Origin of the sequence: Pseudomonas sp. AN-B15 (assembly GCF_019056475.1) — a bacterium.
Lineage (GTDB): Bacteria > Pseudomonadota > Gammaproteobacteria > Pseudomonadales > Pseudomonadaceae > Aquipseudomonas > Aquipseudomonas parakoreensis.
The window spans coordinates 571577-686141 of the sequence record NZ_CP049737.1 but is presented as its reverse complement, the minus strand read 5'-3'; the positions used below and the strand labels follow the sequence as shown (position 1 = coordinate 686141).

The window sequence follows — 114565 nt, the reverse complement described above, 5'->3', positions numbered from 1 at the left end:
GCGTTGGGTTTGAAGAAAAAAATCGCCGTGGTCAAAGGCTGCCGCGATGTGCAGAAAACCGACCTGATCCACAACGATTACCTGCCGAACATCGACGTCGATCCACAGACCTATCAGGTCAAGGCCGACGGTGTGCTGCTGTGGTGTGAACCGGCGGAAACCTTGCCGATGGCTCAGCGTTACTTCCTGTTCTGACACACGGCAAAAGGCCCCCGACCCGCGTCTTGCGCACGGGCCGGGGGCCTTTTTCATGGGGCAGGAAAACCGATGTGCAAACGGTCGTGTATTTCCCGCCAAAGGGGCTAATATTCGATTCGCTCCGCCTATTTTCAGGAACTGCCCATGCGTCTTTCCGAGTTCATCCTGGCCAACATCGAGCCTATCGTCGATGAATGGGAACAGTTCGCCGCGACCATCACGCCGGCGGCCGACCATCTGGATTCCACTGCGCTGCGCGATCACGCCAGCGAGATTCTACGGGCCGCCGCCCGCGACATGAGCAAGCCACAGAGCCCCGCCGAACAGGCTGCCAAAGCCAAGGGCGAAGGCCCGGAAAAGACCCCAAGCCTGGACGAGGCCGGCGCCAGCCATGGCGAACTGCGCCACACCGTCGGTTTCGATCTGGTGCAGATGACCAGCGAATTCCGCCATTTGCGCGCCTGTGTGATCCGCCTGTGGGTCGACAGCCTTGAGTCGCCGGACGTGACCTATTTCCAGGACATGATCCGCTTCAACGAAGCCATCGACGAAGCCCTCGCCGAATCTACCGCTGCCTACGCCGAGCAGGTCAACCGCTCGCGCGACATTTTCCTCGCCATCCTCGGCCATGACCTGCGCGCGCCGCTGCAGGCGGTGAGCATGTCCACCGAACTGCTGCTGCGTAAATCCAGCCTCGAGGGCGATGCGCTGGCCTGTGCCTTGCACATCAAGCGCGGTGCGCGGCACATGGCGGCGATGGTCAGCGACCTGCTGGAGCTGGTGCGCAGTCGCCTCGGCCGTAGCCTGCCGATCGAGCCGGCAGCGATGGACCTGGCCGTTGCGGCGCGGGCGGCGATTGCCGAAGCCTGCGCCGGTAATCCGCTATCCGATCCGAAGCTCACGGTGCACGGCGACACCCGTGGGGTGTGGGACGCCGGGCGAATCGACCAGCTCCTGCAAAACCTGATCGGCAACGCCTTGCAGCACGGCACCAGCCAACGCGACGTGACCCTTGATCTGCGTGGCGAGGGCGACAACGTGTGCCTGACGGTGCACAACTACGGCACACCGATTTCCGAAGAGGCGATCGGCACGATTTTCGACCCGCTGGTGCGCAGCGCCGACGAAGAACTCGGGCAGCCGTCGACCAGCCTCGGGTTGGGCTTGTTCATCGTCAAGGAAGTGGTGACCGCCCATGGCGGGACGATCGACGTCAGCTCGAGCGAGGCTGACGGGACGCTGTTCAGTGTGGTGTTGCCGAGAAAGGTTTAAGCAGGAAAATCTGCGGTGAATTCATCGCTGGCAAGCCAGCTCCCACAGATCCGGCGTCGAATACAAACTTTGTGTACGACATAGTTCCTTGTGGGAGCTGGCTTGCCAGCGATGAGGCCGGCCAATACCACGGAAAACCTAATCGACCACCAGCCGCCCCAAGCGCTGCCTGAGCATCCGGTTCTCCGCCCGTAACTCATGCACCTCCTCCAGCAGATTCAGGGCCAGCGCGACCCCATCCCACTCCAGCTCCAGCTCGCGCCGCAACTTCGCGGCGCGCTTGGCCAGGCTCAGCTCGTAGTCGGTGAACCGCCATTCCCGGGGCTGCGCGCCCTGAGGTTCGAGGATGCCGTGTTCGACGATTTCGATCACGTAGACGTCCGACAGATCGGCCGCCTCACAGAATTCTGCCATGTCCAGTTGAACGATCAGGGGGCTGCTCATGATGGGCTACTCCGTCGTCGGATTCAGAAGTTCTCGCGTGGGTTGAACGCGGCTTTCTTCGCCAGTTCCTGCCACAGCGCCTTGACCTCGTCGTCCGAGGTTTTCGGCATCACGGCCTTGAGCTGCACGAACAGATAACCGCGCTCACCGGCCTTGTTTTTCAGACCATGGCCCTTGGCGCGCATGCGCTGGCCGTTCTGGCTGCCGGCCGGAACCTTGAGGTTGATCTTGCCGGTCAGGGTCGGCACGGCCACCTCGGTGCCCAGCGCCAGCTCCCACGGTGCCAATGGCAATGTGATGATCAGGTTTTCGCCTTCGACATCGAATTTCGGGTGCGGCGCAAAGCGAATGGTCAGGTACAGATCGCCATTGGCGCCGCCACCGATGCCCGGCGCGCCCTGCCCCTTGAGGCGGATGCGTTCGCCGTCGGTCACGCCCGCCGGGATCTTCACGTTCAGGCTTTTGCTGGTGTTGCTGACGTGCTGACCGTTGGCGTTGTATTGCGGGACCTGAAAGCTGACCTTCTTCGACTCGTTCGACAGCGTCTCCTCAAGGAAGATCGGCAGTTCCATTTCCACGTCTTGTCCCCGCCGTCCTGCACTGCGTTGTTGCCGACCTTCGCCGCCACCGAAACCGGCGCCGCGATTGCCGAAGATCGAACTGAAGAAGTCCGAGAAGTCGCCGGTGTCACCGCCGCCGCCGCCAAAGCCACCACGGCTCTGCCAGCCCGGCGGGCCCTGGAACGGCTGACCATGCTGACCATAACGGCGCAGGTCGTCGTACTCGGCGCGCTTGTCGGCGCTCTTCAGCGCTTCATAGGCTTCCGAGGCGTCCTTGAACTTGGCCTCGGCGTCTTTTTCCTTGCTGACATCGGGGTGGTATTTGCGCGCCAGCTTGCGATAGGCAGCCTTGATTGCCTTGTCGTCCGCTGTCGGCTCCACGCCGAGTATCTTGTAATAGTCTTTGAAGTCCATCGAAGGAATCACCATCCGTTATCGATTTCGCGCCGAGACCAGCATGCGCTCATTCGCACGTGCCGGGTTGACCGATCTCAACTTTGTGACCGGGTGGCGCAGCAGAAGTTTATCGGCAGTGGACGACGGTTCTTGCGACCGCCGGTATGTCTGCCGGCCCATGCCAGCAAGTTTGGGGCGAAGCTGCGACTTTCAAGAAGCTTAGTCGTGAAATAGCAGATGACCGGCCTTCGAATCTGCCGCGCACTGACATACACTGCGCGGCCGTTTTTTGACCGGAACCCGAAAGACATGAACAACGCCTCTCCAGCCCGTGCCTGCGGTATCGACTTCGGCACCTCCAACTCCACCGTCGGCTGGCTGCGCCCCGGCATGGAAACGATGATCGCGCTGGAAGACGACAAGATCACCCTGCCGTCGGTGGTCTTCTTCAACATCGAAGAACGCCGCCCTGTGTACGGTCGCCTGGCGCTGCACGAGTACCTCGAAGGCTACGAAGGCCGGCTGATGCGCTCGCTCAAGAGCCTGCTGGGTTCCAAGCTGATCAAGCACGACACCAGCGTGCTCGGCACGGCGATGCCGTTCAAGGATCTGCTGGGGCTGTTCATCGGCCAGCTCAAGAGCCGCGCCGAAACGGCCGCCGGTCGCGAGTTCGAACAAGTGGTGCTGGGGCGCCCGGTGTTTTTCGTCGATGACGACCCGCTGGCCGACCAGGAAGCCGAAGACACCCTGGTCGAAGTGGCACGCAAGCTCGGCTTCAAGGACGTGTCGTTCCAGTACGAACCGATTGCCGCCGCCTTCGACTACGAGTCGACCATCGAAAAAGAAGAGCTGGTGCTGATCGTCGACATCGGCGGTGGTACTTCGGACTTCTCACTGGTGCGCCTGTCGCCCGAGCGTCGCGGCATGGACAACCGTCACGATGACATCCTCGCCACCGGCGGCGTGCACATCGGCGGGACCGATTTCGACAAACAACTGAGCCTGCAAGGCCTGATGCCGCTGTTCGGTTACGGCAGCCGGATGAAGAGCGGCGCCTACATGCCGACCAGCCACCACATGAACCTGGCCACCTGGCACACCATCAACTCGGTGTACTCGCAGAAATCCACCCTGGCGCTGGGCAGCATGCGCTACGACATCGAGGACACTGGCGGTATCGACCGTCTGTTCAAGCTGATCGAACAGCGCGCCGGGCACTGGCTGGCGATGGAAGTGGAAGAAACCAAGATCCAGCTGACCCACACCGACAGCCGCCACGTACCGCTGGATCGCATCGAGCCGGGCCTGAGCGTGGAACTGAGCCGCGCCCTGTTCGAATCGTCGATCGACGCGCTGCTTGAGCGCGTGCGCGGCAGCGTTACGCAGCTGTTGAACGATGCCAACGTCTCGGTGGGTCAGGTCGATACGGTGTTCTTCACCGGCGGCTCCAGCGGCATTCCGGCGCTGCGCAACAGCGTCTCGGCAATGCTGCCGAACGCGCGACATGTGGAAGGCAACATCTTTGGCAGCATTGGCAGCGGTCTGGCGATTGAGGCGATGAAGCGTTACGGCGCCATGAACTGATCCAAGACCGCGTTGCGCCCATCGCTGGCAAGCCAGCGATGGCGTCAGCTAAGGCAACACAGTTATCAAATCAAACCATCCCGCCCAGCTTCAACTCACTCTTCAGGTACGCGTAATAAATCGGCCCCGCCACCACCCCGGGCAGACCGAACGCGGCTTCGAACACCAGCATCGCCAGCAGCAACTCCCACGACTTGGCACTGATCTGCCCGCCGACAATGCGCGCGTTGAGGAAGTATTCGAGCTTGTGGATAAAAATCAGGTAACCCAGCGCCGCCACCGCCACCCAGATCGACAGCGACAGGCCGACGATGGTGATCAGCGTGTTCGACATCAGGTTGCCGATCACCGGCAGCAGACCGAGCAGGAAGGTCAGGACGATCAGGGTTTTGGTCAGCGGCAGCTTGATGCCCAGAAGCGGCAGAATCACCGCAAGGAAAATCGCGGTGAAGAAGGTGTTCAGCAGGGAAATCTTGATCTGCGCGAAGACGATGTTGCGAAAGGCTTGCACCAGCAGGTGCAGGCGATCAAACAGGGCGGCGGCCAGCGGCTTGCGCTTGGTCACATCCGGTATCCGCTGCAGGGCAATGATCGCGCCGAGCACCATGCCGATCAGCAGGGTGACAAACATGTGCGCCGCGTCCTTGCCCACCAGTTGCAGGTCAGCCAGGTGTTTGCTCGCCCACTCACCAATCGCCACGCGAAACTCCGCAGCGCTGGCCGGCAGGTAGGCATCGAGAAACGGCGGCAGTTGCCCGCGCGCGCGATCGACCACGCCCATGAATTTGTCGAGCGAGGCGCCCGGGTTTTCCGCTTCGTGCAGCAGGAAACTGATAGCACCGGCAAAGATCAGCGCCAGCACGCTGACCACCAGGGTGCCCAGCAGCGCCACCGCCAGCCAGCGCGCACGCCGGCCTTCGATCAATCGTTGCAGTTGCGGGGTGAGCATGTTGACCAACTCGAACACCAGCAGACCGGCCAGCAGGCTGGGCAACAAGCGCAGCGGCAATGCCAGCAGCAAACCGCCAAAAATAATGATGCAACTGACCCAAAACACAACATGACGCTCAGAAAACGTTGGCATACAGCCTCAAAACGAACGGCGTAAAAGGATTGGCAGTCTGCCAGCGATCCGGGGAGAGCACTAGGTATATGCGGTGCTTGAGATTGGCGGAACCAAGACCGGCCTCTTCGCGAGCAGGCTCGCTCCCACAAGGGGTACGCATTTCAATGTGGGAGCGAGCCTGCTCGCGAAGAGGCAAGCCCGCTCACCACCAGACTCGAGTGATTACTTTTTCTTCAGGCAATCACTCATGAAGGTCTTGCGCGCGTCGCCGGTCAGGGCCTTGGTTTTCGCGTCGGCGTTGCAGGTCTTCATTTTTTCCTGCTGCGGGGTCAGCACTTTGGCGTCATTGGCGGCCGGAGCGGCCTTGAGGCAAGTGCTCATGAAAGTCTTGCGCTCATCGCCCTTGAGGTTCTTGGCGGTAGCGTCGGCATTGCAGGTGGTCATTTTGTTCTGTTGCGCCGTGGCGGCGAAACCCTGGGAACACAGGAGCAGACCGATCATCAACAAAGGCACACGCAACATCTTCATGGAGTTTTCTCCTTGTCGCCGCATCGATGGATGCGGCCTCCGCTGAAGTGTAGCCAAATCTTGTTACACCTTCCTGCCTTCCAGGTGGCTGCGCCGATACTGTTCCGGGGTACATCCGGCCTGACGGGCAAACATGGCGATGAAGGCCGAGCCACTGCTGTAACCCAGATCGAAGGCGATCTCCTGCACGCTCTTCGTGCTTTCCAGTGCCTCGATGGCAGCCAGGTAACGCAGACGCTGACGCCACTCGCCGAAACTCATCCCCAGCTCGCGCACGAACAGCCGGGCCAGCGTGCGCTCGCTGACGTGTACCTGCGCCGCCCAGTGCGCCAGCGGCTGGTTATTACCGGGATCGGCCTGCAATGCATCGAGAATCGCCAGCAACCCGGGATGGCTCGCGTACGGCAGATAACATTCATGGACCGGCGCCTGTTGCAGTTGATCGACCAGCACCTGGGCCAGACGCTGGTCGGCGTCGAGTTCGGGGATCTTCACGTCGCGGGCGGCGAAGTCCTTGAGTATCGCCTTGAGGATGTCGCTGATCGCCAGCGTGCAGGCGCGCTCCGGTAGATCCGTGCAGACCTTCGGATCGAGGCATACCGCGCGGTAGTTGACCGGTTGATGGCTGTAGAAACTGTGCTCGGTCTGCGGCGGCACCCACACCGCGTACTGCGGCGGCGACATGAAGCGGTTGCCGTCGACGTCCATGTGCAGCACGCCGTGGGCCGCGTACTCCAGCGTGCCCCACGGATGGCGGTGCGGCGCGGCGTATTCATGGGTGTTGAAGTCGGCGTAGCGGAAGTACACCGCTGACGGCAGTTCGCTGAAATCCAGCAGATCGATGTGTTTACTGTTCATGCTGTCCGGTTGCAGAGGCAGGTTGTCCGGTTCGCAGTATAGGGCTGCATCCAGACAGGGGATAATCACGGTTCATCAACGTTCTGGTTTTAACCCATGCAATACGCGTTTCCCCTGCTGGCGATTTTCATCTGGGCCGGCAATACAGTGATCAACAAACTGGCGGTCGGGGCGATCTTCCCCGCCGAGATCGGTTTCTACCGCTGGCTGCTCGCCGGCCTGCTGTTCACCCCGTTCATGCTCAAAGCGGTGATCGCCCACTGGCCGCAAATCCGCCCGAATCTGGGCAAGATCTTCGTTCTCGGTGTGCTGGGCATGGCGGTGTATCAGAGCCTGGCCTACTTCGCCGCGACCCTGACCAGCGCGACCAACATGGGCATCATCCTGTCGCTGATGCCGCTGATGTCGCTGGCCATGGCGATCATCAGCCTCGGCCAGCGCCTGACTGCCGGCGCATTGTTCGGCGCGGTGCTGTCGTTCGTCGGCGTGCTGGTAGTGGTGTCGTCCGGCAGCCTCGGCGCCTTGCTGCAGCACGGGGTGAATCTGGGTGATGCGATGATGCTGATCGCCACCCTCGCCTACGCGATCTACAGCACCCTGCTGAAAAAATGGCAGTTACGCCTGCCGCCGCTGGTGTTGTTGTACTTGCAAGTGCTGGTGGCAATTGTGGTGCTGTTTCCGCTGTATGCCGCTTCACCGAAAACCGGCTTCACCGCGCAAAATATTCCGCTGGTGCTGTACGCGTGCCTGCTGGCCTCGATGCTTGCGCCGCTGGCGTGGATGCAGGCGGTGCAGCGTCTGGGGCCGAGCCGGACCACATTGTTCTTTAACTTGCTGCCGTTGATTACCGCGCTGATTGCGGCGGTGGTGTTGAAGGAAGAGTTGGCGATGTATCACCTGGTGGGTGGGGTGTTGACGTTGGGTGGGGTGATTCTGTCGGAGCGTTGGACCACCGTTCTAGGCCGCAAACTCAGCGTCGCCTGATCTGGCCCTGTGGTGAGGGGATTTATCCCCGATGGGCTGCGCAGCAGCCCTTGTTTTGAGATAAAAAGCGGGGCCGCTGCGCGCCCCATCGGGGATAAATCCCCTCACCACAAAAGCGAGTCACACGCCGGCAGCCTTCAGCCGCGCCGCATGCTCGACAAACAACCGCACCGGATCCGCGCCCTTGCCCACCAGTCCCAGCGACTGGTTGACGATATCGAAGTGATCCAGCGGATAGTCGTCGCCAATCACCGTGCCCAGGTGCGAGCTGTAGCGCCCGACCATCCCGTCACACTGCCCTGGTTCGCGCACGAAGGTTTTCGCGAACAACCGGCAGCTGCGGTTGGTGCCGTCGAACAGGTTGCCACCGCGGTCAGTCTTGCCCGGTTGCAACGTGCCCGACCACGAGTAATAGCGCACGCCGTTGACCTCTTCCGGCCCCTGCCCGCCCCAGGTCCCAGGCAGGCCCTGTGGATAACGCTGATTGAACAGCGCCACGCCCTCGCGGGTCAGCGACTGGTGCGAGGCGTGGATATCCACCGGCAGTTTCGGCCCGTGATAACCGGTTTCCAGCCGCGCCATCAACCAGCCGATCAAACGCAGCAGCGCTTCGAGCAGACGGCCCTTGGCAGTGTTCGCCGGGTAGTGTTTCTGCAGATAGTCGGCCAGTTCCGAACCGTGATTGGGCCCGGCCACCGACGTCACCGAGGCGACCAGATCCGGCCGTTTGGCGGCGGCATAACGGGCTGTCAACGAGCCCTGGCTGTGGCCGATCAGATTGACCCTGGCCGCGCCGGTCTCGCGCAAAATCTCGTCGATCCGCGCCAGCAACTGCTCACCGCGCACCTCGGTGGAGTTGAGCGGCGACACCTGTACCGCAATCACTGTGGCCCCGCCACGGCGCAACGCCTTGATGATCCCGTACCAGTACGGATACAGCAGCAACCGGATAAACCCGAGCATGCCCGGCACCAGCACCAGTGGATAACGTGTCGCCGTACTTTGTGACATGGGCAAACATCCTTGTGGTCGTGAGTGGAGGCCTGACGTGCAAAACACCCGCCAAGCCTCCTCCTTGATGATGACAACTGCACCCTCAGCCTACTTCAGGCCCACCACCCCCGCCACAATCAGCCCCACCGACAGCAGCTTGATCAGGGTCAGGCTCTCGCCGAGCAAGACAAAACCGAGAAACACCGTGCCCAGCGAGCCGATCGCCGTCCAGATCGGGTAGGCGATGCTCACCGGCAACTCGCGCAGCGCCAGCGTCAGGAAGTAAACCCCGCCAATCGCCGCGAGCACCGTGATCAGCGACGGCCACAACCGGGTGAAGCCTTCGGCGTACTTCATGCCCATGGCGAACGTCACTTCGAAACCGGCGGCGATCAGCAGGAACAGCCAGGCCACTTAGAATGTCCGGGCGAGGTCGAGCAATCGCTGCTCGGCCTCGGCCACCGACACCGCGAAGGTGCGCTCGGCCGACTCTTCGCCCTCGGCCGCGACCACCGTGACGTCGTTGATACCGATAAAGCCCAGTGCGGTGCGCAACCACGGATCGGCGTGGTTCAGTGCTTCCAGTTCACCGCCGGGGCCAAAGCCGAACCCGCCGCGACTGGTGACAATCAACGCTTTCTTGCCCTGCAGCAGCGGGGTGTACTGGGCCACGCCGTTATCGAGGGTGTGGTCGAACGTCAGGCCCAGGCGCACGATCTGATCGACCCAGGCCTTGAGGCCGCTGGGCACGCTGAAGTTGTACATCGGCGTGGAAATCAGCAGCAGGTCATGCTCGAACAACTCGCCGACCAATTGATCGCTGAGCGCCAGATCGGCTTGCATCGACAGTGGACGCGCCTCGGGCTCAGGATGAAACGCGGCAGCGACAAACGCTTCGTTGACTGGCGGGATCAGCGCGCGCCCGACTTCACGGCGGGTGACCTGCGCCTGCGGATGGCGCAATTGCCAGGCGCTGAGAAAGCTTTCCGCGAGGCGCCGTGAATGCGAACGGTCACCCCGTGGGCTGGCATGAATTGCAAGAATTTTGCTCATCTGTGTTTCCTCCGGACTAGAATCAAACGGCTTGTGGCTTGCAGCTTGAAGCGCGTGACCGCGTCCATTCAAATGAGCAAAAATCAGTCGGGATGAATTCATTTCATCCATGGAGTTTTCAATGTTCGCCTCGTTGCCGCTGACCGCCCTGCGCGCCTTCGAATCCGCTTCGCGCCTGCTGAGTTTCAAGGCCGCCGCCGAAGAGCTGTCGGTCACGCCCACGGCAATCTCTCATCAGATCCGTACGCTGGAAGACTGGCTCGGCGTGGCACTGTTCGAACGTTTGCCGCGTCAGGTACGCCTGACCGAAGGTGGCGAGCGGCTGTTTCGCAGCCTGCACGGCGCGCTGCTGGAAGTGGCGCAAAGCGTCGATACCCTGCGCCCGCAACGCAGCGGCAGCAGCCTGACGCTATCGACCACGGCCGCCTTCGCCGCGCTATGGCTGGTGCCGCGCCTCGGGCGCTTTTATGCGCAGCATCCGAACATCAACGTGCGCCTCGATACCCACTGCGAAGTCATCGACTTGCATCAGGACGCCAGCGTCGATCTGGTGCTGCGCTACAGCCTTGACGACTACCCCAATCTTTACGGCTTGTGCCTGTTCGATGAGTCGTTCGGCGTGTACGGCTCACCGGAGCAGGTGGCGCTGGCCGCCCGGCGCACGCCGGCGCTGATCAGCGTGCGCTGGCACAACTCGAAGCTGTATGCCCACGGCTGGGAAGCGTGGTGCGCCCGCGCGAGTGAGAACTGGCTGAACCAGCATCCCGCAATGCGCGAATACGACGAAGAGCACTACGCGCTCCAAGCGGCGATTGCCGGGCAAGGCTTGGTTCTTGCGAGCAATATTCTGGTCTCGCAAAGCGTCGCCAGCGGGTTGCTGGTGCCGTACAAGGGGCAGGTGCAGGTCGATGGTGCCGGGTACAGCGCGCTGTGTGTGCCGGGACGGGAGCGCCATCCGCCGGTGCGGGCGTTTTTTGCCTGGTTGCAGGAGGAGGCGGTGTTGTCCGGCCTGACGCCAAGATTGCAGCCTTCGGCAGCGCCTACAGGGGGGACGGCGCAAATCTCGTAAAACTTTTTGCATCGCGCAGGACTCACAACCAGGGTAAGCGATCACGCCTGTAGAGCGTGGCGCCCATTGGATTAGCCTCCTGGAGATCGAAATGAGCGATGACCTGCACTTGTCTGATGTCAAAACCCTGCGCGAACGTGCGCGGCAACACGTCGAGAACGGCGCGGTAACCGAAAGCTACAGTGCCAACCGTGAAGAGGTGCTGCGCCTGCTCAACGAATCGCTGGCCACCGAACTGGTCTGCGTGCTGCGCTACAAGCGCCACTACTTCATGGCCAACGGTCTGAAAGCCAACGTGGCCGCTGACGAATTTCTCGAACACGCCACCCAGGAAGCGCAACACGCCGACCGTCTGGCCGAGCGCATCGTGCAACTGGGCGGCGAGCCGGAATTCAACCCGGACCTGCTGTCGAAAATGTCCCACGCACAATACGTGGCCGGGAACACCTTGAAGGAAATGGTCTATGAGGACCTGGTGGCCGAGCGGATCGCCATCGACAGCTACCGCGAGATCATTCAGTACATCGGCGAAAAAGACCCGACGACTCGGCGCATCTTCGAAGACATCCTCGCACAGGAAGAAGAGCACGCCGATGACATGGCCGACATTCTGAAAGACCTGTAAACCTTTCAAAACCACCTTCGCGAGCAAGCTCGCTCCCACACTGGAATCCATTTCAAATGTGGGAGCGAGCTTGCTCGCGAACGGGCCGCAACAGAAGCAAAAAGATCGCAGCCTGCGGCAGCTCCTACATTCCACTGTAGGAGCTGCCGCAGGCTGCGATCTTTTGCTCTTGCCTTATTTGGTTGGCTTGACGGTCACGGGCGCCTTGCCAGCCTTCATCTGCTCAAGCAGCGGCGCGCACTGATTCGGCTCACCACCGCTCGGCGCCACCAGTGCCAGCAGTCCCGCCGCTGGTGCAGCGATCACGCCCAGTGCAACCATTCCCGCCCCGCGCAGCATCAACGGTACAGCCTTGACCCCGGCGTCCGGCTTGATGAACTTGCCGCGCACGTACAGCGGTGAACGCAGCGAAATCAGACGCCAGCCCTTGGATTCCGGGGTCACGGTCAGGTCCAGTTGCTCGGTGGCCATGTTCGCCGTGCCGTCGATGTAAATAATCGCGTTCTCGGTATCGAACACAAACAGCCGCGTGGTCGCCAGGCCGGTCTTGATGTCGAAGTCCGCCGCCGCGCAGTTGATCTTCACTTCCTTGTCGCCAAAGATCTTGCCGACCACGTAGTTACCGACGTTGAGCCCTGCCAGTTCCATCAGCTCGCGGCTGATCGCCCCGTCGTTGATCAGCATCTTCAACTGGCCATTGGCGCCGCCGAGCAGCTTGGCCACCGAGTTGCCGCGGCCGCTGATATCGGCGTCGCCATTGAGCTCACCGAAACTGGTTTTCATCGGTTCGAAGGTCGGGAACAACTGCTTGAGCTTGAACCCGCGCGCGGTCAGTTTGGCCCGGCCTTCCAGCGGTTCGGCGCGACCGTTGAGGCGAATCTGCGCGTCCAGATTACCGCCGGCCACGCCGAAGCGCAGCGGTTCGAGGCTGAGTTCGCCGTCGTTGAGTTTCAGGTGGGTATAAAGGTCGGTGAACGGCAGTTTTTCGCTGTGCACGATGCGTTTGCCAGTGAACTCGACGTCGGCATCCATGGCGCGCCAGCGGTCGGTCTTGAACTCTTCAACCGGCAGCACTTTGTCGGTCGGCTGCTTGCTCTCGCCGCCGCGGGCCTTTTGCTTGTCATTCGAGTCGGCGCCGATCAGCGGCGCGAGGTCGGCGAACAGCAGCTGATTGGACAGCAGCGCACCACTGAGTTTTGGCCGAGGCTGACTGGCGACGTAGGTCAGATCGCCATGAATGTCACTGCCGCCGATCTTGCCGTTGAACTGCTCGTAGGTGAATTTCGCCCCGGCGGCGTCATGCAATTTGGCAATCAGATGGCCGTCGGTGGAGTACGGCGGCGTGTCCGGCAGAGTCACGCCGGTCAGCGGATAGAGGTTGCCGAGGCTGGCACCGGCCAGTTTCAGCCGCAGATCGAGGGCACCGAGGTTGAGCGGGTCGGTCAACGTACCGGCGAGTTCGAGGCTGGTGGCGCCGATCTTCGCCTGGGCCTGCAGCGGGAACGGTTTGTTCGCGTCCTGCAACGCCAGCAATCCGCCGATTTTGCCCTGGCCGGTGAGATTCTGGCCGTGGTACTGGCCTTTGACCTTCAGCGCGAACGCATAGTCCTGCGGCGCGGTGCCTTTGTCCTGGGCCGTTTTCGCGGCTTTGTCACCGACGATTTCGCTGAACGGAATCGGTTTGCCCAACGGATCGATCACCACATCGAGATTGCTCTTGAGCGTCTGGTCGTCCAGCGTGACGTGGCCCTTGTCGAAACCGATGGCGCCGATGTCCACCACCCAGTTCGACGGTTCGGCGTTCGGGTCTTTGGGGTCGAACTTGAAGGTCCAGTTGGCGCGGCCATCGGCCAGGCGTTGCAGTTGCGCGTTGGGCTCGGTCAGGTCGATGCGCGGGATCGTCACCCGTTGCGCCAGCAGGGCCAGCGGCGAGATGCGCAGCTCCACGCGTTTGAGGGTGACCATCTGCGGCTGCTTCGACCAGTCCGGGTTGCCCAGCGTCAGGTCTTCAGCCACCACGTGCGGCCACGGCACCCAGGCCCGCCAGCCGCCCTCGTCCGGCTCGCGCTGCCAGATCACTGCGAGGTTGCCATTAATGGCAAACGGTCGATGCAGTTCTTCCGAGACTTTGGCGTTGAGCGGCGGTTTGATCCGGTTCCAATCGAAGAACACGATGATCAGAACGAGTACCGCCAGCAGCAGTACGAGGATGGCGAAGGTCCAACTGAAGATTTTCCCGGTGCGCGTCATGCACAAAACTCCTGATGACGACCGCACGCCGACTTCGCGACGCACAGCTGAAACGGCGGGCCAAAGCGGCCCTCATGAAATCTACGACTGGCAAACAGTGCGCAGGTTTAATCGGAATATAGATTCCGTGGCAAAAAATCGCCCGAATGCTGACTGATTGGTCGAACAGCGTTACCGCTGCCCGCACATTTGCGAGGCGCGAGTGAGTCGAAAATACCCACTGCGGTGCAAAACCACCGCCCGCAAACGCCCGAGCTAGAGCGCCTCGGCAGAACAATCAATTCTGTTGATTATTACCATTGCGTTTATGAACTTTTATATCGACTTATCGAGAGTAGCATTGGCTTCGTACCCACTTTATCGCCCTCCCAAGGAGCAACCCATCATGAAACGCCAATTACTGCTCAGCCTTACCCTGTCGATGCTAGCCAGCACTGCTTTCGCCCTGCCCGCTGCCGATCAGGCTACCCCACAAGTGAAATCCAGCCACTCGGTGTTCAGCCAGACTGTGGCTGCTGATGGCGGCGACCGCACTCCACAAGGCCAGACCCTGGCTGAAAACGGCCGTAATCGTCTGGAAGAGAAAGGCCTGGTACAAGATGGCTATGACAAGACGCCACAAGGCCAAGCTGTAGCAGAAGGTGGCCGTGATCGTCTGGAAGAGAAAGGTCTGGTGCAAGACGGCTATGACAAGACTCCACAAGGTCAGACCCTGGCTTCCGATGGCAGCGACCGCACTCCACAAGGCCAGACCCTCGCTGAAGGTGGTGGTGACCGCACCCCACAAGGCCAGACCCTTGCCGAAGACGGTTTCGACAAAACCCCACTGGGCCAAGCCGTTGCCGAAGGTGGTGGTGACCGTGTGATCGAACGCAACAGCGCTTTGAGCTAAGCCCATGGCGGCCTGGAAAAAAAGCCCAATCACCGGATTGGGCTTTTGACTTTTTCAGCACCGGCAACCTGCAACCCCCCTTTTTACCGCTGACATTCCCCCTGCCGTTCGACGCCAGCAAAGCCGATTTGCTAGAGTGCGGCGCTTGTCCCGCTCAAGAAAACGCCTTTGCGATGCTGCCCCGCGCCGAACAGAAACAACAGACCCGCAATGCCCTGATGGACGCTGCCCGCCATTTGATGGAAAGCGGCCGAGGATTCGGCAGCCTGAGCCTGCGCGAAGTGACCAAGACCGCCGGCATCGTGCCCACCGGTTTCTATCGGCACTTTGCCGACATGGACGAGCTGGGGCTGGTGCTGGTCAGTGAAGTCGGCCAGACCTTCCGCGAGACCATCCGCCTGGTGCGCCACAACGAATTCGTCATGGGCGGCATCATTGATGCGTCGGTGCGGATCTTCCTCGACGTGGTCAGCGCCAACCGATCGCAATTCCTGTTTCTCGCCCGCGAGCAGTACGGCGGCTCGCTGCCGGTGCGTCAGGCGATCGGTCGTCTGCGCGAGAACATCAGCGCCGACCTCGCGGCCGACCTGACGCTGATGCCCAAGTTGCAACATCTAGATGCAGCCGGGCTGAGCGTGATCGCCGACCTGATCGTCAAATCGGTGTTCGCCACCCTGCCGGACATCATCGACCCGCCCGCCGAGGCCCTGCCGGAACATCTGACACCTCAGGCGAAGATCACCCAGCAATTGCGCTTCATCTTTATCGGCCTCAAGCACTGGCAAGGGCTGGGCAGCACCGAGTAAAGAGCAAAAGATCGCAGCCTTCGGCAGCCCCTACACCACCCCCTTTAGGAGCTGCCGAAGGCTGCGATCTTTTTTATTGGCCACAAATTGGTGCATGTAAAAATCTTCACGCACCAAAATCTTCCAAAATTCTGCAACATCTTGAAACATCCTCTACGCTCCGACAGGGATTTCCTACATCTCGGCCGGTTGGCAAGCCCCTTGCTCTAGCCCTCCCTACAGTCCACTGCTGGAAGCTTTCCGATGCTGGTGATTCACCGCAGAATCGACCCTCAACCTGTCTGGTCCGCCGAGTTGCACCTGACGTTCGAAGCGCGGAGCAAAAGCCGTCTGCGCTGTTTCAGTGCCGACGGTGAAGACGTCGGGTTGTTTCTGGAGCGCGGTCAGGCGCCGTTATGCGACGGCGAATGCTTGCAGGCCGAAGACGGCCGCATCGTTCGTGTCTGCGCCCGCCCCGAGCAACTGCTGCACGTCACCTGCGCCAATGCCTTTGAATTGACCCGCGCCGCCTATCACCTGGGCAACCGCCACGTCGCTCTGCAAGTCGGCGATGGCTGGTTGCGTCTGCTCGATGATTACGTGCTCAAGGCCATGCTCGAACAGCTCGGCGCGCAGGTCGAAGCGATTGAAGCGCCCTTCCAGCCGGAGCACGGTGCCTACGGCGGCGGCCATCATCATTCGCGGCATGGCGACGAAGATTTCAACTACGCGCCCAAACTCCATCAGTTCGGCGTTCGCCTGTGAATCCGGCCTGGGCGCTGCTGCGCCTGGCCAGTCCGCAACTGCCGATTGGCGGCTACAGCTATTCGCAAGGCCTGGAAATGGCGGTGGATAACGGCCGCGTGAACAACCCGGACAGCGCCCGGCGCTGGATCAGCGATCAACTGCTGCTCAACCTCGCCCGTTTCGAAGCGCCGCTGCTGCTCGCCCATTGTCAGGCGGCGGCCGAGGAAAACTGGCCCGAGTTGCTGCATCTCTGCGAAACCCACCGCGCCAGCCGCGAGACCCGCGAGTTACATCTGGAGAGTCGGCAGATGGGTTACTCGCTGCAGCAGTTGCTCAACGGTCTGCCGGAACTCGACGCGCCGGCCCGCCGCTTTCTTGAGCAATGCGCGGAACCGCATCTGGCTCTTGGCTGGGCACTGGCGGCTCGCGCCTGGGGCATCAACCCGCAGGATGCACTCGCCGCGTGGCTGTGGAGCTGGCTGGAAAACCAGCTCGCGGTATTGATGAAAACCCTGCCGCTGGGCCAGCAAGCCGCCCAGCGCCTGACCAGCGAACTGCTGCCACTGCTGCAACAGGCGCAGCAGGACGCCACGCGCATTAATCCCGAACACATCGGCAGCGCCGCGTTCGGCCTGTCTCTGGCGTGCATGGCGCATGAGCGCCAGTACAGCCGACTGTTTCGCTCTTAGGAGAACAAACCATGAACACACAACCCCTGCGCGTCGGCATCGGCGGCCCGGTCGGTTCCGGCAAAACCGCATTGACCCTGGCCCTGTGCCTGGCGCTGCGTGATCGCTACAACCTGGCCGTCGTCACCAACGACATCTACACCCGCGAAGACGCCGACTTTCTGGTGCGCAACGAAGCGCTGGCACCGGAGCGGATCATCGGCGTGGAAACCGGCGGCTGCCCGCACACGGCAATCCGCGAGGACGCCTCGATCAACCTCGAAGCCGTCGATCAACTGAACCGACGCTTTCCGGGGCTGGACCTGATTCTGGTGGAATCCGGTGGCGACAACCTGTCGGCAACCTTCAGCCCGGAGCTGTCAGACCTGACCATTTACGTGATCGACGTCTCTGCCGGCGACAAGCTGCCGCGCAAGGGCGGGCCGGGGATCTGCAAGTCCGATCTGCTGGTGATCAACAAGATCGATCTGGCGCCGCTGGTCGGCGCGTCGCTGGAAATGATGAACAGCGACACCCAGCGCATGCGCAACGGCAAGCCGTTCGTCTTCAGCAACCAGAAAACCGGACAGGGCCTGGACGACATCATTGCCTTCATCGAACGCCAAGGCCTGCTGAACGCCGCCTGATTCATTGACCAACAAGGAAGCTTCTCCATGACACTCAAACGCATTCTCGGCGCCGTGGCGCTGCTGCTGACCCCGGCCCTCGCCTTCGCCCACCCGGGCCACGGCGACAGTGGGCTGGTCGCCGGTATCAGCCACCCGATCGGCGGCCTCGACCACTTGCTGGCGATGATTGCGGTCGGCCTGTGGGCGGCGCAGCAACAAGGTGCGGCGCGTTGGGCGCTGCCGTGCACCTTCGTCGGCACCATGCTGATCGGCGGCATGCTCGGTTTTGAAGGGCTGGAGCTGCCGGCGCTGGAAAGCGGGATCGCCGCCTCGGTGCTGGCGCTGGGTCTGGCGGTGGCACTGGCGGTGCGTCCACCGCTGGTAATGGCGGTGGCGGCGACGGCACTGTTTGCGTTGTTCCATGGTGTGGCGCACGGCCTGGAGCTGCCGGACATGAGCAGTCCGTGGGCGTATGCCGCCGGTTTTGTCGCGGCGACGGCGGCGTTGCATGCGGCGGGTTATGCCGTGGTTCGTGTTCTGCCGCAGGCTGCTGCGCCGTTGGTGCGAGTGGCAGGTGCTGCTTCGGCGGTGACTGGCGCCTGGTTGCTGGCCGGCTGATCTATACCGCCTGAACCGGCCTCATCGCTGGCAAGCCAGCTCCCACAGGTTTGTGGATGATAACAATCCTTGTGGGAGCTGGCTTGCCAGCGATGACGGCCGATCAGACACCGAGACTCTAACAGCAGTCTCTCTGCTACCATGTCGCGCAATCGCCCCAGCCGTGACGACGTCCGCCAATGCCCCATGCTTGCCGCTCCACCTCCCTGCCCGAATTGACCGCCCTGTTCAGCGATGTGCAACAGCACTTTCTGAACGTGATCGTGCCGCTCTGGCAAGGCCCGGGCTGGAACGCCGACATGGCGCTGCCTTACGAGGCACTCGACGCGACGCATCAACCCTTGCCACCGCAACGCTACCGGGCGATGGCCTGCGCACGGCAGCTGTACCTGTTTTCCAGCCTGATCGGGGTTGTGGATAACGCCGAGGTGCGCGCCGCCGCGCTGTTCCGCTCGCTGCAACGGCACTTCCATGATGCCGAGCACAGCGGCTGGTTCTACAGCATCGACGCGCAAGGCCAGCCGCTGGATCAGCGCAAAGACCTCTACACCCACGCCTTCATCCTGTTCGCCTGCGCCCATTACTGGGCCAAGTCCCGCGAGCCTCTGGTGGAATCCACGCTCAACGCTGCACTGGAAGTGATCGGCCAGCGCTTCGCCACCGGCGATGGCTTGTACGAAGCGTACCTGGACCGCGACTGGAGCAACCTGCAAAGCGGTCCGCTGCAAAACCCGCTGATGCACCTGGCCGAAGCGTTCCTCGCCACCCTCGCCGTGCGCGAGGATGCGGCAACGCAGCACGCGCTCGTCAAGTTATGCACAGGCATGCAGCAACACTTCGTCGATCCACAGCACGGCGTACTGATGGAGAAACCGCTGGGAGCTGTGGATAACTGGTACGAGCCAGGGCATCAGTTCGAATGGTATTTCCTGCTGGAGTCGTCATCACTGCTGCGCGGCTCGAAACTGCACGCGGCGCTGGACCGGGCGTTCGCTTTCACCGAGCAATTTGGCGTTGAACACGCTTCAGGCGCGGTGCGGGCGATGCTCGATCTGCAACGGGATGGACGACCGAAAGATTCGACCCAGCGCATCTGGGCACAGGCAGAATATTTGCGCGCCCTGACCTTGCGTCCGGACAGCGAAGCCGCGGTGCTGCGCCAGTTGCAGGCGCTGCAGCAGCGTTTTCTGCATGCGGGCGGGTGGCATGAGTGCCGGGATGAACTGGGCGAGGTCAGCCGCAAGGACATGCCTTCGACCACGCCTTATCACTTGGCGACATGTTATAGCGGGCTGGCTGAATACCTGAACTGAATGACTGAACTTATCCTGTGGCGAGGGAGCTTGCTCCCGCTTGAGTGCGCAGCACTCACAAAAATCCGGGGCCGCTTCGCAGCCCAGCGCGAGCAAGATCGCTCGCCACAGGCGATTCAGCAGCTCTGAATCAGGCAATCCACTTCTTGTCGCCGGTAAAGCTGATGGTCAACCAGCGCGCCGCATCCGGCTCGCCCAACTGCGCCGAAATCTCCTCCCGCAACGCATCCAGTTGCCCAACGCTATCCAACCGGTAATTCGCCGGCAACACCACATGAATCTCGATAAACCGCGCTCGCCCGTGCTTCTGCACGTAGGTCACGTAATCGTCGAAACCGTGTTCGACCTTCGCCGCTTCCATGACCTGACGCACCTGGTCATCCAGCGTGTCCGGGGCAATACCCAGCACATCGCGCAGCGCCGGGCCGAGGATCTTGAACGCCGGCGGCAACATGGTCAGCGCCAGGACGATCAGGATCAGCGGGTCAACAAACTTCGCCCACTCCTCAAAGCCTTGGGCCTTGAGCAGCAGCGCGGCGAGAAAACTGATCAACAGGCCGACCGAGAGCATCGCGTCCACCAGCCAGCTGATGTTGTCGAACTGGATCAGGCTGGACTTGAGTTTGCGATTGCGCCGACGCACGTAGAAGAAGTAAGCGAACTCAACGACGGTAAATACCGCCGCATAAATGATCACCAGCCCCAACTCGATGTCGCGGCCGCCGTTGATGATGCCGAACACACCGTTAAGAAACGCATAGATGGCGATCAACAGCAGGAAACTGCCTTCGATCAGCAGCACCATCGGCTCCAGATGCCAGAAACCGAACTGGAAGCGATGATTGCTTTCTTTGGCGATCAACCTGGCGGTGATCAACATCAGTACTTTGATGAACGTTGCGATCAGCGAGAAAAAGCCATCGAAAAGGATGGATTGCGAACCTGAAACAAAACCGGTGACGATCCCGGCAATCGACACCGCGAACATCAGGATGGTCGATTGTTTGAGCAGCGACTGCTCACCTCGGTTACTCACGTAGCCTCCTCTAAAAACCCTTGAACCGCGGGGTGCGGTGGGGTTGTTGAGGGATGAGTTTACCTTATCGCCATGTTTTGCCTGTTACGGCCTCATCGCTGGCAAGCCAGTTCCCACAGGTACCGAGTCGATTACAAGATTTATGTATATCGACGATCCTGTGGGAGCTGGCTTGCCAGCGATGGCCATTATGCGGTCTTACGCCTTGTTACGCTCGATGGCAAACCCCGCCCAGGTCTGGCTCACCGGCATCAGCTCCAGGCTGTTGATGTTGATGTGTGCTGGCGCGTTGAGCACCCAGAAAATCGTTTCGGCGATGTCCTGCGGCTGGATCGGCTCGGCACCGGCGTAGGTGGCGTTGTAGCGTTCCTGGTCACCGGCAAAACGCACCAGCGAGAACTCGCTTTCGCACAGGCCCGGCTCGATGTTGCTGACGCGCACGCCGGTGCCCTGCAGGTCGCAGCGCAGGTTCAGCGAGAATTGCTTGACGAACGCCTTGGTCGCGCCATACACGTGGCTGCCCGGGTACGGATAGTTACCGGCGATGGAGCCGAGGTTGACGATGCCGGCGCCACGGCCGTGAGCGATCAACCGTGGCAACAGCAGGCGGGTGCTGTACATCAGGCCTTTGACGTTGGTGTCGACCATGGTGTCCCAGTCGTCGAGGTCGCATTTCGGTGCAGGATCGACGCCCAGCGCCAGCCCGGCGTTGTTGATCAAGCCACGCAGCTTGGCGAACGACGGCGGCAGATTGGCAATTGCCTCTTCCATCGCCTTGCGGTCACGTACATCGAGTACCAGGCCATGCACTTCAGTCTGCTCCGACAGTTCGGCGCACAGGGCATTCAGACGCTCTGCACGACGACCGGTCAACACCAGTTTCCAGCCAGCCTCGGCGAAACGACGGGCACAGGCTTCACCAAAACCGGAGGTTGCGCCGGTAATAAACAGGGTGTTGGACATCGTGTTCTCCTTGCGTCGGCCGCCAGCGCAGCCATTGGAATAGAAAATCAGCAGCCAGCATGCCCGGCCCGGCATTTACGAGCAACACCCGCACCGGGACATATTCCGATCAAATTTTGATCAACCGTCGCTACGCCATACCTGCCGTGGCCTGTAGCCATGTGCACGCACGTTATCCACAATCCCTTCCACAGTTTCCGGGGGCAAGTAGAAACGCGCAAAGCCGCGCCACACAAGGCTTTGCGCGGGAAATAGAAAGTTTTTTGCTTGACCCTGAAGCCGCGGTTGTGCCGGAGATGGCATTTTGTACGACCGGCCGGTCAGCGCGGTGATTGCGCGAGGCCAGTAATTACGGCCCTCAGCGCGGTCTTTCCAGAGTTTAGTCACAGACTTATCCACAGGCTTGTTCACATGGATTTGCCTCTACTGCGCGGCCCAGAAAAAGGTTGACAACAGCGTCTTCGGCTCCCGCAAAAACGCCTGATCAAAAAGCGATCACCCGCCTGCAAGCCACGTCACACAAGGGCTTCAGCCAGCTACTCCCACGTTATTCACAGCCAGCTCCACAGCAAACGGGGACAAGTCAAAACTGTGAAAAAACAGCCATTTGCAGCGTCTATATGTCGCGCTTTGACAGCGATGGGAATTTGTTTTCCACAATTTCAGAATCGACTTGATCTTGAAGACGAATTCTGTAGGAGCTGCCGAAGGCTGCGATCTTTTGATGTTGTTTTTAGGATCAAAAGATCGCAGCCTTCGGCAGCTCCTACAGGGGATATGTGTGAACTTGAGATGTAAAAAGCCCCGGGACTCGCGTCGCCGGGGCTGTGCATGACAACGATCGAATCAGTGCCCGCCCAGATAAGCGTTACGCACCTCCTCGTTCACCAGCAGCTCTTTACCGGTACCGGTCAGGCGAATTTCGCCATTGACCATCACATACGCGCGGTCCGACAGCTTCAACGCATGGTTGGCGTTCTGCTCGACGAGGAAAATGGTCATGCCGGTTTTCGCCAGTTCACGCAAGGTGGCGAAGATCTGTTTCACCACGATCGGCGCCAGGCCCAGGCTCGGTTCATCAAGCAACAACAGCTTCGGCCGACTCATCAAGGCGCGGGCAATGGCGAGCATTTGCTGTTCGCCGCCGGACATGGTCATCGCCCGCTGAGTGCGGCGCTCTTCGAGCCGCGGGAACAGTTCGAACATGCGCTGCATGTCCTCTTTGGCGTACTTGTCGCCAATCGGGATGGTGCCCATCAGCAGGTTTTCCTCGACGGTCATGTCGGGGAACACCCGCCGCCCTTCCGGCGACTGCGCGATGCCATTGGAGGCGATGTAGTGCGAGGACTTGTGGGTGATGTCGATGCCTTGATAGAGGATCTGTCCGCCCGCCGCCCGTGGCTGGCCGAAGATCGACATCAGCAGCGTCGATTTGCCCGCGCCGTTGGAGCCGATCAGGCTGACCGTCTCGCCTTCGTTGATCTCAAGCGACACGCCTTTGAGGGCCTGGATCGGGCCATAGAACACGTCCAGGTCTTTGAGCTCGAGGATCGGTTTGCTCATACCAGTTCCTCTTCGTCGGCGCCCAGATAGGCGGCAATCACTTTCGGATCGTTGCGAATCGCATCGGGCCCGCCTTCGGCGATGACCACGCCGTGATCCAGCACCACGATGTGGTCGGAAATGCTCATGACCATGCCCATGTCGTGTTCGATCAGCACCACGGTCAGATCATGCTCGTCGCGCAGCAGCCGGATCATCGCGCTGAGCGCTTCGGTTTCCTGAGGGTTGAGGCCGGCGGCCGGTTCGTCGAGGCAGATGATCTGCGGCCGCGTGCACATGGCCCGGGCGATCTCGAGACGACGTTGCTGACCGTAAGACAGCTCACCGGCCAGGCGGTTGGCGCAGTCCACCAGATCGACCACTTCCAGCCAGTAGAACGCGCAGTCCAGCGCATCGCTTTCCGCTTTGCGGTAGCCCTTGGTGTTGAGGATGCCGGCGAGCATGTTGCGGTTGACCCACATGTGCTGCGCCACCAGCAGGTTTTCCAGCACCGACATTTCCTTGAACAGGCGAATGTTCTGGAAGGTCCGGGCCAGACCGGCGCGGTTCACCAGATGCGTGCCACCAAACATCTTGTAATACAGGCGACTGAGGAAGCTTTTCGGCGAGACGAAGTCGGTCGGTTTGAACGACTCGCCCAGCAACTGGATGACGTTGGTCTGCTTGCCGCGCACGTTGAGTTCGATCTTGCCGCCGGAGGCCTTGTAGAACCCGGTCAGGCAGTTGAACACCGTGGTCTTGCCGGCACCGTTCGGCCCGATCAGGGCAAAAATCGAGTTGCGTTTGACCTTGAGGCTGACATCGCTCAGGGCCTTGATGCCACCGAAGTGCATCATCAGTTTTTCCACAGAGAGTACGACTTCACTCATGGCGCAGTCCTCTCATAGTGAATGGCACCTTTGCGTGGAGTGACCCCGGTACGGCTGATGCGGATCAGCCCCCGAGGTCGCCAGATCATCATCAACACCATCAGGATGCCGAACAGCAACACGCGATATTCAGCGAAGCCGCGCAGCAGTTCCGGAGCAACCGTGAGCACGAATGCGGCGATCACCACGCCGATGGTCGAGCCCATGCCGCCGAGCACGACGATGGCGAGGATCAGCGCCGATTCAAAGAAGGTGAACGAGGTCGGGTTGACGAAGCCTTGATAGGTGGCGAAGAACACCCCGGCCAGACCTGCGGTCGACGCACCGATGGTGAACGCCGAGAGCTTGACCAGTACGTGGTTCAGGCCCATCGAGCGGCAGGCGATTTCATCTTCGCGCAAGGCTTCCCAGGCGCGACCCACCGGCATTTTCACCAGACGATGCTTGATGTACAGCACGGCCAGCACCACCAGGAACAACACCGTATAGATGAAGTAATACTTCACGTCCGGGTTGTAGGCGATGCCGAAAAACTCATGGAACGGTACCCCGCCATCCTTGGCCCGCTTGCCGAATTCCAGGCCGAAGAACGTCGGCAAGGGCGCCGGCATGCCGTTCGGCCCGCCGGTCAGCGACAGCCAGTTGTTGAGGATCAGGCGGATGATTTCACCGAAGCCCAGGGTCACGATGGCCAGATAGTCACCGTGCAGACGCAGCACCGGAAAACCGAGGATGCAGCCGGCCAGGCCCGCGGTGATCGCCGCCAGCGGCAGCACAGTCCAGAAGCCCAGCCCGAGGTATTGATAACCGAGCGCCAGACCGTAGGCACCGATGGCGTAGAACGCCACGTAACCGAGGTCGAGCAGACCGGCGAGGCCAACCACGATGTTCAGCCCCAGCCCCAGCAGCACGTAGATCAGCCCGAGGATGACCACGCCCAGCAGGTACGAGTTGGAGACAAACGGCACAATCACCGCCAGCACAATCAGCAGTGGAATGATCCAGCGCAGGCGTGATTTGTGATCGGCAGGCAGCACATGCACACCGGAACCGGTGCTCTCGAATCCGTCGAGGATCTTCAGGCCCTTGGGCGTCTGCAGAAACAGGCTCAAGGCAAAGCGGCCGATCATGACAATGCCGATGATCCAGGCCACGCGGGTTGGTTCGAGGTTGAAGCTGTAGCCGTCGAGCACGACACCGACAATCGGGCCGAACACGATCAAGGCAATAAGGCCGGCCAGAATCGCCTCAACCAGGCTTTTTTTGATATCGATGTTTTTTTGAGTGGTTGAAGACATCGCTTACACCTTCGACACAAGAGGACGGCCCAACAGGCCCTGAGGCCGGAAGACCAGAACAAGTACGAGCAGCGAGAAGCTGAACACGTCTTTGTAGTCGGAGTTGACCAGGCCCGAGAACAGCGACTCGGAGATCCCGAGAATGATCCCGCCGAGCATCGCGCCGGGCAGTGAGCCGATCCCGCCGAGCACTGCGGCGGTGAACGCCTTGATGCCGATGACGAAGCCTGCGTAGAAGTCGAACGTGCCGTAGTTCATGGTGATCAGCACGCCGGCCAGAGCCGCCATCGCTGCACCGATGATGAACACGTAGGAAATCACCCGGTCGGTGTTGATCCCCAGGATCGAGGCCATCTTGCGGTCTTGCTGGGTGGCGCGGCACATGCGGCCGAGCTTGGTGTACTTGATCACGTAGGTCAGCAGGCCCATGCCGACGAACGCGGCCAACAGAATGAAGATCTTGGTGTAGGTCAACTGAACGAAACCGCTGCCGACGTCGATGCGCCAGGCACCGGTGAGCAACGTTGGAACACCCTGTTGGCGGGCGCCCTGGCTGATCTGGGCATAGTTCTGCAGGATCAGGGAGATGCCGATGGCACTGATCAGCGGTGCCAGTCGGGTGGAGTTGCGCAGAGGTTTGTAGGCGACGCGTTCGATTACCCAGCCATAGACGCCAGTGACGACGATGGTGAACACCAGCGTGCCGAGCATCAACAGCGGGAAGGATTCGATACCGAAGTAAGCCAGCAGAGCCAGACTGATTGCCGCCAGGTAAGCGGAAATCATGTAAACCTCGCCGTGGGCGAAGTTGATCATGCCGATGATGCCGTAGACCATTGTGTAGCCGATGGCGATCAGGCCATAGACCGACCCGAGGGTCAGGCCGTTGACCAGTTGCTGCAGGAAAATACCATCCATAACGCAATCTCACGCAATGAGAACCTGCCCGCCGGGGCGGGCGGTTCTTCTAGGAAAAATACAGATTTACGTCGGAGCAATGTCAGAGCGCGATAAGCCCAGACCCACCGATCTCCTGTGGGAGCTGGCTTGCCAGCGATAGCGGCGGATCAGCCAACCTGTGTGTCGACTGACCTGACGCCATCGCGGGCAAGCCCGCTCCCACAGGTATTGGTGGGGATCAAGCTGATCGCGTCAGCCCTTACTTCTGTTTTTCCAGCTGATGGTATTTGCCACTCGCGTCCCACTGGTAAACCACGTAGTCGGACACTTTCAGGTCGCCTTTCTTGTCCCAGGCCTTCTCACCCATCACGGTTTTCACCGGGTTGGCCTTGAGCCATTCGGCGGCTTTTTCGCCACTGTTGGATTTAGCGCCGTTGAAGGCGGCCGCCAGGGTCTGAACCGACGCGTAGGCGTACAGGGTGTAGCCTTCAGGTTCGGTGCCGGCCTTGCGGAACGCATCGACCACGGTCTTGCTGTCTGGCAGCAGACGTGGGTCGGCGCCGAAGGTCATCAGCACACCGTCAACGTATTGCGGGCCACCGGCGGTGGTCACCAGTTCGTCGGTGACGATGCCGTCGTCAGACATGAACTTCACGTCTTTCAGGCCTTCGGTGCGCAGTTGCTTGACCAGCGGCCCGGCTTCCGGGTGCAGGCCGCCGAAGTAGACCACGTCGGCACCGGCCGCACGGATCTTGGTGACCACGGCGCTGAAGTCTTTCTCGCCACGGGTCAGGCCTTCATACAGCACCGGCTTCACGCCACGCTTTTCCAGTTGAGCCTTGGTCGCATCGGCCAGGCCCTGACCGTAGGTGTCCTTGTCGTGCAGCACGGCGACTTTCTTGCCCTTGAGCACATCGACAATGTAATCGCCCGCGACGATGCCTTGCTGGTCATCACGCCCGCACATACGGAACATGGCGCTCAGGCCGCGCTCGGTCACTTGCGGGTTGGTGGAACCCGGGGTGATCGCGATAACACCGGCTTCGTCGTAGATTTCCGACGCTGGAATGGTGGAGGAAGAGCAGAAGTGACCGACCACGCCGGCTACCTTCTGGTTGACCAGATCCTTGGCGACTGTCACTGCCTGTTTCGGTTCGCAGGCGTCATCGCCCTTGACCAGTACGATTTTCTCGCCGTTGACGCCACCCGCCGCGTTGACCGCGTCCGCCGCCGCCTGTGCACCCTTCATGTACTGCTCGCCAAATGCCGCGTTGGCGCCAGTCATTGGACCCGCTACACCGATTTTCACATCAGCTTGAGCAAACGCAGAAACACCCAGCGCAGTAGCCACTGCGAGGGCCAGAAAGCCTTTCTTGTAAAACGTCTGGGACATGAGGTGGTGCTCCAAGGTTTTTTTAGTTGGCACTGCGACTTCACTTCACTGAATGCTCTGAGCAAGCGCCGTGCCATCGGTTTTTTATTCTTCAAAAAGTCGCTGCTTTCTTGTTATTTCGACTGTTTCGTTCCCATTTTCATTGGGCGTGCAACCGTCTAAACCGCGGAAGGTGAAACCTTTTTAAATCTCAGGCGCAACCCGCTTGCGCCATCATTGCAACCGCGGCACCAAACGACGTGCAACCAGCCTGTAACAGCTCGCGTCACCGAACTGCACACTGCTGGTGCGGGACTGCTACAACCCGCACCATTACAGGCTAGTCGCTACGCGCAAAAGCGCCGTGTTAAGCAACATATTTCAACACTCAGATGACGATGCGCAGGCACTGGCCCGCGTGATACAGCGAGAACCCGGCCTCGTACAGGCAACTGCGCAGGCCGACACCGGCCAGGGGCTGCATCGGTGCGAAGGGGATCGGCAAGGCTTGAGGATTTCCGTTACACAGATAGTCGGCGAAGGCTTTGCCGACCACAGTGCCAGTGGTCACGCCGCGACCGTTGTAACCGGTGACGGCCACCAGTCCCGGCGCCGGCTCGAACAGCCGCATCAGGTGATCGGGGGTAAAGGCGATGCGCCCGGTCCAGGTGCACTCCCACTCCACCGGTTTCAGGTTGGGGAAGTAATGCTGCTGCACCCGATCGGCCCAGGCCTTGAGGAACCACGCCGGTTTCTGGTTGCCGTTGCCCAGACTGCCGAGCAACAACCGGCCATCCTTGTCGCGGCGAATGCTGCTCAATACCTGCCGCGTGTCCCACGAGCCTTGCCCGCCGGGGAGAATGTCATGGGCGGCGTCTTCGGTCAGCGGCACCGAGGCGACCTGATAGTAGTAACCGGGGAAGAAGTTGCGCTTGAGTTCGGTCCAGTCGCCCTCGGTGTAGGCGTTGGAGGCGATCACCACTTGCTCGGCGAGCACCGAACCGTGCTCGGTCTGCACTGACCATTGCTGGCCCACGCGCTCGAGACGGCTCACCGGCGAATGATCGAACATCTGCCCGCCCAGCCCTTTCACCGCGTTGGCCAGTCCGGTGACATAGGCCATCGGGTTGAGCGTGCCGGCGCGGCGGTCGAGCAGCGCGGCAGCGATCTTTTGCGTACCGGTGGCTTGCTCGCAGGCCTTGCCGGTGAGCAACTCGACGGGCGCCCCGCGACGCTTCCATTGTTGCTCGCGACTGCGCAGATCCGCTTCGCCCTTGGCGTTGTGCGCCATGTGCAGGGTGCCTTCGCGGCGCAACTGGCAATCGATGTTGTATTTATCCACAAGGCTGAACACCAGCGCCGGCGCCGCCCCGAGCATGCGGTTGAGCTGGCTGCCGACCGCCTCGCCGAACCCGGCCTCGATCTCGTCCGGCGGGATCCACATGCCGGCGTTGACCAGCCCGACGTTGCGCCCGGAGCCGCCGTGACCTGCGCGATGCGCTTCCAGCACGCAGACGCTTTTGCCTTTTTCCAACAGATGCAGCGCCGCCGACAACCCGGTAAACCCGGCGCCGATCACGCAGACATCGACTTTGACCTCGCCCCGTAGCGCGGCGTTATCCGGGCGCTGCGGCGTGAGTTTTTCCCACAGACATTCTTCGCGTAACGGCATTGCCAGACTCCAACAGAAACCTGCCAAACACACTGCTGATCCTGTGGGATAAAGCCCTGTGGCGAGGGGATTTATCCCCGATCGGTTGCATAGCAACCGTAAAACCAGTGCATGCGGTGTATCTGAAACTCCGCGATTGCATGTTTTGGGGCCGCTGCGCAGCCCATCGGGGATAAATCCCCTCTCCACAAAAGCCCGCTCCCAGGATCTGCGTCATTCCAAACTCAGTCGAAGGTAATCCCCTGCGCCAGCGGCAACTCCAGCGAGTAGTTCACGGTATTGGTCTGCCGACGCATGTACGCGCGCCAGGCGTCGGAACCCGATTCACGACCGCCACCGGTCTCTTTCTCGCCACCGAATGCGCCGCCGATTTCCGCGCCGCTCGGGCCGATGTTGACGTTGGCGATGCCGCAGTCACTGCCGACCGCCGACATGAACTGCTCGGCCTCGCGCACGTCGGTGGTGAAGATGCACGACGACAGGCCTTGCGGTACCGCGTTGTTCAGGCGTAGCGCTTCCTGGAAGTCGCTGTAGCCGACCACATAGAGAATCGGCGCGAAGGTTTCGCTGCAGACCACGTCGCTCTGTTCCGGCATTTCGACAATGGCCGGCGACACGTAGTAGGCGTTGGGGAACTGCTCTTCGAGCTGACGCTTGCCGCCGAATACCCGCCCGCCCTCGCTCAGTGCCTGTTCCAGCGCGTCCTGCATGTTTTCGTAGCTGTGTTTGTCGATCAGCGGGCCGACCAGATTGCCTTCCAGCGGATGGCCGATGCGCACCTTGGCGTACGCGGCTTTGAGGCGGGTGACGATTTCTTCCTTCACCGACTCATGGGCAATCAGGCGACGCAGGGTGGTACAACGCTGACCGGCGGTGCCGACCGCGCTGAACAGGATGGCGCGCACGGCCATGTCCAGATCGGCGCTCGGGCCGAGGATCATCGCGTTGTTGCCGCCCAGCTCAAGAATGCTGCGGGCGAAACGCGCGGCGACTTTCGGCGCCACTTCGCGGCCCATGCGGGTGCTGCCGGTGGCGCTGATCAGCGCGACACGCGGGTCATCCACCAGCGCTTCGCCAGCGTCACGACCACCGATGATCACCTGGCACAGGTGCGCCGGCGCATCGGTGAAGTTCTTCACCACACGGTCGAACAATGCCTGGCAAGCCAGTGCGGTCAGCGGCGTCTTCTCCGACGGTTTCCACACCACCGGGTTGCCGCAGACCAGCGCCAGCGTGGTGTTCCACGCCCACACTGCGACCGGGAAGTTGAACGCACTGATCACGCCGACCACGCCCAGCGGATGCCAGGTTTCACGCATGTGGTGGCCCGGGCGCTCCGAGGCGATGGTCAAGCCGTACAGTTGACGCGATAGGCCGACGGCGAAGTCGCAGATGTCGATCATCTCCTGCACTTCACCGAGGCCTTCCTGGGTGATCTTGCCCGCTTCCCACGACACCAGCTCGCCGAGGTCAGCCTTGTATTCGCGCAGCACTTCGCCGAATTGACGCACCAGCTCACCGCGACGCGGTGCCGGCACCTTGCGCCACTGCTCGAACGCATGATCTGCGCGACTGATGTGCTGCTCGACTTCGGCCGGGCCTTCCCAGTTCACGGCGGCGATGCGGCTGCCGTCGATGGGCGAATGCACCGGCACTTTGCCGTTCTGGTACAGGGCCGAGTTCACACCAAGACGATCAAGCAATGCGGCAACCATGGGTCACTCCTCAAGCGAAAAACTGAATGTGTGCGGCCGAATGTTCACGACCGGGCAGGCCTTTAGTTGTAGCTTCCCGAAGGCAAGGCAACAAACGACCTTTACGCGAGATATCATTCCGTTTATTCATGCTGCGCATAGAAAGACAAGAAAAAGGATCACCCATGCTGAACAAACGCCACCTGCCGTCGATCACCGCGCTGCAGTGCTTCGAGGCCGTGACCCGGCACCTGAGCTTCACCCGGGCCGCCGAAGAGCTGAACCTGACCCAGAGCGCTGTCAGCAAGCAAGTGGCACAGCTTGAGGAATTGTTGCAGCACTTGCTTTTCCGCCGGGTGCGTCGGCGTTTGCAGATGACCCCAGCCGGGGATTTGTACCTGGTGGAAGTCCGAAAAATCCTCACTCAGGTGGAAATGTCCACGCATTACCTGCGTTCCTACGGCGGCGAGACCGAAGTCCTGCGCGTTTCTACGCCTTCGACCTTCGGCGCGCGCTGGCTGGTTCCGCGTCTGAAAGGCTGGCGTCTGCGCCATCCGTCGATCCATCTCGACTTGTGCAACGAACAGGAGGCAGATGACTTGCTGCAAGGGCGCAGCGATCTGGCGTTCTATTTCGGCCAGGGCTCGCGCCCCGGCACCGAATGCCTGAAGCTGTTCGGCGAAGAGCTGGTGCCGGTCTGCGCGCCCGGCAGCCTGCCGGATCAGCCCTTCACCGACCCGACGCAACTGACCGATCTGGTGCTGCTGCAAAACGCCTCGCGGCCACAGGCCTGGCATGATTGGTTCGACAGTCAGGGTTACCACACCGAACACAGCTATCACGGGCCGCGTTTCGAAACCTTTTACATGTGCATCCGCGCCGCCCAGGTCGGCTGCGGCGTGGCGCTGCTGCCACGGTTTCTGGTGGAAGAGGAATTGGCCGACGGCAAACTGGTCATTCCCTGGCAGCATGCAATGCCGAGTTCCGACGCCTATTACCTGGCCTACCCGGAGCATGCGGCGGAAGTGCCGAAGGTGCGCGATTTTGTGAAGTGGATGCTGGAGCAGATCGATAGCCCTGCGGTCTGAGCACTATCCTGTGGCGAGGGGATTTATCCCCGACGGGTTGCGCAGCGGCCCCAAAACTCAAGAGCGACGACTGCTGCGCAGTCGATCGGGGATAAATCCCCTCATCACAAATGATCTTCACCTGCCAAAAATTACTGGCAATCCCCACCGCTGATATGCGCCACTAGCGTCATTGATTGATCACGCGCCTTGCGCGGTGCACCTGGAGACCCCGTTTATGAGCGAGAGTGTGTTTGCCGATCGCATCGTGCAGAACCTGCTCGACACCGACTTCTACAAACTGACGATGATGCAGGCGGTGCTGCACAACTACCCCAACGTCGAAGTCGAATGGGAGTTTCGTTGCCGTAACAGTGAGGATCTGCGGCCGTATCTGGCCGAAATCCGCTACCAGATCGAGCGTCTGGCCGAGCTGAGCCTGAGCGCCGACCAGTTGAGCTTTCTCGAGCGCATCACCTTTCTGAAACCGGATTTCCTGCGCTTTCTCGGTCTGTTCCGTTTCAACCTGCGCTATTTGCACACCGGCATCGAGAACGGCGAGTTGTTCATTCGTCTGCGCGGCCCGTGGCTGCATGTGATCCTGTACGAAGTGCCGCTGCTGGCGATCGTCAGCGAAGTGCGCAACCGCTATCGCTACCGTGAAATCGAACTGGTGCAGGCGCGTGAGCAGCTGTATCGCAAGTTCGACTGGCTCAGCGCCAACGCCTCGGCCGACGAACTGGCGCAATTGCAGGTCGCCGATTTCGGCACCCGTCGGCGTTTTTCGTATCGCGTGCAGGAAGAAGTGGTGAACGTGCTCAAGCACGATTTCCCCGGGCGCTTCGTCGGCACCAGCAACGTGCACTTGTCCCGCGAACTGGACATGAAACCGCTGGGCACCATGGCCCATGAATGGATCATGGCCCACCAGCAACTCGGCCCGCGGCTGATCGACAGCCAGATCGCCGCCCTCGACTGCTGGGTGCGTGAGTACCGTGGTTTGCTCGGGATTGCGCTCACCGACTGCATCACCACCGACGCCTTCCTCGGCGACTTCGACCTGTTCTTTGCCAAGCTCTTCGATGGTCTGCGCCACGACTCCGGGGATCCGGTGCAGTGGGGCGAAAAATGCATCGCTCACTACCACAAGCTCGGCATCGACCCGATGAGCAAGACTCTGGTGTTCTCCGACAGCCTGACCCTGCCCAAGTCGCTGGAGATCTTTCGCGCGCTGCACGGGCGGATCAACGTCAGCTTTGGCATCGGCACCAACCTGACCTGTGACATTCCGGGTGTCGAACCGATGAGCATCGTGCTTAAAATGACCGCCTGTAACGGCCAGCCGGTGGCGAAGATCTCCGACGAGCCCGGCAAGACTCACTGTAAAGACCCGAATTTCGTCGCCTATTTGCGACATGTGTTCCAGGTTCCTGCCGTTTCCAGCCTATCTAGCAAGGAGTGAATTCATGCAAGCCGTACAGCGTGAGATTGCTGAACAGCTCAAGGTGCAACCGCCATTCGCCGGGCATCAGGCCCTCGAAGCGGAAGTCGCCCGACGCATCACCTTTATCCAGGATTGCCTGGTCAATTCCGGCCTCAAGACCCTGGTGCTGGGCATCAGCGGCGGTGTCGACTCGCTGACCGCCGGTCTCTTGGCCCAGCGTGCCATGCGTGAGCTGCGCGAGCGCACTGGCGACAACGCCTACAAGTTCATTGCCGTGCGCCTGCCGTACGAAACCCAGTTCGATGAACACGACGCCCAGGCTTCGGTGGATTTCATCGCCCCGGACGAGCGCCACACGGTCAACATCGGCCCGGCAGTGAAGTCGCTGGCCAGTGAAGTGGCGGCGTTCGAAGGCAAACACGCGGTGTCGGTGGATTTCGTGCTCGGCAACACCAAGGCGCGGATGCGCATGGTCGCCCAGTACACCATCGCCGGCGCGGCCCACGGGCTGGTGATCGGCACCGACCACGCGGCGGAAGCGGTGATGGGCTTCTTCACCAAGTTCGGCGACGGCGCCTGCGACCTGGCCCCGCTCAGCGGTCTGGTGAAAAACCAGGTCCGGGCGATTGCCCGCAGCTTCGGCGCGCCTGAATCGCTGGTGGAAAAAGTGCCGACCGCGGATCTGGAAGACCTGTCGCCGGGCAAACCGGACGAAGCGTCCCACGGCGTGACCTACGCCGAGATCGACGCCTTCCTGCACGGCGAGCCGGTACGTCAGGAAGCGTTCGACATCATCGTCAACACCTACAACAAGACCCATCACAAACGGGTCATGCCGTTTGCGCCGTAAGTTGAAAACCCCTGTAGGAGCTGTCGAGTGAAACGAGGCTGCGATCTTTTGATCATCAAAAACAACCTCAAAAGATCGCAGCCTGCGGCAGCTCCTACAGAAAACAAAAAAAGCGTCCCGAGGGACGCTTTTTTTGTGCCTGCAGCCATTACTTCACGGCAATGGTGCCTTTCATCATCGAGATGTGGCCCGGGAACGAGCAGAAGAAGCCGTAGTCAGTGCCTGCGGTCAGCTTCGATACGTCGATGGTCAGCGAGTCTTTCTCGCCGGCACCGATGATCTTGGTGTGAGCGATAACGCGCTCGTCGCCGTCTTTCAGATAGTTCTTATCGATGCCAGCGGCCAGGCCGTCGGTGGCGATCGGCTGCATGTCAGCGGTTTTGCTGACCACCAGGTTATGACCCATGACGTTCTTCGGCAGGCTGCCGGAGTGGGTCAGTTCAACGGTGAACGTCTTGCAGCTCTTGTCGATCACGATCGACTGGGTGTTGAAGGACATCTGATCGGTGGAATCAACGGTGGTTTTGCACTCGGCAGCCATCAATTGGCTGCTGGCCAGCGCCAGCAGGGATACCGCAACAACTTTGGAAAACATGGTGAATCTCCAAGGCAGGGTTAACAAAAACACGAATGATGGAAAGACTGCCTGAAATCTTCGCAAGTTCCTATGACTTGAGTCAAAAATTGTATACAACTTTCAGGCTATGACACTCATCGAAACAATCTACCGGCCAGATTTTCCGGCCGGGCCTATGATCGGCGCATCTACTGAAACGGAGTGCCTGTCATGTTCTTTAACGGTCTGTTGTGCAGTTTGCTCGCCGCCTACGCCTGTGGCGCCAGCGGTACCTTTGAATCACCGGAACGCGAAGTTTAGTCCTTGGATCAAGGCGTGCCAGCCATTACCCTGTGACGGATTGACCCAGGAGGAAGGCATGTCTCTCACATCCGTTTGTGTTTTTTGCGGTGCCAACGCCGGCACTGATCCGGCTTACACCGAAGCCGCCAAGGCCCTTGGCCGCGCGCTGGCCGAGCGTCATCTGACGCTGGTTTACGGCGGTGGCGCCGTGGGCCTGATGGGCCTGGTGGCGGACGCCGCGCTGGCCGCTGGCGGCGAAGTGATCGGGATCATTCCGCAAAGCCTGATGGACAAGGAAATCGGCCACAAAAGCCTGACCCGTCTCGAAGTGGTCGATGGCATGCACGCGCGCAAGGCGCGCATGGCCGAGCTGAGCGATGCGTTCATCGCGTTGCCCGGCGGCCTCGGCACGCTGGAAGAGCTGTTCGAAGTCTGGACCTGGGGTCAGCTCGGCTACCACGGCAAACCGCTGGGGCTGCTGGAAGTGAACGGTTTTTACAGCAAACTCACGGCTTTTCTCGACCATATCGTCGGCGAAGGCTTCGTTCGCGCGCCACACCGTGACATGCTGCAAGTGAGCGAATCGCCCCAAACCCTGCTCGACGCCCTCGATCAGTGGAAGCCGACCGTCACGCCCAAGTGGGTCGACCAAAAACCCGGCTAACCGCCAGGCACCGATACAGGGCAGAATACGCGCCGCTCAACCTCACCTTCGACCCCAGAGGATCGCCCATGGCCAAACCCAATTACTCCTTCGCCAAACGTCAACGAGACCTGGCAAAGGAACAGAAGAAAGAGGAAAAGCTTCAGCGCAAGAAACAGATGGCTGAAGAAGCGGCACTGAACCCTGACGGGGAAGTGGCGACTGACAACGATGATGATGTTGATGCACCGAAAGACCAGGCGCCCGACGCCTGAGCTGATTGCTGATTCGCTCCCGGAGGGAGCGATCTGTGGTGAGGGAGCTTGCTCCCGCTGGGTTGCGCAGCGACCCCAAATTGTTTTGCGACTGCTTCGCAGTCGAGCGGGAGCAAGCTCCCTCGCCACATTGGCTCCCGCCAGTGAAATTCCCTACTCCAATGGCATCACCGTGACCCGCACTTCCGGATCATGCGAACCGCCCCCCAGAATCACCCCGCGCAACGGCGACACATCGGAAAAATCCCGGCCCCACGCCAGGGTGATGTGCTCCAGCGCCGGCTGCACGTTGTTGGTCGGATCGAAATCCACCCAGCCCGATACCGGACAGAACACCGACACCCACGCATGTGAAGCATCAGCGCCGATCAGCCGTGGCTGGCCCGGCGGCGGCTGGGTCAGCAGATAACCACTGATGTAGCGCGCTGCCAGCCCTCGCGAGCGCACGCAAGCGAGCATCAGATGCGCGAAGTCCTGACAAACGCCACGCCGGCGCTCCAGCACCTCGACCAGCGGTGTCGCCACTTGCGTCGCCTCGGCGTCGAAAGTGAACTCGCTGAAAATCTTCTGCATCAAAGCCTGCACGCCCAGCAACAAGGGTTTGCCCGGAGGAAAACAGCTTTCGGAGAATTCGACGAAGCTGCGCTTCAAATGCACGTAGGGCGACTGAAAGCGATAGCGACAAGCCTCCAGCATTTCGGCGGACAACGGCTGGCTGCTGTAGGTCAGCGCGTTGCGCGTCTGCTCCCACGCCGGGGACAGACTGAAATCCGCCAGTGGCCGCGCCAGCACCTCAACCGTGAGCCGGGCGTTGACCTGCAACTCGTCGTGCGGGCGCTCGAAGGCCAGCCGGGTCAGCGGATTGCCGAACACATCCAGCTCATCCCGCCGCGTGGTCGGCTGCGGGCTGATCAGCAATTGCTGCTCGGTGCAGCGCTGCCATGCGCACTCACGCGGCCACAGGTGCGCCAATTGCTGCGCCAGCGACACCGGGCTGTCGTAGTGGTAACAGGTGTCGTGGAGGATCTGGTAAAGGGCGCTCATCAGACGGACACCGTGCGCTGGCTGACATCATCGACATGGGCAAAGTGGCGCAGCGCCAGACGATCGGACACCTGAGCGCTGGCCTCGGCAATCGCTTGCAGCAGATCCGCCAGACCGTCGAGTGCCGCACGCACGCTGTTCTCCCCGAACAGCGGGTTCTCCAGACAGCCCAGATCGAACCGCGCCAGACGCTCGACCAATTGCGCCAGCCCGGCCTCACGAGGCACACCGAAATCATCGTTCAGGCGTTTTAACGTGCGGGTCACCAGTTTCAACTGAAACAGCACCGCATGCGGGTTCTGCTCATCCAGCAGCAACAGGTCGAGCACCGGAATCAACTGCGCCACCGCCAGGTACCGCGAACGGTAGGTGATACTGCTGTTGCCCAGTTCCAGCAGCCATTCCAGCCCGGCCTGATCGAACGCCCCGGCACCGCGCAGAAACGCCGCCAGACTGCTGCTGAGAAACTGCAAACGTTCGATGCGCCGGCCGATCATCAGAAAGCGCCAACCTTCGTCGCGGGTCATGTCGTCGAGGGCAAACCCGGACAACGCCGCCAGTGACATCACCAGCCGGTTGAGGAAATCCAGCAACTCGCCGAAGTCCGGCTCCTCGGTGTCCAGTTCCAGCGCCTCGCGCTGCAACTCGACCAACGCCTGCCAGTTCTCCCGCGAAAGCTTGCCGCGCACCTGCGAGGCCGCCCACTGCAAGCGCTGCAGGTTGGAGCGCAGGCTGAACGACCAGTCCTCGCCGAGCAGCGCCGCCAGCAGGCGCTCCGGCAACTCGCCCTCCTCCGGCAGCAACATCAGACGCTCGCCCAGCGCCACGGCGGCCTGCAAGGCTTGCGGATCATCACCATCGACATACCGCGCGAGCATGATCCGCAGCAGTCGCGCACTGTCGTCACAACGCTCGCAGTAACGGCCGAACCAGAACAGGTTCTCCACCACCCGCGAGGGCAGGTACGGATCGCGGCGCACCAGATCGTGTACGCCGACGTTGCGCTGGGTCTTCCATTGTTCGCCACTCGGCGCACGCTCGCCCAGCACCCAGGTGTCCTTGCTCGCCCCGCCGCGCTGCATCGACACCACTTCGGCATCGGCCTCGGCGGCGACCCGGGTCAGGCCACCGGGCAGCACGCGATAGCCATCGCGACTGGCCACGGCGTACATGCGCATGCCGATGGCTCGCGGTTGCAACTGGCCGTCTTCGGCTTGCCAGATCGGCGCCTGGGACAGCTGCGCCAACTCTTGCGCGACGTAGGCGTATGGCCGCGCCTGCATGCGCTCGGCGAGCGCCTGACGCTGTGGTTCACTCAGATCGCGGCCGAATACCGGCGCGAAGCTTTGTGAGGGGAACGCCGGTTTGATCAGCAGCTCCGGCAGTTTTTCCAGCGCCTGCGCCAGCACCGGCGCTTCGCCGCACCACCAGGTGGCGATGGACGGCAGCAGCAGTTCTTCGCCGAACAGGTACTGATTGATCTTCGGCAGAAATCCGAGCAATCCCGGCGACTCCAGCACGCCGCTGCCCAACGCATTGGCCACCAGCACCCGGCCCTGACGCACCGCTTCCAGCAAGCCGGGCACCCCGAGTGCCGAGTCGGTGCGCAGCTCCAGCGGGTCGCAGAAGTCATCGTCGAGCCGGCGCATGATCGCGTGCACCCGGCGCAGACCGCTGAGGGTTTTCAGGTACACCGTGGCGTCGCGCACCGTCAGGTCGCCGCCCTCCACCAGCGGATAACCGAGCTGACGCGCCAGATAAAGATGTTCGAAGTAGCTTTCGTTGAAGCGCCCTGGCGTGAGCAACACCACCAGCGGCGCGTCGTCAGCACACGGCGCCTGACGCGCGAGGGTTTCCTGCAGGGTGCGAAAGAATCCGGCCAGGTGCTGCACTTTCAGATCGCGGTACAGCTCGGGAAACGCCCGCGAAACGATGGTGCGGTTTTCCAGCGCATAACCGGCGCCCGAGGGGGCTTGGGTACGATCCGCCGTAACCCACCAGCGCCCGTCCGGCGTGCGCGCCAGGTCCACGGCATACAGATGCAGAAACGCCTCTTCCGGTGGCGCGATGCCCTGACAGGGCCAGAGAAAATTGTTGTGGCCGAACACCAGCTCCGCCGGCAACAGCCCTTCGCGGATCAGCCGCTGCGGCCCGTACAGATCCGCCAGTACCGCGTTGAGCAAACGCGCACGTTGGGCAATCCCTGCCGACAGGTGCTGCCATTCATCAGCAGCGATCACATGCGGCAGCAGGTCCAGCTCCCACGGTCGGTCAGCGCCCTTCGGATCGGCGTAGACGTTATAAGTGACCCCGTTTTCCTGAATCTGTCGGGCGAGCAACGCCTGCCGCTGCACCAGTTGCGCCGGGGTGCTGCGCTGCAATTGATCGAACAGCCGCCGCCAGTGCGGGCGCACTTCCCCGCTGTCATCCAGCAGTTCGTGATAAGTGCCCGCAGTGCGCGGGTAGCGGTCTAGCAGGTCAGGCATGGAAAGCTCGGCAGACAGCAGGGAACGGTCAGACTAACGCAGGCACATGACGTGCGGATATACGAAAAATCCGCATGTCGTGCAGGACTTAGAAACGTCGCAAATCGAGTGTCATCGGCAACTCGTCGGAGATTGTCAGGTTGGGTATCGGAAGTTTCCCCGGCGTGTGTCCGATGCGGAAAAATCGCGCCATGCGCCGGCTCTCAGCCTCGTTGGCGTTGACCGGCAACGTTTCGTAATTGCGCCCGCCCGGGTGCGCCACGTGGTACTGACAGCCCCCCAGCGAACGCTGCATCCAGGTGTCGAGCAGATCGAATACCAGCGGCGCGTGCACCGGGATGGTCGGTTGCAGGCAATTGGCCGGTTGCCAGGCCCGGAAGCGCACACCGGCGACGAACTCGCCGATGCGCCCGGTCGGTTGCAGCGGCACCGGGACGCCGTTGCAGGTCAGCAGATAACGCTGCGGCGGCAGGCCGTTGAGTTTGATCTGCAAACGCTCCAGCGACGAGTCGACATAGCGCACCGTGCCACCCGCCGTACCTTCCTCGCCCAGCACATGCCAAGGCTCCAGCGCCTGACGCAGCTCCAGTTCGATGCCGTTGACGGCGTAATCGCCGACCTTGGGAAAACGGAATTCCAGGTGCGCGGCGAACCATTCGGCGCGCAGTGGGTAACCGGCATTGTTCAGTTCGACGATGACGTCGGCGAAATCCTGCTCGATAAAGTGCGGCAGCATGAAACGGTCGTGCAGCTCGGTGCCCCAACGCGCCAGTTTCGGCGGTGCATACGGCTCGCGCCAGAAGCGTGCGACCAGCGCGCGCAGCAACAACTGCTGGGCCAGGCTCATGCGCGCGTGGGGCGGCATCTCGAACGCGCGCAGCTCCAGCAGACCAAGACGCCCGGTCGCGCCATCCGGCGAATACAATTTGTCGATACAGAACTCGGCGCGGTGAGTATTGCCGGTGACGTCAATCAGCAGATTACGCAGCAGGCGATCCACCAGCCACGGCGCGCACTCTTGGCCCGGTTCAGGCATCTGCGCGAAGGCGATTTCCAGTTCGTACAAGGCGTCATTGCGGGCTTCATCAACACGCGGCGCCTGCGAAGTCGGGCCGATGAACAACCCGGAAAACAGGTAGGACAGCGACGGGTGGTTGTGCCAGTAGCTGATCAGACTGCGCAGCAGATCCGGACGACGCAGGAACGGTGAGTCCGCCGGGGTCGCGCCACCGAGGACGAAATGGTTGCCACCGCCGGTGCCGGTGTGGCGGCCGTCGATCATGAATTTTTCGGTGGTCAGCCGCGTCTGTCGCGCCTGTTCATAGAGAAACTCCGTGCGTTCGACCAGTTCGTCCCACGTCGCCGATGGCTGCACGTTGACCTCGATCACCCCCGGATCCGGGGTGATACGGAAGTTGCTCAGGCGCGGGTCACTGGGCGGCTCGTAACCTTCCAGCAGCACCGGGCAATGCAGCTCTTCGGCGGTAGCCTCGATGGCCGCCACCAGCTCCAGATAATCCTCGAGGCGCTCCAGCGGCGGCAGGAACAGATACAGACGCCCTTCACGCGCCTCGGCGCAGAACGCGGTGCGGGTCAGCCAGTCGGCGGACTCGTCGATTGTCGGCGCACGTTCGTCGTTCGCGGCGGGTTCGGCATGACTGTTGAGCCGAGTGGTGTCCGGCAGCTCGGGGAAGTCCTGATTCGGATCGTTGGGATGAATGAACGGATACTCGGCGGCCTTCACCCACGGCTGCGAACCGAGCGGCAGACGGTAACCCAGCGGCGAGTCCCCCGGCACCAATCGGCAATGCTCGTCGCGCAGATACCAGCGCCCGCTCTGCCATTGATCACCCTTGGCGGTGCGCGCCAGCGGCAGCACCTGACCGATCACTTTATCCAGGCCCTGATTGAAGACCTTGCGCAGACGTGCGCGCTCCAGCGGCTCTTCAAGTCGCGAATCTTCAGCGCTGACATTGCTCGGCAATGCGCCCTCGCGCCAGAGGTAATAAAAATTGTCTTCGTAGGCCGGAAACACGAAACGTGCAGGCAGTTTCAGGCGTTCGGCAACACTCGCGAGAAAGCGTCCCGCCAGTTCACCATCGGCGCCGTAGTCCTGTTGCTCATCGGCGATCAGCGCACTGTTGTGCCAGATCGGCACGCCATCACGGCGCCAATAACCATTGAGCGACCAGCGCGGCAATTGCTCGCCCGGGTACCACTTGCCCTGACCGAAATGCACCAGACCTTTCGGCGCGTAGTGCTGGCGCATGCGCTGGAACAGTTCGGCGGAGAGGCGACGCTTGTCCGGGCCCAACGCTGCAGTGTTCCATTCGGCGCCGTCCGGGTCGTCGATAGAGACGAAGGTCGGCTCGCCGCCCATGGTCAGGCGCACATCACCTTCCAGCAGGTCGGCATCAATCTGCCGCCCGAGCGCCTGAATCGCCAGCCACTGCTCATCGGTGTAGGGCTTGGTCACCCGTGGCGCTTCCCAGATCCGCTCCACCGACATTTCGTGGCTGAACTGGCATTCGCACGGCTCGACCAGACCACTGATCGGCGCAGCTGAGGAAGGATCGGGACTGCAGGCCAGCGGGATATGCCCTTCACCGGCGAACAGCCCGGACGTGGCATCCAGACCAATCCAGCCAGCGCCCGGCAGGTAAACCTCGCACCACGCGTGCAGGTCGGTGAAATCGACGTCGGTGCCGGACGGGCCGTCGAGGCTTTTCACGTCGGCGGTCAGTTGAATCAGATAGCCGGAGACAAACCGCGCGGCCAGCCCGAGGTTGCGCAACAACTGCACCAACAGCCACGCTGAGTCGCGGCAAGAGCCGGACGCCTGTTCGAGGGTGTGTTCCGGGGTTTGCACGCCCGGTTCCATGCGGATCAGATAGCGGATGTCTTCGCTGAGACGCTGGTTGAGCATCACCAGGAAATCCACCGCCGGCAGCGGCGTGCGATCAATGCTCTCCAGATAGGCTTTGAAGGCTGGGGTCAGCGGCAGGGTTTCGAGGTACGGCGCCAATTCCTTGCGCTCATCAGCGGCGTAACTGAAGGGGATTTTCTCGGCGTAAGGCTCGAGGAAGAAGTCGAACGGATTGAACACCGCCATCTCGGCCAGCAAATCGACTTCGATGCGCAATTCGTTGGTTTTCTCGGGGAACACCAGACGCGCGAGGTAGTTGCCCTGCGGGTCCTGCTGCCAGTTGATGAAGTGCTGCTCGGGCGAGACCTTCAGCGCATACGACAAGATCCGCGTGCGGCTGTGAGCGGCCGGACGCAGGCGGACGATCTGCGGGCCGAGTTCGACAGCGCGGTCGTAGCGGTAATGCGTGACGTGATGCAATGCGACATGAATCGACACGGCGTGCCTCCTGCGAGCCTAAGCGTATTCGAAAGCGCGCAAGACTTATGCCATGCAGAAGCTTGGGCGCTTTCCCGGAATGCTCAGGGCAGTACAGCACCAAAATCGGGCGATGCGGGGAAATGGATTGAGGAAGTTGCGCCTAAATGTGGCGAAGATCAAAAGATCGCAGCCTGCGGCAGCTCCTACAGGGAAACGCATGACCCGATGTAGGAGCTGCCGAAGGCTGCGATCTTTTGACCTTGAAAAAAAACGCCAACCCGCAGGTTGGCGTTCTGTTGAAACAAAAAGCGACTCAGCGCGGAACGACGGGCTTGCGCGCCGGTTTCGGTCCCTTGCCCTTGGCCGCTTCCTTGCGCTCCTTGGCCGCCTGCTGGTTGCGGGCGAACGCCGCAGCCTTGGCTTGTTCACGCTTGTCCCAAGGGTTGCCACCGTCGCTGGCACGCGGCGGCAGGCCGGTGTGCTGGGTGAGAATCTTGGTGGTCTTCTCTTTCGCGACCTTGTGGCTGCCGGCCGGCGTCGAGTTCTTGCGACGGGCGCTCTGGTAGCTGTCGGTGGCCGGCTGGTGCAGCGGGATCAGCTGATTCTTGCCCGGCCCGATCAGGTCGGCGCGGCCCATGCGGGTCAGCGCTTCACGCAGCATCGGCCAGCCTTTCGGGTCGTGATAACGCAAGAACGCCTTGTGCAGACGACGCTGCTCCTCGCTCTTGACGATAGTCACACCGTCGCTCTTGTAGGTGACCTTGCGCAACGGGTTCTTGCCCGAGTGGTACATCGCGGTGGCGGTGGCCATCGGCGACGGGTAGAACGCCTGCACCTGGTCGGCACGGAAACCGTTGCCCTTGAGCCACAGCGCCAGGTTCATCATGTCTTCATCGGTGGTGCCCGGGTGCGCAGCGATGAAGTACGGGATCAGGTACTGCTCTTTGCCTGCTTCCTTGGTGTACTTCTCGAACATGCGCTTGAAGCGGTCGTAAGTACCGATCCCTGGCTTCATCATTTGGTTGAGCGGACCTTCCTCGGTGTGTTCCGGGGCGATCTTCAGGTAACCACCAACGTGGTGGGTCACCAGCTCTTTGACGTACTCCGGCGACTCGACCGCGAGGTCGTAACGCAGACCGGAGGCAATCAGGATCTTCTTCACACCCGGCAAGGCACGGGCGCTGCGGTACAGCTGAATCAGCGACGAGTGGTCGGTATTCAGGTTCGGGCAGATGCCCGGGAACACGCAGGACGGCTTGCGACACGCGGATTCGATTTCCGGGCTCTTGCAGGCAATGCGGTACATGTTCGCGGTCGGGCCGCCAAGGTCGGAGATGACGCCGGTGAAGCCAGGAACCTTGTCGCGGATCTCTTCGATTTCGCGAATGATCGACTCTTCGGAACGGTTCTGGATGATCCGGCCTTCGTGCTCGGTGATCGAGCAGAACGTGCAGCCGCCGAAGCAGCCACGCATGATGTTCACCGAGAAACGGATCATGTCGTAGGCCGGGATCTTTTCCTTGCCGTACGCCGGGTGCGGAACCCGTGCGTAAGGCATGCCGAACACGTAGTCCATTTCTTCAGTGGTCATCGGAATCGGCGGCGGGTTGAACCAGACGTCGATCTCGCCATGCTTCTGCACCAGCGCGCGGGCGTTGCCCGGGTTGGTTTCCAGGTGCAGCACGCGGTTGGCGTGGGCGTACAGGACCGGATCGTTACGCACCTTTTCCATCGACGGCAGGCGGATCACGGTCTTGTCGCGGGTCATCTTCGGGCTGGCCAGAATCTGCACGACCTTGGCTTCCTCGGGATCATCCACCGGGCCTTTTTCCTGCTCGATGGCGCAGGCCTGGGTGTCCTGGGTGTTGACGTACGGGTTGATGATCTTGTCGATCTTGCCCGGACGGTCGATGCGCGTGGAATCGACTTCGTACCAGCCTTGCGGCGTGTCACGGCGGATGAACGCGGTGCCGCGCACATCGGTGATGTCTTCGATCTTGTGCCCGTAGGACAGGCGCTGGGCCACTTCGACAATGGCCCGCTCGGCGTTGCCGTACAGCAGAATGTCAGCGCTGGCGTCGATCAGGATCGAGTTGCGCACGCGATCCTGCCAGTAGTCGTAGTGGGCGATGCGACGCAGGGACGCCTCGATGCCGCCGAGAACGATCGGCACATGCTTGTACGCCTCTTTGCAGCGCTGGCTGTAGACCAGGCTCGCGCGGTCCGGACGTTTGCCCGCCATGCCACCCGGCGTGTAGGCGTCGTCGGAACGGATTTTCTTGTCCGCGGTGTAGCGGTTGATCATCGAGTCCATGTTGCCGGCCGCGACGCCGAAGAACAGGTTCGGCTCGCCGAGCTTCATGAAATCGTCTTTGGACTGCCAGTTCGGCTGGGCAATGATCCCGACGCGGAAGCCCTGGGACTCCAGCAGCCGGCCGATGATCGCCATGCCGAACGACGGGTGATCGACGTAGGCATCACCGGTGACGATGATGATGTCGCAGGAATCCCAGCCGAGCTGATCCATCTCCTCCCTGCTCATCGGCAGGAATGGCGCTGGCCCGAAACATTCGGCCCAGTACTTTGGATAGTCAAATAACGGCTTGGCTGCTTGCATGTCGATAACCGGTGTTGGCTTTCATTGAATTTCGCGGGCGCGGAATATAGCACAAATTTTGACCAATTCCGACGGCTATGGTCGGAAATTGTGCTTTACCTGTGGCGAGGGAGCTTGCTCCCGCCGGGTTGCGAAGCAGCCCCCAGAATTCGACTGCTGCGCAGCCGATCGGGAGCAAGCTCCCTCGCCACAGGTGCTCGACGTTACTCGTCGTCGTCGAAGTTGTAACTGCCCGGCGCGAGGTTTTCGAAGCGGGTGTACTTACCGATAAACGCCAGGCGAATAAAGCCGATCGGGCCGTTCCGCTGCTTGCCGATGATGATTTCGGCGATGCCCTTGTGCTCGGTTTCCGGGTGATACACCTCGTCCCGGTACACGAACATGATGACGTCGGCGTCCTGCTCGATCGCTCCGGATTCCCGCAAGTCGGAGTTCACCGGACGCTTGTTGGGACGTTGCTCCAGGGAACGGTTGAGCTGCGACAACGCCACCACCGGGCAGTTGAATTCCTTGGCCAGGGCCTTCAGAGATCGCGAGATTTCGGAAATTTCGTTGGTCCGGTTGTCGCCGCTGGAACCGGGAATCTGCATCAGCTGCAGGTAGTCGATCATGATCAGACCGATGTCGCCATGTTCGCGAACCAGGCGCCGGGTCCGCGCACGCATTTCCGACGGACTGATGCCGGCGGTATCGTCGATGAACAGCTTGCGGTCGTTGAGCAGATTGACCGCCGAGGTCAGGCGCGGCCAGTCGTCGTCTTCCAGCTGGCCGGAACGCACCTTGGTCTGATCGATACGCCCCAGGGACGAAAGCATACGCATGATCAGCGATTCGCCTGGCATCTCGAGGGAGTACACCAGCACCGCCTTGTCGCTGCGCAGTACGGCGTTTTCCACCAGGTTCATGGCGAAGGTGGTCTTACCCATCGACGGACGGCCGGCGACGATGATCAGATCGGCCGGTTGCAGGCCGCTGGTCTTCTCGTCAAGGTCGGTATAACCGGTGGACAGGCCGGTGATCGAGTCGGCGGTGTTGAACAGGGTGTCGATGCGATCGATGGCCTTGGTCAACAGTTCGTTGACGCCCACCGGCCCGCCGGTCTTGGGGCGCGCCTCAGCGATCTGGAAGATCTGCCGTTCGGCCTCGTCGAGGATCTCTTCGGCGGTACGACCTTCGGGGTTGAAGGCGGCGTCGGCGATTTCGGTGCTGATGCCGATCAACTGGCGCAACGTCGCCCGCTGGCGAACGATCTGCGCATAGGCCTTGATGTTGGCGACGGACGGCGTGTTTTTCGCCAGCTCGCCAAGGTAACCGAGGCCGCCAACCTGGGACGTCTGACCTTCCTTGTCCAGTTGCTCGGCAAGGGTCACGACGTCGATCGGCATGTTCTGATCGGCCAGTTTGGCGATCGCACGGAAGATCAGGCGGTGGTCATGCCGGTAGAAATCGCCGTCGGAGACTTGATCGAGCACGCGTTCCCAGGCGTTGTTGTCCAGCATCAGACCACCGAGTACAGCCTGTTCGGCCTCGATGGAATGCGGCGGCACTTTCAGCGCGGCGGTTTGCAGATCGTATTGCTCGGGAGCGGTGATTTCGTTCATGGCCACTTGGAGTCAGGGTTGAAAACGGGAGTACCAGAAAGACAAAGGGCACGACCTGTAAACAGGATCGTGCCCGATGTTACCGGCTAGCACCCGAGGGTGCCAGCCGACAAGTATTGCTTAAGCTGCTACCACGACAACGCGTACGGTGGCTTCAACTTCGGCGTGCAGGTGCACAGCCACGTCGAATTCACCCACGTTGCGGATGGTGCCGTTCGGCAGACGAACTTCGCTTTTCGCAACTTCAACGCCGGAGGCGGTCAGTGCGTCAGCGATGTCGTGAGTACCGATCGAACCGAACAGCTTGCCTTCGTCGCCAGCGGTGGCAGTGATGGTCACTTCCAGCTCGGCCAGTTGGGCAGCACGGCTTTCAGCCGATGCTTTACGGTCTGCGGCGGCTTTTTCCAGCTCAGCGCGACGCTCTTCGAACGCAGCCAGGTTGGCAGCGGTCGCAGCGGTAGCTTTGCCGAAAGGCAGCAGGTAGTTACGGCCGTAACCGGCCTTAACGTTTACTTTGTCGCCCAGGTTGCCCAGGTTGGCGATTTTTTCCAGAAGGATCAGTTGCATGTGGAAATCCTCTTAACTTTTAACCTTCACCGTTCGCGTTATCGGTGCCTTTCGACACGTGACGACCGCGAAAATCAATCAGGCTGTCGACAATGGCCAGAACCACGAGCAACGGATAGAGCAGCTGCATGAACAACAGCAGCGTGACGTACAACCCCACCAGCCAGAAACCGGCCAGTCGCTTCTGCCCGACCAGCCCGTGAATCAGGGCCAGTCCGGCGAACACCAGCGGTACGCTGCACAACGGCGTCAACATGGCCATCTGTGCACCGAGATTCGGGCCCAGAAGCATCAACGCCAGCAACAACATCGCCGGCCCCAGCGGGATCCGGATGGCGCGAAACTCGCGACCAAAACCACCCGGGTTGTACAACAACGCCTGCCAATGACGCCCGATAATCAGGCTCAGCACGCTGACGATCTGCAACAATGCCGCAATCAGTCCGGTCAGGACCGGTGCAATCAGGGACGCGAAACGCGCTTGCTCATCGACCGACAATTGCTTGTAGGTTTCACCAAGAAGCGCCGGCATGACCTTTATCAAGGCCTGCGCGAGCATCTCGATCTGGGCCGCAAACGCTGCCCCGAGCACCACAGAAAACACCACTCCAATCACTACGCTGACCAGCAGCGTGCGGACCCAGGATTCGCTTGCGCGCAACACCAACGCAAGCCCCGAAGACCCCAGCAGCACCAGAAGTGCTCGCGGATCATCGGCATACAGCCACCAGATCAATGCCGGCAGCAGCCCCAGGGACAGGACGCCAATGGCGTCCGTCAGTCCGCGCCGCAGAAGCACCAGGCTCCCGGCGGCAGCACCCAACCAATACAACAACGGCAATGTTGCACACCCGGCCACTACGAGAGTGGCCTGCATGCGGCCGCGCATGATGAACTCAGCTAAGGCACGCATGCATTCAATCCTTTGCTACTTGTCGACTGCCCGGTCTCAGCGGCCGTGGCTGTCGGTGTAGGCCAGCAGGGCCAGGAAGCGGGCGCGCTTGATAGCGGTGGCCAGCTGACGCTGATAACGAGCTTTGGTACCGGTGATGCGGCTTGGAACGATTTTGCCGGTCTCGGATACGTAGGCTTTCAGAGTGTTGAGATCTTTGTAATCGATCTCTTTCACGTCTTCAGCGGTGAAGCGGCAGAATTTACGACGACGGAAGAAACGTGCCATTTGATAGGCTCCTTAAAAGGTCCGTGGATTACTCGTCAGCGTTATCGCTGTTGTCGCTGTCATCACCCTCAACGCCATCAGCGTCGGAGTGCTCAGGACGGTCGCGACGCTCACGGCGCTCACTGCGGTTTTCTTCAGCCTTGAGCATCTCGGACTGGCCGGTAACGGCTTCGTCGCGACGGATGACCAGGTTACGGATCACAGCATCGTTGTAGCGGAAGTTGTCTTCCAGCTCGGCCAGGGCCTTGCCAGTGCACTCAACGTTCAGCATCACGTAGTGAGCCTTGTGAACATTGTTGATTGCGTAGGCCAGTTGACGACGGCCCCAGTCTTCCAGACGGTGGATTTTGCCGCCGTCTTCTTCGATCAGCTTGGTGTAACGCTCAACCATGCCGCCGACTTGCTCGCTCTGGTCAGGGTGGACCAGAAAGATGATTTCGTAATGACGCATGAATGCTCCTTACGGGTTGTAGCCTGCCGCTCAAAAACGGTCAGACAAGGAGTGAATGACACTTATGGACTTGCTGGCGCGGGGCACATGCGTGCCTGCCGTCACAGCAAGGGGCGCAATTGTAGAGAAGGGACTGCAGAGGTGCAAGGCAATTGGTGATTATTTGAACAATCACCGATCTTCGGCCTGACACAAAACACTGTGGGAGCGAGCCTGCTCGCGAATGCGATCTATCAGGCAACATTATTGTCGTCTGACACACCCCTTTCGCGAGCAGGCTCGCTCCCACATTTGAACCGATTTCAGCTCAAGATTACTTCTTCGCGGCAACTTTGGCCTTGGCGCCGCGTTGACGCTGCGCTTCGAACAGGCACACGCCGGTCGCCACGGACACATTAAGGCTGCTGACGCTGCCAGCCATCGGCAGGTTCACCAGATAGTCGCAGTGCTCGCGGGTCAGGCGACGCATGCCTTTGCCTTCGGCACCCATGATCAGGATGGTCGGGCCGGTCAGGTCCTGGTCATAAATGCTGACCTCGGCCTCCCCCGCCGTGCCGACCACCCACAGACCGCGCTGCTGGAGCTTTTCCAGAGTGCGCGCCAGGTTGGTCACCGCCACCAGCGGAATCACTTCTGCCGCGCCGCAGGCCACTTTGCGCACCACGGGCGTCAGGGTTGCCGACTTGTCCTTGGGCACGATCACCGCCAGCGCGCCGGCAGCATCCGCCGAACGCAGGCAGGCGCCGAGGTTGTGCGGGTCGGTCACGCCGTCGAGCACCAGCAACAACGGTGCGCCTTCGGTGCGGTCGAGCAGTTCGTCGAGCATCGCCTCGCCCCAGACCTGGCTCGGGCTGACCTCCGCCACCACGCCCTGGTGCACGCCTTCAACCCAGGCGTCCATTTCGCGGCGCTCGGCCTGACCGATCTGCACACGATTTTCGTTGGCCAGTTCGATCAGGGTCTGCACGCGCGGATCATTGCGGCTTTCGGCCAGCCAGATCTGCTTGACGCGTTTCGGGTGGTGACGCAGCAACGCTTCCACCGCGTGAACGCCGTAGATTTTTTCCAACTGACTCATGACTTCGCCTTCGGTTTACGCGACCCGCCACTTTTGGCTGGAGCCGAACCCGCTTTCGGCGGGCCTTTACGGTGTTTGCTCGGTTTGGCTGGCTTGCCGCCGACGGCCTTGTCAGGCGTCGACCGTCCGGTCTTTCCCCCAGACGCCGCTTTACCACCGCTTTTGGCTTCGGCCAGCAAGGCCTTCTTCAACTCACGGCTTTTGCGCAGCTCGGCGTTTTTCGCCACGGCATCGCTCGGGCGATAGGCCTCGACGGCTTTCTCTTTGGCTGGACGACGGCTGGCGGTTTTCGCCGGAGCCTTGTCTTCCACAGCCTTGGTCGCAGGCGCTGCGGTATCGGCGCCACGTTTCTTACGACCAATCGGCGCGCTGATGGTTTTTTCGGCCATCTCGAAGTCGATCTTGCGCTCGTCGAGGTCGACGCGCATCACGCGCACTTCAACGGTATCGCCGAGGCGGAAGCTGCGGCCGGTGCGCTCGCCCGCGAGACGGTGATGCACAGGATCGAAGTGGTAGTAATCGCCCGGCAGCGCGGTGACGTGCACCAAGCCTTCGACATAGATGTCAGTCAGCTCGACGAACAGACCAAAACCGGTCACCGCCGTGATCACGCCCGGGAACGATTCGCCGACGCGATCCTTCATGAACTCGCACTTGAGCCAGTTCACCACGTCGCGGGTGGCCTCGTCGGCACGGCGCTCGCTCATCGAGCACTGCTCGCCGAGCTGTTCCAGTGCGGCTTCGTCGTATGGGTAGATACGCGCCTTCGGAATGGTCATCGCCCCGGCACGGCGAACGTGCGGCGTGTCCTGCTTCGAATGGATCACGCTGCGGATCGCGCGGTGCGTGAGCAGGTCCGGGTAACGACGGATCGGCGAGGTGAAGTGGGTGTAGGCCTCGTAATTCAGGCCGAAGTGCCCTTCGTTCTGGGCGCTGTACACCGCCTGACTCAGGGAGCGCAGCATCACGGTCTGGATCAGATGAAAGTCCGGACGGTCCTTGATGCTCGCCAACAGGGCCTGATAGTCCTTCGGCGACGGTCCTTCCTTGCCTTTGTGCAGGGACAGGCCCAGCTCGCCGAGGAAGGCGCGCAGTTTTTCCAGACGCTCCGGTGGCGGGCCGTCGTGGACGCGGTACAGCGCAGGGATTTCGTGCTTCTTGAGGAATTCGGCAGTGGCCACGTTGGCCGCCAGCATGCATTCCTCGATCAGCTTGTGCGCATCGTTGCGGGTGGTCGGACGGATTTCGGCGATCTTGCGCTCGGAACCGAAGATGATCCGGGTTTCCTGCGTTTCGAAATCGATCGCGCCGCGCACGTGACGGGCAGCCAGCAACACTTTGTACAGCGCATAGAGCTGCTTGAGGTGCGGCACCACGTCGGTGTATTCGCCGCGAAGCTTGCGTGCTTCGGTGGCTTTCGGGGTTTCCAGCATCGCGCTGACCTTGTTGTAGGTCAGGCGGGCGTGGGAATGGATCACCGCTTCGTAGAAGCAGTAGTCGGTCATTTCGCCGGACTTGGAGATGGTCATCTCGCAAACCATGGCCAGACGGTCGACATGCGGGTTCAGCGAGCACAGGCCGTTGGACAGCTGCTCAGGCAGCATCGGCACCACGCGCTCGGGGAAGTACACCGAGTTGCCGCGCACCTGGGCTTCGTTGTCCAGCGCCGAACCGATCTTCACGTAGCTGGAAACGTCGGCAATCGCCACGTACAACTTCCAGCCACCGGAGAACAGACGCAGTTTGCCCGGTTTGGCTTCGCAGTAGACCGCGTCGTCGAAGTCGCGGGCATCTTCGCCGTCGATGGTGACGAACGGCAGATGGCGCAGGTCGACACGCTTCTCTTTGTCTTTTTCTTCGACTTCAGGCTTGAGCTTGGCGGCTTCTTTCAGCACCGCTTCAGGCCAGACGTGCGGAATGTCGTAGGTACGCAGCGCGACATCGATTTCCATGCCCGGCGCCATGTAGTTGCCGACCACTTCGATCACATCGCCTTGCGGCTGGAAGCGCGGCGTCGGCCAGTGGGTGATTTTCACCTCGACGAACTGACCGATTTGCGCGTTGGCGTTGCGACCCGGAGTCACCAGCACTTCCTGCTGAATCTTCGGATTGTCGGCCACGACGAAACCGATGCCGCCTTCTTCGAAGTAGCGACCTACGATGCTCTCGTGGGCACGGGACACCACTTCGACGATCACGCCTTCCCGGCGACCGCGACGGTCGAGACCGGAAACCCGAGCCAGGGCACGGTCACCGTCAAACACCAGCCGCATTTGCGCCGGGCTCATGAACAAATCGTCGCTGCCGTCGTCCGGCACCAGGAAGCCGAAGCCGTCGCGGTGACCGCTGATGCGACCGAGGATCAGATCGAGTTTGTCTACCGGTGCATAGGTGCCACGGCGGGTGTAGATCAGTTGAGCGTCGCGCTCCATGGCGCGCAGGCGGCGGCGCAGGGCTTCGATCTGGTCTTCGGTGGTCAGACCAAACTCTTCGACCAGTTGCTCGCGGGCAGCAGGCGAACCCCGATCAGCAAGGTGCTGAAGGATCAGTTCGCGGCTGGGAATAGGGTTTTCATATTTTTCCGCTTCACGAGCGGCCTCGGGATCGAGGGACTGCCAATCGGCCATTAGAGAGTTTTCACCTTGTCTATATGCGGGTTAGTTTGGCATAGGCGTCATCAAACGGGAAATTTCCGACTCTATAAGGCCCTTCTGAAGCCTTGTATCGACGCCTGAAAGCCCTTTTGAACACCGCCGGTAAAAAAAATCATTTTTTTTGCTGCCGGGGGTTTACAGTTAAAAAGGCGCTCCGTATAGTGCGCGCCATCGACGACGTACACACGTTGACGAGATGCCCAGGTGGTGAAATTGGTAGACACGCCAGCTTCAGGTGCTGGTGACCTTACGGTCGTGGAAGTTCGAGTCTTCTCCTGGGCACCAATTTCGAGTTTGAGACTAGAACAGTTTCAAGACTCACACAAAAACCCGCGAAAGCGGGTTTTTTGCATTCCGGGGAACGGTTTTGTCAAACCCGATTAATTAAAATTAAATCAGGGGTTTACAGATCAAAAAGCGCTCCGTATAGTGCGCCACATCAACAGCGGCAACGCTCGCGATGAATGCCCAGATGGTGAAATTGGTAGACACGCCAGCTTCAGGTGCTGGTGACCTTACGGTCGTGGAAGTTCGAGTCTTCTTCTGGGCACCAATTCAAACTCAAGGTTACGACGTTGAGTTTCCAAAAAACCCGCGAAAGCGGGTTTTTGCGTTTCTGGCATTTGAAAACTTGCGCCCCGACCCTGCAGGAGCTGCCGAAGGCTGCGATCTTTGCTTTTAAAAAAAGATCAAAAGATCGCAGCCTTCGGCAGCTCCTACATTTCTGCGAATGCGCCGTACCAGAGCTGGCGGCAGCCCGCAAGGCGCACTTGAGAAACAATATCGTTTATCATTGTTGCAAGTTTTTGCAATGCGACAGTGAGGAACCCTGCGAATGATGTTTCGAAATACCCTGCGCCGCGGCTTGACCTTCACCCTGCTCGGCCTGGCACTCGCCACTCCCCTCACCCAGGCAGCCGATGCGGTTTCCCTGACACTCTACAACGGTCAACACAAGGAAGTCGGCGATGCGATCGCCAAGGCTTTCGAAGCCAAGACCGGCATTCACGTCAATGTACGCAAAGGCAGCAGCAACCAGCTCGCCAGCCAGGTCATCGAAGAAGGCGACCGCTCCCCCGCCGACGTGATCTACACCGAAGAATCCCCACCACTGAACAACCTCGGCGAGCAAGGCCTGCTGGCCAAGACCGATGACGCCACGCTGGCCGTGCTGCCGAAAGAATACGTTGCCGGCAACGGCACCTGGATCGGTGTCACCGCGCGGGTTCGCGTGGTTGCCTACAACCCGAAACTGGTCGCCGAAAAAGACCTGCCGAAGTCGGTGATGGAATTCTCCGATCCGAAGTGGCAAGGCAAAGTCGGCTTCGTCCCGACCAGCGGCGCCTTTCAGGAACAGGCCGTGGCAATCATCAAGATGCACGGTCGCGACGCCGCCGAAGAATGGCTGACCGGCCTGCGCGCTTTCGGCAAGACCTACAGCAACAACATGGTAGCCCTCAAAGCCGTGGAAAATGGTGAGGTCGCCACCGTATTGGTGAACAACTACTACTGGTTCGCCCTGCAGCGCGAGAAAGGCAAACTCGACTCGAAACTGCATTACTTCACCGGCGGCGATGTCGGCGGACTGATTACCGTGTCCAGTGCTGCCGTGCTGAAATCCAGCAAACATCCAAAAGAAGCTCAGCAATTCCTTGCCTACATGGCCAGCGAAGAGGGTCAGCGCGTGATCACCCAGACCACCGCCGAATACCCGCTGCACAAGGGCATGGAATCGGATCGCGGCCTCAAGCCATTCAGCGAATTGCAAGCGCCGAATGTCACCCCGGCCGATTTGGGCAACGCTGAGGAAGCCCTGGAACTGGAACGTGAAGTTGGCCTGAACTGATGACCGCATCGTTATCCGCCCCCGCCGCGCGCGGGGGTTACGTGCCACGCCGCAAGCGGCCATCGATCTGGCTGGTGCTGCCGGTTTTACTACTGGTGGTGCTGAGCCTGTTGCCGCTGGCCTATGTCGGGCTGAAAGCCTGGCAGGCCGGCTGGGCCGAGGCGCTGCACTTGCTGTGGCGCCCGTATGTGTTTGGCCTGCTGCGCAACACGCTGGCGTTGATGGTTGGCGTGACGCTGACGTGCGGCGTGATCGGCCTGTCACTGGCGTGGCTGCTGGAGCGCAGCAATCTGCCGGGACGACGCCTGTGGGGCGTGATTCTGTGCCTGCCGTTCGCGGTACCGGCGTTCGTCAGCAGCTTTACCTGGGTATCGTTGAGCGCGCAGTTCGAAGGCCTCGGCGGGGCGATTCTGGTGATGAGCCTGTCGAAGTATCCGCTGATCTTTCTGCCGGTCGCGGCAACCCTGCGCAACCTTGATCCGTCCCTTGAAGAATCGGCTCGCACCTTGGGACAGAACCGCTGGGGCGTGTTTTTCCGCGTCACTCTGCCGTTGCTCTGGCCATCGCTGCTGGCCGGTTCGCTACTGATTGCCCTGCACATGCTGGTCGAGTTCGGCGCGCTGTCGATCATCGGCCTGCAAACCTTCACCACCGCGATCTATCAGCAATTCGAACTGGAATTCAGCAACGCCAACGCGGCAATGCTGTCGGCAGTGTTGCTCGCCTTGTGTCTGATGCTGCTGTGGCTGGAGCTGCGTGTCCGCGGCAAAGGTCGCCATGTACGCACTGGCCAGGGCGCGGCACGTCAGGCCGAACAAGTGCGATTGAGGCCGTGGGCTATTGTCGGTCAGTTGTATTGCCTGTTGCTGGCGATTGTCGGCAGCGGAATTCCGCTGGGCATGCTCGCGTACTGGCTGGCGGTTGGCTCATCGGCAGCCTTCCCGGTCGCAGCGATCACAGAGGCGCTGCTGTCTTCGCTGGCCTTGTCGCTCGGTGGCGCAGCGCTGTGCCTGCTGCTGGCGGTGCCGGTCGGACTGCTGGTGGTGCGTTACAAGGGCCAACTGGCGCTCTGGGCCGAGCGCTTGCCGTATCTGCTCCACGCCTTGCCGGGCCTGGTGATTGCGTTGACGCTGGTGTATTTCGCCCTGCATTACGTGCCGGCGTTGTACCAAACGTCGGCGCTGCTGCTGATCGCCTATGCGCTGCTGTTTCTGCCGCTGGCGCAGGCGCCAATTCGCACGGCACTGAACAAGGCTGCGCCACAGTTGGAAGAAGCGGCACGCACGCTGGGCGCATCGTCGTTCACCGCGTTTTGCCGGGTGACCCTGCCGATCATTTTCCCGGCACTGGGCGCGGCGTTTGCGCTGGTGTTTCTGGATGCGATGAAGGAACTGACGGCGACGCTGCTGCTGAGCCCTACCGGGCTTAACACGCTGGCGACCGAGGTCTGGGCGCATACGGCGAATGTCGAATTTGCGGCGGCTGCGCCTTATGCGGCGCTGTTGATTGTGGTGTCGGGGTTGCCGGTGTATCTGCTGACGACCCGTATGTACCTGAGCCGCTAAAAGATCGCAGCCTGCGGCAGCTCCTACAGGGAAATGCAAATCCCCATGTAGGAGCTGCCGCAGGCTGCGATCTTTTGATTTAAGCCCTGAACTGTCCGAGGCTGGCCTTCAACTGCGCCGCCAACCCATCCAGCACCTTGCCACTGGCCGTGGTTTCCACCACCGCTTGCGCCGCTTTCTCGGCCTGTGCATGAATCGTCTCGACCCGCCCGCGCACTGCCTGCGCGCCCTGCGCCTGATGCGCCGCCGCCTGCGTCGCCAGACCAATCGCCGCGTGCACCTGCTCGACCGATGCCTGCACTGACTGCTGCAACCGTGCGCTGTCGCGTAACACCAGCAACCCTTCGCTGGCCTGCCGCCCGGCCTGACCAATCGCCTCGACCGCCTCACGCGCGCCTTGCTGCAACGCGACGATGTGCGCCTGGATATCGCCCGTCGAGCTTTGCGTCTTGCTCGCCAAGGCGCGCACTTCATCCGCAACCACCGCAAAACCGCGCCCGGTCTCACCGGCCCGCGCCGCTTCGATCGCCGCGTTCAAGGCCAACAGGTTAGTCTGCTCGGCGATGCCGTGAATCACCGTCAACACCACTTCAATCTGTTCGCTCTGCTGCGCCAGTCGCTCGATGACTTTCGCCCCGGTGTCGACCTGCCCGGCCAGCGCCTCGATCAAACTGCCGACCTTCGCCGAGGTGCGAGTGTTTTCATCGGTGGCCTGGCGAATATCCACCACCTGCTTCAACGCCGCCTGCATGGCGTGGCTTTCCGATTGTGCTTCGTCGGCCATCTGCGACAGCGCGCGCAGGCTCTCCGCCACTTCATCACGCTGCATCCCGGCCGCGGCATCGGCACCGGCGTTGCGCAGGGTCATCGCACCGATCTCCACGCCGGTACGCTGGGCCACATCGCCCGCCTCGCGCACGATCGGCTGTAACTTATCCACAAAGCGATTGACTGCCGAGGCCATGTCGCCGATTTCGTCCTTGCTGTTGATCTGCACGCGCTTGGTCAGGTCGCCCTCGCCCGCTGCCAGATCGTCCATCGCTGCGTTGAGCATTTTCAGACGATTGACCACTCGATGCCCGAGCACCACCGCCAGCAACAGCAACACGCCGCAACCGACCAGCGCCAGGCCCATGCCGATCCGCCAGCGCAAGGTCGCGGCGGCATCCTGCACGGTGCTGCTGGTATTGGCTTTCATTTCGGCAGCGGTGGATTGCGCCGACTGCAGGCGTGCCTGCATCGCAGTCGCGCTGTCCGCTGCTGCGCCTTTGAGGCTGTCGCCCACCAGTTGATCACTGCTGGCGATCAGCGCCGAGAAGCGCTGGTCGAGCGCCGCCAGATCGGTTTCCACCGACGCGGTCGAGACGCCCATCAGCACTCTGCCGATTTCCACGCCGTTAGGGTTGATCGACGCTTCGAGGTAGTAGACCGACGGATCGTTCTTCGCCGCGTCCAGCACCTTGTCCAGCGCACGCTCGCCCTGGCCTTTTTCCAGCAGGGCTTTGTTGATCGGGTTTTCGCGATTGAGATAACGCGTCAGGTGTTGTCCGGTGGCGTCGTCGTAAACCACGAACAGCACGTTGGGATTGCGCTGGGCGCGGCGGGCGAATTCCGACAGGGTCGGCACGTCGCTGTCCCACATGGCGCGTGGCGCCACTGAGGCGAGCAACTGGGCCATGTCATTGGCCGAATCCTTCAGGTCTTTTTCCAGCGTCGCACGCAGTTGTGCCTGCTCATCCTTCAGACGCGCGGACAGACCAGCGGTCAGACGTTGCCGGGTACTTGAGGAAAGGTTGTCGAGGCTGGAGGTGACTTCACGCCCGGCCTGCTCCAGCTCGCTTGAAAGCTTCTGGCTATCAGCACCCAGACGAGTGCCGAGGTCGGCTTCCAGCGCCGTGACCGTGCTTCGTGTCAGGGCGACTGCCACCAGCACTTGCACCAAAAGGGCGATACCAAGGGTAACGAACACGGGCCGCAACAAACGGCTTTGTAACAGTGAGAGAACGGCCGACACTGTGAATCCCTCTACGTCTGACGCCATTAATTTGATGGCACTCTTGTAGGAAGATTTACAGCAAAGGTCATGCCGTCCAACAGGCATAAACGACAAAGGCCCCGATGAAGGGGCCTTTGTTTTTTACATCAACGACTTATCAAGCGAACGGATGACGCAGAACGATGGTTTCGTTGCGATCCGGCCCCGTCGAAATAATGTCGATCGGCGCGCCGATCAACTCTTCAACGCGTTTGATGTAGGCACGAGCGTTAGCTGGCAGCTCTTCCAGGGTTTTGGCACCCACGGTCGATTCGGTCCAGCCCGGCACTTCTTCGTACACAGGCTGCAGGCCCACGTAGCTGTCAGCGTCGGTCGGCGCTACGGCATTGCCTTGCGCGTCCTTGTAGCCGGTGCAGATGTTGATGGTTTCCAGACCATCGAGGACGTCCAGCTTGGTCAGGCAGATGCCCGAGATGCTGTTCACATCGATAGCGCGACGCAGGATGACGGCGTCGAACCAGCCGCAACGACGAGCACGGCCGGTGGTCGCGCCGAACTCGTGACCTTGCTTGGCCAGGTGCGCACCCACGTCGTCGAACAGCTCAGTCGGGAATGGACCCGAACCGACGCGAGTGGTGTAAGCCTTGGTGATGCCCAGGATGTAGTCGAGGAACATCGGGCCAACGCCCGAACCGGTCGCCACGCCACCGGCGGTGGTGTTGGAGCTGGTCACGTACGGGTAGGTACCGTGGTCGATGTCGAGCAGCGAACCCTGAGCGCCTTCGAACATGATGTCTTTGCCGGCGCGACGCAGGTCGTGCAGCTCGGCAGTCACGTCGAGCATCAGCGGCTTGAGCAGCTCGGCGTATTCCTTGCACTCGGCCAGGGTCTTTTCGAACTCGATGGCGGGCTCTTTGTAGTAACCCACCAGCATGAAGTTGTGGTAATCCACCAGTTCACGCAGCTTGTCTTCGAAACGCGGCATGTTCAGCAGGTCGCCGACGCGCAGGCCACGGCGGGCAACCTTGTCTTCGTAAGCCGGGCCGATGCCGCGACCGGTGGTACCGATCTTCAGCTCGCCACGGGCTTTTTCACGGGCCTGGTCCAGCGCCACGTGGAAGGACAGGATCAGCGGGCAGGACGGGCTGATACGCAGGCGCTCGCGCACCGGTACGCCTTTCTCTTCCAGCTTGGTGATCTCACGCAGCAGGGCGTCAGGTGCAACCACCACGCCGTTGCCGATCAGGCACTGCACGCCTTCGCGCAGCACACCCGACGGGATCAGGTGCAAGACGGTTTTCTCGCCGTCGATCACCAGGGTGTGGCCAGCGTTGTGGCCACCTTGGTAGCGCACTACGGCGGCAGCATGTTCGGTCAGCAGATCAACGATCTTGCCTTTGCCCTCATCACCCCATTGGGTGCCCAGGACTACGACATTCTTACCCATAACACTTGTCCTCATTCGCGCAAACTTGGTGCCGGCGATGGCCGGCAGGAAAACTCAAGAAGCCAGTGGCGATACTTGCCAAAGCCCGTTCTGCTGAATCAATTGCCGGTCGCAGTCCGCATCACGGGCGGCGGCCAAAGGTTGTCCAGGCAAGGCCTGAACGACACGCTGACCCTCACTGCGCAACTGGCAAACCTGCTGCCAGAGTGCCGCATCCGTACTGTCAGGCATCCAGATACCGCCAGACGGTAGCTCGATCTCAGCACGCCCCAGGGTCACCAGGGTTTTCAAATCGGTAGAGAAGCCGGTCGCCGGACGGGCGCGACCGAAGTCGGCGCCGATGTCGTCGTAACGACCGCCCTGAGCGATGGACTGCCCCACGCCCGGGACAAACACCGCGAACACCACACCGGTGTGGTAGTGGTAGCCACGCAGCTCGCCCAGATCGAAGTACAAAGGCAGATCCGGGAAACGCGTCGCCAGACGCTCGGCGATTGCCAGCAAATCTTCCAGCGCATCCAGAACCGGCGCCGGGGCATTGGCCAGACGCTCACGGGCAGCGCTCAGTACTTCCCGGCCACCACACAGGTCGACCAGCGCCCGCAGCATGCCGGACAGATCGGCCGGCAGGCCTTCGGTCAAGGTAATGACCTCGTCGATGGCCTTGCGTTGCAACGCATCGAACAACTGCTGCTCAACCTCACCCGACAGACCGGCGGCACGCGCCAGACCACGGTAGACGCCGACATGGCCAAGGTCCATGTGCACATCCGGCACATCGGCCAGTTGCAGCATGGCCAGCATCAGGCTGATGACTTCCACGTCACTGCTCGGGCTGGCATCGCCGTACAACTCGGCACCCAGTTGAATCGGGCTGCGCGAGGACGACAGCGCACGAGGCTGGGCATGCAACACGCTGCCGGCGTAGCACAAGCGGCTAGGGCCTTCGCGACGCAGGGTATGCGCATCGATGCGCGCCACTTGCGGCGTGATGTCGGCGCGGAAACCCATCTGCCGACCCGACTGTGGGTCGATGACCTTGAAGGTACGCAGATCCAGGTCCTGGCCCGCACCGGTCAGCAGGGATTCCAGGTACTCGATATGGGGAGTCACGACAAACTCGTAACCCCAGCTCTGGAACAGATCCAACACCTGACGACGCGCGACTTCAATGCGCGCCGCTTCCGGTGGCAGTACTTCTTCGATGCCATCTGGCAGCAGCCAGCGGTCTACCGTTGCCATTACGCCATTCCCCTTTGATCCGGGCGGCCAGCCTGCGGGCGAGCCTTGAGTGAAGCAGAAAATGACCAAACCGTTCAAAACGCACGCGCATGAACGACGCGGCGAAAGGCCTGTTACCGGCTTCGCCCATCACTTTCCTCGAAAAACGCTCGGGCCATTCAACCCGATGCCTGCAACAAAAAACAGCAATCAAACGTGCAGACGCAAAAAAGCCGGGAATTTCCCGGCTGCCGCATCATACACACGTTTTCCCAAAGGATCACCCCGCCCGAGGTTTTAGCCGCCGGGCGGAATGATTCAGGTCAACGTCGTATCAAGGCTTGGACTTTTCCAGGTAACGGAAGAAGTCGCTGCTTGGGTCGAGAACCATGACGTCGGATTTGTTCGCGAAGCTGTCACGGTAGGCACGCAGGCTACGGTAGAAACCGTAGAACTCCTGATCCTGACCGTAGGCCTTGGAGTAGATCGCAGCGGCCTGGGCATCGCCGTCACCGCGAATCTCTTCGGATTCACGATAGGCTTCAGCCAGCAGCACGCGGCGTTGACGATCGGCGTCGGCACGGATGCCCTCGGCCAGCTCGTTACCCTTGGCGCGGTGCTCGCGAGCTTCACGCTCACGCTCGGTGCTCATACGCTCGAACACGCTGCGGTTCACTTCTTTCGGCAGATCGATGGCCTTGACCCGGACATCGACGACTTCGATACCCAGCTCTTTTTCCGCCATCTTGTTCAGCGACGCGGTGATGTCAGCCATCAGCGCATCACGCTCACCCGACACCACTTCGTGCAGGGTGCGTTTGCCGAACTGGTCACGCAGACCGGATTCCAGACGACGGGACAGACGCTCGTCAGCGATTTGCTTGAGGCCGGAAGTCGCAGTGTAGAAGCGCTCGGCATCTTTCACGCGCCACTTGGCGTAGGCATCGACCATCACGGCTTTCTTTTCCAGGGTCAGGAAGCGCTGTGTCGGTGCATCCAGCGTCATCAGACGTGCGTCGAATTTACGCACCTGGTTAACGTAAGGCACTTTCACATGCAGGCCGGGCTGAACATCAGCCTGAACCACACGACCGAATTGCAGCAGCACCGCACGCTCGGTCTGAGCGACGATGTAGAAGCAGTTCCAGCCCACCAGCACCACGACAACGCCAACGATCAGGGCGATCAGCGATTTATTGCTCATCAGCGGCTCTCCCTTGTACGCGTCTGCGGCAGGTCAGTGACATGCGGCGCGACGTCCGTGTTGTTGCTGGCGGCGGCCGAACCGGTCACCGGTGCATTGCTGCCCGAACTGTTCTGGATCATCTTGTCCAACGGCAGGTAAAGCAGGTTGCTCTGGCCGTTCTTGTTGCCGGTCACGAGTACCTTGCTGGTGTTGCTGAAGACTTCCTGCATGGTGTCCAGGTACAGACGCTGGCGGGTGACTTCAGGGGCCTTGCGATACTCGGCGACCAGTTTGGTGAAGCGGTCTGCCTCACCCTTGGCGCGCGAGACCGTTTCGTCACGGTAACCGTTGGCATCCTCGAGGATACGCTGGGCCTGACCACGGGCTTCCGGCACGACGCCGTTGGCGTAGGTTTCCGCCTGGTTGCGCGAACGCTGCTCGTCTTCGCGGGCGCGGATCACATCGTCAAAGGCTTCCTGCACTTCGCGCGGTGCCGCTGCGCTCTGTACGTTGACCTGGGTGACGGTGATACCGGTGCGATAGGTATCGAGGAAACGTTGCAGACGCTCCTTGATTTCGCTGGCCATCAGTTCACGACCTTCGGTCAGCACCTGGTCCATGGCGGTCGAACCCACCACGTGGCGCAGGGCGCTGTCGGTCGCATGCTGCAGGCTGATTTCCGGCTGATCGACGTTCAGCACGAAATCCTGCAGGTTGCTGATCTTGTACTGCACGGTCAGCGGCACTTCGACGATGTTTTCGTCTTCGGTCAGCATCTGGCCCTGCTTGGTGTAGGCACGCTCACGCGTGACGTTCTCCATGTACTTCTTGTCGATCGGCGGGAAGTAGATGTTCAGGCCGGGGCCGACAGTCTCGTAGTACTTGCCGAAGCGCAGCACCACGGCTTGCTCCTGCTCGTCGACCACATAGACCGCGCTGTACAGCCAGACAGCCGCCAGCACGACGAGGCCGATGCCGAGCAGACCGCCGAAGCCGCCACCACTCCTGCCCGAACCACCGCCGTCGTCACCACCGCGTTTCTTACCACCACCGAACAACCCGTTCAGGCTTTCCTGCAGCTTTCGGAAGGCCTCGTCGAGATCCGGTGGCCCCTTGCGGTCGCCGTTATTGCGGCGCTTGCCACCCCAAGGATCCTGATTATTCGAGTTGCCACCCGGCTCATTCCAAGCCATAGCGCTCTCCATCTGATAAAGCAAAGACGCACCCACGGCGCGCCGACCAATGCTACAGAATGCCTGCCGTTGCGGCACAACCGCTTTGCCAGGCTTTTATTGCAAAGTGTGTTGCTCGATGAATTCCATCGGCTGCAATCCTTCGCGGCTTACCAGTCGATTCAACTCGACCCAGGGCAAACGAACGGCCAGCAGGCAGATGCCTTCTTCGTCGTGTTCTTCTTTCTGTACCGCGCCGAGTTCGAAGAACTGCGCACGCAGTCGAGCGAACCGTTGTGGCAAACGCAATGTGCCCACAAACAAATCACTGCCCAGCAACTCGGCAATGGCTTGCTCAAGCAATTCCAGCCCCGTGCCATCACGCGCCGACAGCCAGACCCGTTGTGGCTTGCCATCGGCATCGCGCTGGATCTGTGGCTCAACGCCTTCAAGCAAATCGAGTTTGTTGTATACCTCGAGGATCGGCAAGTCCTGCGCCCCGATCTCGCCCAGCACCACCATCACCTGCTCGATCTGCAACATGCGATCCGGCTCGGCCGCGTCGATCACGTGCAACAGCAGGTCGGAGTTGCTCGACTCTTCGAGCGTAGACCGAAATGCCTCGACCAGCTTGTGCGGCAAGTGCCGAATGAACCCTACCGTGTCCGCGAGAACAATCGGCCCCAGGTCGTCCAGTTCCAGACGGCGCAGGGTCGGGTCCAGCGTGGCGAACAACTGGTCGGCCGCGTACACCTCGGATTTGGTCACGTTATTGAACAGCGTGGATTTACCGGCGTTGGTATAGCCCACCAGAGACACGGTAGGGATATCCGCACGGGAGCGGCCACGTCGCGATTGCTCGCGCTGGCTGCGCACTTTTTCCAGACGACCCTTGATCTGACGCAGACGTACCCGCAGCAGACGCCGGTCGGTTTCGAGCTGGGTTTCACCCGGGCCGCGCATGCCGATACCGCCACCCTGACGCTCTAGGTGAGTCCAGCCGCGAACCAGACGGGTGCTCATGTGATCAAGCTGGGCCAGTTCGACCTGGAGCTTGCCTTCATGGGTACGCGCGCGCTGGGCGAAGATATCGAGAATCAGGCCGGTACGGTCGATCACGCGACACTCGAAAACACGTTCGAGGTTACGTTCCTGACTGGGCGTGAGAATGTGATTGAAAATCACCAGATCGGCCTTCTCGGCATGGACCAGGTCGCGTAATTCTTCGACCTTGCCGCTGCCAATCAGGAATTTGGCGGTTGGCCGATGACGCGGTACGTTAAAAAACGCAACGGTCTCGGCGCCCGCCGAATTAGCCAATTCCTGAAACTCCTGCGGATCTTCGCGCGCCTCAGGGTCCTGACCTTCCAAGTGAACGAGGATGACTCGCTCACCACCACCGTGGCGCTCAAAGAACAAAGGAGACTCCTATCAGGCGTTACCTGGCTCAGCGTCACCTGCATCGGATTCGGTTGCGCTAGGCAGACGAATTGGACGTACTGGCACGACTGTCGAGATAGCGTGTTTGTAAACCATCTGGCTGACGGTGTTTTTCAGCAGGATAACGAACTGGTCGAACGACTCGATCGTGCCTTGCAGTTTGATACCGTTGACCAGGTAGATGGAAACCCCAACTTTCTCTTTACGTAAAGTATTCAAGTAAGGGTCTTGTAGCGAATGCCCTTTTGACATGTGCCGCACTCCTTTAAGGATTCAATAATAAAAATAGGTAATTCAGATGGCTTTGGCCGCCACACCCCCAAGGATAGACGGCAATTGCAAGGACTCAGCTCAATATGGAGATGGTCCCAAGGTATTTCAAGGCGCGTGGCAGATTGTCGCAATCAAGACTGTCCAGCCAGTGCAGTTCTTCCCAGCTGCGCAGCCAGGTGAACTGGCGTTTGGCCAATTGACGCGTGGCAATGATGCCGCGTTCCTGCATTTCAGCTAACGACAGCTTGCCATCCAGGTAGTCCCAGACTTGGCGGTAGCCTACCGCACGTATAGACGGCAACCCGGCATGCAGGTCACTTCTTTTACGCAGGGCTACGACCTCGTCGATGAATCCCTGTTCCAGCATATTTGTGAATCTTTGTTTAATGCGTTCGTGCAGTACCTGGCGATTTGCCGGAGCAATGGCCAAGTTCGCGACAGTATAGGGCAATTGTTGCCGTCCCGAAGCGGCTGCTTCAGTACTTTGCGCAGATTGTTGCTGACGCAGGGCGGTCATGCTCTGGCCACTGACCCGATAAACCTCCAGCGCGCGACTCAGGCGCTGCGGATCGTTCGGGTGAATGCGTGCCGCCGACACCGGATCGATGATCGCCAGCTGCTCGTGCAGGGCTTGCCAGCCAAGGCGCGCAGCCTCTTCTTCGATCTGTGCGCGGACTTCGGGATCAGCCGCCGGCATGTCCGCCAGGCCTTCAACCAACGCCTTGTAATAGAGCATGGTGCCGCCGACCAGCAGCGGAATTTTCCCGCGCGCGGTGATCTCGGCCATGGCGTGCAGGGCATCGCGACGGAAATCCGCAGCCGAATAGGCTTCAGCCGGATCGAGAATATCGATCAGCCGGTGCGGAAACTCGGCCAGCAATTCTTTGGAAGGCTTGGCGGTGCCGATGTCCATGCCGCGATAGACCAGCGCCGAGTCGACGCTGATCAGCTCGCACGGCAGCACCTTGGTCAGCTCGATGGCCAGGTCGGTCTTGCCCGCAGCGGTCGGGCCCATCAGGAAAATCGCTGGAGGGAGCTGGCTCATCAACGACCGCGCAGGAACAGTTTGTCCAGATCGTCCAGGCCCAGTTGGGTCCAGGTCGGTCGGCCATGGTTGCATTGACCGCTGCGCTCGGTGTTTTCCATGTCGCGCAGCAGGCCGTTCATTTCTGGCAGGGCCAGACGCCGATTGGCGCGAATCGCACCGTGGCAGGCCATGGTCCCGAGCAGTTCGTTCAGGTGTGCCTGAATCCGGTCGCTGGTGCCGTATTCCATCAGATCCGACAACACGTCACCCACCAGCCGGTTAGCCTCGGCCTGTTTGAGCAGCGCCGGAATCTGGCGGATCGCCAACGTTTCCGGGCCCAGACGCTGCAGCTCGAAGCCCAGTTTCTGGAACCATGCAGCGTGTTCTTCGGCACAATCGGCTTCACGCTGACTGACCGCCAGCGACTCCGGCACCAGCAGCGGCTGGCCGCTGAGACCTTCGCTGGCCATGGCGATTTTCAGGCGTTCGTACATGATCCGCTCGTGCGCGGCATGCATGTCCACCAGCACCAGCCCCTGAGCGTTCTCGGACAGGATGTAGATGCCCTTGAGCTGCGCCAGTGCGTAACCAAGCGGCGGAATATCTTCCTGACCGGCCGGCAGTGCGTTGGCATTCGCTTCCGGCAACGGTGCGAAGAACTCGCGGTAAGCGGCTTGAGCCTCGGCGGCCGGCGGGATCGCCGATTGCGGACGTGGCGTGTACTGATACTGATAAGCGCCGCCAGCGCTGGCGCCCGAAGACGTGTTGAACGCCGGTTGCGCCTGCGGTTGCTCGAGCAGCGCATTGGCTGCCAGACGCATTTCGCCCTGTGGGCCGAATTCGCCGGCCTCGATGCCCGTTGGCCGAACGACAGCGGTCGTCACGGAACCGGCCAACTGATCCTCGGGACGCACATCGCCCAGCGCGCGGTGCAGCGTGCCGTAAAGGAAGTCATGCACCATGCGCCCGTCACGGAAGCGCACTTCGTGCTTGGTCGGGTGCACGTTGACGTCCACCGCCGCCGGATCAACCTCGAAAAACAGCGCAAACGTCGGATGACGACCGTTGAACAGCACATCGCGATAAGCCTGACGCACCGCATGCGCCACCAGTTTGTCGCGTACCGCACGGCCGTTCACGAAAAAATACTGCAAGTCCGCCTGACTGCGGTTGAAAGTCGGCAACCCGACCCAGCCCCACAGGTGCAAGCCGTTGCGCTCGATCTCGATCGGCAGCGCCTGCTCCAAAAAGCCCGAACCACAAATCGCCGCCACCCGCCGGGCGCGGGCCGCATCATCGTGGGCCTCGTGCAGGCTGAGGATGGTCTTGCCGTTATGGCGTAAATGGAAGGCGACGTCGAAACGCGCCAGCGCCAGACGTTTGATCACTTCTTGCAGGTGATCGAATTCGGTTTTTTCGGTCTTGAGAAACTTGCGCCGTGCCGGCGTATTGAAGAACAGGTCGCGCACTTCCACCGAGGTACCGACCGGATGCGCTGCCGGCTGTACCCGAGGCGCCATGTCGCGGCCTTCAGTCTCGACCTGCCACGCCTGCTCCGCATCGCGGGTGCGCGAGGTCAGGGTCAGGCGCGCCACGGAACTGATCGACGCCAGTGCTTCACCGCGGAAGCCGAGGCTCATCACCTGTTCGAGGTCTTCGAGATTGCGGATCTTGCTGGTGGCATGACGGGCCAGCGCCAGCGGCAGGTCGTCGGCGGAAATACCGCTGCCGTCGTCACGCACCCGCAGCAGCTTGACGCCGCCCTGTTCGACATCGACGTCGATGCGCCTGGCACCGGAGTCGAGGCTGTTTTCCAGCAACTCCTTGATCACCGAAGCCGGGCGTTCGACCACCTCACCGGCAGCGATCTGGTTCGCCAGCCGTGGGCTGAGCAGTTCAATGCGCGCAGCGTTCAACACCTGGTTCATTCTTTGGACGCCAGTTCGGTGCCAGGGATGGTCAGGTGCTGACCGACCTTCAACTCATCGCTGCTGAGGTTGTTGGCGCTGCGCAGCGTTGCGGGGGATACCTGATAACGCACCGCAATCATCGCCAGCGTTTCGCCCGGGCTTACGCGGTGATCACGCGGGCCCTGGGCGATCTTGCCGGAGTCACGCAGCCAGGCGATGTAGGTGCCCGGTGGCGGGTTCTGCTGGAAGAACTGGCGCACGCCGCTGCTGATCGAGCGGGCCAGCGCCTGCTGGTGGCTCGATGCCGAGAGTTTGTTCGCTTCGTTGGCGTTGGAGATAAATCCGGTTTCGACGAGGATCGACGGGATGTCCGGCGACTTCAGCACCATGAAACCGGCCTGCTCCACCCGCTGCTTGTGCAGCGGTGTCACGCGGCCAATGTTGGTCAGGACTTTCTGACCGACGTTGAGGCTGGAGGTCAGCGACGCGGTCATCGACAGGTCGAGCAACACACCGGCGAGCATGCGGTCCTTGTCGTCAAGGCTGACGTTGCCGGCACCGCCGATCAGGTCGGAACGGTTTTCGCTGTCAGCCAGCCAACGGGCGGTTTCCGAGGTGGCGCCGCGATCGGACAGGGCAAACACCGAGGCACCAAAGGCTGCTGCAGACGGCGCGGCGTCGGCATGGATCGAAACAAACAGGTCGGCGCCCTTCTTGCGAGCAATTTCGGTACGGCCGCGCAACGGGATGAAGTAGTCGCCGGTACGGGTCAGCTCGGCGCGGAAACCTTTCATGCCGTTGACCTGACGCTGCAGTTCGCGGGCGATCTGCAGCACCACGTCTTTCTCACGCTGGCCGCGCGAGCCGGACGCACCCGGGTCTTCGCCGCCGTGGCCGGCGTCGATCACCACAATGATGTCGCGCTTGCCGGCCGGGGCCGGTGGCAACTTGATCGCCGGTTCCGACGGCGTGACTGGCACGGCCGGCACGGTGGCGACCGATGGCGTCGGAGCTGGCGGCGGCGCCGCATCGGCCGGGTTGTCGAACAGGTCGACCACCAGACGGTTACCGTATTGCGCGTTCGGCGCCAGCGAGAAGCTTTTCGGGGTGACGGCTTTATTCAGGTCGATGACCACTCGCAGGTCGGTCGGCGTACGCTGGGCCGAACGCATCGCGGTGATTGGCGTGTTGGCGGTCGAGACTTTCAGCGGCGCACCCAGGGTGGCGCCGTTGATGTCGATCACCAGCCGATCCGGTGCGGTCAGGGTGAAGACGCTGTGCTGCACCGGGCCGCTCAGGTCGAAGACCAGTCGCGTGTTGTCCGGCGCCCGCCACAGGCGCACGCTGTTGACCTTTGTCTCGGCCACAGCGTTGACGGTCACTGCCATCAACATCAGTCCAACGGCAGCCACCAACGCGCGAAAGCGCATACCTAACCCCATCATTTAATTGGATTCCAATGCCAAAGCGGCACACCAGGCGTCGCCACGCGAGCCCTGGGATAAAATTTTCAGCGAACGCCCGCTGTCTTGCGGGCTAATGGTAATGGTCAGGTCAGGCTTTGGCAAAAAGCCTGCACCTTTATCGGGCCACTCGATCAGGCACAGCGCGTCGTCTTCGAAATAGTCGCGGATGCCGAGAAACTCCAGCTCTTCCGGATCGACCAGGCGATACAGATCGAAGTGAAAGGCGCGGATGTCACCGATTTCGTAGGGTTCGACCAGGGTGAAGGTCGGACTTTTTACCGCGCCAACGTGCCCCAGGCCACGAATGATGCCCCGCGACAGAGTGGTTTTGCCCATGCCCAGGTTGCCTTCGAGAAAAATCAGGCCGTGGCCCCGGGTAACGCGGGCGATCCGTGCGCCAAAGTCGCTCATGGCCTGTTCATCGGCCAGGTACAGGGTTACTTCAGACACGGTGCATGCTCCTCCAACAACTGACGAATGACTGGAATCAGATCGCTGGCCGCCAGTCCACGGCCGAATTTACCTTGTTGCGCGCCGGCATTGGCGTGCAGCCAGACTGCCAGGCACGCGGCATCGAAGCCGTCCATGCCCTGTGCCAGCAGCGCCCCGGTCAACCCGGCGAGTACATCGCCCAGACCAGCGGTGGCCATCGCCGGATGGCCCTGGTGACACAGCGCCAGACGCCCATCAGGATGAGCGATCAGGCTGCCGGCGCCTTTGAGCACGACGACGGCCGAGTATTTTTTGCTCAACGCCCGCGCGGCGGCCGGGCGATCGGCCTGCACCTCAGCGGTACTGACGCCCAACAGGCGCGCTGCCTCGCCCGGATGTGGAGTGATCACGCAATCCTTGGGCAGGCTGACAAAACCACTCGCCAGCAGATTCAACGCGTCGGCGTCCCATACCTGTGGCAGCGGCGCATTGGCGGCCGCCGACAACAGCGCTCGGCCCCAACTGGCCTGCCCAAGTCCCGGGCCCACCACCAGCACCGAGACTTTTTCCAGTAGCCCCATCAACTGATTGGCCGACGACGTGCCAAGCACCATGACTTCCGGTATCCGCGTCAGCGCTGCCGGGACATGTTCCGGCCGGGTTGCCAGCGACACCATCCCGGCGCCGCTGCGCAGGGCCGTTTCGGAACTGAGCAGAATCGCCCCGCCAAACCCCTGATCGCCGCCGATCAACAGCAAATGCCCGAAGCGCCCCTTGTGCGCAGCGGGAGCACGCGCAGCCAGTCGCGGAAGATTGGCGGTCGCGAGACGCACAGCGCTGGCAGGAACGTCACGGTAGACGTCGGCAGCGGCTTGCAGATCGTTAAACACCAACGCCCCGACCTGATCCGCCGCATCACCGGTGAACAGGCCGAGTTTCAAGCCGATAAAGGTCACGGTAAGGTCGGCGCGCACCGCAACGCCGAGAACATGCCCGGTATCGGCAGACAGTCCGGAAGGAATATCCACCGCCACCACCGGCAGGCCACTGGCATTGATGGCCTTGATTGCGGCGGCATACGGCTCGCGTACATCGCCGGTCAGCCCGGTGCCGAGCAAGGCATCGACAATCACCCCGCGCAGCTCGCTGTGCGCGGTCCAGCCCTGCACGGCAACGCCATCGTTGATGGCCTGCGCGTAAGCCTGCGCCGCGTCGCCTTGCAAACGTTGCGGATCACCGACGGCCAGCACCCGCACCGCCCACCCGGCCCGGTGCGCCAGCGTGGCGATCAGAAAACCATCACCGGCGTTGTTGCCATGCCCGGCAAGCACCGTCATTTGGTCCGCCGCAGGCCACTGTCGCACCAATGCACGCCAGGTCGCGTGAGCGGCGCGCTGCATCAATTCAAAGCCCGGCGTACCTGCGGCGATCAGCCGTGCATCGAGTGCCCGCACCTGTGCGGCGCCATACAGTGCGTCGGGTAATTCATCTTTCGTATGCGGCATGCGTCTTCGGGCTCCGATGTCTGGCAGAATTATACGCACCTCAGCTCCGGTTTCTCTCGCCTCATGTCCGCCATCCCCACAGATCTGCCCGCCCTCGCCCAATCGATCAAGGATTGGGGCCGCGAGCTGGGCTTCCAGCAAGTCGGCATCAGCGGTCTGGACCTGGCCGAGCATGAGCAGCATCTGCAGCGCTGGCTCGCCGCCGGCTACCACGGCGAAATGGATTACATGGGCGCCCACGGCAGCAAACGCTCGCATCCGGAGCAACTGGTTCCCGGTACGTTGCGTGTGGTTTCGCTGCGCATGGACTACCTGCCCGGCGACACCCAAATGGCACAAATGCTCGCGCAACCGGAGAAAGCTTACGTCTCGCGTTATGCCTTGGGCCGCGATTACCACAAATTGATCCGTAAACGTGTGCAGCAATTGGCCGACAAGATTCAGTCAGAGATCGGCCCGTTCGGTTTTCGCGCCTTCGTCGACAGCGCCCCGGTGCTGGAAAAAGCCATCGCCGAGCAGGCCGGGCTGGGCTGGATCGGTAAAAATACGCTCGTGCTGAACCGCAAGGCCGGTAGCTATTTCTTCTTGAGTGAACTGTTTGTCGATCTGCCGCTGCCCGTGGACGAACCGCACAGCAGCGAACATTGCGGGCGCTGCACCGCGTGCCTGGACATCTGCCCGACCAACGCCTTCGTCGGCCCCTACGTGCTGGACGCCCGGCGCTGCATCTCGTACCTGACCATCGAGCTGAAAAACGCCATCCCCGAAGACCTGCGCCCGCTGATCGGCAACCGCGTGTTCGGCTGCGACGACTGCCAGATTGTCTGCCCGTGGAACCGCTTCGCCCGACCGTCCGGAGAAAGCGATTTCAAGCCGCGGCACAACCTGGACAACGCCGAACTGGCGGAGCTGTTCATGTGGGACGAGGACAAATTTCTCAGCAGCACCGAAGGCTCACCGCTGCGCCGCGCCGGTTACGAGCGCTGGCTGCGCAATCTGGCGGTCGGTCTGGGCAACGCGCCATCGAGCATTCCGGTACTGGAAGCCTTGAAGGCGCGTCGTGATTACCCGTCCGATCTAGTCCGCGAACACGTCGAGTGGGCGCTGAAACAACACGGTCAATTGTAGGAGCTGCCGCAGGCTGCGATCTTTTGACTTTGATATTTAAAAGACAAGATCAAAGGATCGCAGCCTGCGGCAGCTCCTACAGGGGAATGCATTAATGCTCGTCGTTATAGACGAACTTGGGCATCTCCCAATGGAAACGGATGGCCAGCAACCGCAGCAGAAAACCGCCGAACAGGGTAATCAGGATCGCCTGCTCGCTCGGCACATTCAGGTACAGGCAGAGCATGTAGCACCACGCGGCGGCGAACGAGACACTGGCGTACAGTTCGCGGCGGAAGATCAGCGGGATGTCGTTGCAGAAAATGTCGCGCAGGATGCCGCCGAACACTCCAGTGATCACGCCGCTGACCGATGCCACCAGCATGCCGTGGCCCATTTCCAGCGCAGTCATGCAGCCAATCAGGGTGAACGCCACCAGGCCGACCGCGTCGAGCACCAGAAACAGTGAGCGCAGGTGACGCATCCAGCGCGCGGTGAACACGGTGAGCATTGCGGCGGCCGAGGTCAGCACCAAATATTCCGGGTGCTTGACCCACGTCAGCGGATAGTGCCCAAGCAGCACATCACGCACCGAACCACCGCCCAGCGCCGTGACACAGGCGATCAGCACCACCCCGAACCAGTCCATGCCGCGCCGTCCGGCAGACAGCGCGCCGGTCATGGCTTCGGCGGTAATGGCGATCAGATAGAGCATCAGCAACATGGTGGCGGTCCTGGCAGGAAGGCGCGCAGTCTAGCCATTTCGGGGCCGCACCAGAAGGGGGCACGATCACGACAATCCTTCGCAGGAGCTGCCGCAGGCTCGGGCCGCGATCGGACGATCTTTTGATCTTGTTTTTTACAAGCAACATCAAAAGATCACAGCCTGCGGCAGCTCCTACAGGGACAACATCAAAACTTGATGAAATGCTTGCGGTAGTGCTGCAACTCGGCGATCGATTCACGAATGTCGTCCAGTGCCAGGTGCGTGCTGCCCTTCTTGAAGCTGTCGCGCACGTCCGGTGCCCAGCGTGCGGCCAGCTCCTTGAGCGTCGACACGTCGAGGTTGCGGTAGTGGAAGTAGCTTTCCAGCGCCTTCATGTGGGTATAAAGGAAGCGGCGATCCTGGCAGATGCTGTTGCCGCAGATCGGCGACTTGCCTTTCGGCACCCACTTTTCCAGAAAGGCGATGGTCTCGGCCTCGGCTTCGGCCATGCTGATGCGGCTGTCGCGTACGCGCTGGGTCAGGCCCGAGTTGCCGTGGGTGCGGGTGTTCCACTCGTCCATGCGGGCGAGCACTTCGTCACTGTGGTGAATGGCGATCACCGGGCCTTCGGCCAGGGTGTTCAGGTCACTGTCGGTGACGATGGTGGCCATTTCGATGATGACGTCGTTTTCCGGATCCAGACCGGTCATTTCCAGGTCGATCCAGATCAGGTTCTGCGGGTTTTGCATATTCGGGCTCCTAGGCAATGCTGCGCAGTTTAGCCTAGGCCGGTGCCCGGGCGTGCTAAACTCGCGGCCGTTTTACCTAATCGCTGCATTCTTCAGACGGAACACCCATGGCCAAACGCCAACTCAATCGTCGTCAAAACTGGCGCATCGAAAAGATTCAGGGCGAGCGCGCCGCCCGCGCCGCCAAACGCGAGTCCTCGGCGGTCGAAGCCCTTGAGGGTGGCGATCTGGGGCCTGAGCAACACGGCCTGGTGATCGCCCACTTCGGGGTGCAGGTCGAGGTCGAGGCTGTGGACGGCGAACTGGCCGGCCAGGTATTCCGTTGCCACCTGCGCGCCAACCTGCCCGCACTGGTAACCGGTGATCGGGTAGTCTGGCGCGCCGGCAACCAGGGCATCGGCGTGATCGTCGCGCAACTGCCGCGCACCACCGAGCTCTGCCGCCCGGACAGCCGTGGCCAGCTCAAGCCGGTGGCCGCCAACGTCGACATGATCGTCATCGTCTTCGCGCCACTGCCCGAGCCGCATGCCAACCTGATCGACCGCTACCTGGTGGCCGCTGAACACGCCGGCATCCGTCCGTTGCTACTGCTGAACAAATTCGACCTGATCGACGAGCAAAACGCCCCGGCGCTCAATGCCCTGCTGGCGGTGTACCGCACGCTGGGTTATCCGGTGCTGGAAGTGTCCGCACATCACGGCAACGGCATGGAGCAGTTGCAGAAGCAGCTCGATGGGCGCATCAGCGTATTCGTCGGCCAGTCCGGCGTCGGCAAGTCGTCGCTGGTCAACAGCCTGTTGCCGGAAGTCGAAACCCGCGTCGGGCCGTTGTCCGAGCTGTCCGGTCAGGGCACGCACACCACAACCACCGCGCGCCTGTTCCACTTCCCGGGCGGCGGCGAGCTGATCGACTCCCCGGGGATCCGTGAGTTCGGCCTGGGCCACGTCAGCCGCGCTGATGTCGAAGCCGGCTTCATCGAGTTCAACGACCTGCTTGGCACGTGCCGCTTCCGTGACTGCAAGCATGACCGCGAACCCGGCTGTGCACTGCTCAAGGCGCTGGAAGATGGCCGCGTGCAGCAGCAGCGGATGAACAGCTACCGCTCGATCATCGCCAGCCTGCCGGAAAACGGCTACTAAACACCTGCACCGGCAGTCCCTCGCCCGGGGGCTGCCGGATGTCGGATCACGCCTGACAAATCCCCGATTCCGTTAAACGTCAGACTCTTCTGACGGACTCCCCCGCACCTGTTTGCAGGACATTTCTCTTTCACCGCCCAGCCCTTGTAGGCCCGCGCCAGATGCCTAGATTGGGGTCCTCCTTCGCACCTTCGCGACCTTCGAGGAACCCCATGCAGACCTACCATTTGTTCATCAGCCATTCGTGGAACTACGCCCACGCCCACGACAATCTGGTACGCCTGCTCGGCGCCAGACCGGATTTCAGTTTCAAGAATTTTTCCGTGCCGCCGCACAACCCGGTCATGGGCGCGCAGACCGACAGGCAGCTCGAAGAGGCCATCGAAAACAAGATTCGCCCGTGCTCGGTGGTGCTGATCATGGCCGGGATGTATTCGACCTACAGCAAGTGGATCAACAAGGAAATCGAGATCGCCAAGCGCATGGGCAAAGTGATCATCGCGATCAAACCGTTCGGTGCCGACCGCATTTCCACGGTGGTGCGTAATGCGGCGCACGCCGAGTGCGCGTGGAATACCAATAGCATCATCGGTGCGATCCGCCAGCACACGGCGGTGTAACCATGCGCAAGGGACTGTTTATCGGCATTAACGACTACACCCATGTTTCGCGACTGAGCGGTTGCAGCAATGACGCCATGGCCATGGCTTCGGTGCTGAAGACCGACGCCAACGGCGATCCGAATTTCAAGAACGTGGTGCTGACGTCCGCAGAGGACTACCTGAGCCGGGAAAAACTTGAAGACCAGATTCGCGAACTGTTTTCCGGCGACTGCAACGTCGCCCTGCTGTATTTCGCCGGCCACGGCAGCTTCGATGTCGACACCGATGAAGGCATGCTGATCCCGCAGGACTATCGCACGGCCAAGGACGGCATCCGCATCAGCGACGTTCTCAACTGGGCCACCAAAGCCACGCGCATCAAAAACAAAGTGATCATCCTCGATTGCTGCCAAGGCGGCTCGGCCGGTGAGGTCCGAGCCTTGCGCAGTGAAAGCAGCGTGGTCGGTGAAGGCATGACCATTCTCACCGCCTGCAAAAAGGAGGAGCCGGCCATGGAGGGTACGCAACATGGCGTCTTCACCGCTTTGTTGTTGCAGGCCCTGCACGGTGGGGCGGCGAACATTCTCGGCAAAATTACCCCCGGCAGCCTGTATTCCTTCGTCGACAACGCGCTCGACGCCTGGGAACAGCGTCCGGTATTCAAGACCAACGTTTCGCAGTTCATTTCCTTGCGCGAGGTCTCGCCGCTGATCCCCAAAGAGATCCTGCGCAAGTTGCCGGAATGGTTTGCCGAAGCCGAGTCGATGTTCGCCCTCGATCCCAGCTACGAACCTACCGAAACGACATTCGACCCGGAGCACGGTGAGGTCTTCGCGCAACTGCAAAAGTGCAACCGCCACAGCCTGATCGAACCGGTGGAAGCCGAGCACATGTATTACGCCGCCATTCACTCCACGGGCTGCCGCCTCACCGCACTCGGCGCCTATTACCGCGAACTCACCATAAAAGGACATTTCTGATGCCGGTTTTCATCAGCTACCGCCACATGGATCGCCCGCAGGCCATGGCTATCAACAGCCGACTGATACAGGCCAACATCAAGACTTACCTTGATGTGCTCGACCCGGAGTCGCAGACCACCGACGACATCACCGGCGTGATCACCCGCAACATCACCGAATGCACGCACCTGCTGGCGGTGGTTTCGGAGCAGACTGCGCTGTCGTGGTGGGTGCCGTTCGAAATCGGCGAAGCGACCATCAGCAACCGGCGGATCTGCTCGTTCCGCACCGGGCAAGCGCAGTTGCCGGAGTATCTGGACAAGTGGCCGAAGCTGAGTACGGCCAATGATCTGAATTTCTTCATTGATGCCTATCGTGAAGAGGTGTCGAGCAAGCGCTCGATGACGCTGGATTCGAGCAACGAATCCTTCAGTGGTACCTATAAGCGCAACGCCGATCTGTTCCATGAACAACTGAAAAACCGGATTCGACGCGGCTTTTGAAGCCGATCAACAGCCACAAAAAAGCCGACATCACTGTCGGCTTTTTTGTCGGTCACTGCTTCGGCGCGGGGGCCGGTGCAGCGGCTGGCGGAGCAGACGGCGCTGGCGCCGCAGTCCCCGGCGCGGCCGGTTTCGGTGCGGCGTCGTCGAACAGGTTCAAGCGTTCGCGCAACTCGTGGGCCGGTACCGGTTGCTGGTCTGCCGGCAACGCGTTCGGATCGACCGGCGTCGCCGGAGCGGCGCCGTTCTGACCTTCGGCAGCAGGTTTGGCCGCATCGGCCCCCTGCGAGCCTTCGATGGCCGCTTGCGCCTTTTTGGTCAGGACCACGATGTCAATGCGGCGGTTGACCGGGTTGAACGGGTTTTCCTTGTCGAACAGCGCCGACGAGGCATAACCCACGACCCGCGCCACCTGCGAATCCGGATAACTGCCGGCCACCAGTGCACGCCGCGCGGCGTTGGCACGATTCGCCGAGAGCTCCCAGTTACCGAAATCGCCGGTGCCGGTGTACGGCTTGGCATCCGTGTGACCGCTGATACTGATCTTGTTCGGCACCGCTTTGATGGTGTCGGCCATGGCCAGCAGGATGTCTTCGAAGTACGGCTTCAGACGTGCCGAGCCCGAGTCGAACATCGGCCGGTTTTCGGCGTCCATGATCTGGATGCGCAGGCCGTTCGGGGTGATCTCGAACAGGATCTGATCCTTGAACTTCTGCAGCTGCGGGTTCTCGTCGACCTTGTTCTGCAGTTCTTGCAGCAACAGCTCCAGGCGTTCTTTCTCGACCTGTTCGGCCATGCCTTCGACCTGCTCGGTGTCGACCGTGACCTTGTCCGGTTGCGGCTGCGATTTCACTTCAGGGTTGAGGGTGTTTTCCGGCGCCAGGGTCGGTGTGCCGCCCAGATCGATGATGTACGGCGTGCCGCTTTCGGAGAAGCCGACCGGGTCCTTGAAGTAACCGGCGATGGCGATCTTCTGCTCCGGTGTTGCGGTGGACAGCAACCACAACACCAGGAAGAACGCCATCATCGCCGTGGCGAAGTCGGCGAAGGCGATCTTCCACGCCCCGCCGTGATGCCCACCGGCTATGCGCTTGACGCGCTTGATGATTATCGGCTGATTATTTTCCATGGCTTAGCGACCGCGAACGGCTTGTTCCAGCTCGGCGAAGCTTGGACGGTGCGCCGGGTACAGCACCTTGCGCCCGAACTCCACCGCCAGCGATGGCGGCATGCCGGAAGCCGACGCCACCAGCGAGGCCTTGATGGCTTCATAGACGTTCAGTTCTTCCTTGGCATCGTGGGCCAGGGAATGCGCCAACGGGCCGAAGAAACCGTAGGCCGCGAGAATACCGAAGAAGGTACCGACCAGTGCCGCACCGACGTGCAGACCGATGGATTTCTGATCGCCTTCACCCAGAGATGCCATGGTCACCACAATACCCAGTACCGCCGCGACGATACCGAAACCGGGCATGGCGTCGGCGATGCCGTTCACCGCATGGGACGGGTGCTCAAGGTCTTCCTTGAGGCTGTAGAGCTCCATGTCGAACAGGCCTTCCAGCTCATGCGGAGCCATGTTGCCGGAGGACATGATGCGCAGGTAATCGCAGATGAACGCGGTCATGCGCTCGTCTTTGAGCACGGCCGGGTACTTGGCGAAGATCGGGCTCGCGGCAGCGTCTTCGATGTCGCCTTCGATGGCCATCATGCCTTCGCGGCGGCTCTTGTTGAGAATCTCGTAGATCAGGCCCAGCACTTCCAGATAGAACGTGTGGCTGAAACGCGAACTGAACATGCTCAGGGATTTCTTGAGCACGTGCATCGTCATGTAACCGGGGTTGGCCTGCAGGAATGCACCGAGGGCCGCACCACCGATGATCATCACCTCGAAGGGCTGGATCAGGGCGGCAATTTTGCCGTGGGAGAGCACGTATCCGCCGAGCACGCTCGCGAATACGACGATGATGCCGATAATTTTAGCCATAGGTAGAAAGTACTTGTTTAAGTCGGGTTCAAGGTCATATTCGGAAGTTAAAAAATCTCTTCTTCTACTTATCGGCAAAACTGCGCCAGACTATAGCCAGTTCAGGCGAAAAGCCAATTTAGCCCATGCCGGGCGCGTCTACAGTCAGTGAAGATCCCGTCCAGACATGGCTAATGAAACGAACGTCCCACCCGTAAAACCGACCACCCTCGAAGGCTGGGTCAAGCTGCTCGACAGCGTCCGGCTGCCCGTGCCGCAAGAGGCTCACGACAAGGTGTGCCGCGCGATCCGTGACAACCGCAGTTCGCTGCGCGACATCGCCGACCTGATGCAGGACAGCCCGGCACTGGCCTTGAGCATCATCCGTGAGGCGAATCGTCACACCCACGGCACCCTGGCCGCACCGGCGGAAAATCTCGAGGTGGCGATCAACCGTCTGGGCCTGGCGCGTACCGAAGAATTGCTCGCGCGCCTGCCGGTCGAACCGCAGCTGCAGATCCCCAAGGCCCTGCGCCAACTGCAAATGATCAGCCAGCACGCCACACAACAGGCCAACGGTTTTTTCGCCAGTCGCCTCGCGCGCCTGTGGCAGGACATTCATTGGGGCAGCCTGTTGTTTCTGTCGCCGTTATGGCCGCTGGCGCTGACGTTTCCCGAGTTGCTCGAAGAGTGGGAACTGCGGGTGATCCACAAGGGCGAATCGGCGCTGGTGGTCGAGAAGCAACTGTTTGGCGTACGCCTGCTGAAGATCGCCGAGGCACTGGTACAGGTCTGGCACCTGCCGATCTGGGTGCAGCAAGGCTATAAACTGCTGCTCAGCGAACAGCGCGAACTGGTGAAAGTGCTGCGTATCGCCCGCGACAGCGAGCATCCGCTGCGCCAGCAGAATCGCCTCGATGACGATCCGACTTTGCGCCGCTGGCTCAATCAACCGGCCAACACCGTATTGCTGGCCAACGGTCTGGCGCTGTCGGCGCAACAGGCCTGGGACAGTCCGCACAGCGAGCGCTGGCAGTACCTGACCAGCCTTTATCTGCAAATCTCGATGGATGAAGTGCAGCAGCAGTTGCACCAGCAAGCCGCCAACAGTGCGCGCCAGCATGCCATGCCCGATCTGTGGCACCCGGCCGTTTCATTATTGTGGCCGTGGGGTACCCATCGCTTGCCGGCCGGGATGCTGCCAGCGGCCGCGCCGAGTGCCGAGGACCTGACGCAGTGGCGCCGACAATGCGCCGAACTGCTGGCCGAGCCGAGCCGCTTCACCAATGCCATGAGCCTGACCGTCGCCGCGCGCGATGCGCTGGTCGCCAGCGGCATGCGTCGGGTGATGATTCTGATGGCCGACCGCACGCAGTCCAATCTGCGCGTACACCAGACCTTCGGTTTGCCGAAGGAAGCCGCCGCGCTGAATTTTGTCGTCAGTCAGAGCAAAGTCCTGCAACGGTTACTCGCGCAGCAGGCACAAGTGCGGATCAACCCCGAGAACAACGCACAGTTTTCCGCATTGTTGCCGCCGGGCCTGCGTTCGCTGTTCCGTGGCGAGCACCTGTTCCTGCGCTCACTGGTCAATAACGGCCGGGTGATCATGATCGTCGTGGCCGATCAGGGCGGCGGGCCGTTCGCCGACATCACCGTGCAGGCATTCGGCAAAACCGCACAATGCATCGAGAAAGCCCTGCACAGCTTTAGCAGCCGTGGCCGATGAGGCTGCGCTACAATCCCCCCCTTTGTGCTCTGGAGACCTCACATGTCTGACTTCTCTGGCTTGCCGCTCGTCATCGAGCCGAGCGACCTGCTCCCGCGTCTCGATTCCCCTGAACTGATTCTGGTGGATCTGACCAGCCCTGCCCGTTATGCCGAAGGTCATCTTCCCGGCGCACGCTTTGTCGACCCGAAACGCACCCAGCTCGGCCAGCCGCCGGCGCCGGGGCTGCTGCCGGCCAAAGCCGATCTGGAGGCGTTGTTCGGTGAGCTGGGGCATCGCCAGGATGCGGTCTACGTGGTCTACGACGACGAGGGCGGCGGTTGGGCCGGGCGTTTCATCTGGCTGCTCGACGTGATCGGTCATGACAAGTACCACTATGTCGACGGCGGTCTGCCGGCGTGGCTGGAAGCGGGCATGCCGATGTCGATCCAGGTGCCGCCTGCGGTGGGCGGCCCGGTGGCGCTGACCCTGCACGAAGGGCCGACCGCCACCCGCGAATACCTGCAAAGCCGTCTCGGCGCCGCCGATCTGGCGATCTGGGATGCCCGTGGGCCGCTGGAATATTCCGGCGAGAAGGTGCTGGCCGCCAAGGGCGGACATATCCCCGGCGCGGTGAACTTCGAGTGGACCGCCGGCATGGACAAGGCGCGTCAACTGCGGATCCGCACGGACATGCCGCAGATCCTCGAAGACCTCGGGATCACCAAGGACAAAGAAATCATTACCCACTGCCAGACCCATCACCGGTCGGGCTTCACTTATCTGGTGGCCAAGTCCCTCGGTTATCCGCGGGTCAAGGGCTACGCCGGTTCCTGGGGCGAATGGGGCAACCACCCTGATACGCCTGTCGAGATTCAAGGTTCTAAGGACAACTAATGAAAGAGCGTCTGTTTATCCTCAGCCAGTACCTGCTGCCTCATCACCTGCTGTCGCGTCTGGCCGGCTGCATTGCCGAGTGCCGCGTGCGCTGGTTCAAGAATGCCTTCACCCAGTGGTTCGCCAAGCGTTATCAGGTGGACATGTCGCAAGCGCTGGTCGAAGACCTGACCGCCTACGAGCACTTCAACGCGTTCTTCACCCGTGCCCTGAAAGACGGCGCGCGTCCACTGGATCAGACCCCGGGCGCGATCCTCAGCCCGGCCGACGGCGCGGTCAGCCAGCTCGGCCCGATCGAACACGGTCGTGTGTTCCAGGCCAAGGGCCACAGTTTCAGCGTGCTGGAGTTGCTCGGCGGTGATGCGGCGAATGCCGCACCGTTCATGGGCGGCGACTTCGCCACCATTTACCTGTCGCCGAAGGATTACCACCGCGTGCACATGCCGCTGGCCGGCACCCTGCGCGAAATGGTCTACATCCCGGGCCGGATTTTCTCGGTCAACCAGACCACCGCAGAAAACGTGCCGGAACTGTTCGCCCGCAACGAACGTGTGGCGTGCATTTTCGACACCGAGCGCGGGCCGATGGCCGTGGTGCTGGTGGGCGCGATGATCGTCGCTTCGATTGAAACCGTCTGGGCCGGTCTGGTGACCCCGCCGAAGCGCGAGCTGAAAACCTTCCGCTACGACGAAGCTGCCCGTGCGCCGATTCATCTGGAAAAAGGTGCAGAACTGGGACGCTTCAAGCTGGGTTCGACCGCGATCGTGCTGTTTGGCCCGGATCAGGTGAAATGGGCTGAAGAGTTGGTCGCCGGTTCGCCAGTACAAATGGGTCAAGGCTTGGCACTGCCAAAAGCCTGAGACATCAGCGCCCCCGCGTAGGAGCTGCCGCAGGCTGCGATCTTTTGACTTTGTTTTTAAAAACCAGGATCAAAAGATCGCAGCTTGCGGCAGCTCCTACCGGTTGAAGGCTGACACGCTCATTTGCTGCTATGGTTTTTGGCATGAGCCAGACCATCTCCCCCCCGCTGCTGAGCGCTCCGATTCCCACGCAGTCGCGCCTGTCGTTCTGCGAAGCCACCCCGCGCGACCTCAAGCGCTGGATCGCCGGCCTGCCCAAGGCCAACATCGGCGAAACCGCCCGCCAGTTGTACCAAGGCCTGGGCGAACTCAATCAATTGCTGACCCCCAGTGACAATCGCCTGCAACTGCTGGAGCTGCTGCGCCCCGAGGTGTATTTCGTCTGTCAGCATCTGGAGCGGCACTTCTTGCATCAGGCGATCATGCTCGATGACCGTTCGCGCAAGATCAGCAACCTGTGTCAGGCACTGCAAAGTCAGTTGGCCATCGGTTACAAACAGATCGTGCTGCGCATCGTGCCCAAGTACCACAAGGATCGTGCGGCGCTGGTCAGTCAGGCCCTGCAACGCGCCGCGCATGCGCTCAAGGGACAACTGCTGCGCGCCGCGCAGCTGTATAGCCCGGCGCCGGAGCAACTTTGGTTCGAGCTGCATCAGTTGTTTCGCTGCGCCTGTGGCTTGCAACTGCAACAGCATCGGGTGCACGACGACCTGGCGAGCCTGACCACCGAGCTGAGCCTGGAGCAGACCTACATCGCCGCGCTGCTGCTGGGCAGCGCTCGTTGCAACCAACTGCGGCAGAACCAGATCGCCCGACTGGCTGAGGTGGTGGAACCGTGGAGCGCACTGCTCAAACTGCATCCCGGCAGCCCGGACGACGGGCTGTTCGCCATCAGCGCCGATCTGGACACCGGCCCGCGCTACCGCAGCATGTTTCGCAAGGAACAACAGGACACACTGCTCGGCGTCAATCCGCAGCCGCTGGTGAATGTCATCGAAGCGCATTTACTGCATCAGGAAACATCGACGCCACTGCCCGTCCCGTCGGGACTGAGCCTCGACACCCTGCAGCATCTGCACGCCAGTTGGGGCCAGACCGCCGAGCGCAGTTTTCAGCGCACCCCCGGCCAGGGCAACCTGACCGTGTGCGTAGGCATGAGCGCCCTGCACTTCTACCTGGGAGGCGAACGCACTTTCAGTGAGTTGCTCAAGCATCCCGGCGCCCGCGCGGCGAACTTCAGCCGCGCGGTGGCCAAGGGCGAAAAGGACAGTTGGAGCCAGGCGTTCGACGCCGCCCCGCAAAGCGGCGCTGATGAATTTCTGCCGTATGAAGAGATTCAGTACGACCATATCGGCGAAGACGAAAGCACAGCCGACCACACGCCGCACTACCCGACTTACACCTTGCCGGTGATCAACCATAGCCCCGGAGGTTATTGCCTGGGCTGGCCGAACGAGGTGCCCGCCGAGTTGCAGGCCGGGGAGATGGTCGGGATTCAGGACAGCTCGAATCAAGGCTGGAGCATTGCGGTAGTGCGCTGGATTCGTCAGGTACGCGGTGGCGGACCGCAAATGGGCCTTGAGCTGGTGGCGCCGCACGCCGAGCCCTGCGGTTTGCAACTGGTGCGTTCGCGGGACGATCACAGCCATTACTTGCGAGGCCTGCTGCTGCCCGAGATCAGTGCCATCGACTTGCCCGCGACCTTGCTGGCCCCGCGCCTGCCGTTTCAGGAAGGCAATAAAGTGCTGATCAACACCCATGGCGAAGAACACCGCGCCGGGCTGGATCGACGGGTGGCGAGTACGCACAGCTTCAATCAGTTTGCCTATCGCTCGCTGGAGGCCGCACGCAATGGCGGGGGCGAGGAGGATTTCGACTCGTTGTGGAAATCGCTTTAAAGCAAAAGATCGCAGCCTGCGGCAACTCCTACAGGAAAACGCGTATTCCAGTGTAGGAGCTGCCGCAGGCTGCGATCTTTTGATCTTTAATTACAACTGCCCGTCGCGATCGCGAAAGCCCAGCAAATACAGCACACCATCCAGCCCAAGGGTGGAAATCGCCTGCTTGGCCGACTGCTTGACCAGCGGTTTGGCGCGGAATGCCACACCCAGACCGGCAATCGCCAGCATCGGCAGGTCATTCGCACCGTCGCCGACGGCGATGGTCTGCTCCAGGCGCAAGCCTTCCTTGTGCGCCAGTTCCTTCAGCAGATCCGCCTTGCGCTGGGCATCGACAATCGGTTCGATCGCCACGCCGGTGCACTTGCCGTCGACCACTTCCAGTTCGTTGGCGAACACGTAGTCGATGCCAAGTTTGGCCTGCAATTGCTTGGCGAAGTACGTGAAGCCGCCGGACAGGATCGCGGTCTTGTAGCCCAGACGCTTGAGTTCGGCGAACAGGGTTTCCGCGCCTTCAGTCAGGCGCAGCGAGGCGCCGATCGAATCCAGTACGCTGACATCCAGGCCTTTGAGCAACGCCAGGCGCTCCTTGAAGCTGGCGCGGAAGTCCAGTTCGCCCGCCATCGCCCGCTCGGTAATGGCCGAGACTTGCTCGCCGACACCGGCGGCCTTGGCCAGTTCGTCGATGACTTCGGCTTCGATCAGGGTCGAGTCCATGTCGAACACCGCCAGACGCCGGTTGCGCCGGAACAGCGAGTCTTCCTGGAAGGCGATGTCGACGTTCAGCTCCTGGGCGACGCTGAGGAATTCGGCACGCAGCGCCTGCGGATCAGCCGCTTCGCCACGCACCGAGAACTCGATGCAGCCCTTGCCCTTGTCCGCCGGAGTGTCCAGCGGCATGCGACCCGACAGACGGTCGATATGGTCGATGTTCAGGCCATATTTGGCGGTGATCGAGCTGACCGCCTGCAATTGGCCGGCGGTCACTTTGCGGGTCAACAGGGTGACGATGTGGCGTTTCTTGCCCTGATTGCCCACCCATTGCTGGTAATCCTCTTCGGAAACCGGGGTGAAACGCACCTGCTGGTCGAGCTCGTAGCCCTTGAACAGGATGTCCTTGAGCACGGCTTTGCCTTGCTCGGAGTCGGGAATCTCGACCAGGATGCCGAACGACAGGGTGTCGTGGATCACCGCCTGACCGATGTCGAGAATGTTCACACCACCTTGTGCCAGAACGCCGGTAATGGCCGCAGTCAGACCCGGACGGTCGACTCCCGTGATGTTAATCAGGACGATTTCGCGCAACGCGCACCCCCGCAACTGGAAAAAAACCGCATTCTACCCACTTTCAGTGACCATCGGGCACCGCGAGCGCTTTGCCGGTCTAGGGCCTGTCGCTATACTGCGCGTCAACTTCACGGACAAAAGAGCCGAGCTCAGTGAACCGGCCCACGCCAGTTAAAACCGATAACTTCTTCCTGCTGATCTTCCGTGCACTGCGTCATCGCCGTGTGCCGATTGCATTGCGCATTGCCAGCCATAACGTGATCCTGGTCGCTCTGGCCCTGGTGATCTATGCCGGGGTGATGGGCTTGCAGTTCAAGCAGGCCATGCACGAGCAGGCCGACGCGCTGGGCGAAAGCCTGACTACGCAGACCGCCACCTCCGCCACTGAACTGTTGGTGTCCAACGACATCCTCAGCCTCAACGTGCTGCTCAACAACCTGACCAAGAACAAGCTGGTGGCCCACGCGGCCATCTATAGCGTGGACAACCGCATCCTCGCCGAATCCGGTCAGCGCCCCAAGCACAGCCTGTTGGGCGAAGCCGAAGGCATGTACGAGAGCAAGATCACCTTCCAGGACGTGACCGCCGGGCAACTGCGCATCAGCCTGGACATGGATCAGTTTCAGCAGCCGATGACCATCAGTCTGCAGAGCATGGGCATTCTCAGTGCGATCCTGTTGGCGCTGTCGCTGGCCCTGAGTCTGCGCATGGGCCGGTATCTGTCGACGCCGCTGCTGCAATTGCGCGTCTGGCTGCGCAACATCGACGAATACACCCCGGGCACCGACCGTCAGGACGAGATCGGCGATCTGGCGCGTCAGCTGCACGCCAACTTCGCCCCAGAGCCTGCGCCCAAACCCGAGCTCGAGCCGGAACCCGAGTTCGAAGAAGAGGATGAGCCAGAGTTCGAAGTGCGCAACCTGCGTGACCCGAGCTTTGACGAAACCCGCCCGATGGCTGCGCAAAAACCTGCACCGCGCCATGTGGTCAGCACCGTTGAGGACGATGAAGACGACGACGCTTTTGCTGACCTGCGCGACGAATCGCTGGATGCAGCGCCGCAGCCGCTCACGCGCAAGGCCACGCCCAGCGTGCCCCAGCACAGCGCGGTACTGGCCGTGCAACTGGGCTCGCAGGAACAACTGCGGCGCCTGCCGCGTGCCCGTCTGGAAGAGTTGCTGGAGCGCTACCGCGATTGCCTCGATCAGGCCGCTTCGCTGTATCAGGGCGAGATCGAAACCCTGAACGACGGCAGCACGCTGATGCTGTTCCACACCGAAGACAGCGGTGACGACTACCTGACCAATGCGATCTGCTGCGGTGAATTGCTGCGGGCGCTGGGCCATCAATTGCAGATCGAAGTCGCCGACAGCGGTATCACCCTGCAATTGCAGTTGGGCCTGACCCTGGGTGACGACCTGTTCGGTTTGAGCCAGATCGACTTGCTGCTGACCGACTCGGCCCAGGATGCCCTGGCCCTGTCGCAGCACAGCCGCAACCTGCTGCTGGTCGAGCGCAAGATCGGTGACGACGGGCTGATTCGCCAGCGTGCGCGGATCCGTCCGATCGCCAGCCCTGAGGGGGCTTGCTGTGTGGAGCGCTTGATGGAGCCTTATCCGTCGATGCTCGAGCGGCAACTGGCGCGGATGCATGAGCGCCGGGCGTAAGCTTCAGGCCTGATGCACAGAAGCCCGCAGACAAGTGATTGTCTGCGGGCTTTTTTGTGGCCTGTACCGGCCCTTTCGCGAGCAAGCTCGCTCCCACAGTGGACGGTGGCTGCCACAGACCTTGTGAACACCTTCAAGACCTGTGGGAGCGAGCTTGCTCGCGAAGAGGCCCGCACTGACGGCAAAGATTTCCAGCCCCCAGACACAACAAAGCCCGCACAAGGCGGGCTCTGTTTTGACTCGAACCAGACTTAGAAGCGGAACACTTCCATATCGGTACGAATCGGCGAGGCCATCGGGATCTTTGGCTGTTTCTCGGCATCGGCTGCCGGCGCGGCCGGCTTTGGCGCCGCCTTGCGCGGTGCTTCGGCCACCGGCGGCTGGTTGGCCAATGGCTTGAGCGCCACCGACAACTGCTCGGCCAGACGCTGCAGCAGAATCCCCTGCGCTTGCACCTGCGAAGCCGTGGTCCCGGCATGCAACTCTTGCAGATGAACGATGCGGTTATCGCGTACCTGCCCACGACGGTCAATCAGACGCCATTGCGCATCGAGGATCGCCGGTTGTTTCTGACCCGAATCCAGTCGCGTGATGGTCAGCAATACCTGCACATCCGGCGTGAAGCCCAATGTTGCCGGTGCCAGCACCACACGCTGGCTGTCCAGATGACCCGCCACCTGTCGCATCAGCAATTGATCGATATCCGACGAAAGGCTGCCCGCCCAGCGACCATCGGTCGAGGCTTGCAGGCTGCCGTCGGGCTGACGCTGCAGCAGGGTTTCTCGTTGCAGGTAATCGGCCACGACAATCGGGCCCAACAAAACCGCCATGCCAGCGCTTTGCGCAGGCTGAACCGGACTTCCGCTGTCCAGTTGATACAGCGACACCGGCTGGTGAACGCTGCAGCCCGCCAGGCCCAAAACGCCAGCGAGCAGGAAAATAAGAGGGCGCAGAGCAGTCATCATCCCGTCCAGGTGGCCGCCACAAGGCTGACCACAGTGAAAATACTCAATAAATATGAAGAACGCTCGGCCACGCCGGCGCTTGGAAAGGCCATATCATCCGTGAATATGCGTTCCGACTCCAGCGCCAAAGCGTCGATCTACGCGTTAAATCGTAGTTCGACGCCTCTAGCGGGGCGTTTTCGCCTAATTGAGGTTTTCGACGAGCAGCGCATCCACCCGCTGAAAGCCCCTCGGGAGTTTATTCCCGCGACGTCCACGCTCACCTTTATAGTGTTCGAGGTCGTCGGCCTTCAGCGACAGGGTCCGTTTTCCGGCCTGCAGCACCAAGGTAGCGCCTTCCGGAAGTACGGCGATGTCCGTGACATATTCTTCGCGACTGGCCACACGCTCGCCGGAAATTCCGATGATCTTGTTGCCCTTGCCCTTCCCTAATTGTGGCAGATCGCTGATTTTGAAGATCAGCAGGCGACCTTCGGTCGTGACCGAGGCCAGCCAGTTCTGCTCACGATCGGCCACTGGGCGCGGCGCGATGACTTTGGCGTTGTTCGGCAGGCTCAACAGGGCTTTACCGGCCTTGTTTTTGGCTTGCAGGTCTTCACCCTTGACCACGAAACCGTAACCGGCATCGGAGGCGATCACGTACAACGCATCGTCTTCGGGCATCAGCACGCATTCGAACGTGGCGCCGGGCGGCGGGGTCAGACGACCGGTCAATGGCTCACCCTGGCCTCGAGCCGACGGCAAGGTGTGCGCGGCCACCGAATAACTGCGACCGGTAGAGTCGATAAACACCGCAAACTGGTTGGAGCGCCCCGCCGCCGAGGTCTTGAAGCCATCACCAGCCTTGTACGACAGGCCGGTGGCGTCGATATCGTGCCCCTTGGCCGAGCGGATCCAGCCCTTTTCGGACAGCACGACGGTGACTTTCTCGTTCGGCAGCAGATCGTGTTCGGTCAGCGCCTTGGCTTCGGCACGCTCGACGATCGGCGAACGGCGATCATCACCGTATGTTTCAGCGTCTTTCAGCAGCTCGGTGCGCACCAGCTTCTTCAGCTTGGCTTCGCTGCCCAGCAAGGCTTGCAGCTTGGCCTGTTCCTTGAGCAGTTCGTCCTGCTCGTCGCGCAGCTTCATCTCTTCCAGACGCGCCAACTGCCGCAACCGGGTGTCGAGGATGTAGTCGGCCTGGATTTCGCTGAGGGCGAAGCGCTCGATCAGCTTGGCTTTCGGATGCTCCTCGGTGCGGATGATGTGGATCACTTCATCCAGATTGAGGTAAGCGATCAACAAACCGTCCAACAGATGCAGGCGGCGCTCGACCTTGTCGAGGCGGAATTGCAGGCGACGACGCACGGTCAGTACGCGGAACTCCAGCCATTCGACCAGCAATGCCCGCAGGTTTTTCAGCTGTGGCTTGCCGTCCAGCCCGATGATGTTGACGTTGACCCGGTAGGTCGACTCCAGCTCGGTGCTGGCGAACAGGTGCTGCATCAGCGCTTCGTGATCGACGCGGCTGTTGACCGGAATGATCACGATGCGGCACGGGTTTTCGTGGTCGGATTCGTCACGCAGGTCGGCGATCTGCGGCGCCTTAGACGGCTTGGCCTGCATCAGCGCGGCGATCTGCTCCAGCACCTTGGCCCCGGAGACCTGATGCGGCAGCGCGGTGACGATGATGTCGCCGTCCTCGACGTGGTACACGGCGCGCATGCGCACCGAGCCCTTGCCGGTTTCGTACATTTTCAGCAGGTCGGCACGCGGCGTGATGATTTCCGCTTCGGTCGGATAGTCCGGGCCCTGAATGTGTTCGCAGAGCTGTTCGACCGTGGCTTTCGGCTCATCGAGCAAGCGCACGCAAGCGGTAGCGACTTCGCGCAGGTTGTGCGGCGGTACGTCGGTAGCCATACCGACAGCGATGCCGGTGGTGCCGTTGAGCAGGATGTTCGGCAAACGTGCCGGCAACACCAGTGGTTCCTGCAAGGTACCGTCGAAGTTCGGCCCCCAGTCAGCGGTGCCCTGGCCCAGTTCGCTAAGCAGCACTTCGGAATAGCGCGACAGACGCGCTTCGGTATAACGCATGGCGGCGAAGGACTTCGGATCGTCCGGCGCACCCCAGTTACCCTGACCGTCAACCAGCGTGTAGCGATAGCTGAACGGCTGGGCCATCAGCACCATCGCTTCGTAGCACGCCGAGTCGCCGTGCGGGTGGAACTTGCCGAGCACGTCACCGACGGTACGCGCCGATTTCTTGTGCTTGGAATCGGCGTCCAGCCCCAGCTCGCTCATGGCGTAGACGATACGCCGCTGTACCGGTTTCAGGCCGTCGCCGATATGCGGCAGGGCACGGTCCATGATCACGTACATGGAGTAGTTGAGGTAGGCATTTTCGGTGAAGTCAGCCAGCGAGCGGCGTTCTACACCGTCCAGGCTGAGATCAAGGGAGTCGCTCATGCGGGCCTCATCGGTTCGTTGTCTGGCGCAGCAGCATGGTGCCACCGCGCTGGGTGAATTCAAGTTTGTTCAGGGCGCTCATGCCGAGCAGCACCTGATCGCCATGCAGCCCTGGCGCCACCAGTGCACGGACGTCCCGCAGCACGATGTCGCCCAGTTGCAGGCGGTCGATCTTTGTCCGGTAGCCCTGGCTCAGGCCGTTGGCCGTGCTCAGGGTCACACCGAAACCTTCTTCCAGTTTCAAGCGTTTGGCCAGATCCGCCGGGATCGCCACATCGGTGGCGCCGGTATCGAGCATGAACTCCACCGGCTCACCGTTGATCTGGCCACTGGCGACGAAATGCCCTTGGGCATTGCCCGCCAGTTTTACTTCGACCACGCCGTCATGCTGCTCGGACGTGACCACCACATTCGGATTCTGCTGACGTTCTTCCCACTGGCCGAAAAACCGTGTGGCCAGAAACAGCCCCGCGCACCAGGCCAGAATCATCAACACCCGGCCGGCGCGTTTGCCCGGCGGTTGTTGACTCACGGTTTGGCGCTCCAGCCACCTTCAGGCGCGGCGAAGCGCCAGACGATCGGCCGAACCTCACCGTCAGCCCGCGGGCCGAAATTATTGTCGACGCCGACCCACGCCCCCTCCGCATCAACGATCAGCGCTTCTTCCAACCCGAAGTTCTGCGAATAACGGCGGTTGGCCTGCAACAGTTCAGCAGCGTACGACCAGCAACGCTCGACCTTGGCAGTCTGCGCATCGCGCCGACAAATCTGGAAGGCGTTGCGTTCAAGGGTAAACAATTTGCCGTTGAACAATGAAAGGTCGGAAAAGTCGCGGTCGACCGCTTTAGCGTGCGGGAACTGCGGCGGCTGCATCTCCTTGCCACCCTCGCTGAGCAACACGCAACGACCGTCGCAATCCCACACGGTCTGCTGACGCTTGATCAGCAGCAAGCCACGGTTTTGCCGTTCGCCGGCCAGCCACATCTGATCGCCCGCCGGGTTGATCGCCAGACCTTCGAAGATCGCGTTGAAATGCAGGAGCATGCCACTGGCCCGCGCTTCGCGAACCATCATCGGCGAAATCTTCAGCCAGTTGACCGGGCCGCTGACGGGCACCTGCAAGACCGCCGCGTGGCCCTCGCTGACAATGTAGCGATTGCCGGCGCTGTCGCAGCTGATGCCTTCGAAATCCAGGTCGCCACCGCGCACGAACGACGCGGCCCAATTGCGCGAGCGCAATCCCCACGGCAAACCGGTCTCCGGCACCAGAGGCACGTCGATGTGCAAGGCTTCGGCCTGCCAGACCTGATCGGCGGTATTGAGCCGGTAGATCTGATCGTCATCACGGTCCGACACCGCCCACAACTCGCTGCCACACATGGCCAGCCCCGACAGGTTGCCGCCGCGCATGCCGTCGACCGGGTGTTCGGAGAGCACGCGCAACTCCTGCAGCGGTTCGGCCGACACGCTCATCGCACTCAGCAGCAAGGCACCCGCCAAGGCCCAGCCAAACCGCATCAGGCCAGCACCTCGGCGAGGTTGCCCTTGGATTCGAGCCAGGTCTTGCGGTCACCGGCGCGTTTCTTCGCCAGCAGCATGTCCATCATTTCCGAGGTTTGGGCAAAATCGTCGCCCAGTGTCAGCTGCACCAGACGCCGGGTGTTCGGGTCCATGGTGGTTTCGCGCAGCTGTGGCGGGTTCATTTCACCCAGGCCTTTGAATCGGGTGACCTGTGGCTTGCCGCGTTTCTTCTCGGCCACCAGACGGTCGAGAATCCCGTCGCGCTCGGCTTCGTCGAGGGCGTAGTAGATCTCTTTGCCGAGGTCGATGCGGTACAGCGGCGGCATTGCCACGTAGACGTGCCCGGCATCCACCAGCGGGCGGAAGTGCTGGACAAACAGCGCACACAGCAGCGTGGCGATGTGCAGACCGTCGGAGTCGGCGTCGGCGAGGATGCAGATCTTGCCGTAGCGTAGCTGGCTCATGTCCGTGGCACCCGGATCGACACCGATGGCCACGGCAATGTTGTGCACTTCCTGGCTCGCCAGCACTTCGCTGCCGTCGACTTCCCAGGTGTTGAGGATCTTGCCGCGCAACGGCAGGATCGCCTGGAATTCCTTGTCCCGCGCTTGCTTGGCGGAACCACCGGCGGAATCACCTTCGACCAGGAACAGCTCGGAGCGCATCGGATCCTGCCCGGCGCAGTCAGCCAGTTTGCCCGGCAGCGCAGGGCCTTGGGTGACGCGCTTGCGCTCGACTTTCTTGCTCGCCTTGAGGCGGCGACCGGCGTTGTTGATCGCGAGTTCGGCCAGCGCCAGACCGGTTTCCGGATTGGCGTTGAGCCACAGGCTGAAAGCGTCCTTGACCACGCCGGAAACGAACGCCGCCGCTTCACGGGACGACAGACGCTCTTTGGTCTGGCCGGAGAACTGCGGTTCCTGCATCTTCATCGACAGCACGAAAGCGATGCGTTCCCAGACGTCTTCCGGCGCCAGCTTCACGCCGCGTGGCAGCAGGCTGCGGAATTCGCAGAACTCGCGCATCGCGTCGAGCAGACCCTGACGCAAACCGTTGACGTGGGTACCGCCCTGCGCCGTCGGGATCAGGTTGACGTAGCTTTCCTGCACCGCGTCGCCACCTTCCGGCAGCCACAGCAGCGCCCAGTCCACCGCTTCTTTATTACCGGCCAGGCTGCCGCAGAACGGCTCGTCCGGCAGGCGTTCGAATTCGCTGACCGCGTCCACCAGATAGGAGCGCAGGCCGTCTTCGTAATGCCACTCGACTTTCTCGCCGGTGCCTTTGTCTTCGAAGCTGACCAGCAGCCCCGGGCACAGCACAGCCTTGGCCTTGAGCACATGCTTGAGGCGGCTGATGGAGAATTTCGGTGAATCGAAATATTTCGGATCCGGTGCGAAGTACACGCTGGTGCCGGTGTTGCGCTTGCCGACGGTGCCGACGATTTCCAGTTCGGTGGCCTTGAAGCCATCCTTGAAAGTCATCTGGTATTCGTTGCCGTCACGCTTCACCCGTACCCGGACTTCGGACGACAAGGCGTTGACCACGGAAATACCCACCCCGTGCAGACCGCCGGAGAACTGGTAGTTCTTGTTGGAAAACTTGCCGCCCGCATGCAGCTTGGTGAGGATCAGCTCGACACCCGACACACCCTCTTCCGGGTGAATGTCGACCGGCATGCCGCGTCCGTCGTCGCTGACTTCCAGCGAGTGATCGGCGTGCAGAATCACCTGCACCGATTTGGCGTGGCCGGCCAGGGCTTCGTCGACACTGTTGTCGATGACTTCCTGGGCGAGGTGGTTCGGCCGACTGGTGTCGGTGTACATGCCGGGGCGTTTGCGCACCGGGTCGAGGCCCGAGAGGACTTCGATGGCGTCGGCGTTATAAGAGCTAGCGCTGGGAGTGGCCATAGGGTCTCGTCGTCAGTGATTCAATGAAAAAGGGGCAAGACGTCACAGTGCGGTGAAATCAATTGCCTGGTACAAATCGGCGCCAATGCCGGCAAAACTCAGCAACGCCGGCAATTGTCCGGCAAACCCTTGGAAACCATGGTCGCCGCCGGCCTGAATGCGCAAGGCGCAGGCCCGGTAATACTGCTGGGCGAGGCGATAGTCCAGTGTTTCATCGCCGGTCTGCAACCACACCTGATAGCGCTGCGCATCCACGGGTGCCGGCACTTCCAGCTCGGCCAGGGCCGTCACATGGTCATGGGTCAGTTCCCAGGTCTCATCGGTATACAGGTTTTTCTGCGTGCCCAGGTAGCCGTCGAACATCCGGTGCGGGCTGACCGCCGGGTTGACCAGCAGGGCTTTCAAGCCGTGGCGCTCAGCCAAGTGAGTCGCATAGTAGCCGCCGAGTGAGCTTCCCACCAGCAACGGCCGGCCCAGCTCAGCAATCGCCTGCTGCAACTGACCGATGGCTTCACGCGGGTGGTGATGCAGCGCCGGGACACGCAATTGCTCGCTCAAACCCAGCCGTTCCATCACCTCGACCAGCTGACAGGCCTTTTTCGAGGCTGGCGCGCTGTTGAAACCGTGGATATAGAGGATCGAACCGGACATTGGAGCTCCCTGAGTGTCGGCGAAAGATAGCGGAGTTTACAGGGAGTCGCGGTGGGATGGGCCATACAAATGATGTGCATGCCCTGCTGCAATGCTGCCCTCCCGGTCCCCGCTACCTCCTGTAGGAGCTGCCGAAGGCTGCGATCTTTTGATTTTAAAAACAGGATCAAAAGATCGCAGCCTTCGGCAGCTCCTACAGGGGGGGTCAGTAGCCGTTGGAGCCGTAATCGACGGTGAATTGGAAGTCGGTAACGCGCTCGACACCGGTTTCCAGCCGCCCGTCCGGCAACAGCCGCAACCAGCGATAGCCCGGCGCCTGTTCGCCGACCTTGAAGTCGTGACTGCCCGGTTCGAACTGGATGCAGGTCGACGGTGAGGCCATCAGCCGTACGCCGTTGCGTTCGCGATCGATCTCCTGATGCACATGCCCCCACAGCACCGCGCGGGCCTGTGGAAAACGATCGAGCACGTCGAAAAACGCCTCCGGGTTGCGCAAGCCGATCGGCTCCATCCACGGGCATCCGATCGACACCGGATGATGATGAAAACACACCAGATGATGGCGCTCCGGCGCTTCGCTCAACGAACGGGCCAGCAGTTGCAGCTGATCGTCCTGCAGATAGCCCGGCACTGAGCCCGGCACCGCCGAATCGAGCAAGGTCACGCGCCAGTTGCCGACATCGACCACCGATTCCAGCAATGCACTTTGCACCGCGGCCTGAGCCATGATTTGCGGCTCATCGTGATTGCCGGGAATCCAGCGCGCCGGCGCATCGATCTGCGCGGTCATCTGGCGAAACAGTTGATACGACTCAAGTGTTCCGTCCTGTGACAAATCCCCCGTGGCCAGCATCAGGTCAATCCGCGGCTGCTGCTTGAGTACCTGCTCAATGACCTTTTGCAGACTCTCGCGGGTGTTCATGCCCAGCAGCGTGCCGTCCGCCTCTGCGAACAGGTGACTGTCGGATAACTGCACCAGCAACGCCGGATCGGCGGTGGTCAATGTGGATACGCTCGGCAAGGCGTTCTCCCAGGGCAAAAGCACGGAATCGGTTGAGTGCCGCAATTATGCTGGGGGATGGTGCAAAGGGGAAACCGGCGAACCGGACGCAGTTCACAACTAGCGTACGACTTCGTACTCGTGCCCCAGGGCCAGGCAATGGCTCAGCCATTCCCCCAGGAACAGATTGAGCTGGGCCTTTTCATCCGGCTGATGCATCGCGGCGTTCGGGTAAGGATAGATGCCGCGAAAGCGTCGTGCATGTTCGGCGCTGATCACCTCGGCCATGCGCGCATCGTGATAGACCTGCACCTCCAATTGCGGCACCGGCAACCACGGCAGACTGTGCTCCTGGCGCACCTGCAAAGTGGTGGTGTACGGGCAGGTCTGCAGCACCTCGAGGGCCAGCACGCCGAGCATCTGCTCGCCCTGGGTCACGGCGATGCGCCGCGCTTCGGGGTCGTTGCGCATGTCCGGCACCAGTCGCATCAGGCGCGCGTAGTTGGCCTCACAGGCGGCTTGCAGCCCCGCAAGGTCAACTCGATAACGATCGCGCAGCTTGTTTACGACCATAACCCCCTCACTTCGGCGCGGTTCAGCGCCAGCCATTGCAAGGCGATGATGCTCGCCGCATTGGCAATGCGTCCGTCACGGACGGCCTGCAAGGCATCTTCAAAGGCCCAGACCGTAACGCGGATATCTTCTGCTTCTTCCTCCAGCCCGTGCAGGCCGCCTGCGCCGCCGGTGCTGCAGTGCCCCAGGTACAAATGCACGAATTCGTTGCTGCCGCCCGGCGACGGAAAATATTTGGTCATCGGCCACAGGGCTTTGATGTCCAGTCCAGCTTCCTCCTGTGCCTCGCGGTGAGCAACTTCTTCCGGCACTTCAACTTTGTCGATCAGACCGGCGACCAGCTCAACCAGCCACGGGTTGTCGGTCTTGCCCATGGCCCCGACGCGAAACTGCTCTAGCAGCACCACTTCGTCACGCTGCGGATCGTACGGCAGCAGGCACACGGCATCGTGACGCACGAAGACTTCGCGGTTGATCTCGCGGCTCATGCCGCCGGCGAACAGCTCATGGCGCAGGTGCAAACGGTCGAGCTTGTAGAAGCCCTCGTAGCAGCGCTCGCGCTTTACGACGTCGACGTTAGCCGGAGTGGCGTTGGCAAAATCTGTCATGAGCATCCTCTCTTACTGCAAATCCCGATACGAGGTGCCTTGTGGTGACCGGCAACCTCGACTTCGCGCCATCCTAACGCGCCGGTGATGATTGATGCAGCCCCTTTACCGTCAGCGGGATGGACGGTGGCGGCGAAACCCACTCTAATTAGCTTAGTGGCGAACTGACTGCCTCGGCGAGAGTCGAAGCGGATAACTTTTTGCCTTCCCCTGTTTCAGAAAGGACGCCCATGTCGCTTTTCAAAATTGCCTCCGTGGCCGCCATCGCCCTGACCCTGGGTGCCTGCGCCAACCTGTTCCAGCCCAACTACCGCACGCCGCTGGAAACCACCCGCGACGCCTCGGAAACCCTGAAACCCGGCTGTTCCAACCCTGATTGTCCGCTGGTGAATATCGATACCGTGCACTTCGCGGCCGAGCCTGCACTGGACGGCATTATCGAAAAGCGCCTGCTGCAAATGACCCGCACCGAGCAAAACGCAGCGGTCGCGCCAACCCTGGCGGCCTATCGTGATCAATTCCTGCGCACCGCCGGCCCGCGCAACAGCAGCTATCTGCAGGCCAAGGTACGCGAGCAGCATGACGGCTTGGTGATCATCGAACTGTCGAGCTACCTCGACACCGGCGGCGCCCATGGCACCCCGGGGCGCGGCTTCATCAACTACTCGCGTCAGCAGCACAAAGTGCTGAACCTGTCGGACATGTTGCTGCCGGGTCAGGAAGACGTGTTCTGGAAGGCTGCGCAGGTGGCGCACAACAGCTGGCTGATCAGCACCAAGCTCGATCAGGAAGCGGATTTCGTGAAGAGCTGGCCGTTCGTGAAAACCCCGAACGTGGCGCTGACCTACGGTGGCGTGATCCTCAAGTACGACGTGAGCACCATCGCGCCTTACGCGCTGGGCCACGTCGAACTGAAGATTCCTTACCCGCGTCTGAACGGCATCCTCAAACCCGAGCTGTTTCCCGGCCGTAACTGAAAGCCCGGCCCAGCACCAGTTGCAACAGCCCTGCCAGCACCAGTGCCGGCAGGGTCGCGCCGACATCCGGATACAGATTCGCCAGCAAGTGGTAGGTGCTGATCCCGCCCAGCCATGCCAACAGCGCCGGCCAGCGCAATGCGGCTGACGCCACGTAGGCGCTGCGCTTGCGCAGGATGAAGTGATCCACCAGCACTACGCCGAACAGCGGCGCGAACACCGAGCCGATCAGCAACAGGAAGTTCTGGTACTGCGCCAAGGGCGCCAGCAGTGCAATCAGGGTGCAGATCACGCCGATGGCCAAGGCCAGATGCTCGACCTTCAAACGCAACAGAATCCCGCTCGATACCGCTGCCGAATGAATGTCGGCGAACGCGTTTTCCGACTCATCCAGCAGAATCAGCAACAGCGGAATGCCCAGACCGGCCCCGGCCAGTGCCAGCAGCAACGCATTGACCTCACCGCTTGGCGCAAACGCCAGGGTGTAGGCCACGCCGAGACTCATCAACCAGAAGTTGCCGACGAAGAAACCGATCGCCGTGCCGCCGAATACGTTTTTCGCGCGCTTGCCGAAACGCGAGTAATCGGCGATCAGCGGCAGCCACGACAGCGGCATCGCGATGGCAATATCGAAGCCCACGGCAAACGGCATCGAACCGTCCCCCGCACGCGCCCAGAGTGCCGCCAGATCCGCCTTGGCGAACAGATTCCAGGTCAGCCAGATGCACGCCGCCAGGATCAGCCAGATACCCCATTTGCGCAGGATCTTGCGCACGAACGTCAGCGGCCCGCTGACCGCGAGCAAAGTCGCCAGCGCACCGAAGCACAACGTCCAGAGCATCGGACTGGCCCACAGCGAACCTTCGCTGAACGCGCGAGTGCCGAGCAGGCTGGCGGCATCACGCATGACGATGATTTCGAACGAGCCCCAACCGATCAGTTGCAGCAGGTTGAGCAGCGCCGGCAGGCTCGCGCCTTTGCTGCCAAGGCTGAGTTTGAGCGCGGCCATCGATGACAGGCCGGTGTCGCTGCCGATCACGCCGACGGCGGCCAGCAGCAAAACGCCAACCAGCGTGCCGAGGAAAATCGCCAGCAGCGAACCGGAAAGGCCCAGACCAGGCGCGAGCAACGCGCCGGTCTGCAATACCATCAAGCCGATGCCGAGGGAGAACCACAGGGAAAACAGATCGCGACCGCCGAATACTCGCTTGTCGGCGGATACGGCGAGGTCGGGGGAATAAGTGCCGGGTTGAATGCTCAAGGTGTTATCTCAGAGGGACATTTGTTGTTGTGTGTGATCAAGCTGGCCCACTTGTGGCGAGGGGATTTATCCCCGATGGGCTGCGCAGCAGCCCCAAAACCTGAGAATGCGGTACATCTGAAGGACCCGGTTCTCAAAATTGCGACTGCTGCGCAGTCGATCGGGGATAAATCCCCTCACCACAAAAGATCAGTCAGGGATCAGACTTTTTTATACAGCTGACTGCCTTCCTTCTTGAACCGCTCGGCCTGTTCCGCCAGGCCTTGGGCGACGTCCACGTCGACCGCGTCGATCCGCTGGTTGGCCGCGTATTCGCGGACTTCCTGAGTGATCTTCATCGAGCAGAACTTCGGCCCGCACATCGAACAGAAATGCGCGACCTTGGCCGAATCCTTCGGCAGGGTTTCGTCGTGATACGAACGCGCGGTGTCCGGATCCAGACCGAGGTTGAACTGGTCTTCCCAACGGAATTCGAAACGCGCCTTGCTCAAAGCGTTGTCGCGAATCTGCGCGCCTGGATGCCCTTTGGCCAAGTCCGCTGCGTGGGCGGCGATCTTGTAGGTGATGATCCCGGTCTTCACGTCATCCTTGTTCGGCAGACCCAAGTGCTCCTTCGGTGTCACGTAGCAGAGCATGGCGCAACCGAACCAGCCGATCATTGCCGCACCGATACCCGAGGTGATGTGGTCGTAACCCGGGGCGATGTCGGTGGTCAGCGGGCCGAGGGTGTAGAACGGCGCCTCGTCGCAGCACTCCAGCTGCTTGTCCATGTTCTCCTTGATCAACTGCATCGGCACGTGGCCCGGGCCTTCAATCATGCATTGCACGTCATGTTTCCAGGCGATCTTGGTCAGCTCGCCGAGGGTTTCCAGTTCGCCGAATTGCGCTTCGTCGTTGGCGTCGGCAATCGAGCCCGGACGCAGGCCGTCGCCCAGCGAGAAGCTGACGTCGTAGGCCTTCATGATTTCGCAGATTTCGTCGAAGTGGGTGTAGAGGAAGTTCTCTTTGTGGTGCGCCAGGCACCACTTGGCCATGATCGAACCGCCACGGGACACGATGCCGGTCACGCGCTTGGCGGTCAGCGGCACGTAGCGCAACAGCACACCGGCGTGGATGGTGAAGTAGTCGACGCCCTGCTCGGCCTGTTCGATCAGCGTGTCGCGGAACAGCTCCCAGGTCAGGTCTTCAGCAACGCCGTTGACCTTCTCCAGCGCCTGATAGATCGGCACAGTGCCGATCGGCACCGGCGAGTTGCGGATGATCCACTCGCGGGTTTCGTGAATGTGTTTGCCAGTGGACAGGTCCATCACGGTGTCCGAACCCCAGCGAATGCCCCAGGTCAGTTTCGCCACTTCTTCTTCGATGGACGAACCCAGGGCGCTGTTGCCGATGTTGCCGTTGATCTTCACCAGGAAGTTGCGGCCGATGATCATCGGTTCCAGTTCGACGTGGTTGATGTTGGCCGGAATGATCGCGCGACCACGGGCGATCTCTTCGCGGACGAACTCAGGGGTGATTTCTTTCGGGATGCTCGCGCCGAAGCTGTGGCCGGCGTGTTGCTGAGTCAACAGGCCGGCAGCTCGGGCCTCTTGCAGCTTCATGTTTTCGCGGATGGCGACGTATTCCATCTCGGCGGTGATGATGCCTTTGCGCGCGTAGTGCATCTGGCTGACGTTGGCCCCGGCCTTGGCGCGGCGCGGGTTGTTGACGTGAGCAAAACGCAGTTTGGTCAGCTCCGGATCGGCCAGACGTTCCTGACCGAAGCTGGAGCTCAGGCCTGGCAGACGCTCGGTGTCGCCACGGTCATCGATCCACGCCGAACGCACGTCGCCCAGACCTTTGCGCACGTCGATCACCACGTTCGGATCGGTGTACGGGCCCGAGGTGTCGTAGACGGTGACCGGCGCGTTGATTTCGCCGCCGAAGTCGGTCGGCGTCACATCGAGGGTGATTTCGCGCATCGGCACGCGGATGTCCGGGCGCGAGCCCTGAACGTAGACTTTTTGCGAACGGGTGAACGGCTGAACCGACTGCTCATCGACCTTGGCCGAGTCACTCAGGTTGATCGCGTTTTTTGCTTTTGTAGTCATCACGGGCTCTCCAGACAGCATCCAGGCAATGGATTGTCGGAGCAGAACCTGAAAGGCACGGACGCACCAGGACTGGTGCTGTGCATCGTCGTCGAGCGTTCGATTGTCGAACAATTTCCCGGACGAAGCACAAGAGGACTCGCCGGGTGACGAGAAATCTTGTTCCCTACGCAGGCGCTAACCTGATCAGGTTCAACGGGATCCGAAATTATTCGATCTCAGCCTCATAGCAAGGCACCCCGACAAGAACCCGGCCAGTCTAGACACAACCGGCAAAGAACGCCAACACCGCGGCAAACACCATGATGAATGGCGCAATTACCGGGACTTGCAGGATTGTTGCCGCACGTTTGCACAACTACACTCGCTTTGCCCTGCGCACCTTGACGCTGTCGGGGCCGCGCCGTAGCCTTGGCGCGCACATTATTTTCGTAATATTTTTGCTAGGGATCGCCTCATGCTGCGCAAACTTTCACTGGCTCTTGCCGTGTCTTGTGCGTCCAACGCAATGGCCTGGGCAGCAGAAGCGCCCTTGTCGACCAAGACCGATCTGGTCAGCGTCTATCAGGAAGCCGTCGACAACAACGCCGATCTGGCCGCCGCCCGCGCCCAGTACGGCGCGCAGAAAGAAGTGGTGCCACAGGCCCGTGCCGGCTTGCTGCCGAACCTGTCCGGCGGCGCCGAAGTGGCGGATGTGCGCACCTCGATCGACCAGCCTTCAGCCATTGCCAATCGCAGCGCGCATTCCTATCAGGCGACCCTGGCCCAGCCCTTGTTCCGTGCCGACCGCTGGTTCCAGTATCAGGCCGCCAAGGACGTCAACGAACAGGCCGCCCTGCAACTCTCGGCCAGCGAACAGAACCTGATCCTGCAATCAGCCGAAAGCTACTTCAACGTGCTGCGCAGCCAGGACAACCTGGCTTCGACCAAGGCAGAAGAAGCCGCGTTCAAGCGTCAGCTCGACCAGTCCAACGAGCGCTTCGATGTCGGCCTGTCGGACAAGACCGACGTCCTGCAATCACAAGCCAGCTACGACACCGCGCGTGCCAACCGGATCGTTGCCCAGCGTCAGGTCGACGATGCCTTCGAAGCGCTGATCACCCTGACCAACCGTCAGTACAACTCGATTCAGGGCATCGTCCATACGTTGCCGATCCTGCCGCCGACACCCAACGACGCCAAGGCCTGGGTTGACACCGCCGCCAAACAGAACCTCAATCTGCTGGCGAGCAACTTTGCGGTCAGCTCCGCCGAACAGACCCTCAAGCAGCGCAAGGCCGGCCACTTGCCGACCCTCGACGCCGTGGCCAAATACGAAAAGGGTGACAACGACGCCCTCGGCTTCGCCAACCCGAACGCCTTCGGCACGCCGTACGGTGGCAACGTCGATCAACGCACGCTGGCGTTGCAACTGAACATTCCGATCTACAGCGGCGGGCTGACCAGTTCGCAAGTGCGCCAGTCCTATGCGCAACTGGATCAGAGCGAACAGCAGCGCGAAGCCCTGCGCCGGCAGATCGTCGAAAACACCCGCAACCTGCACCGCGCGGTGAACACCGATGTCGAGCAGGTACAGGCGCGGCGCCAGTCGATCATTTCCAACCAGAGCGCGGTGGAAGCCACGGAAATCGGTTATCAGGTGGGGACGCGCAACATCGTCGACGTGCTCGATGCTCAGCGTCAGCTGTACACCTCGGTGCGCAACTACAACAACACCCGATACGACTACATCCTCGACAACCTGCGCTTGAAGCAGGCGGCGGGGACGTTGAATCCGGGTGATCTGGAAGACCTGCGACGTTATTTGAAGGCCGACTACAACCCGGACAAGGATTTCCTCCCGCCGGATCTGGCCAAGGCCGCCGAAGCACAGCTCAAGGCGCGGCCGTAAACAATCTGAATAAATCCCCTGTGGCGAGGGGATTTATCCCCGATTCGACTGCGCAGCAGTCGTAAACCCGGCTTACCCGATCTGACTGAATCACCGAGGTGAATGGTTTGGGGCTGCTGCGCAACCCATCGGGGATAAATCCCCTCGCCACAATGTTCCAGGCGACTATTTGATTAACCGGCCCAGCCCATCCAGCAGCCGCTGCAACGCTCCCTGATTACGCCGCATCACCGCCAGTCCCGCCTCGGCCATGCGCTGGGCATCGCGCGGCAATTCGAACAGGCGCTGCACTTCCACCGCCAGCCCTTCGGCATCATCCACTTCAGCCAATGCCCCGGCTTCACGCAATTGCGCGGCGATGTCGAGGAAGTTGAACAGGTGCGGGCCGCTGAGCACCGGTTTCGCCAGTGCCGCTGGCTCCAGCAGATTGTGTCCTCCGTTCGGCACCAGACTGCCGCCAACGAAGGCGCTGTCCGCCAACGCGTAAAGAAACAGTAATTCGCCCATGGTGTCGCCGAGCAACACCGCGGTGTTTGCCTCGACATTGGCACCGGTGGAACGACGCACCGTGGCAAACCCTTCGCGCTGGCACAACTCGAACACCGAATTGAAACGCTCGGGATGACGAGGCACCAGAATCAGCAGCGCATTCGGGTAGTTAGCCAGCAGGCGACGATGGGCGTCGAGCACCACTTCGTCTTCGCCATCGTGGGTACTGGCAGCGATCCACACCGGGCGCTCCAGCGCCTGCCATTGGCCGCGCAACTCATGGGCGCGCTGCAGCAGTTGCGGGTCGATGGTCAGGTCGAACTTGATCGAGCCAGTGACCTCGACCGTCTGCGGACGCGCGCCGAGATCGCGGAAGCGCTGGGCTTCAGCCTCGGTCTGCACCGCAAAAAAACTCATTTCAGCGAGCATCGGCGCGGTCAGCTTGCTGAAGCGCCCATAGCCCCGCGCCGAACGCTCGGACAGACGACCGTTGGCCAGCGCCACCGGGATCCCGCGTTTGGCACACTGATGAATGTGGTTGGGCCACAGTTCGGTTTCCATGATCACCGCGAGTTTCGGTTTGGCGTGATCAAGAAAACGCGCCGCTGCGCACGGCAAGTCGTATGGCAGATAGCAATGCTGGATGCGCGGCTCGCTGGCGAACAGTGCCTGTATGCGCTCCGATCCGGTCGGGGTCATGCAGGTCACGGTGATCGGCAGCTGCGGATAACGTTGCAGCAAGGCGCGAATCATCGGTGCAGCGGCGATGCTCTCTCCCACCGATACTGCATGCACCCAGATGCCTCCGGGTCGCAGTGACGGCATGCCGTAAGAGAAGCGCTCGCCAATCCGTTTGGCATACGCCGGAGCCTTGCGCGAGCGCAGCCACAGCCGAATTGCCACCAATGGCAGCCCCAGGTAAAACAGCGCGGTGTAGAGAGTTCTATTCATGGCGGCGGAGTTTATCGACTTTTGTCGCCGATCGCCCGCAAGTGCACGACAAAACGTTCCGCCAGCCACCTTGCGGCAGGGCCGAGCGGTTCGTCGCGGCGCCAGACCAGTTCCACCACCAGCGCCGGCGGCGTCCACTCACTGTCCAGCTCAACCATCAGGCCCTGATAGGCTGAATACTGCACCACATGCCGGGGCAGCCACGCCCAGCCAAGATCCCGCACCAGCCATTCGGCCATCACATAGAAACTGTCGGCACGCCACACCTGCGGGCTGGCTGGCTCGTTGCCGGGATAGACGCTGGTTTGCGTCGACATCAGCAATTGCCGATGCTGCGCCAGCTGCTGGCAGGTGACGTAGGACTGCGTCGCCAACGGATGATTGATGCCGCAGACGGTGACCATTTCCACCCGCCCCAAGACCCGACGTTCCAGCGCTTCGGGGATCTCATCGTGATAGAACAGCAGGCCCAGATCGGCACGGCGTTCGACCAGTTTGCGCGCCACTTCGCCCTGAGCGGCGCTGGTCAGTTGCACTTCGAGGCTAGGAAATTGCCCGGCCAGCGCATCGAAGCTTTCCACCAGTGCCTGATAAGGCATGGCCTCGTCCTGGGCCACGCGCAACTGCGCTTCCTGACCGCGCATCATCGCCATCGCCCGACCGTTCAGACGCTCGCATTGACGCAACACTTCTCGCGCCTCTTCGAGCAGCGCCTCGCCGGCTTCGGTGAGTCGGGGCTGGCGACCACTGCTACGCTCGAACAGGCAGACGCCCAGATCATCTTCCAGCAGGGCAATCGCGCTGCTGATGGCTGACTGCGCCTTGCGCTGCTGACGTGCGACGGCGGAGAACGAGCGCTGTTCGGCGACGCTGACGAAGGCGCGCAATTGTTCCAGATTCCACTGGGTATTCATCGATCGACCCATCTTCAAAACAGATAGGTAATGACTTTACCGCATCTGGCGAATCACTAGAATGCCGCCTCAGCAAGCAACGTTTTACATGAGGATCTACACATGAACGCCTACGCCTTCCTGGCTATCGCCATCTGCGCCGAAGTGATCGCCACCGTTTCGATGAAAGCGGTCAAAGGCTTGAGCACCCCGCTGCCGCTGATCCTGGTGATCGTCGGCTACGGGATCGCCTTCTGGATGCTGACCCTCGTTGTCCGCACCGTGCCGGTGGGTGTCGCCTACGCCGTGTGGGCGGGCATGGGCATCGTCATGGTCAGCGTCGCGGCGCTGTTTATTTATGGACAAAAGCTGGACGTGCCGGCAATGCTCGGGATGGCGCTGATCGTGCTCGGCGTGGTGGTCATCCAGTTGTTTTCCAAGACTGCCGGGCATTGAAGAAAAAGATCGCAGCCTTCGGCAGCTCCTACATTGGAATGCATATCCCTGTAGGGGCTGCCGAAGGCTGCGATCTTTTTTCGCCTCTGAGCTCCGATCCCCGAGTCTGTATACTGCGCCCTCGTCTTGAACACTGAGGTCGTTGCATGCCATCCGTTATTTCCACCGACGTTCTGATTGTCGGCGCTGGTGTCGCCGGCCTCTGGCTGAACGCGCGTCTGCGCCGCCAGGGTTTTTCGACCGTGCTGGTGGAAAGCGCCAGCCTCGGCGGCGGGCAGAGTGTGAAGTCCCAGGGCATCATTCACGGTGGCGCCAAATACGCGCTGCACGGTGCACTGACCGGCGCCTCGGAAGCCATCGCCGACATGCCGCGCCGCTGGCGCGAGGCGCTGGCCGGCAACGGCGAGCTGGACCTGTCCGGCGTGCGCGTGCTGTCCGAAGCGCATTACCTGTGGTCGCCCGGCACCCTCGCCGGCAACCTCACCAGTTTCTTCGCCAGTAAAGCCGTGCGTGGCCGAGTCGATCAGGTCAAGGGCGATCAACTGCCGCCGGCGCTGCAAGACAAGCGCTTCAAAGGCAAGGTCTATCGCCTCGCCGAACTGGTGGTCGACGTGCCGAGCCTGATCCAGCGTCTGGCCGATCTGGCCGGTGACGGTCTGCTCGCCGGACAAACCATCGAGCCGCTGCTGGAAGCGGGCGTGCTGGTCGGCCTGAAGGTCGACGGCCGCGAGATTCGTGCCCAGCGCATCGTGCTCAGCGCAGGGGCCGGCACCGCGCAGTTGCTGGAACATCTGGGCCTGACCCAACCGGCGATGCAACGCCGACCGCTGCACATGATCATCGCCAAAGGCCCAAGCCTGAAGCCGCTGTACGCCCATTGCCTGGGTGGCGGCACCAAGCCGCGCATCACCGTCACGACTCACCCGGCCGCTGATGGCAACTGGGTCTGGTACCTGGGCGGCGACATTGCCGAAAGCGATGGCGTGGCCCGCGAGCCTGCCGAACAGATCGCCACTGCGCAGAAAGAACTCGGCCAATTGCTGCCGTGGATCGACCTGAGTCAGGTGCAATGGGCGACCTTGCGGGTGGATCGCGCCGAACCGCTGCAAACCGGCCTGACCCGCCCGGACAACGCTTTCCTTGCCGAGCAGGGTCGCCTGCTGGTGGGCTGGCCGACCAAACTGGCGCTGGCACCGGACTTTGCCGACCGGGTCATCGCCTCACTGGAGCGCGACGGCATTCAGCCACAACCGACCGAACCACTGCCGGCATTGCCAAAACCACCAATGGGCGTACCGGCCTGGGAGCAATTGTTGCCATGAGCGTAGCGACCCTGCACGAACTGCATCGCCCGCTGGGCAGCACCGGCCTGCTGGTGTCCCCGCTGGGCCTGGGCACGGTCAAGCTGGGCCGCGACCAGGGCGTGAAATACCCCAACGGCTTCCAGATCCCCGACGATGACGCGGCACGCTTGCTGCTCAATCAGGCCAAAGGTTTGGGCATCAACCTGATCGACACGGCTCCGGCTTATGGCCGCAGCGAAGAACGCCTCGGCCCGTTACTGCGCGGCCAGCGACAGGACTGGGTGATCGTCAGCAAGGTCGGTGAAGAGTTTGCCGACGGCCTGTCGCGGCATGACTTCAGCGCCGCACACACGCGGATGTCGGTCGAGCGCAGCCTGCAACGTCTTGAAACCGACTTTATCGACCTGGTGCTGGTGCACTCCGACGGCAACGACCTGGCGATCCTTGAGCACGAAGAGGTCTACGCTACCCTTGCCGCACTCAAGGCCGAGGGCAAGATTCGCGGGTTCGGTTTCTCCGGCAAAACCGTCGAAGGCGGACTCAAGGCGCTGGAGCAAGGGGACTGCGCGATGGTCACCTACAATCTGAACGAACAGCACGAGCAGCCAGTCATTGACTATGCTGCTGCCCACGGCAAAGCCATTCTGGTGAAGAAGGCGCTGGCCAGCGGCCATGTGTGTCTGAGCCCCGGCGTGGACCCGGTACGCGCCAGCTTCGAGCTGCTGTTCCGGCAGCCCGGCGTGGCCAGTGCTATTGTCGGAACGATCAATCCGCTGCACCTCGCCCATAACGTTGCGACCGTTGCCCAGGTCCTTCGTGGTCACTGACGCCGCCTCGCGGCCTTAAGCAGGAGCCGACATGCCGCGCACGCTCATCAGAAAGAACCCGAGCAACTTCAAGACACTGCCGCTGTTCGTCGAGGCCACGCCCGAAGGCCTGACCTATCAGAGCGTCGGCATGCCGCTGAATTTCGCCCAGACCTTGCAGCGGCGCAAACCGGTGAGCGTGGCGGATGCCGAGCGCTTCGCGGTGGAACTGGCCAACCTCGGAGTCTCGGTGCGCCTGACCCTGCATTGGCAGAATCGCGACTACTGGGTGCTGGTGCGCCAGCGTCGGCAGGATCGCGGCGACGTGGTGCTCAAGCTGATTTCCGGTTACGTGCCAGCCCATGAGCTGAACATCCCGCTGCACACCGCGATTCAAGAGATTGCCGAAGAGTGCCTGCTGGAAACCCCGGAGGGCTGGCTCGGCGGGCGATTCAACGACACGTGGCTGCCCGCGCCCTACTCGTCCGCCCTGCATTACCGCGAAGCGCTGCCGTTTCGCTTGACGCCGTTGTCCGGCTCGGCGCGGCCGGTGCGCTGTGCCAATCTGCAATTGCTCGAACGGCCCCGGGCCTATGTGCATTTGCCCACCGCGTCGCTGCAACTGATCTACGACCTGCGCCTGGAAGTGCCAAAAGAAGCCAAATCGCTGAGCCTGTTTCATGTCGATGAGCGGCTGGAGGGTGATCAACTGGTGGCGCGCCTGGACCGCAAGCGTCCGGATCTGTACCTGATGCCGTTGCAGGATGGCGAGCCGCTGGCCGAGCTGTACACCTTGAAGAAAGGCCTGCTGTCTCCGGCCGGCACGCGCGGTCTGTATCTGGCCGAAAGTTTTGCCAGACAGGATGGCTGGCTGGTGCGCGAGGAGCGGATTCGCTGGAAGGATTGGCTACGTCAACAAGGCCTGACGCCGCCGGAGAAACCCACGGGCCTGGCGCGGTTGCGCGGCAAGGCGAAGCAACTGTTGAAGAAGATCGTACCGCGCAAGAAAGTCAGTTCCTGAAACGCAAAAGATCGCCGCTTGCGGCAGCTCGCATTCCAATGCGGAAGCTGTCGCAGGCGGCGATCTTTTTAGCTTGAATCAGTGACCGCGAATTTTTTCCACGATCGCCGTGGTCGAGCTGTTTTCCACCAGCCCCAGCACTTTCACCGTGCCGCCGTAAGCTTTGACGATGTCGGCGCCGACCACTTGGTCGATACCGTAATCCCCCCCCTTGACCAACACATCCGGTTTGACTTCGCGCAGCAGGTTTTCCGGGGTGCCTTCCGGGAAGCTGATCACCCAGTCCACCGCGCCGAGGCCTGCGAGGACCGCCATGCGTCGGTCGACACTGTTGATCGGACGCCCCGGCCCCTTCAGACGGCTGACCGAGGCGTCATCGTTGATCGCCACGATCAGACGGTCGCCCTGGGCACGCGCCTGCTCAAGGTAAGTCACGTGCCCGGCATGCAGAATGTCAAAGCAGCCATTGGTGAAGACGATGCGCTCGTTATGCGCGCGAGCATCGGCCACTGCCAGTACCAGTTGCTCCAGCCCCAGAACACCGCGCTCCGAACCTTCTTCACGCTGGATCGCGCGACGCAGTTCCGGAGCGCTGATCGCTGCAGTACCGAGCTTGCCGACCACAATACCGGCGGCCAGGTTGGCCAGTGCCACCGCGTGCGGCAGTTCTTCACCGGCAGCAATTGCCGCTGCGAGGGTGGAAATCACCGTGTCACCGGCACCGGTCACATCGAACACTTCACGGGCACGGGCCGGCAGGTGCAACGCCGGATGCTCCGGACGCAGCAGGGTCATGCCGTGTTCGCCACGGGTGACCAGCAGCGCGCCGAGTTCGAGATCGTGCATCAGGGCGGCGCCCTTGCTCACCAGCTCGTGCTCATCGGCGCAACCACCGACGATGGCTTCGAATTCGCTGAGGTTCGGCGTGATCAGACTGGCGCCACGGTAGATCGAAAAATCCTTGCCCTTGGGATCGGCCAGCACCGGAATGCCTTTGGCCCGGGCCGCCTGAATCAAGGCCTGATGGTTTTTCAATGCACCTTTGCCGTAGTCCGACAGCACCAGCACCTTGATCCCTTCGAGCAGATCATCGACCTGCGAGGCCAGGGCCAGCGCATCGGTGGCAAACGGTTCTTCGAAGTCGATACGCAGCAATTGCTGGTGCCGGCTCATGACCCGCAGTTTGACGATGGTCGGCTGATGCGCGATGCGCTGGAACAGGGCACGCACGCCAGCGCCCTTGAGACTGTTGCTCAGGCTGTCGGCAGCTTCGTCATCACCGGTCACACCGACCAGCGACGCCGGCGCACCGAGCGCGGCAATGTTCAAGGCAACGTTGGCAGCACCGCCCGGACGGTCTTCGATTTGCTCGACTTTTACGACCGGAACCGGTGCCTCAGGGGAAATCCGTGAGGTTCCACCATGCCAGTAACGGTCGAGCATGACATCGCCGACCACCAAGACTGGGGCTTGATCGAATCGCGGCATGGACAACTTCATGGAGCAACCCACATACAAAATGAACAGGGCCGCGATATTAACACAGGGTTGGCGCAGGCTTGAGTGCAGCCTGCAACAGGATGAAACAGTCCGTTACTTTGCTCATTTTTTGAGCACCAGCGCCGCCAGTTGCTCACAGGATTCGGACAACTCCAGCGCCTCGGTGTCGATCTGCCACTCGGCTGCCAATGGCGCTTCGTAAGGGCTGTCCACGCCCGTAAAGTGCTTGATCCTTCCTTCCCGCACGGCCTGATACAACCCTTTCGGATCGCGACGGGCGCAGACTTCGAGCGAAGTGCTGACGTGCACTTCGATGAAATCACCCTGGGCAAACAACCTGCGCGCAGCGTCGCGTTCGGCGCGAAACGGCGAAATGGCCGCAACGATCACTATCAGCCCGGCGTCGACCATCAACCGTGCTACCTCGGCCATGCGCCGAGTATTTTCCCGGCGGCAGGCGTTGCTCATGCCCAGGTCGCGACACAGGCCATTGCGCACATTGTCCCCATCGAGCAGAAAGGTGTGCAGACCCGACGCATGCAGGTGCAGTTCGAGGGCATTGGCCAAGGTTGACTTACCGGCGCCGGAAAATCCGGTCAGCCACAGGCAGCGTGGGCGTTGCGCCTTGAGCGCTGCACGGGCCTGATGTGATAACGCCAGACCGTAAGGCCGAATGGCCGGGGCTTGCATCGGCATTGACAGGAACTCATTCATAACCGAGCAACTCGTAATCACGCTGATAAACCCGACGCACCAGACGCCGGGTGCGCACCGTACAGAACTCCCGCGCCGGCATTGCTTGCCTTTCCCGCGAGCCGTTGACGTGAGGCAACTCGCCAGTCAGCCCCAACTGTTCGCAAACCAGACGAAAATCCCGCGCCAAGTGTTCCTGATAACCGATGAAGTCCAGCGCCAGATGCCCCAGCGAATCGGTAAGAAAGTCGGTCTGTGCCGCAAAGTGCAATTGCCGGGCAACCGTTTCCGGATGCAGCCAGCGCGCGACAAAATCGTCGAAATCCCGGTACTGCCGCACCAACTGCTGCGCCGAATGGTCACGCGCGCTCAACTCGTTGCCACGCAAAAAGGCGTAGGCCGAATAGGCGCGCTCCAGCGGGTCGCGGACAAAGGCGAACTTGAAGGCGTTGGCGAACTGCTCGGGGAATTGCTCTTCGTACCAGTACAACGGCAAGTGCCCGGGACGCCAGCCGTCGAACAACGCCGTGCAAACGCTGCTGCCGGCACATTTCGGGACATGGATGAACAGGCAGGAGCGCTGCTGGAAGGGCTGGGGAAACGTCAGGTTGGCCGACATCGACTTGTTCACCACCTGCCGATCGACCACCGACAGGCGCCCGAGCAGAAAGGCTCGCTGCGGCTTGGGCAGCAGTTTCCAGAGATAGCGTTGCAACATGAAAGCACCCGCGCGACGGGGATGGCCCCCTCGATGAAAGTCAGAGTTCGTTGGGGAACCTTAACAAGCGCGATGCCCGGATTTATTCCGGTTTGGTCAAGAAGGGTAAAGGTCTGGATACAAACGACTGTGGGAGCGAGCCTGCTCGCGATAGCGGGTGAACATGCGACACGGACGTCGTCTGTTGCAGTGCTTTCGCGAGCAGGCTCGCTCCCACAGGACAGGGCCTGGAATCAGGCGATATCTTCGGCCGGCGCATCCAGGCCCATGGCATTGAGGCGCGCGTAGTAACCATTTTGCGCCAGCAACTGATCATGGGTACCACGCTCGACAATCCGCCCCTGATCCATGACCAGAATCAGGTCGGCCTTCTCGATGGTCGACAGACGGTGAGCGATCACCAGCGTGGTACGCCCCTTCATCACCTGATCCAGTGCCGCCTGAATGTGCCGTTCGGACTCGGTGTCGAGTGCCGAGGTGGCCTCGTCGAGAATCAGCAGCGGCGCGTTCTTGAGCAGCGCGCGGGCAATTGCCAGACGCTGGCGCTGGCCACCGGAGAGCAATACACCGTTCTCGCCGACCTGAGTGTCGAGGCCTTGCGGCAGTTGCGAAATGAAGTCCATCGCGTAGGCATCACGCGCGGCTTTCTCGATGTCTTCGCGGGGTGCACCGGCCAGATCGCCATAAGCGATGTTATTGGCCACGGTGTCGCTGAACAGGGTGACGTGCTGGGTCACCTGGGCGATATGACGACGCAGGTTGAGCAGCTTGTACTGCTCGATTTCCACGTCGTCGATAAGGATTTCGCCCTTGTCGTGGTGATAGAAGCGTGGAATCAGGTTGGCCAGCGTTGACTTGCCGCTGCCGGAACGGCCGACCAGCGCGACCATCTGTCCCGGCTGGACCGAGAAGCTGATGTCGTCGAGCACCTGACGCTCGGTGCCCGGGTAGGTGAAGCTCAGGTTGCGCACGTCCAGGCGACCGCTCACCGAATCGCGTTCGACCGTACCGGTATCGACTTCCGGCTCGACGTCCAGTTGTTCGAAAATGCTCTCGGCACCGGCCACGCCTTTCTGGATGGTCGAGCTGACTTCGGACAATTGACGGATCGGCTTGGGCAGCAGACCTGCCAGGGTGATGTAGGCGACCATGTCACCGGCCGAGGCGTCACCGCGCAGGAACAGCACGAGGAACATCAGCACCGCCATGGCGGTGTAGATCACCAGTTGCAGCATCGGCGTGTAGATCGCGCCGGTACGGGTCATGCGCAGTTGCTTGTCGGTGTTGCTCTGGCTGGCGTTGAGGAAGCGTTGTTCTTCGTAAGCCTCGCCACCGAAGCTGCGCACCACGCGATAACCCTGGATGGTTTCCGAGGCCACATGCGTGACATCACCCATCGCCAGCTGGATCTTCTTGCTCTGCTTGCGGAATTTCTTGCTCGCGGTGCGCACCATCAAGGCGATGAGCGGCAGGATCGCGACCATTACCAGCGTCAGCTTCCAGTTCATGAACAGCAGCGAGGCAAACAGGAAGATCACCGTCATCCCTTCACGGATTACGACCTTGATCGCATCTGTTGCCGCCCCCGTGACCATGGTCACGTTGAAGGTGATACGCGAAATCAGATGACCGGAGTTATGCTTGTCGAAATAGCGGTTGGGCAGCACCAACAGGTTGTTGAACAACTGCACACGCAAGTCATGCACCAGCCCCAGGGAAACCTTGGCCAGGAAGTAGTTGCCCAGATAGGAGCCCAGCCCCTGCCACGCGGCGATCACAATGATCAGCAGCGGTACGGCCTGCAGCAGTTGCAGGTCACGCAGGTAAGGCACGGAGGGAAACAGCACCGCTTCAGGATTGGACAGGCCATCGACAAAGTACTTGAGGATGTAGCCGAGCATCGGCTGCGTCGAGGCGAAAATCAGAAAGCCGACGATGCTGATCAGGAACAGACTGATGTACGGCCGGACGTAGCCGAGCAGGCGGAAGTAGATTTTCAAGCTCGAAGGGCTTGCGGCGGGACTGGAGTCGGTCATATCACGCGAAAGTCGATAAAAAGGACGCTGACTTTAGCACAGCTTCTTCAGGGTTCTGGCAATCGGCGAAAGGCTGTTATTGTTATGCACCTTTTCTGCATCAAATAGCCATCACTCGAATGGTCGATCAACCTCAGGAATGAATCTCACAGCATGCAACTTCGCGGCTTCAGCGGTACGTCCAATCGAGTTTTCGATTTCATTAGCCTGTGGATAC

General features: G+C 61.3%; 102 protein-coding genes, 2 tRNA genes and 1 riboswitch (2 of these 105 cut by a window edge). Of the genes, 40 read left to right on the top strand and 64 right to left on the bottom strand.

What is annotated here, in order from left to right; all coding sequences use genetic code 11:
• Both ureC and GTQ41_RS03015 read left to right on the top strand, forming a co-directional pair.
• Positions 1-195, top strand: the 3' end of a protein-coding gene (ureC, locus tag GTQ41_RS03020; RefSeq protein WP_047291018.1) for an urease subunit alpha. 1506 nt of this gene lie to the left of the window's left edge; only the last 195 of its 1701 coding nucleotides appear in the window; the start codon falls outside the window, past its left edge; its stop codon occupies positions 193-195.
• Positions 196-342: 147 nt separating this feature from the next.
• Positions 343-1470, top strand: coding sequence for a sensor histidine kinase (locus GTQ41_RS03015; RefSeq protein ID WP_047291017.1), 1128 nt, complete (start codon positions 343-345; stop codon positions 1468-1470).
• 138 nt (positions 1471-1608) lie between these two features.
• On the opposite strand, the gene GTQ41_RS03010 is transcribed toward GTQ41_RS03015, so the two are convergent.
• Positions 1609-1914 carry a chaperone modulator CbpM gene (locus GTQ41_RS03010; RefSeq protein WP_047291016.1) on the bottom strand — a complete coding sequence of 102 codons (306 nt, stop codon included), beginning with the start codon at positions 1912-1914 and terminating at the stop codon, positions 1609-1611.
• Between the two features lie 23 nt (positions 1915-1937).
• Entirely contained in the window at positions 1938-2888 is a 951-nt protein-coding gene (locus tag GTQ41_RS03005) for a DnaJ C-terminal domain-containing protein (protein ID WP_041065895.1), read from the bottom strand.
• A gap of 291 nt (positions 2889-3179) precedes the next feature.
• Between GTQ41_RS03005 and GTQ41_RS03000 the strand changes: the two genes are divergently transcribed.
• Positions 3180-4454: an Hsp70 family protein gene (locus GTQ41_RS03000; protein WP_047291015.1), complete on the top strand. Its 1275-nt coding sequence runs from the start codon at positions 3180-3182 to the stop codon at positions 4452-4454.
• A gap of 70 nt (positions 4455-4524) precedes the next feature.
• Here GTQ41_RS03000 and GTQ41_RS02995 read toward each other — a convergent pair whose 3' ends face one another.
• The 3 genes from GTQ41_RS02995 to GTQ41_RS02985 form a co-directional block, all read right to left on the bottom strand.
• The gene (locus GTQ41_RS02995) at positions 4525-5538 is read right to left on the bottom strand and encodes an AI-2E family transporter (protein ID WP_047291014.1); all 1014 of its coding nucleotides are present in this window, start codon (positions 5536-5538) and stop codon (positions 4525-4527) included.
• Positions 5539-5742: 204 nt separating this feature from the next.
• Positions 5743-6048, bottom strand: a complete 306-nt coding sequence (locus tag GTQ41_RS02990) for a PsiF family protein (protein ID WP_041065573.1) — start codon at positions 6046-6048, stop codon at positions 5743-5745.
• A 63-nt stretch (positions 6049-6111) separates the two neighbouring features.
• On the bottom strand, positions 6112-6906 hold the full coding sequence (locus tag GTQ41_RS02985) for a helix-turn-helix transcriptional regulator (RefSeq protein ID WP_047291013.1): 795 nt from the start codon (positions 6904-6906) through the stop codon (positions 6112-6114).
• Positions 6907-7002: 96 nt separating this feature from the next.
• On the opposite strand from GTQ41_RS02985, the gene GTQ41_RS02980 reads away from it, so the two are divergent.
• Positions 7003-7890, top strand: coding sequence for a DMT family transporter (locus tag GTQ41_RS02980; protein ID WP_047291012.1), 888 nt, complete (start codon positions 7003-7005; stop codon positions 7888-7890).
• 120 nt (positions 7891-8010) lie between these two features.
• Here the strand turns inward: GTQ41_RS02980 and GTQ41_RS02975 are convergent, their stop codons facing one another.
• The 3 genes from GTQ41_RS02975 to GTQ41_RS02965 all read right to left on the bottom strand — a co-directional run bounded on the left by GTQ41_RS02975 (position 8011) and on the right by GTQ41_RS02965 (position 9936).
• The gene (locus GTQ41_RS02975) at positions 8011-8901 is read right to left on the bottom strand and encodes a triacylglycerol lipase (protein WP_047291011.1); all 891 of its coding nucleotides are present in this window, start codon (positions 8899-8901) and stop codon (positions 8011-8013) included.
• A gap of 90 nt (positions 8902-8991) precedes the next feature.
• Positions 8992-9297: a multidrug efflux SMR transporter gene (locus GTQ41_RS02970; RefSeq protein WP_047291010.1), complete on the bottom strand. Its 306-nt coding sequence runs from the start codon at positions 9295-9297 to the stop codon at positions 8992-8994.
• Entirely contained in the window at positions 9298-9936 is a 639-nt protein-coding gene (locus GTQ41_RS02965) for an FMN-dependent NADH-azoreductase (RefSeq protein ID WP_047291009.1), read from the bottom strand. It lies immediately after the preceding gene.
• 109 nt (positions 9937-10045) lie between these two features.
• Between GTQ41_RS02965 and GTQ41_RS02960 the strand changes: the two genes are divergently transcribed.
• Together GTQ41_RS02960 and GTQ41_RS02955 are read left to right on the top strand one after the other, a co-directional pair.
• A complete protein-coding gene (locus GTQ41_RS02960; protein WP_183082829.1) occupies positions 10046-11005 on the top strand; it encodes a LysR substrate-binding domain-containing protein in 960 nt (319 codons plus the stop codon).
• Between the two features lie 91 nt (positions 11006-11096).
• Positions 11097-11630 carry a bacterioferritin gene (locus GTQ41_RS02955; RefSeq protein WP_003221186.1) on the top strand — a complete coding sequence of 178 codons (534 nt, stop codon included), beginning with the start codon at positions 11097-11099 and terminating at the stop codon, positions 11628-11630.
• Between the two features lie 174 nt (positions 11631-11804).
• Here GTQ41_RS02955 and GTQ41_RS02950 read toward each other — a convergent pair whose 3' ends face one another.
• Positions 11805-13880: an AsmA family protein gene (locus GTQ41_RS02950; protein WP_047291007.1), complete on the bottom strand. Its 2076-nt coding sequence runs from the start codon at positions 13878-13880 to the stop codon at positions 11805-11807.
• A 385-nt stretch (positions 13881-14265) separates the two neighbouring features.
• Between GTQ41_RS02950 and GTQ41_RS02945 the strand changes: the two genes are divergently transcribed.
• From GTQ41_RS02945 to GTQ41_RS02915, 7 genes are all read left to right on the top strand, one after another.
• Positions 14266-14772: a hypothetical protein gene (locus GTQ41_RS02945; RefSeq protein ID WP_041065594.1), complete on the top strand. Its 507-nt coding sequence runs from the start codon at positions 14266-14268 to the stop codon at positions 14770-14772.
• A gap of 173 nt (positions 14773-14945) precedes the next feature.
• Positions 14946-15578: a TetR family transcriptional regulator gene (locus GTQ41_RS02940; RefSeq protein WP_007966952.1), complete on the top strand. Its 633-nt coding sequence runs from the start codon at positions 14946-14948 to the stop codon at positions 15576-15578.
• 243 nt (positions 15579-15821) lie between these two features.
• The gene (gene ureE / locus GTQ41_RS02935; RefSeq protein ID WP_047291006.1) at positions 15822-16322 is read left to right on the top strand and encodes an urease accessory protein UreE; all 501 of its coding nucleotides are present in this window, start codon (positions 15822-15824) and stop codon (positions 16320-16322) included.
• The gene (locus GTQ41_RS02930; RefSeq protein WP_047291005.1) at positions 16319-16993 is read left to right on the top strand and encodes an urease accessory protein UreF; all 675 of its coding nucleotides are present in this window, start codon (positions 16319-16321) and stop codon (positions 16991-16993) included. Before ureE ends, GTQ41_RS02930 begins: the two co-directional genes overlap by 4 nt.
• Positions 16994-17004: 11 nt before the next feature.
• Positions 17005-17619 carry an urease accessory protein UreG gene (gene ureG, locus GTQ41_RS02925; RefSeq protein ID WP_047291004.1) on the top strand — a complete coding sequence of 205 codons (615 nt, stop codon included), beginning with the start codon at positions 17005-17007 and terminating at the stop codon, positions 17617-17619.
• Positions 17620-17646: 27 nt separating this feature from the next.
• On the top strand, positions 17647-18219 hold the full coding sequence (locus GTQ41_RS02920) for a HupE/UreJ family protein (RefSeq protein WP_047291003.1): 573 nt from the start codon (positions 17647-17649) through the stop codon (positions 18217-18219).
• A gap of 179 nt (positions 18220-18398) precedes the next feature.
• Entirely contained in the window at positions 18399-19532 is a 1134-nt protein-coding gene (locus GTQ41_RS02915) for an AGE family epimerase/isomerase (protein ID WP_047291002.1), read from the top strand.
• Positions 19533-19662: 130 nt separating this feature from the next.
• Here GTQ41_RS02915 and GTQ41_RS02910 read toward each other — a convergent pair whose 3' ends face one another.
• The 9 genes from GTQ41_RS02910 to GTQ41_RS02870 all read right to left on the bottom strand — a co-directional run bounded on the left by GTQ41_RS02910 (position 19663) and on the right by GTQ41_RS02870 (position 30920).
• A complete protein-coding gene (locus GTQ41_RS02910; protein ID WP_047291001.1) occupies positions 19663-20568 on the bottom strand; it encodes a cation diffusion facilitator family transporter in 906 nt (301 codons plus the stop codon).
• Positions 20569-20766: 198 nt separating this feature from the next.
• Positions 20767-21531, bottom strand: coding sequence for an SDR family oxidoreductase (locus tag GTQ41_RS02905; protein ID WP_047291000.1), 765 nt, complete (start codon positions 21529-21531; stop codon positions 20767-20769).
• A gap of 846 nt (positions 21532-22377) precedes the next feature.
• On the bottom strand, positions 22378-23094 hold the full coding sequence (locus tag GTQ41_RS02900) for an ABC transporter ATP-binding protein (protein ID WP_041065619.1): 717 nt from the start codon (positions 23092-23094) through the stop codon (positions 22378-22380).
• Positions 23091-23963, bottom strand: coding sequence for an ABC transporter ATP-binding protein (locus GTQ41_RS02895; RefSeq protein WP_041065624.1), 873 nt, complete (start codon positions 23961-23963; stop codon positions 23091-23093). Before GTQ41_RS02895 ends, GTQ41_RS02900 begins: the two co-directional genes overlap by 4 nt.
• Complete coding sequence (livM, locus tag GTQ41_RS02890; RefSeq protein WP_041065627.1) at positions 23960-25261, bottom strand: high-affinity branched-chain amino acid ABC transporter permease LivM; 1302 nt, start codon at positions 25259-25261, stop codon at positions 23960-23962. The genes GTQ41_RS02895 and livM overlap by 4 nt, the downstream gene beginning before the upstream one ends.
• Before the next feature lie 3 nt (positions 25262-25264).
• Positions 25265-26179 (bottom strand): branched-chain amino acid ABC transporter permease, encoded by a 915-nt coding sequence (locus GTQ41_RS02885; protein ID WP_047290999.1) that lies wholly within the window; start codon positions 26177-26179, stop codon positions 25265-25267.
• 241 nt (positions 26180-26420) lie between these two features.
• Positions 26421-27554: an ABC transporter substrate-binding protein gene (locus GTQ41_RS02880; RefSeq protein ID WP_041065631.1), complete on the bottom strand. Its 1134-nt coding sequence runs from the start codon at positions 27552-27554 to the stop codon at positions 26421-26423.
• Positions 27555-27921: 367 nt separating this feature from the next.
• A complete protein-coding gene (locus GTQ41_RS02875; RefSeq protein WP_047290998.1) occupies positions 27922-29205 on the bottom strand; it encodes an FAD-binding oxidoreductase in 1284 nt (427 codons plus the stop codon).
• Between the two features lie 224 nt (positions 29206-29429).
• Positions 29430-30920: an aldehyde dehydrogenase family protein gene (locus tag GTQ41_RS02870; RefSeq protein WP_047290997.1), complete on the bottom strand. Its 1491-nt coding sequence runs from the start codon at positions 30918-30920 to the stop codon at positions 29430-29432.
• A 164-nt stretch (positions 30921-31084) separates the two neighbouring features.
• Between GTQ41_RS02870 and GTQ41_RS02865 the strand changes: the two genes are divergently transcribed.
• From GTQ41_RS02865 to nadE, 3 genes are all read left to right on the top strand, one after another.
• Positions 31085-31987, top strand: a complete 903-nt coding sequence (locus tag GTQ41_RS02865; RefSeq protein WP_047290996.1) for a LysR family transcriptional regulator — start codon at positions 31085-31087, stop codon at positions 31985-31987.
• A 217-nt stretch (positions 31988-32204) separates the two neighbouring features.
• On the top strand, positions 32205-33428 hold the full coding sequence (gene pncB, locus GTQ41_RS02860) for a nicotinate phosphoribosyltransferase (RefSeq protein WP_041065644.1): 1224 nt from the start codon (positions 32205-32207) through the stop codon (positions 33426-33428).
• Positions 33429-33432: 4 nt separating this feature from the next.
• The gene (gene nadE, locus GTQ41_RS02855) at positions 33433-34260 is read left to right on the top strand and encodes an ammonia-dependent NAD(+) synthetase (protein ID WP_047290995.1); all 828 of its coding nucleotides are present in this window, start codon (positions 33433-33435) and stop codon (positions 34258-34260) included.
• A 148-nt stretch (positions 34261-34408) separates the two neighbouring features.
• Here nadE and azu read toward each other — a convergent pair whose 3' ends face one another.
• Positions 34409-34855 carry an azurin gene (gene azu, locus GTQ41_RS02850; RefSeq protein WP_047290994.1) on the bottom strand — a complete coding sequence of 149 codons (447 nt, stop codon included), beginning with the start codon at positions 34853-34855 and terminating at the stop codon, positions 34409-34411.
• A gap of 340 nt (positions 34856-35195) precedes the next feature.
• Here azu and GTQ41_RS02845 point away from each other — a divergent pair, with 340 nt between their 5' ends.
• Both GTQ41_RS02845 and GTQ41_RS02840 read left to right on the top strand, forming a co-directional pair.
• The gene (locus GTQ41_RS02845; protein ID WP_047290993.1) at positions 35196-35783 is read left to right on the top strand and encodes a TIGR00730 family Rossman fold protein; all 588 of its coding nucleotides are present in this window, start codon (positions 35196-35198) and stop codon (positions 35781-35783) included.
• Between the two features lie 68 nt (positions 35784-35851).
• Positions 35852-36037, top strand: coding sequence for a hypothetical protein (locus tag GTQ41_RS02840; protein WP_025111839.1), 186 nt, complete (start codon positions 35852-35854; stop codon positions 36035-36037).
• A 153-nt stretch (positions 36038-36190) separates the two neighbouring features.
• Here GTQ41_RS02840 and GTQ41_RS02835 read toward each other — a convergent pair whose 3' ends face one another.
• From GTQ41_RS02835 to rnr, 11 genes are all read right to left on the bottom strand, one after another.
• Positions 36191-37081, bottom strand: coding sequence for a transglutaminase family protein (locus GTQ41_RS02835; RefSeq protein WP_047290992.1), 891 nt, complete (start codon positions 37079-37081; stop codon positions 36191-36193).
• On the bottom strand, positions 37081-39567 hold the full coding sequence (locus tag GTQ41_RS02830; protein WP_047290991.1) for a circularly permuted type 2 ATP-grasp protein: 2487 nt from the start codon (positions 39565-39567) through the stop codon (positions 37081-37083). Before GTQ41_RS02830 ends, GTQ41_RS02835 begins: the two co-directional genes overlap by 1 nt.
• A gap of 88 nt (positions 39568-39655) precedes the next feature.
• Positions 39656-42931 carry a DUF2126 domain-containing protein gene (locus tag GTQ41_RS02825; protein ID WP_047290990.1) on the bottom strand — a complete coding sequence of 1092 codons (3276 nt, stop codon included), beginning with the start codon at positions 42929-42931 and terminating at the stop codon, positions 39656-39658.
• Positions 42932-43226: 295 nt separating this feature from the next.
• The gene (locus tag GTQ41_RS02820) at positions 43227-45530 is read right to left on the bottom strand and encodes a YgiQ family radical SAM protein (protein ID WP_041065663.1); all 2304 of its coding nucleotides are present in this window, start codon (positions 45528-45530) and stop codon (positions 43227-43229) included.
• 203 nt (positions 45531-45733) lie between these two features.
• Positions 45734-47131 carry a replicative DNA helicase gene (gene dnaB, locus GTQ41_RS02815; protein ID WP_041065665.1) on the bottom strand — a complete coding sequence of 466 codons (1398 nt, stop codon included), beginning with the start codon at positions 47129-47131 and terminating at the stop codon, positions 45734-45736.
• A gap of 120 nt (positions 47132-47251) precedes the next feature.
• Positions 47252-47698 (bottom strand): 50S ribosomal protein L9, encoded by a 447-nt coding sequence (gene rplI / locus GTQ41_RS02810; protein ID WP_003186385.1) that lies wholly within the window; start codon positions 47696-47698, stop codon positions 47252-47254.
• Positions 47699-47717: 19 nt separating this feature from the next.
• Positions 47718-48611 (bottom strand): hypothetical protein, encoded by an 894-nt coding sequence (locus GTQ41_RS02805; protein ID WP_047290989.1) that lies wholly within the window; start codon positions 48609-48611, stop codon positions 47718-47720.
• Positions 48612-48647: 36 nt separating this feature from the next.
• Positions 48648-48878 (bottom strand): 30S ribosomal protein S18, encoded by a 231-nt coding sequence (rpsR, locus tag GTQ41_RS02800; RefSeq protein ID WP_002551829.1) that lies wholly within the window; start codon positions 48876-48878, stop codon positions 48648-48650.
• Between the two features lie 28 nt (positions 48879-48906).
• Complete coding sequence (gene rpsF, locus GTQ41_RS02795) at positions 48907-49329, bottom strand: 30S ribosomal protein S6 (protein ID WP_003221133.1); 423 nt, start codon at positions 49327-49329, stop codon at positions 48907-48909.
• A gap of 313 nt (positions 49330-49642) precedes the next feature.
• The gene (rlmB, locus tag GTQ41_RS02790) at positions 49643-50407 is read right to left on the bottom strand and encodes a 23S rRNA (guanosine(2251)-2'-O)-methyltransferase RlmB (protein WP_047290988.1); all 765 of its coding nucleotides are present in this window, start codon (positions 50405-50407) and stop codon (positions 49643-49645) included.
• On the bottom strand, positions 50404-53034 hold the full coding sequence (gene rnr / locus GTQ41_RS02785) for a ribonuclease R (protein WP_047290987.1): 2631 nt from the start codon (positions 53032-53034) through the stop codon (positions 50404-50406). Before rnr ends, rlmB begins: the two co-directional genes overlap by 4 nt.
• 225 nt (positions 53035-53259) lie before the next feature.
• On the opposite strand from rnr, the gene GTQ41_RS02780 reads away from it, so the two are divergent.
• The 5 genes from GTQ41_RS02780 (at position 53260) to GTQ41_RS02760 (ending at position 56472) form a co-directional block, all read left to right on the top strand.
• A tRNA-Leu gene (locus GTQ41_RS02780) sits at positions 53260-53346 on the top strand.
• Positions 53347-53527: 181 nt separating this feature from the next.
• Positions 53528-53614: transfer RNA gene (locus tag GTQ41_RS02775), tRNA-Leu, on the top strand.
• A gap of 22 nt (positions 53615-53636) precedes the next feature.
• On the top strand, positions 53637-53900 hold the full coding sequence (locus GTQ41_RS02770) for a hypothetical protein (protein ID WP_143519815.1): 264 nt from the start codon (positions 53637-53639) through the stop codon (positions 53898-53900).
• Positions 53897-54907: an extracellular solute-binding protein gene (locus GTQ41_RS02765; protein ID WP_047290985.1), complete on the top strand. Its 1011-nt coding sequence runs from the start codon at positions 53897-53899 to the stop codon at positions 54905-54907. Before GTQ41_RS02770 ends, GTQ41_RS02765 begins: the two co-directional genes overlap by 4 nt.
• Positions 54907-56472 carry an iron ABC transporter permease gene (locus GTQ41_RS02760; RefSeq protein WP_047290984.1) on the top strand — a complete coding sequence of 522 codons (1566 nt, stop codon included), beginning with the start codon at positions 54907-54909 and terminating at the stop codon, positions 56470-56472. The genes GTQ41_RS02765 and GTQ41_RS02760 overlap by 1 nt, the downstream gene beginning before the upstream one ends.
• A 79-nt stretch (positions 56473-56551) precedes the next feature.
• Here GTQ41_RS02760 and GTQ41_RS02755 read toward each other — a convergent pair whose 3' ends face one another.
• The 12 genes from GTQ41_RS02755 to GTQ41_RS02700 all read right to left on the bottom strand — a co-directional run bounded on the left by GTQ41_RS02755 (position 56552) and on the right by GTQ41_RS02700 (position 71547).
• Positions 56552-58486, bottom strand: coding sequence for a methyl-accepting chemotaxis protein (locus GTQ41_RS02755; RefSeq protein WP_047290983.1), 1935 nt, complete (start codon positions 58484-58486; stop codon positions 56552-56554).
• A gap of 139 nt (positions 58487-58625) precedes the next feature.
• Positions 58626-59915, bottom strand: a complete 1290-nt coding sequence (locus GTQ41_RS02750) for an adenylosuccinate synthase (protein ID WP_003221122.1) — start codon at positions 59913-59915, stop codon at positions 58626-58628.
• 54 nt (positions 59916-59969) lie between these two features.
• The gene (locus tag GTQ41_RS02745; RefSeq protein WP_047290982.1) at positions 59970-61157 is read right to left on the bottom strand and encodes an ATP phosphoribosyltransferase regulatory subunit; all 1188 of its coding nucleotides are present in this window, start codon (positions 61155-61157) and stop codon (positions 59970-59972) included.
• A gap of 313 nt (positions 61158-61470) precedes the next feature.
• A complete protein-coding gene (gene hflC, locus GTQ41_RS02740; protein ID WP_041065696.1) occupies positions 61471-62340 on the bottom strand; it encodes a protease modulator HflC in 870 nt (289 codons plus the stop codon).
• Positions 62340-63515 (bottom strand): FtsH protease activity modulator HflK, encoded by a 1176-nt coding sequence (gene hflK / locus GTQ41_RS02735; protein WP_041065698.1) that lies wholly within the window; start codon positions 63513-63515, stop codon positions 62340-62342. Before hflK ends, hflC begins: the two co-directional genes overlap by 1 nt.
• 96 nt (positions 63516-63611) lie before the next feature.
• Positions 63612-64913, bottom strand: a complete 1302-nt coding sequence (gene hflX / locus GTQ41_RS02730; RefSeq protein WP_047290981.1) for a ribosome rescue GTPase HflX — start codon at positions 64911-64913, stop codon at positions 63612-63614.
• A gap of 12 nt (positions 64914-64925) precedes the next feature.
• Complete coding sequence (gene hfq, locus GTQ41_RS02725; RefSeq protein WP_003221112.1) at positions 64926-65186, bottom strand: RNA chaperone Hfq; 261 nt, start codon at positions 65184-65186, stop codon at positions 64926-64928.
• 94 nt (positions 65187-65280) lie between these two features.
• The gene (gene miaA / locus GTQ41_RS02720) at positions 65281-66252 is read right to left on the bottom strand and encodes a tRNA (adenosine(37)-N6)-dimethylallyltransferase MiaA (RefSeq protein ID WP_047290980.1); all 972 of its coding nucleotides are present in this window, start codon (positions 66250-66252) and stop codon (positions 65281-65283) included.
• Positions 66252-68153 carry a DNA mismatch repair endonuclease MutL gene (mutL, locus tag GTQ41_RS02715; RefSeq protein WP_179295002.1) on the bottom strand — a complete coding sequence of 634 codons (1902 nt, stop codon included), beginning with the start codon at positions 68151-68153 and terminating at the stop codon, positions 66252-66254. Before mutL ends, miaA begins: the two co-directional genes overlap by 1 nt.
• A 5-nt stretch (positions 68154-68158) precedes the next feature.
• Positions 68159-69586, bottom strand: a complete 1428-nt coding sequence (locus tag GTQ41_RS02710; RefSeq protein WP_217325524.1) for an N-acetylmuramoyl-L-alanine amidase — start codon at positions 69584-69586, stop codon at positions 68159-68161.
• A 3-nt stretch (positions 69587-69589) separates the two neighbouring features.
• The gene (gene tsaE, locus GTQ41_RS02705; RefSeq protein ID WP_047290977.1) at positions 69590-70060 is read right to left on the bottom strand and encodes a tRNA (adenosine(37)-N6)-threonylcarbamoyltransferase complex ATPase subunit type 1 TsaE; all 471 of its coding nucleotides are present in this window, start codon (positions 70058-70060) and stop codon (positions 69590-69592) included.
• Positions 70048-71547 (bottom strand): bifunctional ADP-dependent NAD(P)H-hydrate dehydratase/NAD(P)H-hydrate epimerase, encoded by a 1500-nt coding sequence (locus GTQ41_RS02700; RefSeq protein WP_047290976.1) that lies wholly within the window; start codon positions 71545-71547, stop codon positions 70048-70050. The genes tsaE and GTQ41_RS02700 overlap by 13 nt, the downstream gene beginning before the upstream one ends.
• A gap of 63 nt (positions 71548-71610) precedes the next feature.
• On the opposite strand from GTQ41_RS02700, the gene queG reads away from it, so the two are divergent.
• Complete coding sequence (queG, locus tag GTQ41_RS02695) at positions 71611-72675, top strand: tRNA epoxyqueuosine(34) reductase QueG (protein WP_047290975.1); 1065 nt, start codon at positions 71611-71613, stop codon at positions 72673-72675.
• Between the two features lie 91 nt (positions 72676-72766).
• Here the strand turns inward: queG and GTQ41_RS02690 are convergent, their stop codons facing one another.
• Both GTQ41_RS02690 and orn read right to left on the bottom strand, forming a co-directional pair.
• Positions 72767-73378: a trimeric intracellular cation channel family protein gene (locus GTQ41_RS02690; protein WP_047290974.1), complete on the bottom strand. Its 612-nt coding sequence runs from the start codon at positions 73376-73378 to the stop codon at positions 72767-72769.
• Between the two features lie 188 nt (positions 73379-73566).
• Positions 73567-74109: an oligoribonuclease gene (gene orn, locus GTQ41_RS02685; RefSeq protein ID WP_003221098.1), complete on the bottom strand. Its 543-nt coding sequence runs from the start codon at positions 74107-74109 to the stop codon at positions 73567-73569.
• A 107-nt stretch (positions 74110-74216) separates the two neighbouring features.
• Here orn and rsgA point away from each other — a divergent pair, with 107 nt between their 5' ends.
• The 4 genes from rsgA to GTQ41_RS02665 all read left to right on the top strand — a co-directional run bounded on the left by rsgA (position 74217) and on the right by GTQ41_RS02665 (position 77315).
• On the top strand, positions 74217-75248 hold the full coding sequence (gene rsgA / locus GTQ41_RS02680) for a small ribosomal subunit biogenesis GTPase RsgA (RefSeq protein WP_039766628.1): 1032 nt from the start codon (positions 74217-74219) through the stop codon (positions 75246-75248).
• Positions 75249-75460: 212 nt separating this feature from the next.
• Positions 75461-75868, top strand: coding sequence for a TIR domain-containing protein (locus GTQ41_RS02675; RefSeq protein ID WP_047290973.1), 408 nt, complete (start codon positions 75461-75463; stop codon positions 75866-75868).
• A gap of 2 nt (positions 75869-75870) precedes the next feature.
• Positions 75871-76830 (top strand): caspase family protein, encoded by a 960-nt coding sequence (locus GTQ41_RS02670; protein WP_217325415.1) that lies wholly within the window; start codon positions 75871-75873, stop codon positions 76828-76830.
• The gene (locus GTQ41_RS02665) at positions 76830-77315 is read left to right on the top strand and encodes a toll/interleukin-1 receptor domain-containing protein (protein WP_047290971.1); all 486 of its coding nucleotides are present in this window, start codon (positions 76830-76832) and stop codon (positions 77313-77315) included. The genes GTQ41_RS02670 and GTQ41_RS02665 overlap by 1 nt, the downstream gene beginning before the upstream one ends.
• A 52-nt stretch (positions 77316-77367) precedes the next feature.
• Here GTQ41_RS02665 and motB read toward each other — a convergent pair whose 3' ends face one another.
• Together motB and motA are read right to left on the bottom strand one after the other, a co-directional pair.
• Entirely contained in the window at positions 77368-78444 is a 1077-nt protein-coding gene (motB, locus tag GTQ41_RS02660; protein ID WP_047290970.1) for a flagellar motor protein MotB, read from the bottom strand.
• 3 nt (positions 78445-78447) lie between these two features.
• Positions 78448-79299, bottom strand: a complete 852-nt coding sequence (gene motA, locus GTQ41_RS02655) for a flagellar motor stator protein MotA (protein ID WP_007952169.1) — start codon at positions 79297-79299, stop codon at positions 78448-78450.
• A 166-nt stretch (positions 79300-79465) separates the two neighbouring features.
• Between motA and GTQ41_RS02650 the strand changes: the two genes are divergently transcribed.
• From GTQ41_RS02650 to GTQ41_RS02635, 4 genes are all read left to right on the top strand, one after another.
• Positions 79466-81004, top strand: coding sequence for an HDOD domain-containing protein (locus GTQ41_RS02650; RefSeq protein WP_047290969.1), 1539 nt, complete (start codon positions 79466-79468; stop codon positions 81002-81004).
• Positions 81005-81046: 42 nt separating this feature from the next.
• Positions 81047-81880 (top strand): thiosulfate sulfurtransferase, encoded by an 834-nt coding sequence (gene rhdA / locus GTQ41_RS02645; RefSeq protein ID WP_047290968.1) that lies wholly within the window; start codon positions 81047-81049, stop codon positions 81878-81880.
• Positions 81880-82740, top strand: a complete 861-nt coding sequence (asd, locus tag GTQ41_RS02640) for an archaetidylserine decarboxylase (RefSeq protein WP_047290967.1) — start codon at positions 81880-81882, stop codon at positions 82738-82740. Before rhdA ends, asd begins: the two co-directional genes overlap by 1 nt.
• A 143-nt stretch (positions 82741-82883) precedes the next feature.
• Positions 82884-84638, top strand: coding sequence for a hypothetical protein (locus tag GTQ41_RS02635; protein ID WP_047290966.1), 1755 nt, complete (start codon positions 82884-82886; stop codon positions 84636-84638).
• Between the two features lie 90 nt (positions 84639-84728).
• Here the strand turns inward: GTQ41_RS02635 and serB are convergent, their stop codons facing one another.
• Entirely contained in the window at positions 84729-85943 is a 1215-nt protein-coding gene (serB, locus tag GTQ41_RS02630; RefSeq protein ID WP_007967407.1) for a phosphoserine phosphatase SerB, read from the bottom strand.
• A gap of 134 nt (positions 85944-86077) precedes the next feature.
• Here serB and GTQ41_RS02625 point away from each other — a divergent pair, with 134 nt between their 5' ends.
• Complete coding sequence (locus GTQ41_RS02625; RefSeq protein WP_047290965.1) at positions 86078-87592, top strand: AhpA/YtjB family protein; 1515 nt, start codon at positions 86078-86080, stop codon at positions 87590-87592.
• Positions 87593-87843: 251 nt separating this feature from the next.
• On the opposite strand, the gene GTQ41_RS02620 is transcribed toward GTQ41_RS02625, so the two are convergent.
• The 9 genes from GTQ41_RS02620 to GTQ41_RS02580 all read right to left on the bottom strand — a co-directional run bounded on the left by GTQ41_RS02620 (position 87844) and on the right by GTQ41_RS02580 (position 97262).
• Positions 87844-88554 (bottom strand): membrane integrity-associated transporter subunit PqiC, encoded by a 711-nt coding sequence (locus tag GTQ41_RS02620; protein WP_041065754.1) that lies wholly within the window; start codon positions 88552-88554, stop codon positions 87844-87846.
• Positions 88555-88740: 186 nt separating this feature from the next.
• Positions 88741-91005, bottom strand: coding sequence for a DNA topoisomerase IV subunit A (gene parC / locus GTQ41_RS02615; protein WP_003221074.1), 2265 nt, complete (start codon positions 91003-91005; stop codon positions 88741-88743).
• Between the two features lie 7 nt (positions 91006-91012).
• Positions 91013-91537, bottom strand: a complete 525-nt coding sequence (locus GTQ41_RS02610) for a TIGR02281 family clan AA aspartic protease (protein ID WP_047290964.1) — start codon at positions 91535-91537, stop codon at positions 91013-91015.
• Positions 91534-92523: an esterase-like activity of phytase family protein gene (locus tag GTQ41_RS02605; protein ID WP_047290963.1), complete on the bottom strand. Its 990-nt coding sequence runs from the start codon at positions 92521-92523 to the stop codon at positions 91534-91536. The genes GTQ41_RS02610 and GTQ41_RS02605 overlap by 4 nt, the downstream gene beginning before the upstream one ends.
• Positions 92523-94430: a DNA topoisomerase IV subunit B gene (parE, locus tag GTQ41_RS02600; protein ID WP_047290962.1), complete on the bottom strand. Its 1908-nt coding sequence runs from the start codon at positions 94428-94430 to the stop codon at positions 92523-92525. Before parE ends, GTQ41_RS02605 begins: the two co-directional genes overlap by 1 nt.
• 42 nt (positions 94431-94472) lie before the next feature.
• Complete coding sequence (locus GTQ41_RS02595; RefSeq protein ID WP_047290961.1) at positions 94473-95081, bottom strand: YqiA/YcfP family alpha/beta fold hydrolase; 609 nt, start codon at positions 95079-95081, stop codon at positions 94473-94475.
• A 205-nt stretch (positions 95082-95286) separates the two neighbouring features.
• On the bottom strand, positions 95287-96102 hold the full coding sequence (gene cpdA, locus GTQ41_RS02590) for a 3',5'-cyclic-AMP phosphodiesterase (RefSeq protein WP_047290960.1): 816 nt from the start codon (positions 96100-96102) through the stop codon (positions 95287-95289).
• A 99-nt stretch (positions 96103-96201) separates the two neighbouring features.
• On the bottom strand, positions 96202-96654 hold the full coding sequence (locus tag GTQ41_RS02585; RefSeq protein WP_007967395.1) for a DUF1249 domain-containing protein: 453 nt from the start codon (positions 96652-96654) through the stop codon (positions 96202-96204).
• Positions 96645-97262 (bottom strand): NUDIX domain-containing protein, encoded by a 618-nt coding sequence (locus GTQ41_RS02580; RefSeq protein ID WP_217325414.1) that lies wholly within the window; start codon positions 97260-97262, stop codon positions 96645-96647. The genes GTQ41_RS02585 and GTQ41_RS02580 overlap by 10 nt, the downstream gene beginning before the upstream one ends.
• Before the next feature lie 230 nt (positions 97263-97492).
• Here GTQ41_RS02580 and GTQ41_RS02575 point away from each other — a divergent pair, with 230 nt between their 5' ends.
• Positions 97493-98239 (top strand): RsiV family protein, encoded by a 747-nt coding sequence (locus GTQ41_RS02575; protein WP_047290958.1) that lies wholly within the window; start codon positions 97493-97495, stop codon positions 98237-98239.
• On the opposite strand, the gene cytX is transcribed toward GTQ41_RS02575, so the two are convergent.
• Together cytX and thiC are read right to left on the bottom strand one after the other, a co-directional pair.
• Positions 98208-99500, bottom strand: a complete 1293-nt coding sequence (gene cytX / locus GTQ41_RS02570) for a putative hydroxymethylpyrimidine transporter CytX (RefSeq protein WP_047290957.1) — start codon at positions 99498-99500, stop codon at positions 98208-98210. The genes GTQ41_RS02575 and cytX overlap by 32 nt on opposite strands.
• A 200-nt stretch (positions 99501-99700) precedes the next feature.
• Positions 99701-101590, bottom strand: coding sequence for a phosphomethylpyrimidine synthase ThiC (gene thiC / locus GTQ41_RS02565; protein WP_047290956.1), 1890 nt, complete (start codon positions 101588-101590; stop codon positions 99701-99703).
• 146 nt (positions 101591-101736) lie between these two features.
• Positions 101737-101842, bottom strand: a riboswitch (TPP riboswitch).
• A gap of 205 nt (positions 101843-102047) precedes the next feature.
• Between thiC and GTQ41_RS02560 the strand changes: the two genes are divergently transcribed.
• On the top strand, positions 102048-103481 hold the full coding sequence (locus GTQ41_RS02560) for a TolC family outer membrane protein (RefSeq protein ID WP_041065783.1): 1434 nt from the start codon (positions 102048-102050) through the stop codon (positions 103479-103481).
• Positions 103482-103646: 165 nt separating this feature from the next.
• Here the strand turns inward: GTQ41_RS02560 and waaA are convergent, their stop codons facing one another.
• The gene (gene waaA / locus GTQ41_RS02555; protein WP_047290955.1) at positions 103647-104921 is read right to left on the bottom strand and encodes a lipid IV(A) 3-deoxy-D-manno-octulosonic acid transferase; all 1275 of its coding nucleotides are present in this window, start codon (positions 104919-104921) and stop codon (positions 103647-103649) included.
• Between the two features lie 11 nt (positions 104922-104932).
• Positions 104933-105835: a LysR family transcriptional regulator gene (locus tag GTQ41_RS02550; protein ID WP_047290954.1), complete on the bottom strand. Its 903-nt coding sequence runs from the start codon at positions 105833-105835 to the stop codon at positions 104933-104935.
• A gap of 102 nt (positions 105836-105937) precedes the next feature.
• On the opposite strand from GTQ41_RS02550, the gene GTQ41_RS02545 reads away from it, so the two are divergent.
• The 4 genes from GTQ41_RS02545 (at position 105938) to GTQ41_RS02530 (ending at position 109401) form a co-directional block, all read left to right on the top strand.
• On the top strand, positions 105938-106270 hold the full coding sequence (locus GTQ41_RS02545; RefSeq protein ID WP_003221050.1) for a multidrug efflux SMR transporter: 333 nt from the start codon (positions 105938-105940) through the stop codon (positions 106268-106270).
• A 146-nt stretch (positions 106271-106416) separates the two neighbouring features.
• Positions 106417-107592 carry an FAD-binding oxidoreductase gene (locus tag GTQ41_RS02540; protein ID WP_047290953.1) on the top strand — a complete coding sequence of 392 codons (1176 nt, stop codon included), beginning with the start codon at positions 106417-106419 and terminating at the stop codon, positions 107590-107592.
• Positions 107589-108401, top strand: a complete 813-nt coding sequence (locus GTQ41_RS02535; RefSeq protein ID WP_047290952.1) for an aldo/keto reductase — start codon at positions 107589-107591, stop codon at positions 108399-108401. Before GTQ41_RS02540 ends, GTQ41_RS02535 begins: the two co-directional genes overlap by 4 nt.
• A 31-nt stretch (positions 108402-108432) precedes the next feature.
• Positions 108433-109401 carry a hypothetical protein gene (locus GTQ41_RS02530; RefSeq protein WP_047290951.1) on the top strand — a complete coding sequence of 323 codons (969 nt, stop codon included), beginning with the start codon at positions 108433-108435 and terminating at the stop codon, positions 109399-109401.
• A gap of 78 nt (positions 109402-109479) precedes the next feature.
• On the opposite strand, the gene hldE is transcribed toward GTQ41_RS02530, so the two are convergent.
• The 4 genes from hldE to msbA form a co-directional block, all read right to left on the bottom strand.
• Entirely contained in the window at positions 109480-110901 is a 1422-nt protein-coding gene (gene hldE, locus GTQ41_RS02525) for a bifunctional D-glycero-beta-D-manno-heptose-7-phosphate kinase/D-glycero-beta-D-manno-heptose 1-phosphate adenylyltransferase HldE (RefSeq protein WP_041065802.1), read from the bottom strand.
• A gap of 102 nt (positions 110902-111003) precedes the next feature.
• Positions 111004-111615, bottom strand: a complete 612-nt coding sequence (gene cysC, locus GTQ41_RS02520; protein ID WP_047290950.1) for an adenylyl-sulfate kinase — start codon at positions 111613-111615, stop codon at positions 111004-111006.
• Positions 111608-112312: a sulfotransferase family 2 domain-containing protein gene (locus GTQ41_RS02515; RefSeq protein WP_047290949.1), complete on the bottom strand. Its 705-nt coding sequence runs from the start codon at positions 112310-112312 to the stop codon at positions 111608-111610. Before GTQ41_RS02515 ends, cysC begins: the two co-directional genes overlap by 8 nt.
• A gap of 233 nt (positions 112313-112545) precedes the next feature.
• On the bottom strand, positions 112546-114348 hold the full coding sequence (msbA, locus tag GTQ41_RS02510) for a lipid A export permease/ATP-binding protein MsbA (RefSeq protein WP_047290948.1): 1803 nt from the start codon (positions 114346-114348) through the stop codon (positions 112546-112548).
• A 153-nt stretch (positions 114349-114501) separates the two neighbouring features.
• Here msbA and GTQ41_RS02505 point away from each other — a divergent pair, with 153 nt between their 5' ends.
• Positions 114502-114565 carry the beginning of a bifunctional O-antigen ligase/aminoglycoside phosphotransferase family protein gene (locus tag GTQ41_RS02505; protein WP_047290947.1) on the top strand. 1799 nt of this gene lie beyond the right edge of the window, so only the first 64 of its 1863 coding nucleotides appear in the window; the start codon lies at positions 114502-114504; its stop codon lies off the right edge, out of view.

Excerpts from the sequence above, each read along its gene's own strand:
- queG (WP_047290975.1), top strand. The coding sequence starts at position 71,611 with ATGTCCGCCATCCCCACAGATCTGCCCGCCCTCGCCCAATCGATCAAG.
- GTQ41_RS02700 (WP_047290976.1), bottom strand. The coding sequence starts at position 71,547 with ATGCCGCATACGAAAGATGAATTACCCGACGCACTGTATGGCGCCGCA.
- GTQ41_RS02895 (WP_041065624.1), bottom strand. The coding sequence starts at position 23,963 with ATGAGTGAAGTCGTACTCTCTGTGGAAAAACTGATGATGCACTTCGGT.
- GTQ41_RS02985 (WP_047291013.1), bottom strand. The coding sequence starts at position 6,906 with ATGAACAGTAAACACATCGATCTGCTGGATTTCAGCGAACTGCCGTCA.
- GTQ41_RS02710 (WP_217325524.1), bottom strand. The coding sequence starts at position 69,586 with ATGGGGTTAGGTATGCGCTTTCGCGCGTTGGTGGCTGCCGTTGGACTG.
- GTQ41_RS02805 (WP_047290989.1), bottom strand. The coding sequence starts at position 48,611 with ATGCGTGCCTTAGCTGAGTTCATCATGCGCGGCCGCATGCAGGCCACT.
- ureG (WP_047291004.1), top strand. The coding sequence starts at position 17,005 with ATGAACACACAACCCCTGCGCGTCGGCATCGGCGGCCCGGTCGGTTCC.
- GTQ41_RS02955 (WP_003221186.1), top strand. The coding sequence starts at position 11,097 with ATGAGCGATGACCTGCACTTGTCTGATGTCAAAACCCTGCGCGAACGT.
- GTQ41_RS02950 (WP_047291007.1), bottom strand. The coding sequence starts at position 13,880 with ATGACGCGCACCGGGAAAATCTTCAGTTGGACCTTCGCCATCCTCGTA.
- GTQ41_RS02650 (WP_047290969.1), top strand. The coding sequence starts at position 79,466 with ATGGCTAATGAAACGAACGTCCCACCCGTAAAACCGACCACCCTCGAA.
- GTQ41_RS02885 (WP_047290999.1), bottom strand. The coding sequence starts at position 26,179 with ATGGATGGTATTTTCCTGCAGCAACTGGTCAACGGCCTGACCCTCGGG.
- GTQ41_RS02995 (WP_047291014.1), bottom strand. The coding sequence starts at position 5,538 with ATGCCAACGTTTTCTGAGCGTCATGTTGTGTTTTGGGTCAGTTGCATC.
- GTQ41_RS02940 (WP_007966952.1), top strand. The coding sequence starts at position 14,946 with ATGCTGCCCCGCGCCGAACAGAAACAACAGACCCGCAATGCCCTGATG.
- GTQ41_RS02530 (WP_047290951.1), top strand. The coding sequence starts at position 108,433 with ATGCCGCGCACGCTCATCAGAAAGAACCCGAGCAACTTCAAGACACTG.
- GTQ41_RS02560 (WP_041065783.1), top strand. The coding sequence starts at position 102,048 with ATGCTGCGCAAACTTTCACTGGCTCTTGCCGTGTCTTGTGCGTCCAAC.
- asd (WP_047290967.1), top strand. The coding sequence starts at position 81,880 with ATGAAAGAGCGTCTGTTTATCCTCAGCCAGTACCTGCTGCCTCATCAC.
- motB (WP_047290970.1), bottom strand. The coding sequence starts at position 78,444 with ATGGAAAATAATCAGCCGATAATCATCAAGCGCGTCAAGCGCATAGCC.
- nadE (WP_047290995.1), top strand. The coding sequence starts at position 33,433 with ATGCAAGCCGTACAGCGTGAGATTGCTGAACAGCTCAAGGTGCAACCG.
- GTQ41_RS02585 (WP_007967395.1), bottom strand. The coding sequence starts at position 96,654 with ATGGTCGTAAACAAGCTGCGCGATCGTTATCGAGTTGACCTTGCGGGG.
- rlmB (WP_047290988.1), bottom strand. The coding sequence starts at position 50,407 with ATGAGTCAGTTGGAAAAAATCTACGGCGTTCACGCGGTGGAAGCGTTG.
- GTQ41_RS03015 (WP_047291017.1), top strand. The coding sequence starts at position 343 with ATGCGTCTTTCCGAGTTCATCCTGGCCAACATCGAGCCTATCGTCGAT.
- GTQ41_RS03000 (WP_047291015.1), top strand. The coding sequence starts at position 3,180 with ATGAACAACGCCTCTCCAGCCCGTGCCTGCGGTATCGACTTCGGCACC.
- rpsF (WP_003221133.1), bottom strand. The coding sequence starts at position 49,329 with ATGCGTCATTACGAAATCATCTTTCTGGTCCACCCTGACCAGAGCGAG.
- GTQ41_RS02515 (WP_047290949.1), bottom strand. The coding sequence starts at position 112,312 with ATGTTGCAACGCTATCTCTGGAAACTGCTGCCCAAGCCGCAGCGAGCC.
- hldE (WP_041065802.1), bottom strand. The coding sequence starts at position 110,901 with ATGAAGTTGTCCATGCCGCGATTCGATCAAGCCCCAGTCTTGGTGGTC.
- GTQ41_RS02670 (WP_217325415.1), top strand. The coding sequence starts at position 75,871 with ATGCGCAAGGGACTGTTTATCGGCATTAACGACTACACCCATGTTTCG.
- rsgA (WP_039766628.1), top strand. The coding sequence starts at position 74,217 with ATGGCCAAACGCCAACTCAATCGTCGTCAAAACTGGCGCATCGAAAAG.
- GTQ41_RS02975 (WP_047291011.1), bottom strand. The coding sequence starts at position 8,901 with ATGTCACAAAGTACGGCGACACGTTATCCACTGGTGCTGGTGCCGGGC.
- motA (WP_007952169.1), bottom strand. The coding sequence starts at position 79,299 with ATGGCTAAAATTATCGGCATCATCGTCGTATTCGCGAGCGTGCTCGGC.
- GTQ41_RS02575 (WP_047290958.1), top strand. The coding sequence starts at position 97,493 with ATGTCGCTTTTCAAAATTGCCTCCGTGGCCGCCATCGCCCTGACCCTG.
- GTQ41_RS02620 (WP_041065754.1), bottom strand. The coding sequence starts at position 88,554 with ATGACTGCTCTGCGCCCTCTTATTTTCCTGCTCGCTGGCGTTTTGGGC.
- GTQ41_RS02765 (WP_047290985.1), top strand. The coding sequence starts at position 53,897 with ATGATGTTTCGAAATACCCTGCGCCGCGGCTTGACCTTCACCCTGCTC.
- waaA (WP_047290955.1), bottom strand. The coding sequence starts at position 104,921 with ATGAATAGAACTCTCTACACCGCGCTGTTTTACCTGGGGCTGCCATTG.
- GTQ41_RS02550 (WP_047290954.1), bottom strand. The coding sequence starts at position 105,835 with ATGAATACCCAGTGGAATCTGGAACAATTGCGCGCCTTCGTCAGCGTC.
- GTQ41_RS02745 (WP_047290982.1), bottom strand. The coding sequence starts at position 61,157 with ATGGCAACGGTAGACCGCTGGCTGCTGCCAGATGGCATCGAAGAAGTA.
- GTQ41_RS02920 (WP_047291003.1), top strand. The coding sequence starts at position 17,647 with ATGACACTCAAACGCATTCTCGGCGCCGTGGCGCTGCTGCTGACCCCG.
- thiC (WP_047290956.1), bottom strand. The coding sequence starts at position 101,590 with ATGACTACAAAAGCAAAAAACGCGATCAACCTGAGTGACTCGGCCAAG.
- GTQ41_RS02965 (WP_047291009.1), bottom strand. The coding sequence starts at position 9,936 with ATGAGCAAAATTCTTGCAATTCATGCCAGCCCACGGGGTGACCGTTCG.
- GTQ41_RS02915 (WP_047291002.1), top strand. The coding sequence starts at position 18,399 with ATGCCCCATGCTTGCCGCTCCACCTCCCTGCCCGAATTGACCGCCCTG.
- rnr (WP_047290987.1), bottom strand. The coding sequence starts at position 53,034 with ATGGCCGATTGGCAGTCCCTCGATCCCGAGGCCGCTCGTGAAGCGGAA.
- rpsR (WP_002551829.1), bottom strand. The coding sequence starts at position 48,878 with ATGGCACGTTTCTTCCGTCGTCGTAAATTCTGCCGCTTCACCGCTGAA.
- GTQ41_RS02820 (WP_041065663.1), bottom strand. The coding sequence starts at position 45,530 with ATGCAAGCAGCCAAGCCGTTATTTGACTATCCAAAGTACTGGGCCGAA.
- GTQ41_RS02835 (WP_047290992.1), bottom strand. The coding sequence starts at position 37,081 with ATGAGCGCCCTTTACCAGATCCTCCACGACACCTGTTACCACTACGAC.
- GTQ41_RS02605 (WP_047290963.1), bottom strand. The coding sequence starts at position 92,523 with ATGCGGTTTGGCTGGGCCTTGGCGGGTGCCTTGCTGCTGAGTGCGATG.
- GTQ41_RS02635 (WP_047290966.1), top strand. The coding sequence starts at position 82,884 with ATGAGCCAGACCATCTCCCCCCCGCTGCTGAGCGCTCCGATTCCCACG.
- GTQ41_RS02960 (WP_183082829.1), top strand. The coding sequence starts at position 10,046 with ATGGAGTTTTCAATGTTCGCCTCGTTGCCGCTGACCGCCCTGCGCGCC.
- GTQ41_RS02905 (WP_047291000.1), bottom strand. The coding sequence starts at position 21,531 with ATGTCCAACACCCTGTTTATTACCGGCGCAACCTCCGGTTTTGGTGAA.
- GTQ41_RS02545 (WP_003221050.1), top strand. The coding sequence starts at position 105,938 with ATGAACGCCTACGCCTTCCTGGCTATCGCCATCTGCGCCGAAGTGATC.
- pncB (WP_041065644.1), top strand. The coding sequence starts at position 32,205 with ATGAGCGAGAGTGTGTTTGCCGATCGCATCGTGCAGAACCTGCTCGAC.
- GTQ41_RS02750 (WP_003221122.1), bottom strand. The coding sequence starts at position 59,915 with ATGGGTAAGAATGTCGTAGTCCTGGGCACCCAATGGGGTGATGAGGGC.
- GTQ41_RS02945 (WP_041065594.1), top strand. The coding sequence starts at position 14,266 with ATGAAACGCCAATTACTGCTCAGCCTTACCCTGTCGATGCTAGCCAGC.
- GTQ41_RS02870 (WP_047290997.1), bottom strand. The coding sequence starts at position 30,920 with ATGGTTGCCGCATTGCTTGATCGTCTTGGTGTGAACTCGGCCCTGTAC.
- hflC (WP_041065696.1), bottom strand. The coding sequence starts at position 62,340 with ATGAGCAATAAATCGCTGATCGCCCTGATCGTTGGCGTTGTCGTGGTG.
- rhdA (WP_047290968.1), top strand. The coding sequence starts at position 81,047 with ATGTCTGACTTCTCTGGCTTGCCGCTCGTCATCGAGCCGAGCGACCTG.
- cysC (WP_047290950.1), bottom strand. The coding sequence starts at position 111,615 with ATGAATGAGTTCCTGTCAATGCCGATGCAAGCCCCGGCCATTCGGCCT.
- GTQ41_RS02830 (WP_047290991.1), bottom strand. The coding sequence starts at position 39,567 with ATGCCTGACCTGCTAGACCGCTACCCGCGCACTGCGGGCACTTATCAC.
- miaA (WP_047290980.1), bottom strand. The coding sequence starts at position 66,252 with ATGAGCCAGCTCCCTCCAGCGATTTTCCTGATGGGCCCGACCGCTGCG.
- GTQ41_RS02865 (WP_047290996.1), top strand. The coding sequence starts at position 31,085 with ATGCTGAACAAACGCCACCTGCCGTCGATCACCGCGCTGCAGTGCTTC.
- GTQ41_RS02595 (WP_047290961.1), bottom strand. The coding sequence starts at position 95,081 with ATGTCCGGTTCGATCCTCTATATCCACGGTTTCAACAGCGCGCCAGCC.
- ureE (WP_047291006.1), top strand. The coding sequence starts at position 15,822 with ATGCTGGTGATTCACCGCAGAATCGACCCTCAACCTGTCTGGTCCGCC.
- GTQ41_RS02900 (WP_041065619.1), bottom strand. The coding sequence starts at position 23,094 with ATGAGCAAACCGATCCTCGAGCTCAAAGACCTGGACGTGTTCTATGGC.
- GTQ41_RS02840 (WP_025111839.1), top strand. The coding sequence starts at position 35,852 with ATGGCCAAACCCAATTACTCCTTCGCCAAACGTCAACGAGACCTGGCA.
- livM (WP_041065627.1), bottom strand. The coding sequence starts at position 25,261 with ATGTCTTCAACCACTCAAAAAAACATCGATATCAAAAAAAGCCTGGTT.
- GTQ41_RS02875 (WP_047290998.1), bottom strand. The coding sequence starts at position 29,205 with ATGCCGTTACGCGAAGAATGTCTGTGGGAAAAACTCACGCCGCAGCGC.
- GTQ41_RS02540 (WP_047290953.1), top strand. The coding sequence starts at position 106,417 with ATGCCATCCGTTATTTCCACCGACGTTCTGATTGTCGGCGCTGGTGTC.
- GTQ41_RS02535 (WP_047290952.1), top strand. The coding sequence starts at position 107,589 with ATGAGCGTAGCGACCCTGCACGAACTGCATCGCCCGCTGGGCAGCACC.
- GTQ41_RS03005 (WP_041065895.1), bottom strand. The coding sequence starts at position 2,888 with ATGGACTTCAAAGACTATTACAAGATACTCGGCGTGGAGCCGACAGCG.
- GTQ41_RS02760 (WP_047290984.1), top strand. The coding sequence starts at position 54,907 with ATGACCGCATCGTTATCCGCCCCCGCCGCGCGCGGGGGTTACGTGCCA.
- msbA (WP_047290948.1), bottom strand. The coding sequence starts at position 114,348 with ATGACCGACTCCAGTCCCGCCGCAAGCCCTTCGAGCTTGAAAATCTAC.
- GTQ41_RS02690 (WP_047290974.1), bottom strand. The coding sequence starts at position 73,378 with ATGTTGCTGATGCTCTATCTGATCGCCATTACCGCCGAAGCCATGACC.
- GTQ41_RS02665 (WP_047290971.1), top strand. The coding sequence starts at position 76,830 with ATGCCGGTTTTCATCAGCTACCGCCACATGGATCGCCCGCAGGCCATG.
- hflK (WP_041065698.1), bottom strand. The coding sequence starts at position 63,515 with ATGGCTTGGAATGAGCCGGGTGGCAACTCGAATAATCAGGATCCTTGG.
- GTQ41_RS02845 (WP_047290993.1), top strand. The coding sequence starts at position 35,196 with ATGTCTCTCACATCCGTTTGTGTTTTTTGCGGTGCCAACGCCGGCACT.
- hfq (WP_003221112.1), bottom strand. The coding sequence starts at position 65,186 with ATGTCAAAAGGGCATTCGCTACAAGACCCTTACTTGAATACTTTACGT.
- GTQ41_RS02880 (WP_041065631.1), bottom strand. The coding sequence starts at position 27,554 with ATGTCCCAGACGTTTTACAAGAAAGGCTTTCTGGCCCTCGCAGTGGCT.
- GTQ41_RS02675 (WP_047290973.1), top strand. The coding sequence starts at position 75,461 with ATGCAGACCTACCATTTGTTCATCAGCCATTCGTGGAACTACGCCCAC.
- GTQ41_RS02980 (WP_047291012.1), top strand. The coding sequence starts at position 7,003 with ATGCAATACGCGTTTCCCCTGCTGGCGATTTTCATCTGGGCCGGCAAT.
- GTQ41_RS02990 (WP_041065573.1), bottom strand. The coding sequence starts at position 6,048 with ATGAAGATGTTGCGTGTGCCTTTGTTGATGATCGGTCTGCTCCTGTGT.
- GTQ41_RS03010 (WP_047291016.1), bottom strand. The coding sequence starts at position 1,914 with ATGAGCAGCCCCCTGATCGTTCAACTGGACATGGCAGAATTCTGTGAG.
- rplI (WP_003186385.1), bottom strand. The coding sequence starts at position 47,698 with ATGCAACTGATCCTTCTGGAAAAAATCGCCAACCTGGGCAACCTGGGC.
- dnaB (WP_041065665.1), bottom strand. The coding sequence starts at position 47,131 with ATGAACGAAATCACCGCTCCCGAGCAATACGATCTGCAAACCGCCGCG.
- GTQ41_RS02580 (WP_217325414.1), bottom strand. The coding sequence starts at position 97,262 with ATGACAGATTTTGCCAACGCCACTCCGGCTAACGTCGACGTCGTAAAG.
- parE (WP_047290962.1), bottom strand. The coding sequence starts at position 94,430 with ATGGCCACTCCCAGCGCTAGCTCTTATAACGCCGACGCCATCGAAGTC.
- parC (WP_003221074.1), bottom strand. The coding sequence starts at position 91,005 with ATGAGCGACTCCCTTGATCTCAGCCTGGACGGTGTAGAACGCCGCTCG.
- orn (WP_003221098.1), bottom strand. The coding sequence starts at position 74,109 with ATGCAAAACCCGCAGAACCTGATCTGGATCGACCTGGAAATGACCGGT.
- azu (WP_047290994.1), bottom strand. The coding sequence starts at position 34,855 with ATGTTTTCCAAAGTTGTTGCGGTATCCCTGCTGGCGCTGGCCAGCAGC.